The organism is Pseudidiomarina sp. (assembly GCF_048267825.1).
Taxonomy (GTDB): Bacteria; Pseudomonadota; Gammaproteobacteria; order Enterobacterales; family Alteromonadaceae; genus Pseudidiomarina.
The window spans coordinates 395251-507113 of sequence record NZ_JBLWWR010000001.1 but is presented as its reverse complement, the minus strand read 5'-3'; the positions used below and the strand labels follow the sequence as shown (position 1 = coordinate 507113).

The 111863-nt window shown below is 48.9% G+C and carries 122 protein-coding genes, 7 tRNA genes and 1 other RNA gene (1 of these 130 running past the window's edge); 77 read left to right on the top strand and 53 right to left on the bottom strand.

Features of this window, described 5'->3' with window-relative positions:
• Positions 1-1850, top strand: partial view of an acyl-CoA dehydrogenase gene (locus ACN0UN_RS02600; RefSeq protein WP_417658590.1) — the 3' portion only. The gene continues 457 nt to the left of window position 1, outside the view; only the last 1850 of its 2307 coding nucleotides appear in the window; its start codon lies beyond the left edge, outside the window; its stop codon occupies positions 1848-1850.
• 61 nt (positions 1851-1911) lie between these two features.
• Here ACN0UN_RS02600 and ettA read toward each other — a convergent pair whose 3' ends face one another.
• Positions 1912-3579: an energy-dependent translational throttle protein EttA gene (gene ettA, locus ACN0UN_RS02595; protein WP_417658589.1), complete on the bottom strand. Its 1668-nt coding sequence runs from the start codon at positions 3577-3579 to the stop codon at positions 1912-1914.
• 163 nt (positions 3580-3742) lie between these two features.
• On the opposite strand from ettA, the gene glyA reads away from it, so the two are divergent.
• Genes glyA through ribBA form a run of 4 tightly spaced genes read left to right on the top strand, consistent with a single transcriptional unit; the run spans position 3743 to position 7701 of the window.
• Positions 3743-4999 carry a serine hydroxymethyltransferase gene (gene glyA, locus ACN0UN_RS02590; RefSeq protein WP_417658588.1) on the top strand — a complete coding sequence of 419 codons (1257 nt, stop codon included), beginning with the start codon at positions 3743-3745 and terminating at the stop codon, positions 4997-4999.
• A 20-nt stretch (positions 5000-5019) separates the two neighbouring features.
• Entirely contained in the window at positions 5020-5469 is a 450-nt protein-coding gene (gene nrdR / locus ACN0UN_RS02585; RefSeq protein ID WP_128351030.1) for a transcriptional regulator NrdR, read from the top strand.
• Positions 5462-6577: a bifunctional diaminohydroxyphosphoribosylaminopyrimidine deaminase/5-amino-6-(5-phosphoribosylamino)uracil reductase RibD gene (ribD, locus tag ACN0UN_RS02580; protein WP_417658587.1), complete on the top strand. Its 1116-nt coding sequence runs from the start codon at positions 5462-5464 to the stop codon at positions 6575-6577. The genes nrdR and ribD overlap by 8 nt, the downstream gene beginning before the upstream one ends.
• A complete protein-coding gene (gene ribBA, locus ACN0UN_RS02575; RefSeq protein WP_417658586.1) occupies positions 6574-7701 on the top strand; it encodes a bifunctional 3,4-dihydroxy-2-butanone-4-phosphate synthase/GTP cyclohydrolase II in 1128 nt (375 codons plus the stop codon). The genes ribD and ribBA overlap by 4 nt, the downstream gene beginning before the upstream one ends.
• Here the strand turns inward: ribBA and ACN0UN_RS02570 are convergent.
• From ACN0UN_RS02570 to ACN0UN_RS02555, 4 genes are read right to left on the bottom strand one after another with little or no spacing between them, the layout of a single operon-like run.
• Positions 7698-8573: a ketopantoate reductase family protein gene (locus ACN0UN_RS02570; RefSeq protein WP_417658585.1), complete on the bottom strand. Its 876-nt coding sequence runs from the start codon at positions 8571-8573 to the stop codon at positions 7698-7700. The genes ribBA and ACN0UN_RS02570 overlap by 4 nt on opposite strands.
• A 1-nt stretch (position 8574) precedes the next feature.
• Entirely contained in the window at positions 8575-9912 is a 1338-nt protein-coding gene (locus ACN0UN_RS02565) for an AmpG family muropeptide MFS transporter (protein ID WP_417658584.1), read from the bottom strand.
• A complete protein-coding gene (locus ACN0UN_RS02560) occupies positions 9909-10493 on the bottom strand; it encodes a peptidylprolyl isomerase (RefSeq protein ID WP_417658583.1) in 585 nt (194 codons plus the stop codon). The genes ACN0UN_RS02565 and ACN0UN_RS02560 overlap by 4 nt, the downstream gene beginning before the upstream one ends.
• A 2-nt stretch (positions 10494-10495) precedes the next feature.
• Positions 10496-11611, bottom strand: coding sequence for a methyltransferase (locus ACN0UN_RS02555; protein ID WP_417658582.1), 1116 nt, complete (start codon positions 11609-11611; stop codon positions 10496-10498).
• 324 nt (positions 11612-11935) lie between these two features.
• Here ACN0UN_RS02555 and ACN0UN_RS02550 point away from each other — a divergent pair, with 324 nt between their 5' ends.
• The 4 genes from ACN0UN_RS02550 to ACN0UN_RS02535 all read left to right on the top strand — a co-directional run bounded on the left by ACN0UN_RS02550 (position 11936) and on the right by ACN0UN_RS02535 (position 15230).
• Positions 11936-13027 (top strand): ketoacyl-ACP synthase III, encoded by a 1092-nt coding sequence (locus tag ACN0UN_RS02550; protein WP_417658581.1) that lies wholly within the window; start codon positions 11936-11938, stop codon positions 13025-13027.
• The gene (locus ACN0UN_RS02545) at positions 13020-13766 is read left to right on the top strand and encodes an enoyl-CoA hydratase/isomerase family protein (protein ID WP_417658580.1); all 747 of its coding nucleotides are present in this window, start codon (positions 13020-13022) and stop codon (positions 13764-13766) included. Before ACN0UN_RS02550 ends, ACN0UN_RS02545 begins: the two co-directional genes overlap by 8 nt.
• Positions 13767-13854: 88 nt before the next feature.
• Positions 13855-13952: signal recognition particle sRNA small type (gene ffs, locus ACN0UN_RS02540), an RNA gene on the top strand.
• Positions 13953-14135: 183 nt separating this feature from the next.
• On the top strand, positions 14136-15230 hold the full coding sequence (locus ACN0UN_RS02535; RefSeq protein WP_128351021.1) for a tryptophan 2,3-dioxygenase family protein: 1095 nt from the start codon (positions 14136-14138) through the stop codon (positions 15228-15230).
• On the opposite strand, the gene priC is transcribed toward ACN0UN_RS02535, so the two are convergent.
• On the bottom strand, positions 15231-15521 hold the full coding sequence (gene priC / locus ACN0UN_RS02530; RefSeq protein ID WP_128351020.1) for a primosomal replication protein PriC: 291 nt from the start codon (positions 15519-15521) through the stop codon (positions 15231-15233). It abuts the gene before it with no gap.
• A 362-nt stretch (positions 15522-15883) separates the two neighbouring features.
• On the opposite strand from priC, the gene ACN0UN_RS02525 reads away from it, so the two are divergent.
• The 21 genes from ACN0UN_RS02525 (at position 15884) to ACN0UN_RS02425 (ending at position 33782) form a co-directional block, all read left to right on the top strand.
• Positions 15884-16666, top strand: a complete 783-nt coding sequence (locus ACN0UN_RS02525; protein ID WP_128351019.1) for a DUF3450 domain-containing protein — start codon at positions 15884-15886, stop codon at positions 16664-16666.
• Positions 16663-18024 (top strand): MotA/TolQ/ExbB proton channel family protein, encoded by a 1362-nt coding sequence (locus ACN0UN_RS02520; protein WP_417658579.1) that lies wholly within the window; start codon positions 16663-16665, stop codon positions 18022-18024. The genes ACN0UN_RS02525 and ACN0UN_RS02520 overlap by 4 nt, the downstream gene beginning before the upstream one ends.
• A 4-nt stretch (positions 18025-18028) precedes the next feature.
• Complete coding sequence (locus ACN0UN_RS02515; RefSeq protein ID WP_128351017.1) at positions 18029-18553, top strand: MotA/TolQ/ExbB proton channel family protein; 525 nt, start codon at positions 18029-18031, stop codon at positions 18551-18553.
• A 12-nt stretch (positions 18554-18565) separates the two neighbouring features.
• The gene (locus ACN0UN_RS02510) at positions 18566-18967 is read left to right on the top strand and encodes an ExbD/TolR family protein (protein WP_092855554.1); all 402 of its coding nucleotides are present in this window, start codon (positions 18566-18568) and stop codon (positions 18965-18967) included.
• A 1-nt stretch (position 18968) separates the two neighbouring features.
• Positions 18969-19580, top strand: coding sequence for an energy transducer TonB (locus tag ACN0UN_RS02505; protein ID WP_417658578.1), 612 nt, complete (start codon positions 18969-18971; stop codon positions 19578-19580).
• A gap of 3 nt (positions 19581-19583) precedes the next feature.
• Complete coding sequence (locus ACN0UN_RS02500) at positions 19584-20891, top strand: tetratricopeptide repeat protein (RefSeq protein ID WP_417658577.1); 1308 nt, start codon at positions 19584-19586, stop codon at positions 20889-20891.
• Between the two features lie 148 nt (positions 20892-21039).
• The gene (locus tag ACN0UN_RS02495) at positions 21040-21426 is read left to right on the top strand and encodes a hypothetical protein (RefSeq protein ID WP_417658576.1); all 387 of its coding nucleotides are present in this window, start codon (positions 21040-21042) and stop codon (positions 21424-21426) included.
• Entirely contained in the window at positions 21414-22217 is an 804-nt protein-coding gene (locus ACN0UN_RS02490) for a DUF692 domain-containing protein (protein WP_417658575.1), read from the top strand. The genes ACN0UN_RS02495 and ACN0UN_RS02490 overlap by 13 nt, the downstream gene beginning before the upstream one ends.
• An 8-nt stretch (positions 22218-22225) precedes the next feature.
• Positions 22226-22987, top strand: a complete 762-nt coding sequence (locus ACN0UN_RS02485; RefSeq protein WP_417658574.1) for a DNA-binding domain-containing protein — start codon at positions 22226-22228, stop codon at positions 22985-22987.
• Positions 22988-23032: 45 nt separating this feature from the next.
• Positions 23033-23158, top strand: coding sequence for a hypothetical protein (locus ACN0UN_RS02480; protein ID WP_281277708.1), 126 nt, complete (start codon positions 23033-23035; stop codon positions 23156-23158).
• A 24-nt stretch (positions 23159-23182) separates the two neighbouring features.
• Entirely contained in the window at positions 23183-23578 is a 396-nt protein-coding gene (locus ACN0UN_RS02475) for a response regulator (protein ID WP_417658573.1), read from the top strand.
• 8 nt (positions 23579-23586) lie between these two features.
• Positions 23587-24105, top strand: a complete 519-nt coding sequence (locus tag ACN0UN_RS02470; protein WP_417658572.1) for an adenine phosphoribosyltransferase — start codon at positions 23587-23589, stop codon at positions 24103-24105.
• 48 nt (positions 24106-24153) lie between these two features.
• Positions 24154-26076 carry a DNA polymerase III subunit gamma/tau gene (gene dnaX, locus ACN0UN_RS02465; protein ID WP_417658571.1) on the top strand — a complete coding sequence of 641 codons (1923 nt, stop codon included), beginning with the start codon at positions 24154-24156 and terminating at the stop codon, positions 26074-26076.
• Positions 26077-26097: 21 nt separating this feature from the next.
• Positions 26098-26427, top strand: a complete 330-nt coding sequence (locus ACN0UN_RS02460) for a YbaB/EbfC family nucleoid-associated protein (protein ID WP_128351009.1) — start codon at positions 26098-26100, stop codon at positions 26425-26427.
• Between the two features lie 14 nt (positions 26428-26441).
• On the top strand, positions 26442-27050 hold the full coding sequence (gene recR / locus ACN0UN_RS02455; protein WP_128351008.1) for a recombination mediator RecR: 609 nt from the start codon (positions 26442-26444) through the stop codon (positions 27048-27050).
• Between the two features lie 123 nt (positions 27051-27173).
• The gene (gene htpG, locus ACN0UN_RS02450) at positions 27174-29060 is read left to right on the top strand and encodes a molecular chaperone HtpG (protein ID WP_417658570.1); all 1887 of its coding nucleotides are present in this window, start codon (positions 27174-27176) and stop codon (positions 29058-29060) included.
• 166 nt (positions 29061-29226) lie between these two features.
• A complete protein-coding gene (gene adk / locus ACN0UN_RS02445) occupies positions 29227-29871 on the top strand; it encodes an adenylate kinase (RefSeq protein WP_417658569.1) in 645 nt (214 codons plus the stop codon).
• A gap of 92 nt (positions 29872-29963) precedes the next feature.
• Positions 29964-30368 (top strand): MAPEG family protein, encoded by a 405-nt coding sequence (locus ACN0UN_RS02440; protein WP_417658568.1) that lies wholly within the window; start codon positions 29964-29966, stop codon positions 30366-30368.
• Positions 30365-31174 carry an alpha/beta fold hydrolase gene (locus ACN0UN_RS02435; protein ID WP_417658567.1) on the top strand — a complete coding sequence of 270 codons (810 nt, stop codon included), beginning with the start codon at positions 30365-30367 and terminating at the stop codon, positions 31172-31174. The genes ACN0UN_RS02440 and ACN0UN_RS02435 overlap by 4 nt, the downstream gene beginning before the upstream one ends.
• Positions 31175-31200: 26 nt before the next feature.
• Positions 31201-32376, top strand: a complete 1176-nt coding sequence (locus tag ACN0UN_RS02430) for an aminotransferase class V-fold PLP-dependent enzyme (RefSeq protein WP_417658566.1) — start codon at positions 31201-31203, stop codon at positions 32374-32376.
• Between the two features lie 11 nt (positions 32377-32387).
• Positions 32388-33782 carry an MATE family efflux transporter gene (locus ACN0UN_RS02425; protein ID WP_417658565.1) on the top strand — a complete coding sequence of 465 codons (1395 nt, stop codon included), beginning with the start codon at positions 32388-32390 and terminating at the stop codon, positions 33780-33782.
• Here the strand turns inward: ACN0UN_RS02425 and hisIE are convergent.
• The 8 genes from hisIE to hisG are packed head-to-tail and all read right to left on the bottom strand — an operon-like array spanning position 33773 to position 40876.
• Entirely contained in the window at positions 33773-34387 is a 615-nt protein-coding gene (gene hisIE, locus ACN0UN_RS02420) for a bifunctional phosphoribosyl-AMP cyclohydrolase/phosphoribosyl-ATP diphosphatase HisIE (RefSeq protein WP_417658564.1), read from the bottom strand. The genes ACN0UN_RS02425 and hisIE overlap by 10 nt on opposite strands.
• A gap of 15 nt (positions 34388-34402) precedes the next feature.
• Entirely contained in the window at positions 34403-35179 is a 777-nt protein-coding gene (gene hisF / locus ACN0UN_RS02415; RefSeq protein ID WP_417658563.1) for an imidazole glycerol phosphate synthase subunit HisF, read from the bottom strand.
• The gene (gene hisA, locus ACN0UN_RS02410; protein ID WP_417658562.1) at positions 35161-35898 is read right to left on the bottom strand and encodes a 1-(5-phosphoribosyl)-5-[(5-phosphoribosylamino)methylideneamino]imidazole-4-carboxamide isomerase; all 738 of its coding nucleotides are present in this window, start codon (positions 35896-35898) and stop codon (positions 35161-35163) included. Before hisA ends, hisF begins: the two co-directional genes overlap by 19 nt.
• Positions 35879-36496: an imidazole glycerol phosphate synthase subunit HisH gene (hisH, locus tag ACN0UN_RS02405; protein WP_417658561.1), complete on the bottom strand. Its 618-nt coding sequence runs from the start codon at positions 36494-36496 to the stop codon at positions 35879-35881. Before hisH ends, hisA begins: the two co-directional genes overlap by 20 nt.
• Complete coding sequence (gene hisB, locus ACN0UN_RS02400; protein WP_417658560.1) at positions 36493-37578, bottom strand: bifunctional histidinol-phosphatase/imidazoleglycerol-phosphate dehydratase HisB; 1086 nt, start codon at positions 37576-37578, stop codon at positions 36493-36495. Before hisB ends, hisH begins: the two co-directional genes overlap by 4 nt.
• The gene (gene hisC, locus ACN0UN_RS02395; RefSeq protein WP_417658559.1) at positions 37575-38669 is read right to left on the bottom strand and encodes a histidinol-phosphate transaminase; all 1095 of its coding nucleotides are present in this window, start codon (positions 38667-38669) and stop codon (positions 37575-37577) included. Before hisC ends, hisB begins: the two co-directional genes overlap by 4 nt.
• Positions 38666-39964 carry a histidinol dehydrogenase gene (hisD, locus tag ACN0UN_RS02390; RefSeq protein ID WP_417658558.1) on the bottom strand — a complete coding sequence of 433 codons (1299 nt, stop codon included), beginning with the start codon at positions 39962-39964 and terminating at the stop codon, positions 38666-38668. Before hisD ends, hisC begins: the two co-directional genes overlap by 4 nt.
• Before the next feature lie 3 nt (positions 39965-39967).
• Positions 39968-40876, bottom strand: coding sequence for an ATP phosphoribosyltransferase (gene hisG / locus ACN0UN_RS02385; protein WP_417658557.1), 909 nt, complete (start codon positions 40874-40876; stop codon positions 39968-39970).
• Between the two features lie 404 nt (positions 40877-41280).
• On the opposite strand from hisG, the gene ACN0UN_RS02380 reads away from it, so the two are divergent.
• The 10 genes from ACN0UN_RS02380 (at position 41281) to ACN0UN_RS02335 (ending at position 50796) form a co-directional block, all read left to right on the top strand.
• Positions 41281-43206: an ATP-dependent DNA helicase gene (locus ACN0UN_RS02380; protein WP_417658556.1), complete on the top strand. Its 1926-nt coding sequence runs from the start codon at positions 41281-41283 to the stop codon at positions 43204-43206.
• Positions 43203-43904 carry a tRNA (adenosine(37)-N6)-threonylcarbamoyltransferase complex dimerization subunit type 1 TsaB gene (gene tsaB / locus ACN0UN_RS02375; RefSeq protein ID WP_417658555.1) on the top strand — a complete coding sequence of 234 codons (702 nt, stop codon included), beginning with the start codon at positions 43203-43205 and terminating at the stop codon, positions 43902-43904. Before ACN0UN_RS02380 ends, tsaB begins: the two co-directional genes overlap by 4 nt.
• 106 nt (positions 43905-44010) lie before the next feature.
• Positions 44011-44583 carry a Slp family lipoprotein gene (locus tag ACN0UN_RS02370; protein WP_417658554.1) on the top strand — a complete coding sequence of 191 codons (573 nt, stop codon included), beginning with the start codon at positions 44011-44013 and terminating at the stop codon, positions 44581-44583.
• A 19-nt stretch (positions 44584-44602) separates the two neighbouring features.
• The gene (locus ACN0UN_RS02365) at positions 44603-45514 is read left to right on the top strand and encodes an alpha/beta hydrolase (RefSeq protein WP_417658553.1); all 912 of its coding nucleotides are present in this window, start codon (positions 44603-44605) and stop codon (positions 45512-45514) included.
• An 80-nt stretch (positions 45515-45594) separates the two neighbouring features.
• A complete protein-coding gene (gene fadD, locus ACN0UN_RS02360) occupies positions 45595-47271 on the top strand; it encodes a long-chain-fatty-acid--CoA ligase FadD (protein WP_417658552.1) in 1677 nt (558 codons plus the stop codon).
• 3 nt (positions 47272-47274) lie between these two features.
• Positions 47275-48408, top strand: a complete 1134-nt coding sequence (gene rnd / locus ACN0UN_RS02355; RefSeq protein WP_417658551.1) for a ribonuclease D — start codon at positions 47275-47277, stop codon at positions 48406-48408.
• Between the two features lie 2 nt (positions 48409-48410).
• Positions 48411-48692, top strand: coding sequence for a YcgL domain-containing protein (locus ACN0UN_RS02350; protein WP_417658549.1), 282 nt, complete (start codon positions 48411-48413; stop codon positions 48690-48692).
• Complete coding sequence (locus ACN0UN_RS02345; RefSeq protein WP_417658548.1) at positions 48689-49690, top strand: lytic murein transglycosylase; 1002 nt, start codon at positions 48689-48691, stop codon at positions 49688-49690. Before ACN0UN_RS02350 ends, ACN0UN_RS02345 begins: the two co-directional genes overlap by 4 nt.
• A gap of 3 nt (positions 49691-49693) precedes the next feature.
• Positions 49694-50341, top strand: a complete 648-nt coding sequence (locus ACN0UN_RS02340) for a fumarylacetoacetate hydrolase family protein (protein WP_417658547.1) — start codon at positions 49694-49696, stop codon at positions 50339-50341.
• Positions 50338-50796 carry a YcgN family cysteine cluster protein gene (locus tag ACN0UN_RS02335; RefSeq protein ID WP_128350986.1) on the top strand — a complete coding sequence of 153 codons (459 nt, stop codon included), beginning with the start codon at positions 50338-50340 and terminating at the stop codon, positions 50794-50796. The genes ACN0UN_RS02340 and ACN0UN_RS02335 overlap by 4 nt, the downstream gene beginning before the upstream one ends.
• Here the strand turns inward: ACN0UN_RS02335 and dsbB are convergent, their stop codons facing one another.
• On the bottom strand, positions 50797-51318 hold the full coding sequence (gene dsbB / locus ACN0UN_RS02330) for a disulfide bond formation protein DsbB (protein ID WP_417658546.1): 522 nt from the start codon (positions 51316-51318) through the stop codon (positions 50797-50799).
• Between the two features lie 208 nt (positions 51319-51526).
• On the opposite strand from dsbB, the gene fadR reads away from it, so the two are divergent.
• Positions 51527-52237 carry a fatty acid metabolism transcriptional regulator FadR gene (fadR, locus tag ACN0UN_RS02325; protein ID WP_417658545.1) on the top strand — a complete coding sequence of 237 codons (711 nt, stop codon included), beginning with the start codon at positions 51527-51529 and terminating at the stop codon, positions 52235-52237.
• Between the two features lie 37 nt (positions 52238-52274).
• Here the strand turns inward: fadR and ACN0UN_RS02320 are convergent, their stop codons facing one another.
• Together ACN0UN_RS02320 and sodB are read right to left on the bottom strand one after the other, a co-directional pair.
• Positions 52275-53351, bottom strand: coding sequence for an NADH:flavin oxidoreductase (locus ACN0UN_RS02320; RefSeq protein WP_417658544.1), 1077 nt, complete (start codon positions 53349-53351; stop codon positions 52275-52277).
• Between the two features lie 133 nt (positions 53352-53484).
• Positions 53485-54066 carry a superoxide dismutase [Fe] gene (gene sodB, locus ACN0UN_RS02315; protein WP_417658543.1) on the bottom strand — a complete coding sequence of 194 codons (582 nt, stop codon included), beginning with the start codon at positions 54064-54066 and terminating at the stop codon, positions 53485-53487.
• 235 nt (positions 54067-54301) lie between these two features.
• On the opposite strand from sodB, the gene ACN0UN_RS02310 reads away from it, so the two are divergent.
• Both ACN0UN_RS02310 and ACN0UN_RS02305 read left to right on the top strand, forming a co-directional pair.
• Complete coding sequence (locus ACN0UN_RS02310) at positions 54302-54640, top strand: Grx4 family monothiol glutaredoxin (RefSeq protein ID WP_128350981.1); 339 nt, start codon at positions 54302-54304, stop codon at positions 54638-54640.
• A gap of 27 nt (positions 54641-54667) precedes the next feature.
• A complete protein-coding gene (locus ACN0UN_RS02305) occupies positions 54668-55273 on the top strand; it encodes a peroxiredoxin (protein WP_417658542.1) in 606 nt (201 codons plus the stop codon).
• Between the two features lie 90 nt (positions 55274-55363).
• Here the strand turns inward: ACN0UN_RS02305 and ACN0UN_RS02300 are convergent, their stop codons facing one another.
• Complete coding sequence (locus tag ACN0UN_RS02300) at positions 55364-55852, bottom strand: GNAT family N-acetyltransferase (protein ID WP_417658541.1); 489 nt, start codon at positions 55850-55852, stop codon at positions 55364-55366.
• A gap of 81 nt (positions 55853-55933) precedes the next feature.
• Between ACN0UN_RS02300 and ACN0UN_RS02295 the strand changes: the two genes are divergently transcribed.
• Together ACN0UN_RS02295 and ACN0UN_RS02290 are read left to right on the top strand one after the other, a co-directional pair.
• On the top strand, positions 55934-56482 hold the full coding sequence (locus tag ACN0UN_RS02295) for a DUF924 family protein (RefSeq protein ID WP_417658540.1): 549 nt from the start codon (positions 55934-55936) through the stop codon (positions 56480-56482).
• A complete protein-coding gene (locus ACN0UN_RS02290) occupies positions 56482-57273 on the top strand; it encodes a DUF429 domain-containing protein (protein WP_417658539.1) in 792 nt (263 codons plus the stop codon). Before ACN0UN_RS02295 ends, ACN0UN_RS02290 begins: the two co-directional genes overlap by 1 nt.
• Position 57274: 1 nt before the next feature.
• Here the strand turns inward: ACN0UN_RS02290 and ACN0UN_RS02285 are convergent, their stop codons facing one another.
• Complete coding sequence (locus tag ACN0UN_RS02285; RefSeq protein ID WP_417658538.1) at positions 57275-57973, bottom strand: aspartate/glutamate racemase family protein; 699 nt, start codon at positions 57971-57973, stop codon at positions 57275-57277.
• Positions 57974-57987: 14 nt separating this feature from the next.
• Positions 57988-59379 (bottom strand): ATP-dependent RNA helicase DbpA, encoded by a 1392-nt coding sequence (gene dbpA, locus ACN0UN_RS02280; protein ID WP_417658537.1) that lies wholly within the window; start codon positions 59377-59379, stop codon positions 57988-57990.
• 244 nt (positions 59380-59623) lie between these two features.
• Here dbpA and ACN0UN_RS02275 point away from each other — a divergent pair, with 244 nt between their 5' ends.
• From ACN0UN_RS02275 to ACN0UN_RS02260, 4 genes are all read left to right on the top strand, one after another.
• Positions 59624-61468, top strand: a complete 1845-nt coding sequence (locus ACN0UN_RS02275; protein ID WP_417658536.1) for a hypothetical protein — start codon at positions 59624-59626, stop codon at positions 61466-61468.
• 32 nt (positions 61469-61500) lie between these two features.
• Positions 61501-61965, top strand: coding sequence for a GNAT family N-acetyltransferase (locus ACN0UN_RS02270; RefSeq protein ID WP_417658535.1), 465 nt, complete (start codon positions 61501-61503; stop codon positions 61963-61965).
• A gap of 128 nt (positions 61966-62093) precedes the next feature.
• Positions 62094-62696 (top strand): DUF1294 domain-containing protein, encoded by a 603-nt coding sequence (locus tag ACN0UN_RS02265; protein WP_417658534.1) that lies wholly within the window; start codon positions 62094-62096, stop codon positions 62694-62696.
• Positions 62697-62782: 86 nt separating this feature from the next.
• Positions 62783-64054, top strand: coding sequence for a DEAD/DEAH box helicase (locus ACN0UN_RS02260; protein WP_417658533.1), 1272 nt, complete (start codon positions 62783-62785; stop codon positions 64052-64054).
• 60 nt (positions 64055-64114) lie between these two features.
• Here ACN0UN_RS02260 and ACN0UN_RS02255 read toward each other — a convergent pair whose 3' ends face one another.
• Both ACN0UN_RS02255 and ACN0UN_RS02250 read right to left on the bottom strand, forming a co-directional pair.
• A complete protein-coding gene (locus tag ACN0UN_RS02255; protein ID WP_417658532.1) occupies positions 64115-64366 on the bottom strand; it encodes a hypothetical protein in 252 nt (83 codons plus the stop codon).
• A 481-nt stretch (positions 64367-64847) separates the two neighbouring features.
• The gene (locus tag ACN0UN_RS02250) at positions 64848-65054 is read right to left on the bottom strand and encodes a hypothetical protein (RefSeq protein WP_339880379.1); all 207 of its coding nucleotides are present in this window, start codon (positions 65052-65054) and stop codon (positions 64848-64850) included.
• Positions 65055-65416: 362 nt separating this feature from the next.
• On the opposite strand from ACN0UN_RS02250, the gene ACN0UN_RS02245 reads away from it, so the two are divergent.
• From ACN0UN_RS02245 to ACN0UN_RS02235, 3 genes are all read left to right on the top strand, one after another.
• Positions 65417-66010, top strand: a complete 594-nt coding sequence (locus ACN0UN_RS02245) for an HAD family hydrolase (RefSeq protein ID WP_417658531.1) — start codon at positions 65417-65419, stop codon at positions 66008-66010.
• Between the two features lie 402 nt (positions 66011-66412).
• Positions 66413-66685: a hypothetical protein gene (locus tag ACN0UN_RS02240; RefSeq protein ID WP_417658530.1), complete on the top strand. Its 273-nt coding sequence runs from the start codon at positions 66413-66415 to the stop codon at positions 66683-66685.
• A 202-nt stretch (positions 66686-66887) separates the two neighbouring features.
• The gene (locus ACN0UN_RS02235; protein WP_417658529.1) at positions 66888-67370 is read left to right on the top strand and encodes a hypothetical protein; all 483 of its coding nucleotides are present in this window, start codon (positions 66888-66890) and stop codon (positions 67368-67370) included.
• A 459-nt stretch (positions 67371-67829) separates the two neighbouring features.
• Here the strand turns inward: ACN0UN_RS02235 and ACN0UN_RS02230 are convergent, their stop codons facing one another.
• From ACN0UN_RS02230 to rsxA, 14 genes are all read right to left on the bottom strand, one after another.
• On the bottom strand, positions 67830-68183 hold the full coding sequence (locus tag ACN0UN_RS02230) for a VOC family protein (RefSeq protein ID WP_417658528.1): 354 nt from the start codon (positions 68181-68183) through the stop codon (positions 67830-67832).
• A complete protein-coding gene (locus ACN0UN_RS02225; protein WP_417658527.1) occupies positions 68183-69442 on the bottom strand; it encodes a hypothetical protein in 1260 nt (419 codons plus the stop codon). Before ACN0UN_RS02225 ends, ACN0UN_RS02230 begins: the two co-directional genes overlap by 1 nt.
• 60 nt (positions 69443-69502) lie before the next feature.
• Entirely contained in the window at positions 69503-69898 is a 396-nt protein-coding gene (locus ACN0UN_RS02220; RefSeq protein ID WP_417658526.1) for an HNH endonuclease, read from the bottom strand.
• Positions 69899-70076: 178 nt separating this feature from the next.
• The gene (locus tag ACN0UN_RS02215) at positions 70077-70673 is read right to left on the bottom strand and encodes a DUF2238 domain-containing protein (protein ID WP_417658525.1); all 597 of its coding nucleotides are present in this window, start codon (positions 70671-70673) and stop codon (positions 70077-70079) included.
• 24 nt (positions 70674-70697) lie between these two features.
• On the bottom strand, positions 70698-71393 hold the full coding sequence (locus ACN0UN_RS02210) for a hypothetical protein (RefSeq protein ID WP_417658524.1): 696 nt from the start codon (positions 71391-71393) through the stop codon (positions 70698-70700).
• A 20-nt stretch (positions 71394-71413) separates the two neighbouring features.
• Positions 71414-72052 carry a ribonuclease T gene (rnt, locus tag ACN0UN_RS02205; RefSeq protein ID WP_417658523.1) on the bottom strand — a complete coding sequence of 213 codons (639 nt, stop codon included), beginning with the start codon at positions 72050-72052 and terminating at the stop codon, positions 71414-71416.
• A complete protein-coding gene (gene gloA / locus ACN0UN_RS02200; protein ID WP_417658522.1) occupies positions 72049-72453 on the bottom strand; it encodes a lactoylglutathione lyase in 405 nt (134 codons plus the stop codon). The genes rnt and gloA overlap by 4 nt, the downstream gene beginning before the upstream one ends.
• 9 nt (positions 72454-72462) lie before the next feature.
• Positions 72463-73101, bottom strand: coding sequence for an endonuclease III (gene nth, locus ACN0UN_RS02195; protein ID WP_417658521.1), 639 nt, complete (start codon positions 73099-73101; stop codon positions 72463-72465).
• Positions 73102-73115: 14 nt separating this feature from the next.
• A complete protein-coding gene (locus ACN0UN_RS02190; protein WP_339880245.1) occupies positions 73116-73805 on the bottom strand; it encodes an electron transport complex subunit E in 690 nt (229 codons plus the stop codon).
• 4 nt (positions 73806-73809) lie between these two features.
• The gene (gene rsxG, locus ACN0UN_RS02185) at positions 73810-74463 is read right to left on the bottom strand and encodes an electron transport complex subunit RsxG (protein ID WP_417658520.1); all 654 of its coding nucleotides are present in this window, start codon (positions 74461-74463) and stop codon (positions 73810-73812) included.
• Positions 74460-75518, bottom strand: coding sequence for an electron transport complex subunit RsxD (rsxD, locus tag ACN0UN_RS02180; protein WP_417658519.1), 1059 nt, complete (start codon positions 75516-75518; stop codon positions 74460-74462). The genes rsxG and rsxD overlap by 4 nt, the downstream gene beginning before the upstream one ends.
• Entirely contained in the window at positions 75515-77113 is a 1599-nt protein-coding gene (rsxC, locus tag ACN0UN_RS02175; protein ID WP_417658518.1) for an electron transport complex subunit RsxC, read from the bottom strand. The genes rsxD and rsxC overlap by 4 nt, the downstream gene beginning before the upstream one ends.
• Positions 77113-77676, bottom strand: a complete 564-nt coding sequence (gene rsxB, locus ACN0UN_RS02170; protein ID WP_128351745.1) for an electron transport complex subunit RsxB — start codon at positions 77674-77676, stop codon at positions 77113-77115. Before rsxB ends, rsxC begins: the two co-directional genes overlap by 1 nt.
• Complete coding sequence (gene rsxA / locus ACN0UN_RS02165) at positions 77673-78257, bottom strand: electron transport complex subunit RsxA (protein WP_128351744.1); 585 nt, start codon at positions 78255-78257, stop codon at positions 77673-77675. Before rsxA ends, rsxB begins: the two co-directional genes overlap by 4 nt.
• Positions 78258-78444: 187 nt before the next feature.
• Between rsxA and ACN0UN_RS02160 the strand changes: the two genes are divergently transcribed.
• Both ACN0UN_RS02160 and ACN0UN_RS02155 read left to right on the top strand, forming a co-directional pair.
• On the top strand, positions 78445-78984 hold the full coding sequence (locus ACN0UN_RS02160) for a phosphatase PAP2 family protein (protein ID WP_417658517.1): 540 nt from the start codon (positions 78445-78447) through the stop codon (positions 78982-78984).
• Between the two features lie 38 nt (positions 78985-79022).
• Complete coding sequence (locus ACN0UN_RS02155; RefSeq protein ID WP_417658516.1) at positions 79023-80081, top strand: glycosyltransferase family protein; 1059 nt, start codon at positions 79023-79025, stop codon at positions 80079-80081.
• A gap of 16 nt (positions 80082-80097) precedes the next feature.
• On the opposite strand, the gene ACN0UN_RS02150 is transcribed toward ACN0UN_RS02155, so the two are convergent.
• Both ACN0UN_RS02150 and ACN0UN_RS02145 read right to left on the bottom strand, forming a co-directional pair.
• Positions 80098-80174, bottom strand: a tRNA-Asn gene (locus ACN0UN_RS02150).
• Between the two features lie 575 nt (positions 80175-80749).
• Positions 80750-81934 carry a pyridoxal phosphate-dependent aminotransferase gene (locus ACN0UN_RS02145; protein ID WP_417658515.1) on the bottom strand — a complete coding sequence of 395 codons (1185 nt, stop codon included), beginning with the start codon at positions 81932-81934 and terminating at the stop codon, positions 80750-80752.
• A 153-nt stretch (positions 81935-82087) separates the two neighbouring features.
• Here ACN0UN_RS02145 and ACN0UN_RS02140 point away from each other — a divergent pair, with 153 nt between their 5' ends.
• The 4 genes from ACN0UN_RS02140 to ACN0UN_RS02125 all read left to right on the top strand — a co-directional run bounded on the left by ACN0UN_RS02140 (position 82088) and on the right by ACN0UN_RS02125 (position 86397).
• Positions 82088-83470, top strand: coding sequence for an MATE family efflux transporter (locus tag ACN0UN_RS02140; protein ID WP_417658514.1), 1383 nt, complete (start codon positions 82088-82090; stop codon positions 83468-83470).
• Positions 83454-85472, top strand: coding sequence for an excinuclease ABC subunit UvrB (uvrB, locus tag ACN0UN_RS02135; RefSeq protein ID WP_417658513.1), 2019 nt, complete (start codon positions 83454-83456; stop codon positions 85470-85472). The genes ACN0UN_RS02140 and uvrB overlap by 17 nt, the downstream gene beginning before the upstream one ends.
• Positions 85473-85662: 190 nt before the next feature.
• Positions 85663-85872 carry a DUF2061 domain-containing protein gene (locus ACN0UN_RS02130; RefSeq protein WP_128351738.1) on the top strand — a complete coding sequence of 70 codons (210 nt, stop codon included), beginning with the start codon at positions 85663-85665 and terminating at the stop codon, positions 85870-85872.
• A 54-nt stretch (positions 85873-85926) separates the two neighbouring features.
• Complete coding sequence (locus ACN0UN_RS02125; protein ID WP_417658512.1) at positions 85927-86397, top strand: DUF2919 family protein; 471 nt, start codon at positions 85927-85929, stop codon at positions 86395-86397.
• A 100-nt stretch (positions 86398-86497) separates the two neighbouring features.
• On the opposite strand, the gene ACN0UN_RS02120 is transcribed toward ACN0UN_RS02125, so the two are convergent.
• Positions 86498-86573 (bottom strand) — tRNA-Val (locus ACN0UN_RS02120).
• Positions 86574-86603: 30 nt separating this feature from the next.
• A tRNA-Val gene (locus tag ACN0UN_RS02115) sits at positions 86604-86679 on the bottom strand.
• A 237-nt stretch (positions 86680-86916) separates the two neighbouring features.
• Here ACN0UN_RS02115 and gltX point away from each other — a divergent pair.
• The 6 genes from gltX to ACN0UN_RS02085 all read left to right on the top strand — a co-directional run bounded on the left by gltX (position 86917) and on the right by ACN0UN_RS02085 (position 89773).
• Positions 86917-88326, top strand: a complete 1410-nt coding sequence (gene gltX, locus ACN0UN_RS02110; protein WP_417658511.1) for a glutamate--tRNA ligase — start codon at positions 86917-86919, stop codon at positions 88324-88326.
• An 88-nt stretch (positions 88327-88414) separates the two neighbouring features.
• Positions 88415-89047, top strand: coding sequence for a carbonate dehydratase (can, locus tag ACN0UN_RS02105; protein WP_417658510.1), 633 nt, complete (start codon positions 88415-88417; stop codon positions 89045-89047).
• Between the two features lie 176 nt (positions 89048-89223).
• Positions 89224-89299 (top strand) — tRNA-Ala (locus ACN0UN_RS02100).
• Between the two features lie 48 nt (positions 89300-89347).
• Positions 89348-89423: transfer RNA gene (locus ACN0UN_RS02095), tRNA-Glu, on the top strand.
• A gap of 99 nt (positions 89424-89522) precedes the next feature.
• Positions 89523-89598: transfer RNA gene (locus ACN0UN_RS02090), tRNA-Glu, on the top strand.
• Between the two features lie 99 nt (positions 89599-89697).
• Positions 89698-89773 (top strand) — tRNA-Glu (locus tag ACN0UN_RS02085).
• 95 nt (positions 89774-89868) lie between these two features.
• Here the strand turns inward: ACN0UN_RS02085 and ACN0UN_RS02080 are convergent.
• On the bottom strand, positions 89869-90492 hold the full coding sequence (locus ACN0UN_RS02080) for an arylesterase (RefSeq protein ID WP_417658509.1): 624 nt from the start codon (positions 90490-90492) through the stop codon (positions 89869-89871).
• A 2-nt stretch (positions 90493-90494) separates the two neighbouring features.
• Here ACN0UN_RS02080 and ACN0UN_RS02075 point away from each other — a divergent pair, with 2 nt between their 5' ends.
• Together ACN0UN_RS02075 and ACN0UN_RS02070 are read left to right on the top strand one after the other, a co-directional pair.
• On the top strand, positions 90495-91175 hold the full coding sequence (locus ACN0UN_RS02075; RefSeq protein WP_417658508.1) for an ABC transporter ATP-binding protein: 681 nt from the start codon (positions 90495-90497) through the stop codon (positions 91173-91175).
• Positions 91165-93687, top strand: a complete 2523-nt coding sequence (locus tag ACN0UN_RS02070) for an ABC transporter permease (RefSeq protein WP_417658507.1) — start codon at positions 91165-91167, stop codon at positions 93685-93687. The genes ACN0UN_RS02075 and ACN0UN_RS02070 overlap by 11 nt, the downstream gene beginning before the upstream one ends.
• A 7-nt stretch (positions 93688-93694) precedes the next feature.
• On the opposite strand, the gene ACN0UN_RS02065 is transcribed toward ACN0UN_RS02070, so the two are convergent.
• The 3 genes from ACN0UN_RS02065 to ACN0UN_RS02055 are packed head-to-tail and all read right to left on the bottom strand — an operon-like array spanning position 93695 to position 95407.
• Positions 93695-94552 carry an alpha/beta fold hydrolase gene (locus tag ACN0UN_RS02065; protein WP_417658506.1) on the bottom strand — a complete coding sequence of 286 codons (858 nt, stop codon included), beginning with the start codon at positions 94550-94552 and terminating at the stop codon, positions 93695-93697.
• A 1-nt stretch (position 94553) separates the two neighbouring features.
• Positions 94554-94853, bottom strand: a complete 300-nt coding sequence (locus tag ACN0UN_RS02060) for a YciI family protein (protein WP_417658505.1) — start codon at positions 94851-94853, stop codon at positions 94554-94556.
• The gene (locus ACN0UN_RS02055) at positions 94853-95407 is read right to left on the bottom strand and encodes an inner membrane-spanning protein YciB (protein ID WP_417658504.1); all 555 of its coding nucleotides are present in this window, start codon (positions 95405-95407) and stop codon (positions 94853-94855) included. The genes ACN0UN_RS02060 and ACN0UN_RS02055 overlap by 1 nt, the downstream gene beginning before the upstream one ends.
• 117 nt (positions 95408-95524) lie before the next feature.
• Between ACN0UN_RS02055 and ACN0UN_RS02050 the strand changes: the two genes are divergently transcribed.
• Positions 95525-96430 carry a TIGR01777 family oxidoreductase gene (locus ACN0UN_RS02050; RefSeq protein WP_417658503.1) on the top strand — a complete coding sequence of 302 codons (906 nt, stop codon included), beginning with the start codon at positions 95525-95527 and terminating at the stop codon, positions 96428-96430.
• Here the strand turns inward: ACN0UN_RS02050 and trpA are convergent.
• The 7 genes from trpA to smpB form a co-directional block, all read right to left on the bottom strand.
• On the bottom strand, positions 96402-97211 hold the full coding sequence (gene trpA / locus ACN0UN_RS02045; RefSeq protein ID WP_417658502.1) for a tryptophan synthase subunit alpha: 810 nt from the start codon (positions 97209-97211) through the stop codon (positions 96402-96404). The two genes, ACN0UN_RS02050 and trpA, sit on opposite strands and share 29 nt — an antisense overlap.
• The gene (trpB, locus tag ACN0UN_RS02040) at positions 97208-98413 is read right to left on the bottom strand and encodes a tryptophan synthase subunit beta (RefSeq protein WP_417658501.1); all 1206 of its coding nucleotides are present in this window, start codon (positions 98411-98413) and stop codon (positions 97208-97210) included. Before trpB ends, trpA begins: the two co-directional genes overlap by 4 nt.
• Positions 98410-99831 carry a bifunctional indole-3-glycerol-phosphate synthase TrpC/phosphoribosylanthranilate isomerase TrpF gene (gene trpCF / locus ACN0UN_RS02035; protein WP_417658500.1) on the bottom strand — a complete coding sequence of 474 codons (1422 nt, stop codon included), beginning with the start codon at positions 99829-99831 and terminating at the stop codon, positions 98410-98412. Before trpCF ends, trpB begins: the two co-directional genes overlap by 4 nt.
• Complete coding sequence (trpD, locus tag ACN0UN_RS02030) at positions 99824-100828, bottom strand: anthranilate phosphoribosyltransferase (protein ID WP_417658646.1); 1005 nt, start codon at positions 100826-100828, stop codon at positions 99824-99826. Before trpD ends, trpCF begins: the two co-directional genes overlap by 8 nt.
• A 2-nt stretch (positions 100829-100830) precedes the next feature.
• On the bottom strand, positions 100831-101460 hold the full coding sequence (locus tag ACN0UN_RS02025; RefSeq protein ID WP_417658499.1) for an aminodeoxychorismate/anthranilate synthase component II: 630 nt from the start codon (positions 101458-101460) through the stop codon (positions 100831-100833).
• Position 101461: 1 nt separating this feature from the next.
• Positions 101462-103054, bottom strand: coding sequence for an anthranilate synthase component 1 (locus ACN0UN_RS02020; protein ID WP_417658498.1), 1593 nt, complete (start codon positions 103052-103054; stop codon positions 101462-101464).
• A gap of 294 nt (positions 103055-103348) precedes the next feature.
• Positions 103349-103828, bottom strand: a complete 480-nt coding sequence (smpB, locus tag ACN0UN_RS02015; RefSeq protein WP_417658497.1) for an SsrA-binding protein SmpB — start codon at positions 103826-103828, stop codon at positions 103349-103351.
• Positions 103829-103991: 163 nt separating this feature from the next.
• Between smpB and ACN0UN_RS02010 the strand changes: the two genes are divergently transcribed.
• Genes ACN0UN_RS02010 through sixA form a run of 3 tightly spaced genes read left to right on the top strand, consistent with a single transcriptional unit; the run spans position 103992 to position 105305 of the window.
• Complete coding sequence (locus ACN0UN_RS02010) at positions 103992-104429, top strand: type II toxin-antitoxin system RatA family toxin (RefSeq protein WP_417658496.1); 438 nt, start codon at positions 103992-103994, stop codon at positions 104427-104429.
• A gap of 3 nt (positions 104430-104432) precedes the next feature.
• The gene (locus tag ACN0UN_RS02005; protein WP_417658495.1) at positions 104433-104804 is read left to right on the top strand and encodes an RnfH family protein; all 372 of its coding nucleotides are present in this window, start codon (positions 104433-104435) and stop codon (positions 104802-104804) included.
• A 3-nt stretch (positions 104805-104807) separates the two neighbouring features.
• On the top strand, positions 104808-105305 hold the full coding sequence (gene sixA / locus ACN0UN_RS02000; RefSeq protein WP_417658493.1) for a phosphohistidine phosphatase SixA: 498 nt from the start codon (positions 104808-104810) through the stop codon (positions 105303-105305).
• 23 nt (positions 105306-105328) lie between these two features.
• On the opposite strand, the gene smrB is transcribed toward sixA, so the two are convergent.
• Positions 105329-105838 carry an endonuclease SmrB gene (smrB, locus tag ACN0UN_RS01995; RefSeq protein WP_417658492.1) on the bottom strand — a complete coding sequence of 170 codons (510 nt, stop codon included), beginning with the start codon at positions 105836-105838 and terminating at the stop codon, positions 105329-105331.
• A gap of 66 nt (positions 105839-105904) precedes the next feature.
• Here smrB and prmB point away from each other — a divergent pair, with 66 nt between their 5' ends.
• Genes prmB through ACN0UN_RS01970 form a run of 5 tightly spaced genes read left to right on the top strand, consistent with a single transcriptional unit; the run spans position 105905 to position 109739 of the window.
• The gene (prmB, locus tag ACN0UN_RS01990; protein WP_417658491.1) at positions 105905-106834 is read left to right on the top strand and encodes a 50S ribosomal protein L3 N(5)-glutamine methyltransferase; all 930 of its coding nucleotides are present in this window, start codon (positions 105905-105907) and stop codon (positions 106832-106834) included.
• 11 nt (positions 106835-106845) lie between these two features.
• Entirely contained in the window at positions 106846-107943 is a 1098-nt protein-coding gene (gene aroC / locus ACN0UN_RS01985; RefSeq protein WP_417658490.1) for a chorismate synthase, read from the top strand.
• A complete protein-coding gene (locus ACN0UN_RS01980) occupies positions 107940-108473 on the top strand; it encodes an elongation factor P hydroxylase (protein ID WP_417658489.1) in 534 nt (177 codons plus the stop codon). The genes aroC and ACN0UN_RS01980 overlap by 4 nt, the downstream gene beginning before the upstream one ends.
• Positions 108470-108604 (top strand): entericidin A/B family lipoprotein, encoded by a 135-nt coding sequence (locus ACN0UN_RS01975; RefSeq protein WP_246013891.1) that lies wholly within the window; start codon positions 108470-108472, stop codon positions 108602-108604. Before ACN0UN_RS01980 ends, ACN0UN_RS01975 begins: the two co-directional genes overlap by 4 nt.
• Positions 108597-109739, top strand: coding sequence for an ATP-NAD kinase family protein (locus ACN0UN_RS01970; protein ID WP_417658488.1), 1143 nt, complete (start codon positions 108597-108599; stop codon positions 109737-109739). Before ACN0UN_RS01975 ends, ACN0UN_RS01970 begins: the two co-directional genes overlap by 8 nt.
• Here the strand turns inward: ACN0UN_RS01970 and ACN0UN_RS01965 are convergent.
• Positions 109736-110056 carry a 2Fe-2S iron-sulfur cluster-binding protein gene (locus ACN0UN_RS01965; RefSeq protein WP_128351713.1) on the bottom strand — a complete coding sequence of 107 codons (321 nt, stop codon included), beginning with the start codon at positions 110054-110056 and terminating at the stop codon, positions 109736-109738. The genes ACN0UN_RS01970 and ACN0UN_RS01965 overlap by 4 nt on opposite strands.
• A gap of 137 nt (positions 110057-110193) precedes the next feature.
• On the opposite strand from ACN0UN_RS01965, the gene ACN0UN_RS01960 reads away from it, so the two are divergent.
• Complete coding sequence (locus ACN0UN_RS01960) at positions 110194-111495, top strand: NCS2 family permease (RefSeq protein WP_417658487.1); 1302 nt, start codon at positions 110194-110196, stop codon at positions 111493-111495.
• Positions 111496-111501: 6 nt separating this feature from the next.
• Positions 111502-111863: xanthine phosphoribosyltransferase (gene gpt, locus ACN0UN_RS01955; RefSeq protein WP_417658486.1), on the top strand; the 362-nt coding region annotated here is incomplete at its 3' end.

The window sequence follows — 111863 nt, the reverse complement described above, 5'->3', positions numbered from 1 at the left end:
GCGTTGCGGTGTCAGTCATGGTTCCCAATTCTTTGGGGCCGGGCGAGTTACTCACGCACTACGGCACCAAAGAACAAAAAGATTATTGGTTGCCACGGTTGGCCGATGGTACAGACATTCCATGTTTTGCTTTAACGGGGCCTGAAGCGGGTTCTGATGCTGGCGCAATTCCTGATACTGGCGTGGTGTGTAAAGGTGAGTTTGAAGGCAAAGAAGTATTAGGCCTGCGATTAAACTGGAGCAAGCGTTATATTACATTAGCTCCGGTAGCGACCGTATTAGGTTTGGCGTTTAAAATGTACGATCCAGACGGGTTGTTGGGTGATCAAAAAGACATCGGCATTACCTGTGCATTGATTCCCACCAGCCACGAAGGTGTTGAAACCGGCGAACGCCATTTGCCGTTAGGGCAAGCGTTCATGAACGGTACCACGTACGGTAAAGACGTATTTATTCCACTTGACTGGATTATTGGTGGGCAAGACTATGCCGGTAAAGGCTGGCGGATGTTAATGGAATGCCTATCAGCAGGTCGTGGTATTAGCTTACCTGCGTTAGCAACCGCAACCGGCCACGTTACCGAGCGCATGACAGGTGCTTATGCGTATGTACGCCAGCAGTTTGGTTTGCCAATTGGTAAGTTTGAAGGCGTTCAAGCAGCAATGGGTAAGATTGGTGGTACGAACTATATTCTTGAGTCCATGCGTCGCCTTACCGTTACCGCATTGTGCGAAGGCAAAAGCCCATCGGTAATCACGGCCATGACCAAGTACCACATGACAGAAATGGGGCGCCAGGTAATGGAAGCTGCCATGGACGTTCATGCGGGTAAGGGCATTCAGCTGGGGCCGCGCAATTACCTGGGGCATGGTTACATGGCTACCCCAGTATCAATTACGGTGGAAGGCGCCAATATTCTAACCCGTAACCTGATGATTTTCGGGCAAGGCGCAACACGCTGTCACCCCTATGTGTTGGCGGAAATGGAAGCAGCGGCGAATCCGGACGAAGAGCGTGGCTTGCATGACTTTGACGGGCTGCTGTTGAAACACATAGGCTTTGCAGCCAGTAACTTCTTTGGCAGCTTATTCATGGGCCTTACGGGTGCGCGCTTTAATTCGAGCCCAATGAGCGGACCGACTGCGCGTTATTATCAACAATTAACCCGCATGAGCCGTGCCTTAGCCATGACCGCCGATATGGCGATGCTGGTGATGGGCGGTGACTTGAAGCGCCGCGAAATGCTGTCAGCGCGTTTGGGTGATGTGCTGAGTCATTTATATATGGCGTCTGCGGTACTGAAACGTTATGAAGATGACGGCCGTCAAACCGGTGACTTACCATTTATTCAGTATGCTCTGGAACATCATTTGTACGAAATTGGCGAAGCGTTCAAAGGTTTTTTTGCGAACTTCTCCAATCGCTTTGTGGCTTGGACATTGCGCCTTGCGATTTTCCCGTTGGGCATTCATTTCCACAAACCAAGTGACGACAACCTGCAAGCGATTGCGGAAAGTATGATGGAGCCGGGTTTAACGCGTGATCGCCATACTTTCTTGTGCTTCTGGAAAGATGATCCAAAAGACATGACTGGTCACATGGAACTGGCGTTTTTGGCAATGAAAGAACACGCCGATATCTATAAGCGTATTCGAAAAGCTGTGAAACGCGGTGATATTGCCGAAGACTTAAGCGGCGATGCGTTAGTCAAAGCAGCCCAAAAAGCTGAGGTGATCAACGCAGAAGAAGCCAAAGCCTTTAAGAAGACCGAGCAGCTGCGTATTGCTGCTATCGGGGTTGACCAATTTGCCCCTGGCGTTATTGAAAAGCGTAAGTTTTTCAAAGCGTAGGCAACACTGGGACAAATAAAAAGGGGCTGATTCAGCCCCTTTTTAGTGTTCACTTAAAGAATTAAACACCAATCGGCTTGTAACGTGTGCGATGCGGCTCCATCGCCTGTTCGCCATGAGTTTTCTTCATGTACTCTTCGTAGTCGGTGTAGTTACCTTCGTAGAAGTTAATCTGGCCTTCATCGCGGTAATCAAGAATATGTGTTGCCACCCTATCGAGGAACCAACGGTCGTGCGAGATAACCATGGCTGAGCCTGGAAACTCCAGTAGGGCTTCTTCAAGCGCGCGCAGCGTTTCAACGTCGAGGTCATTGGTCGGTTCATCGAGCAGTAACAAGTTACCACCGGCTTTCACCAGTTTAGCGAGATGCACACGGTTACGCTCACCACCAGATAGTTCACCAATGTGCTTCTGTTGATCGTTACCGCGGAAATTAAAACGGCCGACATAAGCGCGGCTGTTGATTTCGAAGTTGCCAATACGCAAGATATCTTGTCCATCAGAAACTTCTTGCCACACAGTCTTCTTGTCGTCCATGTCATCACGGAACTGATCAACACTGGCTAGCTGCACAGTATCACCGAGCTCAACGGTACCTGAGTCCGGTTGTTCTTTAGCGGTAATCATTCGGAACAATGTTGATTTACCGGCACCGTTCGGGCCGATAATACCGACGATAGCGCCCTTAGGCACACTAAAGGTTAAATCATCAATTAATACACGGCCGTCATAGGCCTTTTTCAAATGATTGACTTCCAGCACCTTGTCGCCGAGACGTGGGCCTGGTGGAATAAACAGCTCATTGGTTTCATTACGCTTCTGGTAATCGCCACTTTGTAGCTCTTCAAACCGAGCCATACGTGCTTTGCTTTTCGCTTGGCGGCCTTTGGGATTTTGACGAACCCATTCAAGCTCTTGCTTGATGCTGCGTTGCCGCGCATTTTCTTGCTTTTCTTCTTGCTCGAGACGCTTCTCTTTTTGTTCCAACCAAGACGAGTAATTGCCTTCCCATGGAATACCATAGCCGCGGTCAAGCTCAAGTATCCAGCCAGCAACATTATCAAGGAAGTAACGGTCGTGGGTAATGGCCACAACAGTACCTTCGTAGTCGTGTAAGAAGCGCTCTAACCAAGCAACAGATTCAGCATCCAAATGGTTGGTTGGCTCATCGAGTAACAACATGTCGGGCTTGCTCAATAGCAACCGACAGATAGCCACACGGCGACGCTCGCCACCTGAAAGAACCTTTATTTTGGCGTCCCAAGGCGGCAAACGTAGCGAATCGGCAGCACGCTCGAGCATATTCTCGATGTTATGACCGTCTTTGGCTTGAATAATCGCTTCGAGTTGACCTTGTTTTTTGGCTAAAGCATCAAAGTCAGCATCTTCTTCCGCATAGGCGGCATAAACCTGGTCAAGTTGGGCCAACGCATCCTTTACGTCAGCAACCGCTTCTTCAACGGTTTCCCGCACAGTTTTATCTTCATCTAACTGAGGTTCTTGTGGCAGATAACCAATCTCAATACCCGCTAGCGGGCGAGCTTCACCTTCGTATTCTTTATCCACGCCAGCCATAATGCGTAATAGCGTTGATTTACCGGCACCGTTTAAACCCAACACACCAATTTTTGCGCCTGGGAAAAACGACAACGAGATGTCTTTTAAAATAGTTTTCTTTGGCGGGACAACTTTGCTGACCCGCGACATAGAATAAATATATTGTGCCATAGCAGCATGCGTTCCTTTTTGAGGCGATATTTCTTAGCGATAATCTTCAGCGGCTATTTTAACCCTTAAGTTGGCGCTAACCCAAGTATATTGGTAAACTAGGCGCCATAAATTTCTCGTTCTTATACTGTCGCTCAGACAGCCCGTGAAGTTAGGAGCCCCGATGTTGAAACATGAGATGAATATTGCCGAATACGATGCAGAGTTATGGCAGGCAATGACTGGCGAAGTTCAGCGCCAAGAAGAGCACATTGAATTGATCGCTTCAGAGAACTACACCAGCCCACGCGTGCTAGAAGCACAAGGGTCTCAGCTGACCAATAAATATGCCGAAGGGTATCCGCATAAGCGCTATTACGGCGGTTGTGAGTACGTTGATGTGGTTGAAGATTTAGCCATTGAGCGCGCCAAGCAACTATTTGGTGCAAAATATGCCAACGTTCAGCCGCATGCTGGTTCACAGGCTAATTCAGCAGTATTTTTGGCGTTATTAAACGCCGGCGATACGGTACTGGGTATGAGTCTGGCGCATGGTGGCCACTTAACGCACGGTTCGCACGTGAATTTCTCAGGCAAATTGTACAACGCTGTGCAATATGGTCTGGACGAATCAACCGGTGAGATTGATTATGCTGAAGTTCGCAAATTGGCGTTGGAGCATAAACCGAAACTGATCGTTGCTGGTTTTTCTGCGTATTCAGGTGTGATTGACTGGTCGAAGTTTCGTGAAATTGCCGATGAAGTGGGTGCCTATTTATTAGTGGATATGGCCCACGTTGCTGGTTTGGTCGCTGCAGGCTTGTACCCGAACCCAGTTCCATTCGCGGATGTAGTAACCACCACAACGCACAAAACTTTGGCTGGCCCGCGCAGTGGTCTGATTTTGTCAGGCAAAGATGATCCAGATTTACATAAAAAATTAAATGGCGGTGTATTCCCTGGTAGCCAGGGCGGTCCGTTATGTCATGTGATTGCGGCGAAGGCTGTTGCCTTCAAAGAAGCCATGGAACCAGAGTTTAAAGCGTACCAGCAACAAGTGTTGGACAACGCCAATACCATGGTAAAAGTGATGCAGAAACGCGGTTACAAGATCGTGTCTGGTGGCACTAAAAATCATTTGTTCCTGGTTGATTTAATCGACAAAGATATCACCGGCAAAGATGCCGATGCAGCATTGGGGCAGGCGTTCATTACGGTGAACAAAAACTCAGTACCCAATGATCCACGTTCACCATTTGTAACTTCAGGTTTGCGCTTAGGCACACCGGCGATTACCCGCCGTGGTTTTAAGCAAGCCGAAGCAGAGCAAGTTGCGAATTGGATTTGTGATGTATTGGATAACATTACTGACGAAAGCGTCATTGCACGTGTTCGCGAGCAAGTGAAAGCGCTTTGTAAGCAGTTCCCTGTTTACAAGTAATTCAATCAAGGAAGCAGCGTATGCATTGTCCATTTTGTGGCACACAAGATACCAAAGTCATCGATTCGAGGCTTGTTGCTGACGGGGCCTCAGTGCGCCGTCGACGCGAGTGCGCTGAATGCAAAGAGCGTTTTACCACGTTCGAAACAGCCGAGTTGGTGATGCCGCGGGTGATCAAGTCTGACGGTACCCGTGAGCCATTTAATGAAGACAAGCTGCGCAACGGTTTGCTACGCGCTTTAGAAAAACGCCCAGTAAGTTTAGAGGCGATGGAGCAGGCGATTCAAAACGTAAAATCGGCGCTTCGAGCAACCGGTGAGCGTGAAATAACCAGCCAAGTTATCGGTGGTCTGGTTATGGAAAACTTGAAAGCAATTGATAAAGTTGCCTATATCCGGTTTGCTTCTGTGTACCGTGCGTTTGACGATATCCGTGAGTTCGGCGAGGAGATTGCGCGGCTCAATGACTAATACGATGGCATGTCACCAACGCTATATGTCACGCGCCCTTGAGCTTGCTGCTCAGGGGCGTTTTTCAACCGCACCAAACCCAATGGTTGGGTGTGTGCTGGTGCGTAACGACACAATTATCGGTGAAGGTTGGCATCAGCGTGCTGGTGAAGCACATGCCGAGGTTCACGCACTGCGCCAAGCTGGCTCAAAAGCGAAAGGCGCCACGGCCTACGTAACGTTAGAACCCTGCAGTCATTTTGGACGCACGCCGCCTTGTGCAGATGCGTTGATTGAAGCAGGTATCGCACGTGTGGTGATTGCCCTGAAAGATCCAAACCCACAGGTAAGTGGTGATGGTATTGAGCGCTTGAAGGCGCATGGCATTGAGGTGGTTGTTGGGGTTTTGGAGCAACAAGCTCGTGCGCTAAATTGTGGATTCGTTGCACGTATGCAGCGTAAACGTCCGTGGTTACGGGTGAAAATGGCAGCGTCGTTGGACGGTCGCACAGCACTTGCCAATGGTGAAAGCCAGTGGATAACCTGCCAAGAGGCGCGCCATGATGTCCACCGCTGGCGCGCGCAAAGTGGTGCAGTGTTGAGCAGTGCGCAAACTGTACTGGCTGATCAAGCCACACTCACAGCGCGGCACCCCGACGCACAGCTACAACCTGTACGTGTGATTATCGACTCGCAGGGGTTGTTAACTGGCAATGAGCCTTTATTTAAAGAACTATCGCCAATTATCTTGGTGCATGGGCCTGATACGGTATCACCACAAACATGGGCTGATCATGTGAGTGTGCTGGAAGTACCGCGTGCCGCCAACGGATTGTTAGACCTTGTTCAGCTGCTGCATGAGCTTGCAGCACGCGAAATCAATTCGGTGTGGACAGAATGCGGTTCGGGGCTTGCCGGTGGGTTACTCGAAGCAGAGCTCGTTGATGAACTCGTGGTGTATTTAGCACCTAAACTTTTGGGACATACTGGTCATGGGTTGCTGCAGTTACCCGCGTTTACGCACATGAGCCAAGTGCCCGAATTAAATTTTTCAGATGTACGTCAGGTAGCGGATGATCTACGCATTATTGCGGTTCCGCACCGGGTGAGAGGAGACTTAACGTCGTGACCCCATTAAACAGTGCTGCAGAAATTATTGAAGACATTCGTCAAGGGAAAATGGTTATTTTGATGGATGATGAAGACCGCGAAAATGAAGGCGATCTCATTTTGGCTGCAGAGTGTGTTACGCCCGCCGCGATTAATTTTATGGCACGTTATGGGCGCGGTTTGATTTGTTTGACGCTAACCGAAGACCGGTGTAAACAACTGCGACTGCCATTGATGGTTGATCAGAATAACGCCCCGTACGCGACGAATTTTACCGTTTCAATTGAGGCCGCAGAAGGCGTCACAACGGGTATTTCAGCCGCTGATCGTGCCCGTACTGTGCAAGCGGCGGTAGCCCGTGATGCTAAGCCTGCGGACTTAGTGATGCCAGGCCATATTTTCCCGCTAAAAGCGAAGCCGGGTGGGGTGCTCAACCGTGCTGGGCATACTGAAGCTGGTTGCGACCTTGCGCGCTTAGCAGGTTTTGAGCCGGCCGCCGTTATCGTCGAAATTCTTAATGAAGACGGCACCATGGCACGTCGCCCTGATTTAGAGGTGTTTGCGGCCGAGCATAATCTTAAAATTGGTACCATTGCCGATTTAATTGAATACCGCTCGATGAAAGAAAAAACTGTTGAGCGTAAGGCGCATTGCAAATTGCCGACAGCTTATGGCGAATTTGAACTGATTACCTATCAAGATACTATTGATGCCCAAGTGCATTACGCGTTGGTGCGTGGTGAAATTGACCCAGCGAAACCGGTTAATGTGCGCGTACATCTGCAAGACACCTTTAATGATTTATTTGCCACCGAGCGCGCCGCGAAACGCAGTTGGCCGCTAGGGCATGCGATGCAATATATTGGTGAAAACGATGGCGTGCTGGTGGTTATTGGCCGGCAACAAAATTCTGATGACATACTTGAACAGGTGATGAGTTTTGCGGCTGAAGATAGAGGTGAACGTAAGCCGACTGCAGCAGCATCTAATGCTTCGCGTAACGTGGGTATTGGTTCGCAGATTTTAGCTGACTTGGGTGTGCATCATATGCATTTGATGAGCTCGCCGAAGCGCTATTCAGCATTGTCGGGCTTCGGCCTTGAAGTGGTCGATTTTATTGAAGATGAGCAAGCCCGCGATTAAAACACGCTGATAGATTGCACTTGGCGCCAGAGCTTTTCGTTAGCTGGCGCCGCATGACCCGCCTCAGCGCTTTGGCGTGCAACAAAACCATTGAGGTAATCAATCTCAGTTTGGCGCTGTTGGCGCACATCCATCAGCATCGAAGAAAAGTTATTTGCGGTGTTTTTGATGACCTGATGTGCTTGCTCAACCAGTTTCTCAGGCACAAGTTGAATTCCCCGGTGCTGTGCTAACCAACAAATTTCTTCTGCAACAATCATTTGCTCGTGATGCAGGTGATGCTGTAACAGCTCGCCGTTACGGCAGTTATGAATGACAGTAAATGCATTGATCAGGCAATTAACCGCAAGTTTTTGCCAACGTCGCTGGTTAATCGCTGGGCTCCAGTTGAGTAGCGGTAACGCATTATTCAGCGCACTAAAGACTTCGGCGGGGCGACCACTTGATGCGTGTTCTACCTGCGCCCAGCCCAACCAGCTCTCACCGAAACCCGCATGCACCACCTCGTTGTTATGGCGATAAGCACCGTGGGTAGTCACCCAGTGCAACGCACGCTCCGGCATGATGGTGGATTCATTGTCGAGCATGCCATTGTAGCTAACAATCAAGGATGAGCCGTCAGGTAAAGGTGCTTGGCTGAGTTCCTGTAGCAGGGCTGCAACCTGGTAAGCCTTTACCGCGGCAAAAACTTGTGTGGGCTGCGTTAAGGGCAAGGTTGTGGTGCTAAATTCATAGTTGTGCGCGTTATAAATAATGGAGATGGGTGAATGGGTAGCCTGGCGCGGTTTAATTGCAACGTGTTCGCCGATACGGCGTAAATTAACCGCCATTAAACTGCCAATAGCACCTGTACCGATGACAACCCAATGCATGCTAATTCATCTCCCGATGGTAATTTTGTTCAAGCCGCAGCAGGGGCTTACGCATAATGATGAGGATAATGAGACTTGGCAAAACCATCAGCGCTGTCAAAATAAAGAACAATTGCCAATCACCGTCCAACCAATTCACCACGTAACCGCTGTAAGACGATAATAGCGTACGGCCAAGGTTACCGAGCGATGCAAATAGCGCATATTGTGTCGCGGTAAAAGCGCGATTACAAAGTAAGCTAATAAATGCGACAAAAGCGACCGTTGACCAGGCAGCCGTGAAGCCATCGATAATCACTGCCGCAAGTAATAAGTCCGTGTCAGGGCCAACACCTGCTATCCAAGCGAACATAAGATTGGATGAAGCCATGGCAATACCGCCAACCAACAAGCCACGAACAATGCCTAGCCGCAGGTTTACAAAGCTACCGATAATGGCAAATATAATCGTAACCCACCACGTTACCATTTTCGAATACACGGCAATGTCATCATTGGTGAAGCCCACTTCTTTATAGAACACAATCGACATGCGGCCCAGAAAGGCTTCGCCTAGCTTAAATAGAAATATAAAAGCAAGCATACCAAGTGCTAGTCGCCAGCCGCTGCGACGGAAAAATTCCGCGATTGGCTCTACCAATGTACTTCGCAACCAATCTAACCAATGGTTGAACTTAGGAATTTCTGGTCGGTACCGCGTAGACTTACTGGCGGCAAGAACAAACAGCATTTGTGCGGCAATAACAAAGCACAGTACGACATACGCGTCTTGCCACATCAAGGTGGTGCCGTCCACTAAAAAGAACGGAATAGCGCCGAAACCACTATAACCGGTCCACCAACCCGCGGTGGCCATAGCTGCACCCGCTGATTGTAAACGGGCCTCGTGTGGGCCGAAGGTTTCAATCCGGTACGCATCAATGGCGATATCTTGGGTTGCTGAAAAGATTGCAATGACCAATGCTGCGCAGGCAACCCACCATAAGTTTTCGATGATATCGAGTTGGGCTAAAGCCGCGGTGGCAACCAGGATACCGGCCAGACACAGCATCATCCAGGCGCGCCGCTGGCCGAGCCAGCGGTTTAGAACAGGAATTTGCACGCGATCAATTAATGGTGACCACAGGGCATTGATGGAGTAGGCCACAAAAACCACACCGAACAACCCAATAGCAGAGCGGTCAACGCCCATTTCTTGCAGCCAAGCTGAAAGCATGGAGCCAATCAGCACCCATGGAAATCCACTAATTATTCCAAAACCAAATATCACCCAGATACGCGGTTCGCGGTAAATCGCAAAGTCTTTATACCAAGGCTCGCCAGTTGCAGAATGACTCACTGTTGTGGCACAACTTCAATTTTTTTAAGTACAGGGGGCTGCTTAGGTACATTCTGCCAACCGGTTTGTTCGTGATAAATCTCAGTTTCCACGCTTGCCAGTTTTTCCATCACATCCTCGCCAGCAACAACCCAACCAAACACAGCGTAGCCCCAACCCTTGCTGGAAGGGTTCAGCGACTCATTGTCATTAAGATTAAAATAAAATTGCCGCGTTGCAGAATGTGGATCGGATTCGCGCGCCATGGCAATGGTGCCGTAATTGTTCAACATGCCGTTACCCGACTCGTTAAAAATAGGGTCGAACATGGTTTTAGCTTCAAACTCTTCGGTGTAGCCGCCACCTTGCACGACAAAGCCCGGAATAACACGATGAAATATCGTGTTGTTGTAGCTACCCGCCTGCACGTAGGTGAGAAAGTTATCGACGGTTATCGGTGCCTTGGCACGGTTCAGTTCAACTACAATATCGCCCTCGGTCGTGATAAACTTTACTTTAGGGAATAAATTGTCCGGTTGAATTTGTTGTGCAGCGCTCACGCCGCTTAGCAGTAAAGTAAGAGCAAAAACTAAATAACGCATAATTAACCCCGAGCCTTAAAAATCACGAATTTACTGTTCTGTGCCACTTGGTGCACAGACTTAAACAAGCGCTTTAGTGGTTGATAATACGGTAGATGACGGTTTGCCACTACCCAAAGTTCCCCACCTTTACGCAAAACTCGCTTACTGTCCCGAAACATTTGTCGTGCGATATGTTCCGTCACCGCATGCTCTTGGTGGAATGGCGGATTACATACTATCAGGTCAGCACTTTGGTCGGCGCTGTGCGCCAGGCAATCATCAACCTCCGCCTGATACTGATTGGCAGCGGCGTTGGGCAGATTTGTTTTAATATTACGCAACGTGGAAGCTATGGCCAAAAAGGACTCATCAACCCATGTGACCTGACTGCTTGGTGAAAGGCGTGCGTAATGCAAGCCAAGCACACCATTGCCACAGCCAAGATCAATTGCGTGCTCGACACCCGCTGCGGGCATGTGTTCAAGTAAAAAGCGTGCGCCAATATCCAATTGATTACGGGCGAATACACCGGCATGATGGTGTAGGGTTAACTGAAACTCAGGTAACTCCCAACTACTCATAAAGCGCTCGGGATCAAGCCCTACGGCGCGCGTTTTAGCACTGACCGTGCGGCATTTTTTTTGAATTAACGAGACATCAACATCACTACAATATTGCTCAAACAAGCTGCGTACAGCTGGTGTCAGTAACTTACTTTTGGCTGCCGCGAATAGCTGGGTGTTTTCAGGTAGCTCTGCGGCCAGTTTTGCCAATTGAAATTCAAGCAAGCTTAAGCTTTTTGGAATTTTAAGATAAATCACATCCGTGGTATCGGGCAGAGTATCCAGTGGTGAGATTGCTGATAGCGTTTCAGGTAAGTTGTTATGTCGCAGGTTATGATGCCATGCACAATGGCTGACGTATGAGTCGCTCAGGCTGGTCACATCCAGCCCCGCAAAGGGGACCAACAGGGCGCCCCATTGATCGTTAATGAGCAGTGGGCGCTGATCATCGCGCTGAGCAATGATTTGATGCAACAATTCATCAGCTGCATCCCAGGCTTGCAGGGTATCTGCAGTGCGCGGGGGAAAACGATTGAGTTGCCAAGTGCCGGCAGGGCTATGTAGTGTTGTCATTTGCTCGTTAATCGTTATTGGTTATTAGTTATTGGTTATTGGTTATTGGTTATTAGTTATTAGTGTCTATGTTTTTACGAACAACGACAAGCGCAGCGATCGAATAACGAACAACGGTTTTTTTCGAATAACGACAAGCGTAGCGATCGAATAACGAACAACGGTTTTTTTCGAATAACGACAAGCGTAGCGATCGAATAACGAACAACGGTTTTTATCGAATAACGAATAACGGTTTTAGGCTTTTCAATTGGTCGGACATTTCAGACGGAAACATTCGTGCTATGATAGCGAAAAACGACCCGTGACTATAGGTTTTAACACGTGAAAAAATATGCAGAAATTACCGGCTGGGGTAAGTGTTTGCCACCTGCTGTGATGACCAATGATGATTTAGCAACCTTTTTAGAAACTTCTGACGAGTGGATTCGTAGCCGTACGGGCATCGAAGAACGCCGTGTCAGTGAGGTCGGCACCTCCAAATTAGCAACGGTTGCGGCACGCAACGCGTTAGCAGCCGCTGGCCTTGATGCAAATGACATCGACCTTATTATTGTTGGCACCTGCACACCGGATGAAATTATTCCAAATGTAGCGTCAGCGGTACAACGCGATTTAGGCAACAAACATGCTGCCGCGTTTGACTTGAATGCTGCGTGTAGCAGCTTTTTATACGGAATGCATTTTGCTACACAAGCTATTCGCACCGGGGCGCACAAAAAAGTACTGATTATTGGTGCTGAACGCTTGACTCGAATTTTAGACTGGACCAAACGTGAAAGTGCAGTGCTGTTTGGTGATGGCGCTGGTGCAATGGTGCTTGAGGCCAGTGACCAAGAATCGGGCTTGCTGGCATCACACGTTACGTGTGACGCTGATGCGCGCGACGTTTTAGCACTCGAGTTTGGCATGAGTTTCGACCGCTTTGGATTTGACGGTATTATGCCGTTTAACTTTATTGGTCAGGAAATCTTCAAGCGCGCAGTCAAAGGCATGAACACAGCCGTTGAAAAAGTTTTTGAAGAAACGGGCTTAACGACAGACGATATTGATTCACTGATTCCGCATCAGGCAAATAAGCGTCTGATCGATTACCTTGCTAAAATGTGCAACGTACCTGAAGAAAAAACTGTTATAAATATTCAAAAATACGGGAATACCTCGTCTGCAACGTTGCCAATAGCGTTTTGCGAAGCCGTTGAACAGGGCATTGTTAAGCCCGGTGACACCATTGTATCTGCGGTATTTGGCGGTGGTTTAACCTGTGGTGCTGGTATTATCAAATGGGGTCAACGGGTAACACCACTGCGCGACAATACAGAAACCTTGCCGAGTAATGGTAAGTCAGCACTGGATTTGATTGTGCCTTTATACGAAGGCACCAAAGTAGCGTGGGAAAAACGCGGCGATGAGTAACTTGGTTAAAGAAGAAGTTCGTAATAATGTGCTTTGGTTGACATTAGCGCGCCCAGAAAAGAAGAATGCGTTAACCGCAGAAATGTACACGGTGTTGAGTGCGGCATTACAGGCCGCTGATCGTGACGGTAAAATTGCTGCAGTGGTATTAACTGGCGAAGGTGACAGTTTCACCGCGGGTAACGACCTTCATGACTTTCTGGCTATTGAAGATCTCGATGATAGCGCACCACCGTTTGAATTTCTTTATACCTTAAGCCGCTTAAGTGTGCCTTTAGTGGCTGGTGTGAATGGGTTAGCCATAGGCATTGGCACCACCATTTTACTGCACTGTGATTTGGTTTATGCAAGCACAGACGCGGTATTCGCATTGCCTTTCATAAATCTCGGCTTAGTACCGGAAGCCGCTTCAAGTATGCTGTTACCGCAACAATGTGGTCACCTGCGGGCGTCGGAGCTATTGCTGCTTGGTGAGAATTTTGATGCCAGTGCCGCACTCGCTTATGGTTTGGTCAATAAAGTTGTTGCGCCAGATGAGCTAAACAATACGCTTGAGCAAGTAGCCCAAGCTTTGGCGAGTAAACCGCATGGCGGATTACGTGCAGCCAAAAAATTAATTAAGCAGCCGGCAGAGCCGGTTGCCGACAGAATAGAGCGCGAAGCGAAGATATTTGCTCGTGCACTGAGTTCTGATGCCGCTCGCAAAGCCATTGCTGAGCGTCTAAATCGCAAAAAATAGCCATATCCGCTTAATTTCTCAGCAGTCGGTTGCACTTGCCTTGCGAGTGCGCTGCCTTTAAGGGATAATGCCGCCGTTATGGTGACCTCATTGGTCCCCCCGCAACACTAACTGGTGAAATCGGTCAGGCCCGGAAGGGAGCAGCCGTAGTCAGGGATGTGGGTGCCGGGGTGCTGGCTGGTGAGGTCGCCACCCATCTTTTTGAAAGCGTTATTCGTTATTCGTTATTCGTTATTCGTTAATCGTTAATCGTTATTCGATCGCTACGCTTGTCGTTGTTCGCAAAAAACTACACACTAAAGCAAAGGCGTTATTCGAATAACCAATAACGAATAACCAATAACGATTAACGAACAACGAGATTTCCCCATGCCTAAGAATGTGAAGCCGGTATATTACGGCGACTACCTAAAGCTCGATAAATTATTAGACGCGCAACAGCCACACAGCAAAATGTATGGGCCAGAAGCCCATGACGAAATGCTCTTCATCATCGTACATCAAGTGTATGAACTCTGGTTTAAGCAGGTATTGCACGAATTACGCGCAATTCATAAAGAATTTAGCCAGGAACAACTCGATGACCGTGCATTACAACTTGTTGCACATCGACTTCGTCGCATTTTAACCATTCAAGATTTAATGAATGATCAGGTCGGCGTGATTGAAACCATGACCCCGCAGGAGTTCCTTGAGTTCCGCGACTATTTGGTGCCAGCTTCAGGCTTTCAAAGCATTCAATTTAAGGAGCTTGAGATTATTCTCGGGCTCACCCGCAATACGCGCATCGCTTTTGATCAACAGTCTTTCTATAACCGCCTAAATGACGAGCATCGCGCCTATTTAGAGGAGTTGGAGCAGCATCCGAATCTGTTTGATCGGGTTGATGAATGGCTTTCTCGCATGCCGTTTTTACAGTTTGAAGACTTTAGTTTTTGGGAAGTTTATCAGGCAGCCGTGAAGCGTTCACTCGACCATGATGAAGAAATCATTCGACAAAATGCAGCGGATGAAAAACAGTTGGAGACCGAATTAGCTGGTCTACAAGCGAATCGGGAGAATTTTTCAGCACTGTTTGATAACGAAAGTTATAAAGCGTTACAAGAAGATAACCGGGTACGTCTTTCGCAAAAAGCCATGTTAAGTGCACTATTTATTACGCAATATCGCGAAGAACCGGCGTTTCATCTTGCGCATCAAGTTATCACGTCGCTGGCCGAGATGGATGAGAAGCTCACAATTTGGCGTTATAAACATGCAATGATGGTGCAGCGCATGCTCGGTACAAAAATAGGTACGGGTGGGTCGTCAGGGCATGATTATCTGCGCCGTACAACCGAGCAGAATAGGGTGTTTAAAGACTTCTTCGCCATGGCTACTTACTTGTTACCGAAAAGCGCGTTACCGCAACTGCCTGAATCTGTGCGCAAAGCATTAGGTTTTTATTTTCGACATGAATCATGATTATAAGCGTTGTTCATGCCAGCGTACTGCCTGATGTAAGGCGCTGAGCTGGTGCGCTACCCGTTCCGACAACCACTGGCTACGCGCCGTGGTTGTTGGGTTGGTTAAACTACGAAGGTGTTGACGCAATTCGCTAATATAGTCAGCTGGCGTGGTTGCATCTTGGCTGAATAACTGTGAGTCAAACCAATCCGAAAACTGTTCCTCATTGATATTCAAACGTTTTATGCGCTGCTCAAGCGCATTTATTTCGGCTTCGATGCGCTCTTTTAATGTAGGGTTTAATGTCATTGGTGCGCGGCTTCGGTTTTGGCGTATAATTGCGTTGAGTCTACCGCATTCTTCTGGGCACGCCCAACTGAACTTTTCGGGAATAAGTTAGCTCTAATAGTTATGCATAAATTAAGTGCTTTTATGCACTACTGTTAATATACTGTAAACGAGACTTTAACGGCATTTAGTGTAATTTTATACCGCTTTCGGTAGTTGACATTGTCGCGCCGATCGTGGGAGTATTAATTTCATTATTACCGCAGAATTACACGCGGTAATAGCTGCAAGTGTTGATTAAACTCTTTTCGTCACTCAAATAACTGGGAGGCTGGCGACTTAGTGTCGTTGAGCTTAAAGTTAAGTCAAATTGGTTGGGAACTATGGCCAAAGTAATCAATAAAAGCAAAATTGCTGCAGCCCTAGTCGGGATGTACGTAATTGCAGGTAGCACGACAGTAGCTGCCCAAGACGTTTCTTCGCTACAAAACGAAGAAGCTAAAATTCACACCGCTGATAAGCGGTCTCAGCAAAAAATCGATTCTTTGTTCGAACAGAGCCAAGAGTTGTTATATGAGTACCGTGCAGTTGTAGACGAATACGAAAACTTAAAAGTTTACAATGATCACGTTCAGCGTTTAGTTGATGATCAAAATGCATCACTGGCTTCTCTACAGCGCCAGATCGACGGCATCGAAGCAACCAAGCAAGGCGTGGTTCCTTTAATGTACAACATGATCGACGCTTTGGAGCAGTTTGTGGAGCTGGATCTTCCAATTCACAAAGAGCGCCGTTTGGCTCGTGTTGAGCGTTTACGCGACATCATGAGTGACTCAAACGTAACGACTTCTGAGCAGTTCCGTCAGATCACTGAAGCTTATCAAGCTGAAATGGACTACGGCGCAGGTCTTATCGCATATGAAGGCAAGCTGCAATTCGAAGGTGAAGAAATCTCTGTAGACTTCTTCCACTTAGGTCGTGCAGCGCTTATGGCTCAATCTTTGGACCTGAAAAACGGTTGGATTTACAACAAAGAAAACAACACTTGGGAAGCTTTAGATGATGCTTACCTTGGTGCTTTGACCAAAGCGATTCGTATGGCGCGGAAACAAACCGCACCAGATCTGATTAAACTGCCTATCTATGCAGCGGAGCGTGCAGAATGAACAAACTAGTGAAATCTTTGCTGGTCGCAGCAGCATTCTCATTATCAGCTGGCGCGAGCTCTGCTTACGCGCAGGATAACGCGAAATCACTAGACCAATTACTTGACCTAGTGAAGCAAAATCGTGCGGCGTCTCAGCGCATTAATGCTGAGCGTGAAGCCGAGTTCACTTCAGAGCGTGCTGACAAGCAAGCTTTGTTGAACCAAGCTCAACGTCAATTAGCAAACGAGCAAGCGCGCGGTGAACGCCTGCAAGCTGAGTTTGCTGAAAATGAAATCTCACTCGCGAACAAAGAACAAGAGCTGCAAAATGCACTTGGTACTTTGGGTGAAATCGTGGGTGTTGCACGTGGTGCAGCCAGTGACACAATCGGCCGTATCGCGACTTCAATCGTAAGCTCTCAGTATCCAGGTCGTGAAGACGTGTTGGAAACGATTGCTGAAGCGAAAGAAGTACCAACTATCGCAGAACTTGAAGAACTGTGGTTAGCTTGGTTAACAGAAATGAAAGAGTCAGGCCGAGTTGTTACTTTCAACAGTGACGTAACTCTGCTAGACGGTTCAAGCGAAAACCGTGACGTAACGCGTATTGGTGTATTTAACCTGATTTCACAGGGCGAATACTTCAACTACAACGACCAAGCTGAAGAAATTCAGCCGTTAGGTCGTCAGCCTGAAGGCTACGTGTTATCAACTGTTGAAGCGTTTGAAAGCACTGAATCTGGTTACGAAGGTTTATATATTGACCCAGCACGTGGTCAAATCCTGAACCTGGCAACTCAGAAAGCAACTCTCGAAGAGCGTTATCACCAAGGTGGTACAGTTGGTTACGTAATCACTGTTGCGCTTATCGTTGGTTTCTTGATTGCAATCTACAAGTTCATCACCTTAGGTTTGGAAGGTGCGAAGATGCGTTCACAGTTGCGTAATACTGAGAATCCATCTGACAAAAACGCACTTGGCCGTATCCTGAAGGTGTATCAAGAGAACAAAGGTGCAGACACTGAAAACCTTGAACTGAAACTTGACGAAGCTATCTTGCGTGAAACACCACGTATCGATGCCGGCGTTAACATCATCAAGATTTTGGCAGCTATCGCTCCGCTATTAGGTCTCTTGGGTACAGTTGTTGGTATGATCGGTACCTTCCAGTCCATCACATTGTTTGGTACTGGTGATCCGAAAATCATGGCGGGTGACATCTCAATGGCGTTGGTTACAACTGCATTGGGTCTGATTGCTGCACTGCCATTGATTCTTGTCCACGCGATTGTGGCAGGACGTGCTAAGTCTATCGTACACGTACTAGACGAGCAGGCTGCAGGTATCGTCGCCGCGCATGCGGAGAAGAAGGAGTAATCCTATGGTATACCTGATGGAGCTTTGGGAATCTATCAGGGATTTTCTGGGTACCGGTGGCGACGTATTATTCGTCGTCATGGGGGCGCTCTTCCTCATGTGGGTTCTCATGATCGAGCGCTTTTGGTTCCTTACCGGGGTGTTCCCGAAGATGAAGCAAGATATCATCGATCGTTGGAACGCCCGGGAAGATACCACCTCTTGGTACGCTCATAAAATCCGTGATGCATGGATTTCTGAAGCCAACGAAAAGCTAAATGCGCGTATATTGTTGATCAAAACCTGCGTTGCGATTTGTCCGTTAATCGGACTACTCGGTACTGTAACCGGTATGATTGCTGTATTTGAAATCATGGCGGTACAAGGTACTGGTAACCCACGCTTAATGGCGTCGGGTATTTCGATGGCGACTATCCCGACAATGGCGGGTATGGTTGCAGCATTGTCAGGAATGTTCTTTGCTTCTCGCCTTGAAACACGGGTGCGTCGAGCTAAAGAAAAATTGGTCGACAGTTTGCCACATCATTAAGAGAGAAGAATTATGGCACGTAAACGTTTTCGTGAAGAGGAAGATGCAGCGATCGATATGACGCCGATGCTCGACATCGTATTCATCATGTTGATCTTCTTCATCGTAACCACCTCTTTCGTAAAAGAAGCTGGTATTGACGTGAACAAGCCAGAAGCAAGTCAGGCAGAAAAGAAACCTTCTGCAAACATCTTCATCGCGATTCGTGCGAATGGCGAAGTGTGGATGGACAAGCGTATGGTTGATGTTGAACGCGTAGGCGCCAACATTGAACGTCTATTGGCAGAACAGCCAACTGATATCGTAGTGATTCAGGCGGACAAAGAAGCCAAGCATGGTGTTGTCGTTAAAGTCATGGATCAAATTAAGGAAGCGGGTATTGACAAGATATCCATAGCCGCAGAGGACGATTAATATGGTGCGCTTTATAGTATCAATACTATTAGGTGCTGCAGCTACGTTCCTTCTGTTCGCTTTCATGGCTTTTTTGATTAGCGGCGGTGAGGGACGTAACGAAGGTCCACCACCGACTGCACCGATTGAACTCGTAACAACGCCACCGGATTCGGATGTGGATCAGCGTCGTCGTACGCCACCACCACCTCCGCCTCCGCCTCAGCAACCGCCTGAGACTCCGCCAAACGAGCCTGATACGTCAGACTCTGATGGTATGAATCTTGACCTCGGTTTTGATGTCGATGTCGGTGGTACTGATACCGGCCTTAACGCTGGTGGTTTAGCGGTTCGAGATGGCGAAGCAACACCAATAGTTCGTATCAACCCGCGCTATCCACCTGCAGCTGCACGTGATGGTATTCAGGGTTGGGTGCAATTGCGCTTCACGATTGACGAATCCGGCGGTGTAACTGATGTTGAAGTTATTGACTCAGAACCACGTCGTGTATTCGACCAGGAAGCTCGTCGCGCGCTGTTGCGTTGGAAATATAAGCCGAAAGTAGTTGATGGCAAGCCTGTACGTCAGACTGGCCAGACTGTTCAGCTTGATTTCACGTTGGATCAGGAGTAATCGATGATGCACAAAAAACTCACAACATTACTTAGTGCGAGTGTATTGTGTACTGTGATGGCAGTCGCATCTGCGCCTGCTGCTTCACAAGAAATCAATTACAACTTGCCTTCTGCGGAAGCTGTGGAAGCAGCCAAGCAGAGCCGACGTAATCAAACGGTAAGCGAACGAGTTGGTCGTCGATTGATGACTGCACTTGACTTGTACACCGAAGAAGAAGATACAAAAGGCGCTATCGCTATCTTGGAAGAAATTGATCCGAGTAGTGAGTTTGACACCGCTTATTTGAATCGTTTTCTTGGTAACTTGTACGCCGCAGACAACCAAGTTGAGAAAGCTTTTGACCTCGTCAAAAAAGCTGCTGATGCAGACGTTCTCGGCTTTGGTGACCAAGCTCTGGTATTAAAGTTAACCGCCGACCTTGCACTTCAGTCTGAAGAGTATCGTACAGCGTTAACCTATTACGGACGTTGGTTGCAGTTTACGGGTGAAGCTGATCCGGATGTGTTTTTGCGTATTGCCAATGCTTATTATGAGCTGAAGCAATTTGAAAAAATTGTTCGCCCTGCTGATTTAGCTATTGCAGCTTATGAAGCCGAAGGTGAATTCAACAAAAACCCATACGTATTGAAAGTTGCCGCGTATTACGAAACTGAAAACTACCGCGAAGCTATCAAGGTACTTGAAGTCGGTTTGAACAAACTGCCAACTGAGAAAGTTTGGTGGAGTCAGCTTGGTATGTTGTACATGCTGACCGAGCAAATCGATAAGGCCTTGCAGACGTTGGAAATCTCGTACTTGGCAGGTTACATGGATAAGGAAAGCCAGATAAAGGCGCTTATTCAATTGTATGCCAACTCGCAGATTCCTCACAAAGCAGCAACGCTTATGGTGAAACACTTAAATGCGGGCGATATTGAAAAAACCGCACGTAATTATCAAAGTGCCGCCAGTAGTTTTGAGCAAGCTCGTGAATATTCGCAAGCAGCTGCAATGTACGGTCTCTCTGCTGAATTGCAGGAAACTCAAGCAGAAAAAGCTGAATTCTATCGTCGCCAAGGTACTGCGTACCTGCGTGCCGAGGAATACTCAAAAGCAGCCGATTCATTCTTGAGAGCGCTAGACTTAGGCATCGAAGAAAAAGGTCGTGTCTACATGTCGCTTACTGAAGCTTACTTCTATGACAACAACTTCCGCGAAGCGCTGAAGTCGGTTCAAGAAGCTAAGAAATCGAGCGATCAGCGTCGCAACGCAGTTAGCTGGGAACAGTATATTCGCCAAAAAGCGTCTAATCGTGGCGTCTCGCTTTAATTAGCGTCGAACGCAGCACAAATAAAGAAATTGTAAAACCCCGCTTTTTTGCGGGGTTTTTTGTTTTTGGTGAACTATTCTTATTGAAGACACGTTTCTATAGAAAGTGTTAGTCTAGTTAGACAGAACAAACCAAGAGGAAAAAATCATGAAAGCCATGAAAAAATCAGTATCCGTTGCAGTAGGCGCATTGTTGGTAAGTGCAGCGGGCGCAACAGCGTCTGCGTCAGCGAATCCATTTGGCTATGCAGAACTTGCTGGTGGCTATCAACAAGAACAGCAGCAACAACAGGAAATGCGTTGTGGCGCTGATAAAGATAAAGCCAAAATGCAAGAAGAAGGCAAGTGTGGCGAAAAAGCCAAAGAAAAAGCCAAGATGAAAGAAGAAGGCAAGTGCGGCGAGGGCAAATGCGGTGAAGGCAAATGCGGCGGCGACAAAGCTAAAGAAAAAGAAAAGGCAGCTGAAAAAGCTAAAATGAAAGAAGAAGGTAAGTGTGGCGAAGGCAAATGCGGTGAAGGGAAGTGCGGCGCATAGTAGGTCTTGGCTTACGGCGGGAGTTTTTGCAGGACGTATTGCAACAAACGCCCGCCGTTGATTTTTGGGAGCTTGCACCAGAGAACTGGCTTGATCGTGGTTATGAAGCCACGTATCAGCTTGATCGCATTCGTGAACAGTACCCAATCAGTTGTCACGGGTTGTCACTCTCAATTGGCAGCCCTGATCCGCTTGACGAGAAATTTGTTCTTCGGGTTAAGGAGTTTCTTGATCGCTTCAAAATTGAGCGTTATAGCGAACACCTGAGTTATTGCTCGGCAGAGGGGCATCTGTATGACTTGCTACCGATTCCGTTTAGTGAAGAAGCGGCTGATTATGTGGCTGGTCGCGTTCGTCGGGTACAAGAGCTTATTGAACGGCCTTTGGTGCTCGAAAATGTTTCTTACTACACACCCGCAGCGACAGATATCTCCGAATTGGAATTTATTAACCGCGTGTTGGAGAAGTCAGGCTGCGAGTTGCTATTGGATGTGAATAACGTATTCGTTAATAGCGTAAACCATAATTATGACCCGCAGGAATTTATCCGTGGGCTACCAACCGAACGTATCACCTATGGGCATATTGCCGGCCACTTTGAAGAAGCACCGGACTTATTAATCGATACCCATGGCGCCGATATCCGACAGGAAGTTTTCGACTTAATGACGTATGCATATCAACAACACGGTGAATTTCCGATGTTGCTTGAGCGTGATTTTAATGTGCCACCACTCGCGACCTTGTTGCAGGAAGTGGATGCCGTAAAAGCGATAGCTGCCAAGGCTTAAACCCAGTTATGTCTGACTTTAAACGTATTCAACTTCAGTGGGCCGCGTGGCTTCGAGAGCCAGGTTCAGCTGCACCGCCTGAGGCCGAGCAAAGGCGCTTAGCTGTCTATCAGCGTTTGGTTCGCAATAACATCGACGGATTTATTGCCCGGGGCTTTCCGGTGTTGAAGTCGGTGTTAAGCGAGCAATATTGGCAGCTTTTGGTCGACGATTTTATTGCGAAACACCGCGCAAAATCGCCACTGTTTGCGGAGATAGGCACCGAGTTTGTAACGTTTATTGCCAACTATGACGCCTCGTGGCTACCCCCCTTTAGCTATCAGTTGGCGGTGTACGAGAGGATGGAGCTTGATGCGTACCATTATTCCGAGACGTGTCGTGCAGCGCCTGCATCGCGTGCTATCGAGGAACTTACCTGGCGCGTGAATCCATCGTTAACGTGGCATGCATTTGATTATCCGGTGCATACCATCGCGGCCGACAACGTTCCACACGAACCCCTTGAAACGCCAGTTTTTTTAGCGGTATATCGGGTCGATGAAGACGAGGAACGCCACTTCAGTTCACGTGTCAAATTTATGCAACTTAATCCTGTTACAATGTTGCTGGTAGACTATTTACAGCAGCACCCCAGCCAGAGTTTGGCGGAGATAGCAGAAGCATTAGCACAGCAACTGCCACAATTTAATCAGTCGCAGCTCTATCAAGGTCTGGTGAATACGGTTCCGGATTTATACCAAAGAGCTATGTTGTTCCCATCGGCCAATTAAAGTATGATCCGCACCGCAAAATATTAGTCAGTGAGGATGTATTTTATGGCACATGATCAAAACTTCCGTGATGAATCGGGCGTAAAAATGGGCTGGCTTGCGGTAGTTGTATTCGTTGCAGTTCCAGTGTTACCTGCGGTACTCGCATGGTACAAATTCTTTTCAGCGTAAGCTGTTACGTTAAAAAGGCACGTTATGTCACTTCAATTATTGCTGGTTGAGGATAAGCCAGCGACGCGGGATCAACTTGTTCAAGTTATCGAACAAAGCCCGTTTACGATAAGTTGCGCCAATGATGGCCTTGACGGCTTAAATCGTAGTAAAAGCCATCATTTTGATGTGGTGTTGGTTGATCATAAAATGCCCCTAATGGACGGCTTGTCTTTAATAAAAAGCCTGCGCCAAATAGAGCAGTATCAACAAACCCCTATTATTTTGATGACCACACAAGATGCGTCGCAGGTGCAGCCGTTAGCTGACAAAGCGGGCGCGAACTTGTGCCTTCCTAAACCTGTTGATGCAAAACGCTTGCTTGGTTTGTTAACTGATTTAGCGGCAGCTACAGGTGAACCACAACAGACAACTGCCTGAGACATTTAATGCAGATAGCTGACTATATTCGAGCCATACCGGACTACCCGAAGCCGGGTATTATCTTTCGCGATATTACGCCATTATTGGCCGATGGCGCGGCGTTTCGCGAAACCATTGACGTACTTGCTAGGCGGTATCGTGATCAAGATGTTACCAAAATTGTCGGAATTGAAGCGCGCGGTTTTATCTTCGCAACTGCACTGGCGTACGCAATGGGCGTAGGTTTTGTTCCGTTACGCAAACCGGGTAAGTTGCCACGCAAGATAGTGTCGCAAGCTTACGCGTTAGAGTACGGCGAAGACACCCTTGAGCTACACGCAGAAGACATCACTGCAGCTGATCGGATTGTTGTTATCGATGATTTATTAGCAACTGGGGGCACAATTTTGGCTGCTGTCGAGATGCTAAAAAAGCAACAAGCAACCATTATTGAATGCGCTTTCGTGATTACCTTAAACGACTTACCAGGTGCCCGGCGATTAGAACAAGCAGCGATTCCATACTATACCCTGTGCTCTTTTTAAGGTAAGTTAATTGCTTATCTGAAGCGACCGATTAAGAAGATATTGGCAATGAGCTATCAAGTTCTCGCACGCAAGTGGCGACCACGAAATTTTAGTGAGGTAGTGGGGCAGCAGCATGTGCTGAAACCTCTCTTCAACGCGCTGCAAACAGGCCGTTTGCATCATGCGTGGCTACTCACTGGTACCCGTGGTGTTGGTAAAACGACAATCGCGCGTATTCTTGCTAAAAGCCTGAACTGCGAGAAGGGCGTAACGGCGGAACCTTGTGGTCAATGCTCGGCCTGTACAGCCATTGATCAGGGCCGGTTTGTCGACTTGCTGGAAATTGATGCCGCATCGCGCACCAAGGTTGAAGACACGCGCGAGTTGCTTGATAACGTCCAATATGCGCCAACGCAAGGCCGTTATAAAGTCTATCTTATCGATGAAGTTCACATGTTATCCCGGCACAGCTTTAATGCGCTGTTAAAAACGCTGGAAGAGCCACCAGAACATGTGAAGTTTTTGCTTGCCACAACCGATCCTCAGAAATTACCCATCACCGTTTTGTCTCGATGCTTGCAGTTTAATCTGAAGGCTTTGTCACGGGATGAAATTGCAGGGCATTTGCAAAAAGTCTTAGCGGCGGAATCGATTGCGTTTGATGAGGCGGCCGTTCAAGCGATTGCGCGTGCGGCACAGGGCAGTTTGCGCGACGCATTGAGTTTAACTGATCAAGCGATTGCGCAGGGCGATCATGCCGTAACCATGGCTGGCGTTCAGCAAATGCTTGGCAGTGTGCCAAGTTATCAACTGGTTCAGCTGATGCAGCAACTGTTGGCTGGCGATGCTGAAGTGATGCTGCAAACTTTGGATGCTGTTGCGGGTCAGGTACCTGACTTAAGCTTTCTATTACCTGAAATGCAAAATTTAGTGCATGAGTTGGCGTTATTTAAAGCAGTACCTGCGACAGCACAAGCAACGGGCCTTGAGCCTGCTGCGCAGCACTTAGCGCAGCAATTGCCGGCCGAGCTGTTACAGGTTTTCTACGATATTTTGGTGCAGGGCCGCCGTGATCTCAATTACGCCAGTGATGTACGCAGCGGTGTGGAAATGACACTGTTACGCCTCATGGCATTTCGACCTGAGTATCTCGAGGTGGTTGAAGCCCCAGCCGAAATGGTCACTAAAACGAAGACGGTTACAGCCACCGCGCCACCGCCTTCGAATCTAACAGCGCCACAACCAGAGCCTGAACCAGAACCAGAACCTGAACCTGAGCCTGAGCCTGAACAACAGCAACAGCAACAGCCTGAATCTGACGCGGAACCTGAGAGTACGCGACCGAACGACTTGCAAGCATTGCTTGCAACGCGCGACGCGCTGTCGCAAAAAAAAAATCCTGAAGTAGCGGAACAGTCAGCTCCAACTCAAGCGGCGTCAGAACCACCTTCTGAGCCGGAAATGACAGCCCATGAACACGTTGAAGATACCGGGCATCAAGGAGCCCCAGATCAGATTGAAGAACCTGCAGTTCAGCAACCGGAGCATGTGCAGCCACATACGCAACAACTTCCTGAGCTTGAAAACGAAATCACCGCAACCACGAAACGTGCCGCAGAAATAGACCGTTGGGCTGCGATGATCGATGAGCTCGACTTGCATGGGCTGACACGCCAACTTGCCCGCAACAGCGTACTGCAGAAAAATAACGACGCGTATGTTTTGATGGTGCGAAAAAATTGGGCTTACCTGTTGAATGATGGCGCGGTAGGCACCATTAAAGAAGTGATGGCCGCCCAGTTTGATATGACGTTGCAGGATATTTTGGTGGGCGACGCCGCTGCGGCCACTCCGGTTGAGATTCAACAGCGTATCAATGCACATCGGTTGGACATTGCCAAGCAATCCTTAGCAGATGATGAAATTGCGCAGCAGCTTGAACGTACATTTGGAGCGCAGCTTAACGCTGACTCCGTAAAACCTGAATAACTTAAGCGAATAGAGGTAGTTATGTTTAAAGGCGGAATGGGTAACATGATGAAGCAAGCGCAGCAGATGCAAGATCGCATGCAAAAAGCGCAGGCTGAAATCGCAAATTTAGAAGTGACTGGCGAAGCCGGTGCCGGCATGGTGAAAGTAACCATGCTAGGTAATCATAACGTACGACGTGTCAGCATTGATCCGAGCCTGTTCGAAGACGACGATAACGAAATGATTGAAGACTTGGTTGCTGCGGCAATCAATGACGCAGTGCGCCGCGTTGAACAAACCAGCAAAGAGAAAATGGCTGAAGTAACTGGCGGCATGAACTTACCACCAGGTTTCAAGATGCCGTTTTAAGAAAAGGCTCCTGTATGCGTCTTAGTCCTGCGATACAAGAATTGGTCAATGCACTGCGCTTATTGCCTGGTGTGGGACCAAAAAGTGCCCAACGTATGACGTTTCAACTGTTGGAACGTCAGCGTGAAGGTGCTTTGCGCTTGGCACAGGCGCTCACCGAAGCGGTGGAGCGGGTGGGGCATTGCAGTCAATGCCGCACCCTAACTGAAGAAGATGTATGCGCTATTTGTAGCGATGAGAAGCGCCGCACCAGCGGATTGCTGTGCATTGTTGAAACCCCAGCAGATGTGCTGGCGATTGAACAAACAGGCCAGTATCAAGGCAGCTACTTTGTACTCATGGGGCACTTGTCGCCACTTGACGGTATTGGCCCTGAAGATATTGGCTTAGACATACTGGCCAAGCGCTTACAGCAAGAACCGATTGAAGAGATCATTTTAGCAACCAACCCGACGGTTGAAGGCGAAGCGACCGCGCACTTTATTGCTGACCTAGCGCGTGCTCGTCAAATACGCACCTCGCGTATTGCCCATGGGGTGCCTGTTGGCGGCGAACTGGAATATGTCGACCAAGCAACGTTGGGGCATGCATTCAGTGGCCGTAAAACCATGGAGAACAATTAATTAGGTATTAATTGGCTAAATTACGTCAATGGCGCTTGAAAACATCGGTGCCACCCCCATCTTTCTTCTATACCTCATTTAATCACATTCGATTAACCCAGAAATAGTGTAGGAGAGATCACTATGGCGGAAACCCGTCAAGCAGAAACCCATGGTTTTCAAACCGAAGTGAAGCAATTGCTTCATCTGATGATTCATTCACTTTATTCAAATAAAGAAATCTTTCTGCGCGAGCTTGTATCAAACGCATCGGATGCCGCTGACAAGTTACGTTTTAAAGCGTTAAGCGATAGCAGCTTGTTAGCTGATGATGCCGAACTGGCAGTTCGCGTGAGTGTTGATAAAGCCGCTAATACCATTACCATCAGTGACAACGGTATTGGTATGACCCGCGATGAAGTAATGACCAACCTTGGTACCATCGCAAAATCAGGTACCGCCGACTTCTTTAGCCAGCTTTCTGGCGACCAAGCAAAAGACAGCCGTTTAATCGGTCAGTTTGGTGTTGGTTTTTATTCGTCATTTATTGTTGCGGACAGCGTCACCGTACGTACTCGGGCAGCAGGCTCTGATAAAGGCGTAGAATGGTCTTCACGCGGTGAAGGCGAGTACGATTTGCGCGAAATCGATAAGGCCAAGCGCGGTACTGATATTATTTTGCATGTGCGCGAAGACGCCAACGAGTACCTCGACGAATTTCGTTTGAAGAGCATCATTACCAAATACTCTGACCATTTGAGCATTCCAGTACAAATGCCGAAGCGTGATGAAGACGGCAAGCAAGATGGCTGGGAAGCGGTTAACTCCGGCCAGGCTTTGTGGACGCGCGAGAAGGCGGATATTTCCGACGAAGACTACAAAGAATTCTATAAAACCATCGCCCATGACTTTGACGACCCACTGCTGTGGAGCCATAACAAAGTGGAAGGCACTTCGGAATACACCAGCTTGTTGTATATTCCTAAGCGCGCACCGTGGGATCTTTGGAACCGTGACACACAGCACGGCATTAAGCTATACGTGAAGCGCGTGTTCATTATGGATGACGCCAAGCAGCTGATGCCAACCTACCTGCGTTTTGTGCGTGGTTTGATGGACTCGGCAGACTTGCCACTGAACGTGTCGCGCGAAATTTTGCAAGACAACAAGATAACCCGTTCAATGCGCAACGGTAGCACGAAGAAAATCCTGAGCATGTTGAGCAAGCTGGCGAAAGACGATGCCGAGAAATATCAAGAGTTTTGGAATACCTTTGGTGCGGTATTAAAAGAAGGCCCGGCCGAAGACCATGCGAACCAAGAAACTATCGCTGGCTTATTGCGGTTTGCATCAACGCATGAAGACACCAGCGAGGCGAAAGTTAGCCTTGATGCGTACCTTGAACGGATGTCGGATAAACAGGACAAAATTTACTACATTGTTGCTGACAGCTATGAAGCTGCCCGTGACAACCCAGCGTTAGAGATATTCCGTAAGAAGGGTATTGAGGTTCTGCTGTTGTCAGAGCGCATTGACGAATGGCTCATGAGTCATTTAACCGAGTATAAAGAGAAGCCATTCCAGTCTGTAACACGTGGCGATCTTGATCTTGGCGACTTAGAAGACGAGGCCACCAAGAAACAGCATGAAGAAGCTGAAAAAGCCTTTGAGAAGCAATTGGAACGCTTTGAAAAAGCACTTGGCGATAAAGTTAAATCGGTGCGCGTCACCCATCGATTAACTGATTCACCAGCGTGTATTGTCACAGATGACAACGACATGAGTACTCAAATGGCCAAGCTAATGGAAGCGGCAGGCCAAAAAGTGCCGGAAACCAAGTATATTTTTGAGATTAATCCAGAGCATACTTTGGTACAACGCATTGCAGGGCTTGATGACGATGCGCGTTTCGGCGAATGGGTGCATGTGCTGTTTGATCAAGCAACCCTGGCGGAGCGTGGCAGTTTGAAAGACCCAGCGCAGTTTGTGGCACGGTTGAACAAACTGATGTTAGAGCTTACCCAAGGCTAAATGCTGCGGAAACTTCCAAATTGCGGAAAATAGCAGCAAATAAGCTAATATCGAGCATTGTCCGACCAAAGTCGGCAATGCTCGGACTTGTAAAGCCTGTTGCTGCAAGGTAAAGTTCGACCTTAACTTTTCCGCATTAAACACATTAAGTAAGAAGAGGTTGTTCATGCGCATTATCCTGTTGGGCGCTCCGGGCGCAGGGAAAGGTACGCAAGCGCAGTTTTTGATGAAAACCTTTGGGATTCCGCAAATCTCAACGGGTGACATGCTGCGCGCTGCAATTAAACAAGGTACCGACTTAGGTAAACAAGCCAAAGCCGTGATGGATGCAGGTAAACTGGTGTCGGATGACATCATGATTGGCTTGGTGAAAGAGCGTGTGGCACAGCCGGACTGTCAAAACGGCTTTTTGCTTGATGGTTTTCCACGTACTATCCCGCAGGCTGACGGCATGCATGCTGCAGGCATTGATGTAGACGTGGTATTGGAATTTGATGTGCCAGACGAAGTTATCGTTGAGCGCATGGCGGGCCGTCGGGTACACCCTGGTTCAGGCCGCGTGTATCACGTTTCCTACAACCCCCCTAAGGTTGCAGGGAAAGACGATGAAACTGGCGATGATTTGGTCATTCGTGATGATGACAAAGAAACAACCGTGCGTAAGCGCCTGTCAATTTATCATGAACAAACCGAGCCTTTGGTGGCATATTATCGTAAACTAGCTGAACAAGGTCAGGTTAAGTTCCACAAAGTTGATGGAACCGGTGACGTTGAAGATATCAGTAACGAACTTGGTCGTTTACTGAAGTAACCTTCAGCGCACGAAAGCAGAATTCGAAAGCCCACCTTGTGTGGGCTTTTTTGTAGCCAATTTCATGTCATATAAGAACAAGGAAATCAGTCATGGACATCAATCTGCCAATTAGCATGTTGTATGCAGGATTACTTACCCTGTTATATTTTGTCTTATCAGTGAATATTATTCGCTTACGCTGGCGGGATCGCGTGGGCCTTGGCACTGGCGATTCACATGATTTAAAAGTTGCAGTGCGCATTCACGGTAATTTTGCAGAATATGTGCCGTTATCGTTATTGTTATTGGTCGTAATGGAACTGCAGGGTGCTTCAGTGGGCTTATTGTACGGTTTAGGCGCCACGTTATTTGTAGCGCGTATTTGTCATGCTTTGGGTTTAACCATGTCAGTTGGGCCATCGTGGGCGCGCACCGTTGGCGTACTGGGTACCTTTAGTGTGTTGTTATTGCAGGCCGGGTACCTGATTGGCGCCTTTATTGGTGGTGCTTTATGAGTTTACTAGCCGGCGTACATCGCTTTGGTGCTATAGGTAAACCGCCATTGCTGTTATTGCACAGTTCGCAAAGTAACAGCGGTCAATGGCGCGGCCTCATTCAACAGCTGGGTGCGCAGTTCGACATCTTGGCGATTGACTTGTTGGGCTATGGCAAAGCGCCGGCTACGGATGATATTGAAGCAGAAGCGTTTCGCTTCGCCGATGAATTACCCCGCGTACTGGAAGCGATTGCGGCAGCGCAGTGGCAACAGCCTATTACGCTGGTTGGGCATTCATACGGCGGTGCTTTGGCATTAAAACTTGCGCTGGAGCAACCGGTACCGGTACGTGAACTGGTGGTGTTTGAGCCGGTGGCATTTCATGTGCTGGAAGCCAACGAACCCGCACGCGCCGAGATAGAGCGAATCGCCGCACAGATGTACCAAGAAGATGCGGAAGCTGCGACACGCGGGTTTGTTGATTATTGGAATCAGCCGGGCTTTTTTGATGCGCTTCCGGAGCGAATTCGTGCCGGTATGACCGCTCAGGCAGCTAAAGTAACGCGAGATTTCGCCGCCCTTATGGGCGAGCCGCACAAATTATCGGATTATCGCAATGTGACTGTGCCGGTATTATTGCTGCAAGGCAAACACACGCAAGAGAGTGCCCGTTGTGTTGCACATCATCTATTGCAAGTTCTGCCTGATGCACAGTCGGAAACGCTCGACTGCGGGCATATGGGGCCAGTCACACATCCGCAGTTGGTGAACCCAGCGATTGTTGATTTTGTCACCCGTCATCGCGACGCTGAGTGTCTGGTTTAATCCCAAACGTTTAGGTTATAACGAGCATGAATGAGTTCGCGTTGCTTCGCCAGAATCCTAATCTTATCTATTTCGATAGCGCGGCGACCTGTCAGGTTCCGGATGCGGTGTTGCAAGCCCACACAGCTTATTACCAAAAGCATCATGCCAATGTGCATCGTGCCAGCCATCAGCTTGGGCGAGCGGCGACTACAGCGCTTGAGCAAGCACGCAACGAACTTGCTGCATTTATTGGTGCTGATGCTGAAAATGTCACCTTGCAGGCATCAACGACTGCCGCTTTAAATGGTCTTGCGCAGCAACTTCCCATTGCCTGGCAAGCGGGCGATGAAATTGTATTAAGCGCCGCGGAGCACCATGCAAACATTTTGCCGTGGCAACGCCTCGCGCAGCTTCATGATTTAAAACTGAGATACATTCCAATTGATCGGCAAACCGGTGAACTTGGTGCATGGCAACATCTGTTAAATGCACGCACCCGGCTTGTTAGTGTTACTGCCGCCAGCAACGTAACAGGCGCGATATTCGATATTCAGCCGCTGTTACAAGCTGCCCGCGAGCAGGGTGCCATAACCATTGTTGATGCGGCTCAAATTGCGGCGCACATAGACATCAATATGGCCAACTGGTGCTGCGATGCGCTCATTTTCAGCGCGCACAAAGTGTATGGGCTGAACGGCTGTGCGGTAACCTATTTAGCGCCTCAGTTATGGTCAGCCATGGCACCCTTTCAGGTAGGCGGCGGTATTGTGCAGCAGGTTACCGAAACCACTGCAAAATGGATTGATACCATCCATAAATTTGAAGCTGGCAGCCCTAATACTGGCGCTGCAGTGGCCGCTGCTGCAGCGGTTAATTGGCTGCAACAACAGCAACCGCATGCACACCTCAAACAATTGCGAGCCCAGTTGGTGCAGCAGTTGCACGCACGCGATTGGTTGAACGTGTTGCCAGGCGGTGCTGCTCACACGCCAACTGTGGCGTTTTACAGCGATGACTTTCAAGCCTACGACATTGCCGCATGGCTTGATCAACATAATATAGCGGTGCGGGCTGGCCATCATTGTGCGCAAGTTTTATTGCAACATTGGCAGGTACCAGCGGTCGTCAGAGTGTCATTAGGGGCGTATAATACCGCCGACCAAATTAACCGTTTCATAGAAACCCTGGATGCTGGTTGGGCCTTATTCGGCTCAGACTAGGAGTAGCAAACGTGCAACAACCAAATCATTGGTGGGTTGAGTCGATTAAGTTAGGCCGCCTCACTGGGCCTATTTTGATTGCGCAATTAACGCAAATGCTGATGAGCGTGGTCGATACGCTCATGGCTGGCCGTGTCAGTGCCACAGATCTGGCAGCGGTGTCGGTCGGGGGCAGCATTTGGGTACCGTCAACATTATTAATTTTAGGCTTAGCGCTCGCGTTGGCACCGATTATTTCGCATTTTGATGGTGCTGGTAAGCAACACAAAGTGGGCAATATGGTGCAGCAGGGCATCTACGCGGCGTTGGCTGGCGGGGTGTTGTGCTTAGCGGTTATTATGTGCGCACCACTCATACTCAACGCCATGACCGTTGAAGAAGAATTCCGTCGGGTTACATTAGACTACTTGTACTTTGTCAGTTTTGGCATTCCCGCATTGGTACTGTACATGGTGCTACGTAATTTCTGCGAGGGCTTATCGCATACCATCCCTTCGTTGGTTATTGGCGTGCTCGGTTTAATCGTGAATATCCCAGTTAACTACATCTTTATTTATGGTGAGTTTGGTATGCCGGCGCTCGGCGGTGCTGGGTGTGGATTGGCGACAGCCATTGTGCTGTGGGTAATGGCTCTGGGCATGTTGGTGTACGTGTCGGTGGTGGAACGGTTTAAAAAACTGCAGGTGTTCAAGCAGTTTCATGCACCGAACTGGGACGACATTTGGTACATTTTGCGGTTGGGCTTCCCAATTGCCACGTCGATGTTCTTCGAGGTGAGCCTGTTTGCGGCTGCTGCCCTGGTGATTGCACCGCTTGGCGCTACGGTTGTGGCCAGCCATCAAATTGCCCTCAATATCTCCTCATTGGTCTACATGGTGCCACTGAGTTTATCCATGGCGGTTACCTTACGCGTTGGCTTTGCGTTAGGGGCAGGGAACCCTGCTAACGCCATGTTGAGTCATAAATTAGCAACGCTTTACGGTATGAGCTTTGCGGCTGTGAACGGACTGATCATGTACCTTGCCGGCGCATGGCTGGCGGGGCTTTATACGGAAGATCAGGCGGTCATTCAGCTATCTGCCACGTTAATGGGGCTGGCAGCTATATTTACGTTGTCGGATACTTTCCAGGCCATTGCTATCGGTACGTTGCGTGGCTACAAAGACACCAAAGTGGTGATGTTTATTACCTTTGTGTCGTATTGGCCGTTTGGCTTAACATTGGGTATTATTTTGTCATTAACCGACTGGATAGTGCCGGCAATGGGCGCCGCGGGTATGTGGATTGGCTTTATTATTGGCCTAAGTAGTGCGGCTGTATTGTTAAGCTGGCGACTGCTGATAGTCAGCCGCCGTTACAAGCGCGATCATAGTGCACGCTTTGAGCAGGCAGCGGCTCAGGACTGATGCCGCTGTTGCAGTACTGCAAGCACATCGTTAACGGACAAGTCACGCGCGGCCAGCACTACCAGCAAATGGTAGAGCAAGTCGGCACTTTCATTGAGTAACTCGTCGTTGTCGCCCGCGGTTGCGGCGAGTGCCACTTCAACACCTTCTTCCCCAACTTTTTGCGCGGCGCGTTTAATGCCTTGGGCAAATAACGATGCGGTATAGCTGCTGTCAGCCGTCGCACCTTTGCGCGACTCAATGGTATCCATAAGCTTTTGCAACATTGGCAATGCGGCCGCGTCGCTAAAACAGCTGCGTGTGCCCAAATGGCAGGTAGGGCCTTGCGGTAACGCGAGTAGCAACAGGCTGTCTTGGTCGCAGTCTGTGTGCACACTGAGCAGCTGCAGGGTGTGGCCTGAGCTTTCCCCTTTGGTCCACAAGCGTTGTTTACTGCGGCTGAAAAACGTCACGTGCTGCGTTTCGAGTGTTTTCGTTAATGCGGCAGCATCCATATAGCCTTGCATGAGTACTTCGCCACTTAAACCGTGCTGCACAATTGCCGGCAGCAACCCTTCGCCTTTGGCAAAGTCGACTTGATTGGTATTGGCTTGAGTAATAAGCATAACTCTTTCCCTTGCTTACGCCGGTCGCACTGCGATGCCCGCGTCGATTAATGACTGTTTGAGGGTACTGATTTGAATCAACCCTTTATGAAACACGGAAGCGGCTAACGCACCGTCTACGTTGGCTTGATTAAACACGTCGTGAAAGTGCTCGATGCTACCCGCACCGCCGGAAGCGATCAACGGCACCGGACAATCAGCGCGCAAGCTGAGCAGTTGCGGAATATCATAACCTTTGCGCACGCCGTCTTGGTTCATGCAGTTCAGTACAATCTCGCCAGCGCCCCGCGCTACAACTTCACGCAACCATGCACGGGTTTGCCAGTTGGTTTTTTGTGTGCGGGTTTCGTCGCCTGTAAATTGGTACACGTCATAGGTATCGGTTTGCTCGTTGTAGAAGCTATCAATACCAATCACAATACATTGCTGACCGAATTCGTCGACCAAGGTGTTGATCAATTCAGGATCACGCAGCGCCGGTGAATTGATGGAAATTTTATCGGCACCCATGGCCAGTATTTCCTGGGCATGTGCAATGGAGCTAATACCACCAGCAACCGTGAATGGAATATCAATCACGCGAGCAATACGCTCAACCCAAGACTTATCAACCACCCGTGCATCCGACGAGGCGGTGATATCGTAGAACACTAATTCGTCGGCACCCGCTTGGGCATATTGCTCGGCTAAGGGCTCAATGGCACCAATCACTTCATGGTTGCGAAATTGAACGCCTTTTACCACCTCACCGTTACGAACATCCAAGCAGGGGATTATGCGTTTGGCCAGCATGCAAGCGCCTCCTCAAGAGTAAATTGTCCGGTCAGCAAGGCTTTGCCTAAAATAGCGGCGTCGCAATGAATGGCCTGTAATGCGGTTAAGTCAGCCAGGCCAGCAACACCGCCCGATGCCTGGATAACCAACTGCGGGTACTGCTGCTTAAGGTGGCGGTATAAATCCACATTGGTGCCGCTGAGCATACCGTCGCGGCTAATATCGGTGCACAACACATGCCGTAGCCCATAGGGCAGAAAATCTTCAATCATTTGATTGAGGGTTAAATCAGAAGTTTGTTGCCACCCGTGGGTTGCCACATAGGCCGTGCCGCCGGCGTCAATATTTACATCAAGTGCCAACACGATGGCATCAGACCCGAACTCTTGTAGCCACTGTTGCACCAAATGTGGGCTGCGTACTGCGATGGAACCAATCACTGCGCGTTGTACGCCAGCCGCAAATAGCCGGTCAAGATCGTCGCGGGTACGAATTCCGCCACCAATCTGCACGTTCATGGTGGTTGCGGCGGTAATTTCTTCTATAAGGGCAAGCTGCCGTTTTGCAGGGTCACGTGCGCCATCAAGATCAACCAAGTGCAGCCATTGCGCACCAGCCTGCTGATAGGCGGCGACCAATGCCAATGGATTGCGGGCAAAGGTCGTTTGGCGCGCAAAGTCACCCTGTTGTAAGCGAACTACCTCACCATTAATTAAATCAAGCGCGGGTATTAGCATCAGTTAACTCCAAGAAATTCTTTAATAATTTGCTGCCAGCGCTCCCTGAGCGCTCCGGATGAAATTGGGCACCAAAATAATTACGGTGGCGGATCATCGCAGCAAAAGGTTGGCCATAATCACAGGTTGCGATAGTTGCCGCATCCGGTGCTACTGCATAACTATGGACAAAATAAAACCACTCAGGTTGCGCAAGGCCATGCAATAACGGGTTATCGCCAACCGCCGTTACGGTATTCCAGCCCATGTGTGGCAGCGGTTGCTGCTGTGCTTGCATGCGCAGAGTTTGAGCGGGAATTACGCCTAAACAATCCACGTTACCTTCAGCGGACCAGGTGGTGAGCAGTTGCATACCTAAACAGATACCCAGCACCGGTTGTTGTAACTGCTGCAGGGTGTCTACAAGCTCTAAGCGCTGCAAATTACGCATGGCGGCCTGAGCCGTACCCACACCGGGTAAAATAACCCGGTCGGCGGCTTGAATGCGTGCGACATCAGCCGTTACTTCAGGCTTTATACCCAAGCGCTCGCAGGCAAAGCGCACCGAACTTAAATTGGCGCAGGCTGTGTCAACAATCACCAACTGCTTACTACTCATGCCAACATACCTTTGCTTGACGGTAATTCGTTGCTACCACTGCGTGCAATGGCTTGACGTAATGCGCGGCCGAACACTTTAAACAAGCTTTCTACTTGGTGATGGGCATTGCCTTCAGTGGTGCTTACGTGCAGCGAAATAGCCATGGCGTCACTGATAGAACGGAAAAAGTGCCCAACCATTTCGGTTGAAAGTTCACCGACGGTGTCGCGGCTAAAGTCCGCTGCAAATTGCAGGTACGGGCGACCCGATAAATCAATCAGGCACTCGGCACGGCATTCATCCATTGGCAGGGCAAAACCAAAACGGCCAATGCCACGTTTGTCACCTAATGCTTGGCGCAGCGCTTGTCCAAAGGCTAAGGCGGTGTCTTCTACCGTGTGGTGTTCATCTATGTGCAAATCGCCTTTCACTTTAAGCTGCAGTGAAAAACCACCGTGGGTGGCTATCTGTTCCAGCATGTGGTCAAAAAAGCCAATACCGGTGCTAATGTCGATTGGTTGCGCTGCATCTAAATCAACCGCAACGCGAATGTCGGTTTCACGGGTCGTGCGCTGCACAGTCGCTTGCCGTGGCTGTTTTAGCAGTGCGTGACCAATCGCTTGCCAACCATTGCTGGTGCGGTCATAGCGGATGCTACGAATGCCCATGTTTTCGGCCAGTTGTAGATCAGTCTCGCGGTCGCCAATAACGTATGAATCCGTAAAGTCGACTTTGCCTTGCACCAGGTAGTCGCGCACCAGGCCCAGTTTCGGCTTACGGCAACTGCAGTTGTCCTGGTCGAAGTGTGGGCAAATAAGTACGTCGTCAAAGCGGATGCCTTGCGAGCTGAATATGTCCATCATCAAGCTATGGGGTGCATCAAAATCCGCTTGCGGAAAGCTATCCGTGCCCAAGCCATCTTGGTTCGACACCATCACCAGACGGTAGCCTTTGCTTTGCAACGCCAACAGTGTGGGAATCACGTCTGGCTCAAATACCAGCTTATCGACACTGTCGAGTTGCTTATCAATCGCCGGTTCTTCTACTAAGGTACCGTCACGGTCGATAAATAAAATTTTCTGAGCATTTGCAGAGCTCATGGTAATACCTCCAATAACTGGTTCATCTCGTCGGCGCTGCCGATACTCATGCGTACTGTGTTGTCCAGGCCGCGTTGGGCGGATTGATTTCGGATCAGTACACCGGCGGCACTGCATTGGCTAACCAGCTCGCTTGCATCAGGCACGCTCACCAGCACGAAATTGGTGCAACTTGGCCAAACCTTTAATGCCCACGGCTTGGCGGTCACCTGTTTGATAAACGCATCGCGCAGGCTCACGGTATCAGCTAGCAGCTGTTGCATGGCCGAAATACCAGCGCCAGTTAGCGCACGCTCGGCAATGTCCAAACAAGGCTGCGGCATGGGATAGGGCGCAATAACTTTGCGTAACACGTCTATCACATCGGTATTGGCTAACGCGAAGCCACAGCGAATAGCGGCCAGGCCAAATGCCTTAGACAACGTTCGCAACACCACCAGTTGTGGGTAGGTGTTTAACCAACTGGCAATGGTGTTCAGTTGCTGCACGCCACTGGCCGCGGCAAACTCAATGTAAGCCTCATCCAGCACTACCAGCGCTTGCTCACCGACCAGCTCGAGCAGTTGTTCAACGTCGGCTAAATTAAGGTGATTACCAACTGGATTTGAAGGGTTACACACGAACACCAGTTTGACACTATTACCGGCGGCCGTCAGTTCTTTACCCATGCCTTCAAGGTCAAGTTGCAGTGACGTGTCTTGCGCGTTACGCAGGGGCACATCAATCACGCCTGCCCCGTGGGTTTGTGCGCTAATCGCGTACATGCCGTAAGTTGGCGTGGTGATCATAATGCTGTCTTGCCCCGGCTCACAAAAGCTGCGAATCAACAGGTCAATGGCTTCGTCACTGCCCCGGCAACTCAGCACTTGCTGGGTTTGCACGCCAGCGTAATCCGCATAGGCACCATTGAGCCGATCGCTTTGAAAGCTTGGGTATCGGTTTAGCTGCTGCTGGTCGGCAGCCAAGCTAGGCGTTGCCGGAGCTTCGTTGGCATTCAGCCATACCGCGCCGCCACTCATGCTGCGTCGCGCTGAGGCATAAGGGGTTAACTGCGCCAAGTGTGTGCGCTGCAATTGGGTAGCTAAGCTCATGGCTTGTCCTCCAGGCGGATGCTAACGGCGCGCGCATGGGCTCGCAAACCCTCGGTTTCGGCAAGGGTCATAATTGCCGAGCTCAAGCCGCTTAGGCCAGCTTTTGAAACTTTTTGGGTGGTATAGCGCCGATAAAAATCGAGTAAGCCCAAACTGCTGTAATTGCGCGCGAAACCATAGGTTGGCAACACGTGATTGGTGCCAGTTGCATAGTCACCGCCAGATTCTGGGGTGTAGTGCCCAATAAAGATAGACCCCGCTTGCGTTACTTGCGCCAAATAGTCGTCGGCATTATCAAGTTGCAACGACAAATGCTCAGGAGCATAGCGCTCGCTAATGGTGCAGGCTTGTTCCAACGATTCGGTTTGAATCAATGCGCTTTCAGTGAGTGCCTTGCGCGCTGTAGCAGCGCGTGGCAGCACCTCTAACTGGCGGGCAATAGCCGCCTGAGTGGCTTCAATCAGGGTTGCACTTGGGCTGAGCAATAGCACTTGTGAATCGGCACCGTGTTCCGCTTGTGACAGCAAGTCTGCAGCAACAAATTCAGGGTTGGCCGAATCATCAGCTATCACCAAGAGTTCAGAAGGGCCGGCTGGCATATCAATTGCTGGCCCACCGTTACGTTGCGCCATTTGTTGTTTTGCCGCAGTAACGTAGCTGTTGCCCGGGCCAAAAATTTTGGCGACGGGTGCGATGGACTCTGTACCTACCGCTAGCGCCGCAATAGCTTGCGCGCCACCACAGCGATACACCTCAGTGATGCCACATTTTTGTGCGACATACATCAGGGCAGGGCTAAGTTCACCGTCTTTATCTGGCGGGCTAACCAACACCCGGCGCGGGTTGTTCGCGATTTGCGCGGGTACGCCAAGCATCAGTGCGGTGGATGGTAATACCGCGCTGCCACCTGGAATGTACAAGCCAACTGACTGCAAGGCCTGAAAGCGCTGGCTACAGACCACACCCGGATAAGTTTCTACGCTGATATCACTGGGCTGTTGTTGTTGGTGAAAAGTGTTGATGGTTTGGTATGCGGTATCAATGGCTTGTTTAACTGCAGGCTCAAGCAATTCAGCACGACGCGCAATGTCGGCTTCACTGTAACGAAGCTGCATGAGCGTGTCGCAGTCAAATTGACGGGTGTAGCGCAACACCGCCGCATCGCCATCGGCTGCAACAGCATCAATGATGGCTGCCACTTGTTGCTGCAATTCACGTGACTGTGACTGCGTTGGTCGCGCTAAAACCTGCGCTTGCTCGGCGGCCGATAATTGTGACCATTGTAAGATCTGCATGACTTACCCCATCATTTTTTCAATTGGTAGCACCAGAATTGAGCTGCAACCAATTTCTTTTAATTGTTCCATAGTTTCCCAAAATAGCTTCTCGGTACTTACCACGTGCACAGCCACCAGCTCGTCGGTGTGGCTAAGCGGAAGTATGGTCGGGCGTTCGGCGCCTGGTAGCAACTCAACCACTTGCTCAAGAGCAGCAACCGGGGCGTGCAGCATGATGTATTTGCTCTCACGCGCCATTTGCACACCATCAATACGTGGCAATAGCTGATCAACGATCGCTTGCTTTGCTGCCGACAATGGCTCAGGGCGTTGAATTAACTGTGCTTGCGAGCGGAATATCACTTCTTTTTCCACCAAACCATTGGCTTCTAGCGTGGCACCCGTCGAGACCAAGTCGCAGACTGCATCGGCCAAGCCGGCACGCGGCGCAACTTCGACACTGCCGGTTAAAATAGCGTTGCTAGCCGATACGCCTTGCTGTTGCAGGTAGTTTTGCAATAGGTACGGGTAGGTGGTGGCAATGCGTTTGCCTTCTAAATCTTTTACGCCGTTGTAGTTTTCTTCTTTCGGTATGGCAAGCGATAAGCGGCACTGGCCAAAATCGAGCGCGCGTAAACGCTGCACAGTACTGGCCAACTTAGTCGCCTGACGTTCAAGGCGAACTTCTTCTAAAACGTTTTCGCCAACCAAACCCAGATCAACCACGCCGTCCATAACTAGGCCGGGGATGTCATCGTCACGTACCCGCAGCAAGTCAACCGGTTGGTTGCTGCTGTGCGCTAACAAACGCGCTTCGTGCAGACTGAATTTAAAGCCACAGGCTTGCAGCAGTGCAATCGACTCTTTACTCAAACGTCCAGATTTTTGAATGGCGATGGTTAATCGCTGTGAACTTTTATCTACAACCATAATTTGCTCCTAATAAAAAACCCCGCGAAGGAGTGCCTTGCGGGGTTTTTTAATTGATTCGGTGAAGGCAGCCCCAAAATAATGAGTTAGCCTTCAGCTCTAAGGCTGGGCTAACGAGAGTTCATATGATGATGGTGGTGCCAGTTGTTTAGCATGAATCTGTACTCGTTGTTCGTGCGCCGTTCAAATGATGGAGTGATTGTATAGAAAATGGAGTCGCGAATAAAGCCTGTTTGCAAGGTTTGCGGTGATTTGTTGTATCAAGTTGTATATTGGGTGGGTTAATCGTTATTCGTTAATGGTTATTCGTGAGATACAAAACCAACAACGCGTAACGATTAACGAATAACGAGTAACGGGTTTCTATGATAAAGTTACTGCATCACTTATTCTAAAAACAATTCATGTCCAAAGTTACCTCACAATTTCAAGCGGATGGCGTGCTGGCGCGTACTTTGCACGGGTTTCGACCGCGCGCATCGCAAAGCGAAATGGCGGCCGCGGTAGAGCGTACGCTAATCAAGAAATCGCAACTTGTGGTTGAGGCGGAAACTGGAACCGGCAAAACCTTTGCCTACTTGGTTCCGGTGCTGCTAAGTGATGGCAAGGCCATTATTTCAACAGGCACAAAAGCGCTGCAAGAACAGTTGTATCACCGTGACTTACCAGCGCTGCGCGATGCTCTGGCACCGCGTAAAATGGTGGCTTTACTGAAAGGCCGCGCCAATTATTTGTGCCTGCACCGAATGAATCAAGCGGTAGCGCACAGTGGTGAACTGAATAAAGAACAGCAAAGTCAGTTGGTCGAAGTAAGAAAATGGGCGCAGCGAACAGAAGACGGTGATGTCGGTGCTATCAATATTTTACAAGAAGACGCCGCCATTCTGCCCTCGGTAACCAGTACTGTGGACAATTGCCTGGGGCGCGACTGTCCGGATTACGATGATTGTTACCTTGTCAAAGCGCGCAAGCGCGCGATGGATGCTGACTTGGTGGTGGTAAACCATCACTTGTTTTTCGCCGATATGGCGCTTAAAGACGTCGGTTTTGGTGAGCTGGTGCCACAGTCTGATGCGGTGGTGTTTGATGAAGCGCATCAGCTGCCGGACATTGCCAGTCAATATTTTGGCGAAGCCGTATCAAGCCGTCAGTTGCAAGAGCTGGCGCACGAACTTAAAGTTTTGTATTTAACTGAATTAAAAGACCTGAAACAGTTGGACAAGGCCGCCGACAAGTTATTGGGTAGCTTGAAAGACTGGCGCTTGGTGTTTCCGCATGACGCCATGCGCGGCAATTGGCGGCAGTTTTCGCAGCAAGAGTCAGTGCGTATGGCCGCACACATGGTGGCCGAGCATTTAGGCTTTTTGCGTGACGTGTGTAAAAACGCACTAGGGCGCAGCCAGGATTTAGACAATGCCTACGAGCGCTGCGTGCAATTTCTGCACAAATGGGACCAATTGCAAGCGGTTGATCGCACCGGCTTCAGTTTCTGGTTTGAAACCACAGTGCGGCAAGTAACGCTGCACCAAACGCCGTTGAGTGTAGCGGACAAGTTTGGCGGTTATCTTGAGCGCAGTGACATGGCATGGATATTCACTTCTGCAACCTTGGCAGTGGGCGAAGATTTTAGTCATTTTACCAATCAGCTGGGTATTAATCAGGCTGAAACACTGTGTTTATCAAGCCCATTCAATTTCGCTGAGCAAGCGCTATTGTGCTTGCCGCGCTATTTGCCACAGCCGCATGAGCGTGAAATGCCCAAAGCGCTGCTGCAGGTGGTTGAGCAGGTGCTGGACCATAATCATACCGGCGGCACCTTTGTATTGTTTACCAGTCATCGCATGCTGCAAATCATCGCCAAACAGCTCGAAGAGCGCACCGACCGGCCATTGTTGGTGCAAGGCAGCACCAGCAAACGCGAACTGCTGCAGCAGTTTATCGCTGCCGGTAACGGTATTTTGCTTGGCACATCATCGTTTTGGGAAGGCGTTGATGTACGCGGTGACGCGCTACGTTGCGTGATTATCGACAAGTTACCGTTCGCGAGCCCAGACGATCCGCTGTTGCAAGCGCGCGTGGAAGATTGCCGATTACGTGGAGTTGACCCTTTTGCTCAGGTACAATTGCCGCAAGCCATTATTGCTCTCAAGCAAGGCGCTGGGCGATTAATACGTGATGCCGATGACCGTGGGGTGTTGATTGTTTGCGATCAACGTTTAGTGACCAAGCCTTACGGTGGTGTGTTTCTGCAAAGCTTACCCGCCATGCGCCGTACACGCGATTTAGCCGTTGCGCTTGAGTTTTTAGATACCTTGGAGAAATCAGAGTGAGTTTGAATGCGGTATTAGCGTTAGATACGTCAACCGAACAATGTTCTGTCGCGTTAAAAGTAGGGGAGCGCGTGGTGACGCGTGCCGCCATTACGCCACGGGAACATTCGCAACGCATTTTAGCTTTTGTGCAAGAGGTTCTTGCCGAGCAACAGATTGAATTAAGCGCGGTGGACGCGCTAGTAGTCGGCCATGGGCCGGGCAGCTTTACTGGGGTGCGCATTGGCGTGTCCGTGGCGCAAGGGTTGGCATTTAGCCAAAACCTGCCGGTTATTCCAGTCAGTACGCTAACAGCATTGGCACAGCAAGCGATTCGTTTGCATGGCTCTGAACACATTATCAGCGCAATTGATGCACGCATGCAGGAAATTTATGTTGCGCCGTTTATCAATAAAAACGGCTATGCACAGCAAGTAGCCACAGAACAAATGGCACCGCTTGAAGACATCACATTACAACCATGGTGGGCAGAAATTGCCGATCAGATCACCATTCATGGTGCTGGAACGGGATGGACAAGCTATGCCGAGCAGCTCAACCCAACTGGGGCCGTGGCAGTATTAGACGATATAACCTTGCCACTAGCCGAAGACATGCTGCAGTGGGCATTACAGCACGGTAAAACGGTGCAAGCAGCAGATCTTCAGCCCCTGTATGTACGTAATGAAGTGGCATGGAAAAAATTACCGGGCCGTTAAATTCTTGGTTAATTTTCTTGAACTTAATACGCAAATTTCGGCTCCAAGTACTACTATATAAAACGAATATAATGGTTCGTTGGGGTTTAGCAGTGAGGTACTCAGTATGAAATTGTGGATAGCACTAATAGCGTCACTTGTATTGACAGCATGTTCTGCGGTTCCGGATGCATTGCAAGTGGCTAACGAAGATGAACTTGTCAGTTACAATGCGGCGCTAGAACAACCTCAAAGCGTGGTGGGTAAAACCGCACGGTGGGGCGGCGTCATTGCAGATGTGCAGAACTCTGATAATGGCACCGTTATTGAGGTGGTTAATTTTGAGCTGCAGCGTTGGGGACGTCCGCTGGTAAGCGATCAAAGTAACGGCCGCTTCCGTGCAAAAATAGACGGCTTTGTCGACCCTATGGTTTACAAGCAAGGCAGTCATGTTACGTTCACGGGAACCCTTGCCGAGCCTGAAACGGGCACCATTGGTGAATACACCTATTTATTCCCAGTGTTAGAAGCAACAGGCAAGTACTTATGGCCAGCTCGTAAAGAAAGCACCCGCATTGAGGTGAGTTACGACTCGCTGTGGTATCGTCATTATTACTACACACGGCCTGCGTATCCGCGCCCGGTATACATACCAGGCCCAGTAATGGAAAAAGGTTCATCGAAAACCGATAACAACTAGTCAGTAAGTAGCATTATTCATGACTCAAAATAACTCGTTTTATTCACAGGCTCAGCACGCTGCTGAGCCTGTTTCGTTTAAGCTCCCCTGGGGCACCGTTCGTGGCCTTGCTTGGGGCGCCCAAGAAGGCAAGCCGTTACTGGCGTTGCATGGTTGGCTCGACAATGCTTATAGCTTTATTCCAATTGCCGATGCGTTCATGCGCAGTGACCTGGCCAGCACCTACCGACTGATCGCACTCGACTGGGCAGGCCACGGCCATAGTGACCATCGGCCGCCGGGCAATTACTACCCGTTTATGGATTATGTCTATGACTTGTGGTTCATCTGCGAACAACAGCAATGGCCACAGGTGACATTTCTAGCGCATTCTATGGGTGCCTATATCGCCAATATGTTTGCCGGAATCGAGCCTCAGCGCGTGGCGCAATTACTTGCAGTTGAGGCGTTCGGCCTACTGGCGTCTTCCGCCGATGAAACCACCGAAGACTTGCGCAAAGGCTTTCGAAGCCGTTGGCAGCAGCAGTTTAAACACCGGCCGCATTACCGAGACTTAGAAACAGCTATTTCAGCCCGGGTGCAAGCTGGCGACTTTAGCCGCGAGCTGGCGGCATTGTTGGTAGAACGTGGCATTGAGCAACTTGGCGAAAATGACTACCGATTTCGTGCCGACGGGCAATTGCGGTTGAAGTCGCCCGTGCGCCTAACCGCTGCACAAATTGCTGATGTGTTAAAGCACATTGAGTGTCCGTTTAGCGTGGTTCTTGGCAGTACTGGTCATACGCGCTTGAAGCAAGCGATTGAACATTGGGGGCAGTATGTACCCCAGTTAAAGGTGCATGAAGTTGTGGGTGGGCATCATGTACATATGGAACAACCAACTGCGATTATTGGGCTATTATCACAGATGATTGACGCGCACAATGGCTAGGAAACACTGGTCGGATATGCGATGATTGCGCGTTATAACAATTCCAATATTTAATTTATTTGTTCAGGAGCATGAAGCGCGTGGATAAAATTTGGCTGAAACGTTATCCAGCTGGCGTACCGGAAACCATTGATCCGGACCACTTTAATTCGCTGGTCGACATTTTCGAGCAGAGTATCCAGAGTTACGGCGACAAAGTTGCCTACGTCAACATGGATAAAGAGATGACTTTCAATGAACTTGACGCGTTATCGCGCGAGTTCGCTGCATATTTACAACAACAAGGCATGAAGAAAGGCGATGCGTTGGCAATTATGATGCCCAACTTGTTGCAGTATCCAATTGCCTTGTTTGGTGCTTTGCGCGCGGGTTTAGTGGTGGTAAATGTCAACCCACTGTATACGCCACGCGAATTAAAGCATCAGTTGTCTGACTCGAATGCAAAAGCCATTGTCATTTTAGATAATTTCGCGCATACCCTCGAAAAAGTACAAGCCGACGTACCTATCAAAAAAGTATTTCTGACCGCTATCGGTGACATGTTGCCGGCACCGAAGCGCTGGATAGTCAACGCAGTGGTCAAGTACGTGAAAAAAATGGTGCCAAGCTACAAGCTTAAAAATACCATCGATTTTCGCAGTGCGCTGAAGCAGGGCGCCAAAGCAAATTATGAACGCCCAGAAATGACAGGTAGCGATTTAGCATTCTTGCAATACACTGGCGGAACGACAGGTCTCGCGAAAGGCGCAATGTTATCGCATCGTAATATGGTCGCTAACCTTGAAATGGTGTCTGCGATTGTTGCACCGTTGGTGAATGACGGTGAAGAAACAATTGTGACCGCGTTACCGCTTTACCATATCTTCGCGCTAACCGCGAACTGCCTGACCTTCATGAAGCACGGTGGCCGCAATATCCTAATTACCAACCCGCGCGACATGAAAGCCTTCGTTAAAGAGTTGGAAAAATATCCGTTCTCGATGATCTCTGGCGTGAATACGTTATTTAATGGTTTGCTGCACGCTGAAGGCTTTAAAGATTTAGACTTTTCGCATCTTAAAATAGCGTTGGGCGGCGGTATGGCCGTACAGCGTTCAGTTGCAGAACATTGGGAACGCGTAACCAAGTCACGTTTATTAGAAGGCTACGGCCTGACAGAATGTTCGCCTGTAGTTACGGTAAACCCGACGGACATTGAGCACTACAATGGCACCATCGGTATTCCGTTGCCGTCTACCGACGTGCGTATCGTTGATGAAGATGGTAAAGAAGTTGCGCAGGGCGAGCCAGGCGAAATACAAGTTCGTGGGCCACAGGTGATGGTTGGTTATTTAAACCGCCCAGACGAAACTGCAGAAGTTATGAAAGACGGCGAGTGGTTCGCAACCGGTGATATTGGTGTGATGGACGAGCAGGGCTTCTTCAAAATTGTGGATCGCAAAAAGGACATGATTTTAGTTTCAGGATTCAATGTGTATCCAAATGAAATTGAAGATGTGATTGCGGATCATCCAAAAGTTCTGGAAGTTGCCGCTATAGGTGTCCCGCATGACTCGTCGGGCGAGCAAGTGAAAGTATTTGTGGTGCGCAAGGATAAATCGCTAACCGAAAAAGAACTTATTAGTTACGCCCGCGAAAACATGACCGGCTATAAAGTACCAAAATTGGTTGAGTTCCGTGACGAACTGCCCAAAACCAATGTTGGTAAAATACTGCGTCGTAAACTACGCGATGAAGAAGAGGCTAAGTCGAAATAACGCATGCTTCCATTTCAGGTAATTACCTCTAACGCCGACTTGCTCGCATTTTGTGAGCAAGCTCGGCAAGCGCCATACCTTGCTCTAGATACTGAATTTGTCCGCACCCGTACCTATTATGCCCGGCTGGGTCTGGTGCAGGTTCGTGCGGCTGACCAACTGGTGCTGATTGACCCCGTTGCGGGCATTGATCTCGAACCGTTTTGGCAGTTATTGAAAGATCCGAACGTGCACGTGGTGATTCACGCAGGCGGCGAGGATTATGAAATTCTGGCGCAAAACATGGGCCAAATTCCAACGCACATTTTTGACACGCAAATTGCAGCTGCATTTGCCGGTATCGGTGACGCGATGGGTTATGCGGCCATGGTTAAGCATTATTACGATGTTGAACTGGATAAATCCCAGTCGCGTACCGATTGGCTGCAACGGCCGCTGGCGGCAGAGCAGCTGGATTATGCGGCCGCGGATGTGTTTTATTTGCACGACATCTATCCGCGGCTACGGGCCGAATTAAGCGCTGAAAAGCTCGCACTGGTGGAAGCTGAAAGTGCATTGCAGGTCGCAAAACGTGCACAGAAAACGCCACCCCAGTGGCTGTACCTGTTTTTCGGAAACGCATGGCAATGTGACCCACAGCAACTCGCAGTATTGCGCGAATTGATGGCGTGGCGTTTAGACCGGGCGCAAAAATCAGACATTCCGTTGGGCTTTGTGGCGAAAGACCATACGTTATTAGAGCTAGCGCGCCGCATGCCACAGAATATGGGGCACTTGCGTGGTATTACAGACTTATCACCGGTAACCATTCGTTATGCGGGTGATTCGTTGCTGGCCGCGGTGCGTGCGGGTCAAGCGAGCACTGACTTACCCAAGCAAATGGAACGTTTAACCGATATGCGAGGCTATAAGCCAGTATTTAACGCGATTAAACAGCAGGTTGCTGCATTGGCAAAAACCTTGCAGGTGGAATCCGGCATGATTGCTTCACGCCGCCAAATTAATGATGTTATTCATTGGGAGTGGCAGATTCCTGAGCAGGCCAAGTCTGACCTGTCACCACCTGACTTGTACACTGACTGGCGTGGGGCTAAGCTGAAAGCATCTTTGGAAGCTATTTTTAAGCGAGATCGTTAAGCATGTTGTGTGCGATTTATCGCAGTCCGCGAAGGGCTGACACGTATTTGTATATGCCGCACCCCGCGGACTTTACAAAAATCCCTGAACCTTTACTGCAAAGTTTTGGTCAACCTATACATATTATGACGGTTGCGCTGAAACCTGAGCGCAAGTTTGCTCGTTTAAGCATGGAAGAACTTACCAAGCACCTGAACGAATCGGGATTTTATCTACAAATGCCTCCGAAAGAAGCTAATTTACTGGATGCACATAAGAAGCAACAACAGGAGTCTGCGTCATGAATCAAGTAGTCCGTACGTTATTATCTGCGGTTGTGTTGTTGGCGTCGCCAATCTTGCTCGCTCAGGAAACCGCTGAGGAGAAAGGCCCAGAAGGCTTCGCGGCCTACGTTGAGGCCATTAAGAAAGAAGCTTTAGCCGACGGTTACAGCGAAAGCACCTTGGAAACAGCTTTTGCCAACGCAGAATTCTATCAGCGCTCAGTGAAAGCTGATCGCAACCAGCCTGAATTCAAACTCACTTTAGACACTTATCTGCCGCGTGCGGTACCGGAATGGAAAGCCAAGAAAGCGGTTGAGATGTTTGAGAAGCATCAAGATTTGCTGGAAGAAATTGGCGCCGAATACGGTGTGCAGCCACGCTTCATTGTGGCGTTGTGGGGTATTGAAACCAATTTTGGTTCATTCACCGGTGGTATGGATGTGATTTCAGCGTTAACCACAATGGCCTACGAAGGCCGTCGTGAAGAGTTTTTCAAGAAAGAACTCTGGCATGCGCTGACCATTGTTGAAGAAGGTCACATTGCGATTGATCAAATGAAAGGGTCGTGGGCTGGTGCCATGGGGCAAGCGCAGTTTATGCCAAGCTCGTTCATGGCTTATGCCGTGGATTATGACGGCGATGGTCGCAAAGACATTTGGGGCTCAATGGGCGATGTATTTGCCTCCGCGGCAAACTATTTGAAGTCAGTGGGTTGGCGCGATGATGTAACCTGGGGCCGTCAGGTTCAGATTCCGGAAAATTTTGATGGCGACTTAGCTTCACTGAAGGTAAAGAAGTCGCTGGCTGAATGGCAAGAACTCGGTGTGCGCCGCTATGACGGTTCTGATTTGCCTGTGCGTGACGATATTGAAGCATCTGTAGTAATCCCCGACGATAAGCAAGGTCGGGTATTTTTGGCGTACAATAACTACGACGCATTAATGCGCTGGAACCGTTCACATTACTTTGTGGCGGCAGTGGGTTATTTATCTGATCGTATTCGCTTTCCGCGTTCTTAACTTATGACGCCGCAACGCCCTTCTAAAATCGTGTGCGTGGGCCGCAATTATGTTGCCCACGCCGCCGAACTTAATAATCCGTTGCCGACACGGCCACTGTTATTTATTAAACCGCCATCCGCAATAACCTGCCTTCCGGAAGTAACCATTCCCATGGGGCAGGGTGAATGCCAGCACGAAATTGAGTTGGCGCTTTATATTGGTAAAACCTTACGCAAAGCCGATGCAGCAGATGCGATGCAGGCGGTGGTTGGGTATGGCGTGGCGTTGGATTTAACCTTGCGCCAAGTGCAAAGTGAACTTAAGGCACAAGGCCAACCGTGGGAGCGAGCGAAAGCCTTTGATGGCTCTTGTGTGTTGGGCGAGATGATTCCTGCGTCAGAATTTGACGCAGAACATGCATCGCCGTTTGAGATTAGCTTGTCAGTGAATGGCGAACTGCGTCAGCAGGGCGATAGCAGCCAAATGATCTTCGCCATGGCGGATTTATTGGCCGACATCAGCCAGCAATTCACACTAGAACCCGGTGACATTGTGCTAACGGGTACGCCAGCAGGTGTCGCAGCTCTCGCTTTGGGCGATCAATTGCAGTTGCAATTGCGCCAAGGTGAACGGCACTGGCAATGGTCGGGCGTTGTTAGCAGCCAATGACCACCAAATTCTGGGAACAAAAATCACTGCAAGAAATGACTCACGCCGAGTGGGAATCACTCTGTGACGGTTGCGGAAAATGCTGCTTGCACAAGTTGATCGACGAAGACGACGCGCAGGAAGTTATTCAATATACCGATGTGAGTTGCCGCTTACTGGATACAAAAACCGGTTTATGTTCCGATTATGCCAACCGCAAAGAGCATGTGCCGGACTGCGTGGTGATAACCCCAGATAACGTAAACGAGCTGGATTACATGCCCACCAGTTGTGCGTATCGGCGTCTGGCCGAAGGGCGGGGGATACCCAGTTGGCACCCACTGAACCACAACGGCTCGCGCGGCCCCATGTTAGCAGCCGGCATGAGTGCTGCTGGCCTGGTGGAATCCGAAGACTACGTTGAAGAAGAACTCGAACTACGAATTGTCACCTGGCCGCTGAACGATATCGACTAATTACAGCTTATGCAGTTTAATCACGCGCGCTGCGATAACAACTACCGCGACTACCGCGTAACTTGCGAAGATGATTTGCATCCAACCTGGCATGCTCAGCCCGGCGAATTGCCAGTCAATTTCTCCGCATTGCCCTGGTGCTGCAAAAAAGCTCGGGAACCACTCGTGCAAAGGCATCCAGCTTGGAAAGTTCGGGAACGTATCACAAACAATAAACCATGAGTTTTCCGAGTTCTGCACTTCAAGGTGTTCAGTGGCTATCAGCCAGCCCCACACCGACGCCACCAACCAGCCTACATAGCCCACCAAGCGCGCAATGAGTGCCTGTGGTGCAAACGTAGGCACTAGCGCGATTAAGCCAATAACGAGCACCGCTGTGCGTTGATAAATACATTTTACGCAGGGCTCAAGGCCCAATTGGTACTGAAAAAATAACGCGCCACCTAACAATGCAAAGCAAGAGGCTGCAAGCAGTGCCCATGCACCGCGCTGAGAAGGAAGTTTGGCAAGAAAAGTGAGCATAGAATCACCAAGTTATAGTAAATTGTTCAGAACCTTACCTGAGCAGTATTTAATTGTCGATAAGATTAGGTTAAGAAGCTTTACAAAACTTGTCCGACCATTGAAAAGCCTGCTAGAATCGGTTTTCGGTATATGACAAATAGCAACCCTATCTGCTTCAATATAGGGCTTCTAAGTAGGTAACGTTATTCAAAACACAGGCCACTTCATGATAATCAAGGCACAAAGTCCAGCAGGTTTTGCCGAAGAATACATTGTAAAATCAATCTGGAATGGACACTTTGCTCCAGGCACTATCTTGCCTGCGGAACGCGAACTGTCTGAGCTTATTGGGGTAACACGCACAACACTGCGCGAAGTATTGCAGCGTTTGGCGCGTGATGGCTGGTTAACCATTCAACATGGTAAACCAACGCGAGTGAATAACTTCTGGGAAACTTCAGGGCTTAATATTCTTGAAACCCTTGCCCGCCTTGACGAAGACGGCATGCCAGAATTGGTCGATCAGCTCTTATCAGCACGTACCAACATCAGCGCCATCTACATTCGTCAGGCTGTGCGTAATGCACCAGAAAAGGTGGTTGAGCTGCTTAAAGAAGCCGAAACACTCGAAGACACTGCAGAAGCGTTTAGTCAGTATGATTACCATTTGAATCACGATTTAGCGTTTGCTTCCGGTAACCCGATATATGTGTTGGTTCTGAACGGTTTCAAAGGGCTTTATTCGCGGATCGGTAACTTCTACTTTTCGAACGCTGATGCGCGTAAATTGGCGCGTAAATACTACGCTGACTTACGTGAAATGGCGGCAGATTCGCGCCGTGATGACGCAGTTATGTTAGTGCGTGAGTACGGTTACCAGTCGGGCCGTATCTGGCACAGTATGCGTGGTGACATTCCGGACAACCTGGTCGAATAACCGAAGTTATTCGTGCCAGGTTATCCGGTACACAGTTTTATTCGACGCCTTGTTCAGCGCGCCATTTCCACTCGTTTTCTAATGTGGCTTTTGGCAGCAACATTTGAAAGTCTAAATCGGCCAAGGTGTCGCCTGCCTTAAAGCGCTCTGGAAAATCAGGGTTCGCTAATGCTTTTTTACCTAACGCCAGTAACGCATTCGGAAATTGCGCGGCATAGTCCGCGTAATTGGCCTCATCAATGCCACCATTAATGATGAGGCCGACGTTCGTTTCGGTGGCAACTACTTCAGCCAGCGTTTTCTCACTGCCGTTCGCAAATGGTTTGCGGTCAACTGTGGTGTCTGTGGTATGAATAAAGTCCACACCGGCTTCTGCGAGAACGCGCACCAGTTTCACTGCGGCAGTTTCGCCTTCAGGCCATTGATAGTCGTTGTCGGTTACGGTGATTTGACCAATACGTATGCCAACCACAAAGTCATCGCTCACGGCCGCACGAACCGCGCGAACCACTTGTTCAACGTAAGCAATGCGTTTATCTAACGAGCCACCAAATTCATCGGTGCGTTGGTTAAAGTGAGTGCTGAGGAATTCATTCAGCAAGTAGCCATTGGCTGCATGCAACTCAACGCCGTCAAAACCTATCTCTTCGGCTTTTTTAGCAGAGGCCACAAACCCGTTTAGCGCATGTTCAAGATCGCTTTGGGTGGCTTCTGTAGGCTCTAACCACCCGGGTACGTCGCCGTATAGGCTTAATGGCTCACCTTTGGGTTGCACGGCGCTGGGTGCAATGGGTTGGTCAACGTAGTTGTTGTGCTGCATTTGTGCACCAGCGTGCATTAACTGCATAATTGCCTTACTGCCTGCCGCATGAATGCGTTGAACAATGCCGTGCCAAGCATCGGCTTGAACGGCGTTCATGATACCAGGTTGATTCACATAGCCTTGTGAGGCACGGTCATCGGTGTAAACACCTTCAGTTATAACCAAACCGAAGCCACCTTTGGCGAAGCGCTCGTAGTAGTCGCCCATCAGTTCAGTTGGCACGCCATGCTCATCAGCGCTGGTGCGCGTCATCGGCGCCACGGTAAAACGATTGGGTACATCAATAAACATAAGCCCTCACTTGGTATTAGGTTGTATAACAGACGTGGGGATGTTTACGTAAATTACAAGGAGAGTGATCAGCGCGGGGCAATAAAAAACGGCCAAAACCGCGTAGGCTTTGGCCGTTTTAGACGATTAAGACTTAAGCGAAGTTTTTCGCAACAAAGTCCCAGTTCACCAAGTTCCAGAACGCGTTTAAGTAATTCGGACGCGCATTACGGTAATCGATGTAGTAGGCGTGTTCCCACACATCAACGGTTAAAATTGGTGTTACTGACGAATCAGTAAGAGGGGTTTCAGCGTTGCTGGTGTTTACGATAGCTACTGAACCGTCTGCTTTTTTCACTAACCATGTCCAGCCTGAACCGAAGTTGCCAGCAGCTTGCGCGCTGAACTCTTCTTTGAACTTATCAAACGAACCGAAAGCAGCGTTGATTGCATCAGCAACTGCACCTGTTGGCGCGCCGCCGCCATTTGGGCTTAAGCAGTTCCAGTAGAAGGTGTGGTTCCAAACTTGAGCTGCGTTGTTGAACACGCCGCCTTTGGTTGTTTTGATGATATCTTCGAGCGACTTGCCTTCCATGTCGGTGCCTTTCACCGCATCGTTCAGCTTGGTCACGTAGGTTTGATGATGCTTACCATAGTGATATTCAATGGTTTCAGCTGAGATATGTGGTTCAAGTGCGTTTTTCTCATAAGGCAATGCTGGTAATTCAAATGCCATGTCGACTCTCCGTTGTTGTTGAGAATGGTATTTTTAGAAACTGTTTTAAATAGACGAAACGTTTCGAAATCAATGGCATTTTACCATTGAATTAGAAACATGCCGTCACTATATAGTTAAATTGAGGCACAAAAGTTTATTTCAAGGGTGAATTTCACCCTTTTTGCCGACTGTTAAGTATAGACGATTATGGTAAAATACGTGCCGTTTCGAACGCTCAATACCTGAGGTAGTCATGGAAACTGTTGAAAAGATTAAGCAACAAATCGAAGAAAACCCAATTTTGTTGTACATGAAAGGTTCGCCGAAGTTGCCAAGTTGCGGCTTCTCTTCGCAAGCGTCACAAGCCTTAATGAGCTGTGGCCAAGCATTTGCGTTCGTGGATATTCTGCAAAATCCAGAAATTCGCGCCGAATTACCGAAATATGCCGATTGGCCAACGTTCCCGCAGTTGTGGGTTGAAGGCGAGTTGGTAGGCGGTTGTGATATCATTTTGGAAATGTTCCAAAAAGGCGAGTTACAAGAATTAATTAACGAAGTGGCAGCGCGTCATCCGGCGCCAGAAGCTGACTAAATTTTAACAACTAGATGGAGATAAACCATGGGTGTATTAGTAGGCCGTAAGGCTCCTAACTTCACTGCAGCAGCAGTTTTGGGAACAGGCGAAATCGTTGAAAACTTTAACTTGCATGAGCAAATTAAAGGCAAAAAAGCGGTAGTATTCTTCTACCCATTAGATTTTACCTTTGTTTGCCCATCTGAGCTGATCGCATTTGATCACCGTTTAGAAGAATTCAAAAAGCGTGGCGTTGAAGTTATCGGCGTAAGCATTGATTCTCAGTTCACGCACAACGCATGGCGTAACACTGCGGAAGCAGACGGCGGCATCGGTGAAGTTAAATATCCATTGGTTGCTGACGTTAAGCACTCAATCTGCCGTGCATACGACGTTGAGCACCCAGAAGCTGGCGTTGCATTCCGTGCGTCATTCTTGATTGACGAAGACGGCGTAGTTCGTCATCAAATCGTAAACGACCTACCATTAGGCCGTAACATCGACGAAATGATTCGTTTAGTTGACGCGTTGAACTTCCACCAGAAACACGGCGAAGTATGCCCAGCTGGTTGGAAAGAAGGCGACGAAGGCATGAAAGCTGACACGAAAGGTGTAGCTGAGTACTTGTCTAAGAACGCTAGCAAGCTGTAAAGGCAGAAAGCGTTAGTCGTTGTTCGTTATTCGTTATTCGAAAAAGCGAAAAAGCGAAAAAAATAAAAGGTCGCCTTTGGGCGACCTTTTTTATTTTGAGAGGTTGGTGACCATGATTGTTGTCTGTATACCTACGTGATCGGCTGTATGAAGCTTTTTGAAGCCATGTTTTTCGTAGAGTGCAATATTCATAGGTTCAGCTTGAAGATATAGGTTTTGTACATCAAGCGCTTTAGCCACTGTTTTGGCACTTTGAATGAGTTTAGAGGAAAGCCCTAAGCCACGAAATGTTGAAGCGATAAAAATACCTCCAAGCCAATGCGTATATTCCGGGAAATTTTTATTCTCGCGGTATTTTAGCTCGGCCACGCCAGCAAGTTTGTCATCAACAAATAGCACTAAACTTAAGGGAATCTGGTCTTTATTTCCTATCTTTTGCAGCACTATTTCATGCATATATTCAAGTGTAATATTTTCATCGTGCGCACCCCATTCGTTGTAATACCACCCTGCAATTGCATGTGATACTTCGGGTACGTCGGCAAGATATTTTATGGTGATGTTCTGGTCTTTAAGCATGATGAAGTTAATTGGTTTAGGTGAACTTGTGCGCTTGCTTATGAAGGGGTACATTCAGGCAAGCACTTAGGAATTTATATCATGAAATTACACGACTTTGCTGACGTTTTAAATTTTTGGTTTAACGATCTTACGCCGCAGCAGTGGTTCGCTAAAAGTGACGCGCTAGATACAACCATTACTCAGAAGTTTGGTGACATGCTGGGCGCTGCAGCACAGGGTGAGCTATGGCAATGGCGCAGCACCGCACGCGGGCGCTTAGCCGAAATTATTGTGCTCGACCAGTTCTCGCGCAATGTATATCGCGATACGGCTGCTGCATTCGCACAAGATGCGATGGCTTTAGTGCTCTCGCAAGAAGCTATTAGGCTGGGTTGTGATAGCGATTTCAATGCCGCTGAAAAGGCTTTCTTGTATATGCCTTATATGCATAGTGAGTCGGCGGTTATTCACCGGCAAGCTGTTGAATTATTTAATCAACCAGGCTTAGAAAATAATTACGACTTTGAGTTAAAGCATAAGGAAATTATTGATAAGTTTGGTCGATACCCCCATCGAAACGCGCTATTGGGGCGCGAATCAACTGCAGCCGAGTTGGCATTCTTGCAAGAGCCAGGGTCGTCGTTTTAATGAAACGTTCCGTTTTCATCGGTGTTGATGTTTCTTGTGCGGTGAAAAAGCGTATTCCGATTGTTTTCGCTGAGAAGCGAGAAGGACGGTTGATTCCGTTGCCAGTGAAAGCGTCGCCGTTTCAGGCTCCATATGGGCATGGAAATAAGCTGGTTATTGAGCATGACTTTAATGTGGATTATGCGAAGCGAGTTCGACAGTACGTTATTGACGTGTGTAACTATTATGAGGCAACCCCGCAGCGTATTGGCATAGACTCGCCGCTGCGCCCACGCGCTGAAAAACTCGACTATCGCATCGCTGAGCGCGCGTTAAACCAAGCCGGTATTCGCTGTTATAAAACACCTTCCAAAACTGAATTTGATGAAATAATAAGCAAGGTTCGTCGTCATTTGTCGCAGGGTGGCACGGTTTCACGTATTCCTCATGCCATGCAACTGTGGATGCTAGCAGGGTTTGAGATTTCCCGAGAATTGGCGAATGTTGCTCCGATTATTGAAACCTTTCCACAGGCTAATATTCGCAGGCTGATACCCAACGTGCCACACAAAAGCGGAAAGGGCATACCTCAACTACAATTAGAAGCCATAGCCCGCCACACCAACTGGCCCGCTACCCAATCCGAATGGGCACAGTTAAAACAAATTAGTGCGGGAGGCACCCACGATCAGGTCGATGCGTATAGCGCCGCGTGGGTTGCAAGTTTAAATGATGACGAAATTGATATTTTGGGCGATATTAAACAAGAAGACGCCATTTGGATACCTTCTAAAACGTTGGTTACGAAGTAACTTACGAACTGAGCCCTAAGGCAAACTTAACGGCTTGTTCCGCATGAATTTCGGTGGTGTCGTATAGCCGCACTTTGGTGTCGCTGCTTTTAATCAAGAGGCCAATTTCGGTGCAGCCGAGAATAACGGCTTCGGCACCGCTTTGCGCTAACGAATCGATAATCTCCAGGTAGTCGGCTTTTGACTTTTTATTGGTTTTGCCTAAGCACAATTCATTAAAAATAACCGAATGCACGCGGTCACGCTGCTTAGCATCGGGCACCACAACACAAATGCCGTAGTCTTCAATCCGCTCGCGATAAAATGCTTGTTCCATCGTAAACTTGGTACCCAGCAAACCAACGGCCTGAATGTTGTCGTTTTGCAGCGCTTTCGCGGTGGCATCGGCAATGTGCAGCAGGGGGATATTCACTGCCAGTTCAATTTCAGGGGCAACTTTGTGCATGGTGTTGGTGCACAACACAATAAAATCAGCACCGGCAGACTCCAGTGCTTGTGCAGCTTCAGTGAGAATATCGGCAGTACCAGCCCAATCGCCGGCATGCTGTAACGGTTCTATGTCAGCAAAATCAACGCTATAAAGAATAAGCTTCGCGGAATGCAAACCGCCGAGCTGTTCGCGCACTTTCTGATTGATAAGCCGATAATAGGTTTGCGTAGACTCCCAGCTCATTCCGCCGATTAAACCGATTGTTTTCATCTGCCCCTCGCTTGTTACAAAGCACGAGCGCGAAAGCGCTTGCCTTTGATTTTATCGTTGTTGATGAGTGATAAAGCGTGCTTTGCTGCGGCGGTTTTAACGGCCACAAATGCCCAATTTGCTTGAACCTTGATCTTCCCAATGTCGGCCATGGTTAATTTGTTGTCGCGGGTAAGGGCGCCAACGATATCGCCTGGGCGTAACTTATCTTTTTTGCCGCCGCTTAATTGCAGCGTAACCAATTCAGATTGCAGTGGCTTGCGGTCTGCAGCGGGGTGCGGAAGCGGCTGCAAACGAATCAGATCGTCGAAGCTGTCTTCTAACAAGCGCATTTTATAATCGTCGTGCGCGCCGATTAAAGTCACCGCAAGGCCTTCAGCACCGGCGCGACCGGTACGCCCAATGCGGTGCGTGTGAGTGTCTAAGTCATGCGCCATGTTCACGCTGATCACCAAATCCAATTCGGCAATATCGAGGCCGCGCGCAGCAACGTCGGTTGCGACCAGAACGCGGGCGCTGCCATTACTAAATTGCACCATGGTTTGGTCGCGGTCTTTTTGCTCTAAATCGCCATGCAAGGCAAGCGCACTAAACCCTTTCGCTTGTAACTTATCGGCAATGCTCTGGGCTTCAGCTTTGGTATTACAAAACACCATGCAGTTGCTGGGCTGTTGGTCCAGCAAAATCTGTTGCACTGCCTGCGCTGCAGATGTATCGCCAAGATCATAAAAGCGTTGCGTGATTTTAGGCTCAGCCTGTGCCGACGCCACCTTGATATTGCTGGCGTCTTTGGTGATGCGCTGCGTGAGCTGGGCAATACTTTTCGGGTACGTTGCACTGAATAATAAGCTTTGGCGGGTTGCCGGTGTTTTCGTCACAATGGCGTTTAGATCGTCTTGAAAGCCCATTTCTAACATCCGATCGGCTTCATCTAAAACCAGTGTATGCAACTTTGAAAAATCGATGCGTGACTGACTCAAATGATCAAGAATCCGACCCGGCGTGCCCACCAGTACATGTGCGCCATGCTCTAACGATGCCACTTGCGCCCGCGCAGGAACCCCGCCGCAAAGCGTGAGCACCTTGACGTTAGCCATGGCCTTGGCCAGCCCACGAATTGCCTCGGCGACCTGCTCAGCAAGCTCACGGGTAGGGCATAGCACGAGCGCTTGCGGCGCAAAATGGCTTAAATCCAGCTTCGAGAGAATACCAAGTGCAAAGGCAGCCGTTTTACCTGAACCGGTTTCCGCTTGAACCACCACATCTTCGCCGCGCAATATAACCGGCAAGCTGAGCGCTTGTACCGGTGTCATTTGCTGAAATCCAGCCTCTTGCAAGCTGCTTAACAAAGCGTCAGAAAGCTTGAGTTCAGTAAAATGGCGTAAAGCGGGTGTTGGTTCAGACATGTTTATAGGTCACTTTTAGGAGTAATTATCAGGAATATTAAGGACTTCAAAAATTAGTCCTGATTATAGCAGAGTTTTGGTGATTACTTTTACAAGCCTGTGGTGGTTTTATAGATTCGCAAATTGAAGTTGATGGAAGCCATGTAAGCCGCTATCTCATTGATTTGTAGGCATGCTTGCATTTCAGATTCCATGGAGTATTGTGTTTGTATAAAAAATAATCAATCCATGGAGTGGTAATAAATTGAAACTATCCAACGTTCTCTCATCTGTTAATCAAATCGAAAAATCCAAGTTCGTTAATTTCCTAGATCGTGTTTGTTCTGAAGCCAGTCACACGGATAAAGAACTAGCTCGACGTATTCGAAATATTGATGGGCAAATTAAAGATGCTTCGAGTGGTGAAGTTACATTGCTATTTAAATTAGCTTTGCCGTTGCTGACCAAGGAGGTTAAGCGTCTATTAGCATTGAGCGGAGCACAAGCTTCGTTATTGGTAAATATTTTAAGTCGCGATGGAAATTGTGTCGCTCAAGTTTCATGGATAGAACGTCTGTATACCAAGGAATGGAAAGCTATTAATGAACATTCGAAGTCGGTAAAGGAATTGATTGAGCAAGGTTCAGAGCCCGGAGTGTTCGATGAAAATAGAAGGCTTGGTATTTATTATTCGTGCGTAAAAGAGGCTTTTCAAAATGATGAGCTGAACAATCGAGAAGCTAAAATAACCGATGAAGAACGCGGTATTTTGAATGTTCTAGCCAATCAGCTTGATGTGACCGCCGAGGATAAAGTCGCGATTGAACACTTGGTTGATCCAATCGATAAAGTTGGTGTTCAAGAGTGTTTAAATCAACTCAGAGAAATCGGCTTACTGTTTATTAGCAAGAAAGAGCAAACGGTATATGTACCGGACGAAATCGTTTCAATGCTGTACCGCATTCAAGGAAAGCAAATTGCGGATAAACACCTTTTAAGAATACTTCGAACGCTTGCTGATGCGGAGCTATCGAACATTCTAAAAGCGCACGACAAGAAAATTCGTGGTGTGGAGAGAACACAAAAAATTGAATCGATAGCGAAGATGGGGTTGTCAGCCACACAAATATTAGCGCACGATCTTCACGGCGAAAAAGTCTTAGTTAACGTTAAGAAAGAGCGCTTGAAGCAATTAATTGATGACTTGCAATTGAAGCTCGACAAGCTTGGAACCACCCTAGAAGAACGATGTGAGCTTATCCTTGAGGCGCTTAACACATCTGCAGATAGAGAGTTTAACGTTCTTTCAGCGGCTGGATATAAAGCGTTATTTGAAACCATTACAGAATGCATGCCAAAGATTGTTAAAACCCTTCGTGATGAATTTGAGCTTGAAGATAATATTGAGCTTGATGTAGAGCGCTTGCGAGCACTCTCAATCACCCCTTACGACATTCTTTATACGCTCACAAATGACGAAGTTAAGTCATTGAAAGTTGCAATGGAGATTACGCGAAGAGGGGATGCGCGCCAGGTAATTGTCGAAGCCTTTGCAAACGCAACCGACAAGCTTATTGAGAATTATGAAGCGCTAGCTCGTCGTGATTTAGCTGCGTTAAAACAGAAAAATATAGAAATCGCTGAGGCAGATATCGGAGTTAAGTTCGAAGAAGTAACCAAAGCCATATTTGAAGAATTAGGTTTTGAGGTCGACGAAGACTTAAGACGGCAGATTAATACTGCAAAGGATAAAGCGGATATTTTAATTTCTTTGAGTGATGATGATGTCATTATTGGTGAAGCAAAAACTTGTAAAAACGGTGATTTTGCCAAATATTCAACGACTTCCCGACAAATTAAGGCCTATGTTAATCGTTGCGAATCTGCGGGCAAAAGAGTGTCGCAGGTTTTGATAATCGCACCGACATTTTCGTCAGACTTTGTAGAATCAGCAGAGCTAGATACCGAAGTAAATATCTCGTTACTGGAAGCGGCCGGTCTGAAGAAAATACTGGAAGCCTATAAATCTCGCCGTAATCCAAATTTTTCAGCCAAACTATTAACTAAAGGTGGGTTGCTTAAAGCTGACTTAATTGCGAAACGCATTTAGTATCTCAATGTTAGTCCGATGGGGAGATCTTGGTGCTCACTATACGAAAATTTCAGAACGGCGATGAACTCGCGTTGCGAGAAATCTTCTTTAATACAATCAGGAACATCAATATTAAAGATTACTCAGAAGCTCAAGTTCAAGCTTGGGCTCCTGAGAGCTATGACGCATCCGCGTGGCATGAACGTATTAGCGCTATGAATCCTTTTGTGGCGCTTTTAGACGACGTTATTGTTGGTTACGCGGACATTCAAGATGATGGCTATATCGACCATTTTTATTGCCATTGGAATTATCAAGGTATGGGCGTTGGTACAAGCCTGATGAGGGAAATACTGGCGACCGGGAAATCAAAAGGAATCGAACGACTGTATTCACATGTAAGCATTACCGCTAAACCATTTTTTGAACGTATGGGCTTTACCGTTGTTAAGACCCAGCAAGTTAACGTTCGTGGCCAGCTGCTAACAAATCATGTGATGGAAAGGCGAGTTTAGAGAATTTATTAAACATCGGTAACGCAAGAACACTGTAAAGCTGAGCATCATCGTCGATTTTTATGAAACTGAATTGTATTATTCAATTTGCTTCATAACAAAATGTCGAACTATAGGGACATAAAGGCATGCGACTAAATGGCGTTTTGATTAAATGGAATGTTGATAAAGGCTATGGGTTTGTTCAACTAGCAAGCTCGAACCAACAAATGTTTGCGCATATATCTGAATTCGAGAATAGGCGCCGCACGCCCAAAGTTGGCGATGAGGTGAGTTTTAACCTGCAAAAACAATCCGATGGTAAGTTTCGCGCAATCGATGTTGCATACGTTCGTGAGACGATGGATTGGTTTTTATTGCCGATTATCGTGATTGCAATGGGCTATATTGCTGCTGTTGGCTATGCGAGTCTCGAAACCCAATTGCCAGTACAGATATCCTGGACTTTCGCTCTGTTAAGCGCCATCACGTATTTATTTTATGCTGTTGATAAACGTGCCGCACAGAAAAGCAAGCAACGCACACCCGAAAACGTTTTGCATTGGCTTTCAGTTCTTGGTGGCTGGCCAGGTGCACTTATTGCACAGCAGCAATTCCGTCACAAAACACGTAAAACTTCGTTTCGAGTGGTGTTTTATCTAACGGTTACAGTTAACGTTGCTGCAGTCAGCTATCTTGCGCTAGACGGTCATGAGTTCTGGCAGTGGACCGAGCGCTTTGACAGCTTCTAGCGTGCCAAAAGTGAAATAAAATGCGGTATGCGTCGCTCTAGGGTAGAATGCACGTTCTTATCACTATTTGAGTTGCACATTTATACATGACTTTTTCTGAACTCGGACTTTGCCCTGAAATTTTAGCCGCCCTGACACGCCAAGGTTATACCGAACCAACACCTATTCAAGAACAAGCAATTCCAGCGGTACTTGCTGGTAACGACGTGATGGCCGCCGCGCAAACGGGCACCGGTAAAACTGCAGGCTTTGCTTTACCGATTCTAGAAATGCTCAAAGGCAACGAACGTGCCAAGCCCAACACAGCACGCGTACTTATTCTGACACCTACGCGTGAATTAGCCGCGCAGGTTGCTGAAAGCGTTGCGACATACGGTACCGATTTACCGTTAAACTACGCGGTCGTTTTTGGTGGCGTGAAAATCAATCCGCAGATGATGAAGCTGCGCAAGGGCGTTGATATTCTAATCGCCACGCCAGGGCGCTTGCTGGACCTTTACCAGCAGAACGCCATTCGTTTCCCGAAACTGGAAATACTGGTGCTGGATGAAGCTGATCGTATGCTTGATATGGGCTTCATTCACGATATTAAGAAAATTATCAAAGTATTACCGGCGAAGCGCCAAACGTTGATGTTCTCAGCGACGTTCTCTAGTGAAATTCGTACGCTTGCGAAAGGCTTGGTGAACAACCCGGTAGAAATCTCCGTGGCGCCACCAAATTCAACGGCAGAGCGCATTGAGCAAACCATGTATGCGGCGCAGAAAAGCCAAAAGCCGCGCATGCTCATGCAAATACTTCGTAACCTAAATTTACCGCAAGTGATTGTGTTCTCGCGCACCAAGCACGGCGCGAACAAGCTTGTTAAGCAGCTTGATGCGGATGGTTTCTTGGCCATGGCCATTCACGGTAATAAAAGCCAAGGTGCTCGCACCAAAGCGTTGGCCGAGTTCAAAGCGGGTAAGGTGCAGGTGCTTGTAGCGACTGATATTGCCGCGCGAGGCCTCGACATTGAAAAGCTGCCGTACGTTATCAACTACGATTTACCGCAAGTTGCTGAAGACTACGTGCACCGCATTGGCCGTACAGGCCGTGCAGGCCAAGTTGGCCATGCAATTTCTTTGGTCATGGACGAAGAGTTCAGAACGCTTAAAGCCATTGAAAAGCTGATAGGCCAGCCTATTGAACGCCATAAATTGGAAGGTTTTGCAGACGTTGTACTTAACGGCAGAACACCTGCACCTGCGCAAGGGCAGCGCCAACCGCGCCAGCCACGTCGTCAAGGAAGCTCTCAGGGCCGTGGTGCTGCAAAACCTGCTGGTGGCAATAAGCGCCGCAGCGGTCGGGGTGATTCGTAACCTCAGCTTGAAATAACGCGGCAGTGCCCGAATGCAGTTATGTGTCGAGCATTTGTCGCGTTAATTGTCTGATAGCCCCATATCTATATGAGCCACAATATAACCATATTCTTTCTTTGAAAGATTCCCACTTTCGTATTCATTTTTAGCAAGTTCATGATCCCAAGACATACCAGAGGGCGCTTGAGGAATAGTCGTATCAAGTTCGAGTAGATACTCTTGCTCTGGTTCAAGGCTGTGGCCTTTTTCGACTGCACTTTTGGCGCAATGGCTTAAAGCATACTCAACGGCGAATTTATCTACGCTTGGCATGCCCACAAATTCCACATTGCAGCCCAAAACACGATTGCCTGAACTGTTCTTGTAATAGAGCTTTCCAGTTGTGCACGCCGACAGCATTAGAATTGAAATGATAAAAACAAAATATTTGTGGTTCAAATTCATTCCTTATTCATCCAACAATTCTTTAGGGCAAGTTGCCTTGTTACAAGGAAACGCCAACCAGCTATAGCAACGTTAGCGCTTCATTCAGAGCGGACTGACTGGCCCCGTACCAGGAACGGACGTTAACGCCTCCCGTGACCAGCTTGCAATTACTGCAATACGAAGCGGGCAGCTGTGAAAGGGACGATAAAGCCGATTGTTATGAATTTATTTCAGCGCCCTCGACGGCAGTCAACTGATCGCTGGAGATCTAATTTTTCCTCGTACCGATACCTTTATTGGCGCTATTTCCGTTAAGAGCTTTAAATAGTAATTAAGGTTCTTGATGTTACACAAGAGCTGTAATTATTTAGTTTGCTGAAGGTAGATCTTTTTTCAATGCGAGAACCATCAAGAAAATCAAACCAATTGGAGGCATTAAAGCGGAGAATAAAGCAAGAATAGACACTAAAAGTGGCGTTTCAGTTTTTCGTTTACCTAAGTAGAATCCTGCAATTGCAAAAATAACCGCTAGAATAATTATTGTTTGCCCAACTAATGTTGCATTTATGTCCATGGGTATTCCTTATCACTCATTAGCGCATTGATGCACTAGAATATTTATTGTTATGAAATTTTTAAATTACCACACCAATTAGAATGAAGTAACCGATTATATGGTAGAGCCTGATACTAGTGAGCACGTTTCCCAGCCGAAAAAATAAAGGCCAGAGTTGTAACTTAGTATTCGGCTGGGTAGAGCAAACCCAACGTCCGTTGTTCGCTCATAGCAGTCCTTGTGATGTAGAACGGTAGTACCAGACTTCCTGAGCGAATCTAGTGAAATTATTGGTACTATATCCATGCAATATAAGTTGTTTTTGGTTGAACTACTTTCGAGAGTTAAAAACTATAATGAACAGGATTACTGGATAAAATATGGACATTGCTTTATTCGATTTTGATGGCACGATCACGCAGTGCGATACTTTTACGCCGTTTGTAAAATCGGTGATACCGCGCAATAGGATGCGTTTAGGGCAAGTTTTTTTAGCGCCGTTAATCATTGGTCATCGATACGGTTTAGTGTCGTCATCTTATGTCCGTCAAAAAGTAATTCGAGTTGGCTTTAAAGGTTTATCAGCCTCGACTCTCGCAGAGTTGGGCCGCCAACACGCTGATTCATTTATACCAAAGGTGATACGCCCTCAAGCGATAGAGCGCCTAAAATGGCATAAAAACCGTGGCGACCGAATACTCATTGTCTCTGCTTCACTTGCGGTTTATCTCGACCCGTGGTGTAAAACAATGGGTTTTGAAGTTTGTGGAGTTAACCTAGAGGAAAAATACGGTCGGCTGACGGGACGCTACGTGGATGGCGATTGTACGGCGAGGAAAAAAGCTGACAGAATCCGAGCTGTAGCCAACCTAGATGAGTATGAGCATGTTTATGCTTATGGGGATACCGTAGAGGATACCGAAATGCTTGATCTAGCTGATACTCGATACTTTAATTGGGAAGAAGTCAGTTAACTTTTATTCGTCATACTTTGCGAATTCAGTCTGCTATGAGCGAGAAGCGGACCTTCTGACTTTCAGCCTGCTCCAGCTAATGACTAGCCGTCTCGTTATTGCTAATTTGGGGTCTCATTAGCGATGCACGGCACATTCACTTTGGTAATATTGCGCGTTTTGTTGTTATGCTGTGCATTTAAGTTGTTTACAGTCAATGACATAACAAAAGTTAAGGATTGGATATTGTACGCTCGATAGAGTATTACTGAGTACGCTAAAATGCCTTTGCTAACTCGGAGTCTTTCAAGGCAGGAATACTAAATTGAAAAGTGAATTAAAAACCCAAAAATCACCGTTCGAAAGAGTTCCGAAGTGCGCACGCACAATATATAAATGTTATGTTTTTAAAAAGGTTTAACGATGGAATTTAGTGACAAAGAACTGGCGGTTATAGCCGGAGCAAAGAAAAAGATTAAGACTGCAACATTCTTCAGAGTTTTGCTAATTGTTGCCATGCTATGCGGTATTACCCTGATGGCAACAGGTGTGGTTGTCGCTGATTTTATCGTTTATTTAGCATTCGGCGCAGTTGTTCTGGCTATCGGACTGCCTCAGTTTGGTACTGGGCCAAAATACGAAGAATTATTAAAAATTCTAGAAAGCAAAGCTAATGCGCAGCATTCAAAAACATAACAAGGTGCGGCATTCGGGACCTGCGGCGCCAATCAATGCATTTTAAAACTCTGTCTTCATCTGGCATTATTTCCATGTGAGCTGCAAAAGGCGCAGCCCCCACCGGGCTCGCTAGCGCTCGCCGTTTAGCAGGGCGTTAATGTCTGCTCCTGGCACAAATCGACCACTGTACAACGCGTTCTAATCCCGAGGAGTTTATTCCATGTTAAGGATTATTTTATTCACTCTTATGCTTTCCCCACTAACTGCATTCGGATGTTCCTGTTTAAGCGAGGCAAAGACCTTTGAAGAAGAAATCAAGGAATATGACGCAATTTTCACAGGTATCGCTCTTGAAACCGATCTGATACCAGGGGATTGGGATACCGCGTTCTACAAAACTAAAATGAAAGTCATTGAAGTTTGGAAAGACAAGGCCGTAACTGACTCCGTTTATATTAAAACAAGAACTGAAAGAGATTCTTGTGGTGAAAAAAAAACAACCATAGGCAATAGATTCATTGTGTTTTCGCACGTAACTAAAGATGGTCTGCACGCAACAGGTGGCTGTTCGACATTTATAGATCTAGACCAATTTGAAACAGATATGGCCTCACTCAGTTCAGAAGAAAAAGCAGTTTGGCAGTCAGTTCTTACTGAAATGTGGGCTGGATTAGGTAAGCCGAAAAAGGTTCATAGCAACTAATTCAATTTAGGAAGAATTGTGTTAATTCGAGCGATAAATAGCCAAAAAAATTTAAAACCTTACTTTTATTCACAGTCAACGAAGGTTGGTGTTGTTGGTTGCGTAGCCGGGTTTGCGGTAGCATATCCATTATTCTTTATCATAATCTCAATGTTTGGAATTGAGCCAGACATACCCCTTCGTAACTATGATGGCGGCACCGTTTTGCTAGTGTTTGCTCTGTGTTTTTTACTTCTTTGCGTATCGCTATACGCATTTTGTGCTTTGTCTGCTTTCATTTTTTTTGGCATTAAGTTTAAACAAGGGCACCTCAGTAAACAGGAGCTGATTAACATCGTATTTAAGGGGATTTACCCGACACGATGGCAGCGTGGTCTTTAAATCGGATGCATAAACAAGCGCATTAGCGGAAGCAAGCCAAAAGCTTGGCCGCCGCTAGTTCCAAGCTAACCCCAGCCATCACGCTATATCCGACCAAACAGCATACTCATTGCCGCTGGGGCAGGTGAAATGGAAGCGTCGGCCGCCGGGGAAGTCAAAAATGGGCTTGATGATTTTGCCGCCAGTTTCTTCAACGCGTGTTTGGCTCGCCTCTAGCGCTTTGCTATAGAGCACCACTAAAGCACTACCGGTAGTTGTTGAGGCAACTAAGTCTGATCTGTAAAACCCACCGTCTAATCCAGCGTTTTCTATAGCCGCGTAATCCGGTCCGTAATCTACAAAGGTCCACCCGAAGGCTTCAGTAAAAAACGCCTTTGTAGCTTCAATATCGCGAGCAGGTAATTCAATATAATTGATTTTTTCGTGTGTCATCAATCAGACTCCTTTAGTGGAAGCGGCACCGTATGTATTACCTTGCCCTGAATATCGGTTACTTTAACCAACCGGCTTGCTTCCGAAATAAAAATCCCGGTTTGCTTATTTGGCTCGGTAACAACTATTCGGTCGGAGGGTACTTCGTCTTCATTACCCACTCGGTAAACTTCAATTGTGCAAGGAAAGTGCTGTTCACACCATTTAATATCGACGGGCGTTAATTCTTGCCCTAAGCTCGCCCATTCGGGGCGATTTAAGCGATATTCCGTGCGCGGCCAGATTACAGTTACATCGTATTTTTTTGGAGCAGGTGACCAATAGGTACCGTCCGGCTCAGCCAGTACAACCGGGTTTTTGAAGTCATGGTTTTCAATTATCCACGTGTAACTTTCGGGCTCGTGCTTCACGTGGCTTCGCTCGGTAAACTCGGTTTGATTGACGGTTAGTGGATCAATCTTTAATGCTTCTTTTAAATAATGAGCGAGCCAGCTGTCTTCGTTTATATGTCTATACCCAACATGAATAAGCATTCTGGCACTGGGGTCGTTATTAAATACTTTTTCACGAAGGTTTTTCACAGCAGTGCGTTCACGAACTTCCGTTCCGGTACCAATATCAGACCCGTAATCATATGAAACGAGCTGGAATCCAAGTTGACGTGCGTAGAGCACTAAATTGGCAAAAAGAGGTTCGTTAGTATAGTAACCGGACTTTTCATAGACATAGTTTTTGGAAAGCTTGTCTTCAGCGTCTTCCGCGAGCGCTTCTAAAGCTAAATATCTAAAACCTTTATCCCATAAACGCTTTAACAATCGATAGGTTAGAACGCGGTGCTGAGTTACATGGTGTGCCTCGTTGATCATCACCACTTGATAACTATCTGCCGCTTGAGAAATCGCTTTAATAGCATCGTGCGTTTCCAAATCTTTTACTGCGGTGTTTAGTTCTTCCGAGTTGCGCTGACGCTGATCAAAGGCGTACAAAGCTTGCTGGTGATTACCCATAAATGAAAAGGCAAAGCCACGTTCTTGTAGCAGTACATCCAACACTGCTTGATTATCTTTGTACTCAACAGACAGCTCTTCTAACGCTTCTATGCGAGCACTCAAAGTTTTTCCATTCGTGGCTTCATAAAACCGACTAAACGCCTTGTTTATCTCCTTCAAATATTCTTCTTTAGATAACTCTTCGGCCGCAAGCGGTGCGGCACCCAACAATGTGAAGATTAATACCACAGCGAAATGCAAACTTTTCATAGATTATCTTCCTTGAATTTTTTATGGTCAGCGTGAACTGAGCATAGCAGCTGTTGATAACTAATTGCTAACATTCTTGTTGTGAGGGCTATTGTGAGAAAAGGTAAGTCGCTCGGCGAATGAATTTGGAAACCACTTATTTTTTGATACGCGCTTGGTGACTAAAGAGCGATAGGCGTCAGGTGCTGGTGGAGCCGTATATTGGTGGCGTTTTTGGTTGCAATATCTGCAAGCTGCAACGATATTCTCTTGACGATTATCTCCGCCATCACATCGTGCGGTGAGATGTTCGGCGGTACACTGCAACCACTTAGCTTGCTTGGGTGTTAGGTTATAGCGTTGAATAAACTGTTGCTTATTTGTCTGATGCCATATTGGAAAATTGCAATAAAAGCATCTGTTTGATTGAATTTCTGCGGATTGTTTACGGTTTTTCTGAATCGTTTTCGAGCACATATGCGGCCCTCCATTGTAAGTTTGGAAAGTCCGCATTAGTCATGAACTAGAGGCGGTGGACGCAGCACTCAGCTAACATCATCACGAGATGCCGCACGGCGTACATCCCAGCTCTTAAAATAGTTCTTTAAATTTAATTTTCAAGGCAATACATAAAAAAGAGAGCAATAAATATAAATCAGGGCTGGCGTCTGTATTTGGAGAACCAGAACAGCACCAGTGCGGCCAAGGCGCCTAATGTGTCAGCTAGCATGTCTTTTTGAGCGTCCCATTCATCGCCTTGCGAGCCAAGAAATTCAATGCCGGCATCGCCGCCTTCAATCACAGCAAACTGCCATTCGATAATTTCGTAGGCTGCGGCAATCGCCATGATAAAAAACAGCCCAAACAGCATGGCAGTAAAAGGGCGCGCCCAGTTTTTTCGCACGAGCAATTCCGCGGCGGCGTAGGCATAAAACCCTACGCTAAAGTGCGCAATTCGGTCGTAATGATTCCGTTCGAAATCAAATAGCTCGGTGATCCATTCAAAAGGAACACGTGCAAAGGTGTAATGTGCGCCAATGGTGTGCATGATGAGTAAAACGCTCATCAGCACATAGCTGGTATTACTGAATTGGAAGTTACGATAGGTGGCAACAACGCCAATAAAAATTGCCAAAATGGGGGTCATTTCAGCCCACCACACGCGCATATCTTTCGGGTCTATAAATGACCACACCATGGTGGCAACAATGATTACAGCAAGTATGTGTGGAATGCGTTGTTGCCAAGCCATGGTTAAGTTCCTTTTTTGTTATTATTAAAGGTGAATCTTCACCAATAAATTTAGGTTACGTTCGTCAATTCCGCTAATGCCGAATTTGTTGTTCCAGTGGGCGTATTCAACACCTACGTATAAGCGGTTGTCGTAGCCGACCATTGGGCCAATGTTGTACTTTAGCTGCGAGGTGAAGTTCATTTCTGCAGCGTGGCCTTCGCTGGCCGATGACCAGTCTAAGAAACCATCGTAATAAAAGTTTTCAGCAAAAGGAATGCCCCAAACTGCGGTCAGCTGGTAGTTACTTTCGTAAAATTCGTTGCTACGGCGGTAGGCATTCAGTTGAATGTAATCGAATCCGGTTACATTTAGGTCAGTTCCGACGCCAACAAGGTAATTATCGAAGCCTTGACCAACTTCCCAGGTGGTGGCCACATAGGCGGCTTTAATCAAGCTGTCTTCGGCAAAGTCGTACACTTTAAAGCGTGGCGAAATCTCTGCATAGGTTTCGGTGAAGCCATTGTCTGAATCAAGACGGTCAACAAACAAGAACGAATCGCCCCAGCTGTAACCCCCGGCATGTTCAAAGGTGAACACTTGACGGTCGGTGTCACCAACTTCGTAGTTGCTGCCGTTTAAGTAGGTTGCGCTAATGTCTTGCCAGAAGATTTCCGCCTGCGCAGTTGCAGAAAATAAAAAGCTGCCAGCAATAGCGGCGTTTAATAAAGTCTTAGTCATTGTCATCTCGTTGTAGTTCGTTATTCGTTATTCAAAGGCCAGCCGCCGAGGGTTTTGTATCTATTCACCATGTAACAAAACAGCTCGGCCGTGCGTTCGGTGTCGTAAATTGCCGAGTGCGCTTGGTTGTTGTCAAACTCAATGCCTGCTGCTTGGCAGGCTTTTATCAACACCGTTTGACCTAAAAACACAGCAGCGAGTGCGGCGGTGTCGAAGGTAACAAACGGGTGAAAGGGGTTGCGCTTCAGGTTAGCCCGTTCGGCGGCAGCCATGACAAAGCCGTGATCAAAGGTGGCGTTGTGGCCCACTAAGATACAGCGTTGGCAGCCGGCGTCTTTTTGCGCCTTACGAATGGGTTTGAACATTTCCTTCAGGGCAGCACCTTCATCAATGGCACCGCGTAACGGCGAATGCGGGTCGATGCCATTAAAGTCAATTGCGGCTTGCTCTATATTGGCGCCCTCAAAGGGCTCAATATGGTAGTGCAGAGTTTCATTTGGCACTAAATCGCCGTCTTCATTAAAACGTAGCGTTACCGCAGCAATTTCAAGCAGGGCGTCAGTTTTTGAGTTAAAACCTGCGGTTTCAACATCAATCACCACTGGCATGTAGCCGCGGAAGCGGTTTTTCATGAGCTCTTGTGCTGTTTCGCTGCTCATAAATCTCCAGGGTTTTTGGCGCTGCGTTCAATCAGCTCAATGGCGTAGCCGTCTGGGTCACGCACAAAGGCGATAATGGTTTTACCGCCTTTTACCGGGCCGGGCTCGCGGTATACGTCAGCACCCGCTTTTTTCAGCACATCACAGGTGGCGTAAATGTCTTCAACGCCAATGGCGATATGCCCAAAGGCGCCGCCGTGTTCGTATTCGCTCACGTCCCAGTTGTAGGTGAGTTCAAGCACCGTATGGTCCGCTTCGTCGCCATAGCCGACAAACGCCAGTGAGTATTTGTATTCTTCGTTATCCGCGGTGCGTAGCAGTTTCATACCCAAGTTTTTGGTATAAAAATCAATTGAACGCTGCATGTCGCCGACGCGCAGCATGGTGTGTAATAAACGCATTAGACGCTCCTAATCATCGGATGTTTTGTCTTTAAATTCGCACAGATCTTCAATAATACAGCTGCCGCACCGTGGTTTGCGTGCAATGCAGGTGTAGCGGCCGTGTAAAATGAACCAGTGGTGCGCATCAACTTTAAATTCTGCTGGAATAACTTTTTCTAAGCGGTCTTCCACGGCACGTACTGTTTTACCGGGGGCAAACTTGGTGCGATTGCTGACCCGGAAAATATGGGTATCAACTGCAATAGTTGGCCAACCGAATGCGGTGTTCAGCACCACGTTCGCTGTTTTACGACCTACGCCGGGTAGGGCTTCTAATGCGGGCCTGTCTTCAGGCACTTCACCATTGTAGTCGCGTACCAGTATTTCGCAGGTTTTGATCACGTTTTCGGCTTTCGCATTGAACAAGCCGATGGTTTTTATGTGGTCTTTTACCCCATCAACACCTAAATCAAGCATGGCTTGTGGGGTAGGTGCTGCCGGGAACAGCTTGCGCGTTGCTTTGTTAACACCGACATCGGTGGCCTGTGCCGATAGCAACACAGCAATTAACAACTCAAAGGTTGAGTTGTATTCCAACTCGGTGGTTGGGTTCGGGTTGTTGGCCCGTAGGCGTTCTAAAATTTCAATGCGTTTTTGTTTGTTCATGGTCTCGTTTTAATTTATTGCGACGTGACGCGCGCACGGGTCACGTGTTTCTCAGGCTTCTCGGCGTGGGCAGCGCGGTAATTGTCTACCCAGTTTTTGCCGGCAATGATAAAGCCCATGACAATAAAGGCACCCGGCGGCAATATGGCCAGCAACAGCGGGTAGTCCACGCTAAACAGTTCAATACGTAAGCTGGCAGCCCAGTCGCCCAGCAGTAGGTTGGCGCCGTCAAATAAAGTACCGTTACCGAGCACTTCGCGAATGCCGCCCAGCAGCACCAGTACCAAGGTAAAACCAATACCCATCATCAAACCATCAAATGCCGAGTGATGCCACGGATTTTTCGAGGCATAAGCCTCGGCGCGGCCAATAATGGCGCAGTTGGTGACAATAAGCGGAATAAAGATACCCAGCGATTGATACAAGCCGTACACGTAGGCGTTCATCAGCAATTGAATCACGGTAACGAAGGTGGCGATAACCATAACGAACACTGGAATACGGATTTCTTTCGGGACAAAATCACGCACTAAACTTACCGTAATGTTCGAACCAACCAACACCAATAAGGTGGCAAGGCCAAGGCCTAAGGCGTTGGTGACGGTGGCGGTAACTGCCAGCAGTGGGCATAGGCCCAACAGTTGCACTAACGCGGGGTTGTTATTCCACAGCCCTTGCCATGTGAGTTCTTTGTAGGTGTTCACAGGGTTACTCATTGTTGCTGCCTCCCGACTGGTCTGCGTGGCAGTTTTCAGGCGCGTTAAACCATTGCTGCTGATTCTTTTCAAATACCAGCGCGGCACGTTTTACCGCTTGCACCACGGCGCGTGGGGTAATGGTGGCGCCGGTAAACTGATCAAACATGCCGCCATCGCGTTTTACCGCCCATCGTTGATCGTCTTCGCCGTTCACACGTTGGCCGTTAAAGCGGGTTATCCAGTCGTTTTTGCGAATTTCAATTTTGTCGCCAAGCCCCGGGGTTTCTTGGTGCTTCAGCGTGCGCACCCCAGCAATGGACGCATCAGCGTTCAGGGCAACCAATAAATGAATGGCACCGCTGTAGCCATTTGGCGCGGTTACTTCAACGGCCGCAGCGGTTGGTTGATTGTTCACATAGGCGCGGTATACGCGGCGCGGTTGTGAGCCTAACTCGCTATTGCTTATTAAGGTACAGCTTTGATACAGGTCATTGTCGTGCAATTCAGGTGGAATAACCTGATTCAGCACACGCAGCAGCTCTTGTTCCTGTTGGCGGGCAATGGGCTCTTTAGTGAGCATAGAAGTCATGACCACCAGCAAGGTCGCGACGATAGCAAAGGCCGCCAGAATCAGGCCATTGCGCTGCATACTTTTGAACATCATGAGCGACCTCCGTGGCCATAGGCAACCGGTTGGGTGTATTTATCAATGACCGGCACGGTCATATTGGCCAGCAATACGGCGAAGGCGACCGCATCGGGGTACCCACCCCAGGTGCGTATCACAAACACGAGGAAACCAATGAATAAACCAAACACCCAGCGGCCTTTATTTGAGGTTGCTGCAGTAACCGGGTCGGTGGCGATGAAAAATGCCCCGAGCATGGTTGCGCCGCTTAGTGCGTGCAGCATTGGGGTAATGGCCTGATCGGGGTTAAACATCCAGTACACGGCGGCTGGCACCAGCAAGCCAACTAACATGCCGCCAGGAATGTGCCAGCTGATAATTTTCTGTTTGATCAAGACTAAGCCACCCAGTAAGAAGGCGATGTTGATCCAGGCCCAACCGACACCGGCTAACCCACCGAAAATAGGCTTGTTGAGTGCCTCGGTTAGGGTGAGTTGGTGATTTAAGTCATTGCGTAAGCTATCCAGCGGGGTTGCCATGGTCACGCCATCAACGCCCATGCGCAGTTGTTCAAGATTGTAGCCGCTGCTGGTAAAGCCGCTAAAAATAAGCTGTGCGGTATCGCTGATGGTTACCTGCAATTGCGCCAATTCATTCGGTACTGGCCAACTGGTCATTTGCACCGGAAACGACACCAGCAGCAATACGTAGCCTGCCATGGCTGGGTTAAACAGGTTTTGTCCAACGCCGCCGTACACGTGTTTCACCACGATAATGGCAAACGCGGTACCAATAACAATAATCCACCACGGGGCCAGCGCCGGAATACTAATTGCCAGCAATACTGCGGTAACAATGGCGGTATGGTCTTGCCATGCATGGCCAATAGGGCGGCCACGCAGGCGCATGGCCAGGCCTTCGGCTACCCATGCGGTAAGTAGCGCAAGCGCCAGTTGTATGTATACGCCTACGCCGAAAAAGTAGGTTTGTAGCAACACGCCCGGTATCAGGGCTACGTACACCCAGCGCATGACTTGCTGCGTGGTACGGCGTTGATGGGCGTGGGGCGAGGCCGCTATTTTAAAGGTCATGCGTCGTCACCTTCGGTTTTTTTGTCGGCCGCTGCTGCGGCTTGTGCTGCTTTACGCGCTTTGGCACGGGCAATGGCTGCTTGCACGGCGTCTTGCGGGTTATCGCCACCTTTTTCAGCAGCTTCGGCTTGCGCTTTTTTGCGGGCTTCAGCGGCTTTACGGTGGCGTTCTAAGCGTTCTTCTTTCTCGCGTTCTAAGCGCTCTTGGCGCGCTTCAAAACGTTCACGTGCCACTTCTGCTTTGGCTTGTTCACGGGCAATATTACGAATCTCTGCTTTGGCTTTGCGGTAGTAGTGCACCAACGGGATTTCGCTTGGGCACACATAGGCACAGGCTCCGCATTCAATGCAGTCAAACAGGTTTTGCTTTTCTAAGCCATCGTAGTCTTTGGCTTTGGCGAGCCATACCATTTGTTGGGGCAGTAGTAGTGCAGGGCATACATCCGCACACGCGCCGCAACGAATGCAGGCCATTTCGTCTTGCGCCGGGGCCAGTTCTTGGCTGCTGGGTACTAAAATACAGTTGGTGATTTTCACCACAGGCACACTGAGGTCTGCCAGCGTGAAGCCCATCATTGGGCCCCCCATGATGACCCGTTGCTCGGGTTCAGGTTTGAAGCCGCACTGTTCCAGCACGTAGTCGACCGGCGTGCCAAGGCGAACCCAATAGTTACCGGGGCGCTCAACATTTTCGCCGGTAACGGTTACTACACGTTCAATGAGTGGTTTACCTTGCACCACGGCTTGCGCGACGGCGTATGCAGTTCCCACGTTTTGCATGACCAAGCCCACATCAATGGGAAGGCCACGGCTTGGCACTTGGCGATCGGTGAGCAACTGAATCAGCTGCTTTTCGCCCCCAGAAGGGTATTTAACCGGCACCACGCGTAGCGCAAGTTTGGGGTGATCGTCCAGCAAGGCTTCAAACGCGCTAATGGCTTCAGGTTTATTGGCTTCAATGGCTATCAGCGCTTTTTGACAACCGGCCAAATGCAGCAGTATTTCGGTGCCGTCTATGATGGTTTGTGCATGTTCACGCATGAGGCGGTCGTCGGCACTAATGTAAGGTTCGCATTCCACGCCATTGATGATCAGGTAATCCAGTGGCCGCTGCAGCGCAAGTTTCTGTGCGGTAGGGAAGCCAGCGCCACCCAAACCAGCGATACCGGCTTGTTTAATGCGCTCCAATAGGTCAGCGCGGCTTACCGCGGTGTAATCAGCAATGGGCGCTAAGGTTATGGCGCTATCGTCACCGTCAGCCGTAATGGTAATGATGGTGTCGGCCAGCCCTGATGGGTGAGCAATAATGCCTTCGCCAATCGCCGTTACGGTGCCTGATGTGGGGGCATGTACGGGCAGGCCGTTGTTCACGCCAACTTGGGTGAGCGCTTGGCCTGCTTTTACCTTATCGCCCACTTGCACGAGCAAGTCGCCGGGGGCGCCAGAGTGCTGTTTAACCGGTACATTATAATGTGGTGCCAAAGGCAACTGACGAATTGCCGATTGGTTGGACAGTTCTTTGCGCTCCGGCGGATGGATACCGCCAGGAAACGTCCAAATGTGGCCTGCTTCTATCGCTTTAGTTGCTGCGGACATTAGTTTGACGACTCCACCACACGTACTGGAATTTGTTGTAAATCCCACTGCCAATTTTCAGGGCGCACAGGCACTGGCACCATGTCGATACAATCAACAGGGCATGGCTCGACGCAGAGGTCACAGCCGGTACATTCATGCGCAATAACGGTGTGCATCTGTTTTGCGGCACCGAGAATGGCATCCACCGGGCAGGCTTGAATGCATTTGGTGCAGCCTATGCATTCGTCTTCACGAATCACCGCTACTTTTTTAACGTCTTCTTGGCCATGTGCTGCGTCAAGTGGTTTGGCTTCAACGCCCATCAGCTCAGACAAGTTCTTTATGGTGGTTTCACCGCCCGGCGGGCATTTGTTGATGTCATCGCCGTTCGCAATGGCTTCAGCGTATGGCCGACAGCCAGGGTAGCCGCATTGACCACATTGCGTTTGCGGCAGCAGGGCGTCTATCTGATCAACGATGGGGTCGCTTTCCACGCGAAACCGTACCGCGGCAAAGCCGAGTATTAAGCCAAATATCAGCGCGAGTACGCCCAATACGCTCAGTGCAGTAATTAACGTCATGCTGTTGTCACCAACCCACTAAAGCCCATAAAGGCTAATGACATGAGGCCGGCAGTGATCATTGCCACTGCGGCGCCTTTAAATGGAATAGGCACATCGGCGGCGGCGAGGCGTTCGCGTAAGGCTGAGAATAAAATCAATACCAGCGAGAAGCCGATGGCTGCGCCGAATCCGTACACAATGGACTCAACGAAATTATGTTGTTCATTAATGTTCAGCAGGGCAACACCGAGAACCGCGCAATTGGTGGTAATTAAGGGCAAGAAAATACCGAGCAAGCGATACAGCGTTGGGCTGGTTTTATGCACCACCATTTCAGTGAATTGCACCACCACGGCGATAACCAGAATAAAGCTCAGCGTTTGCAGCGCCATCAGATCCAGCGGCGCCAAGATATATTGATTAACCAGGTAGCTGGATACGGATGCCAGCGTGAGCACAAAAGTTGTCGCCGCAGACATGCCAATAGCCGTCTCGAGCTTATTCGAAACGCCCATAAACGGGCACAGCCCGAGAAACTTAACCAATACAAAATTGTTGACTAATACCGTTGCCACCAACAGCAGCAAGTAGTCACCCATGGGAATATCCGTCCAATTGCGTTTGATGGGTACTATTATCGAATGTTTAGCGCTTTGAAACAACCGATGAACTGTAGTGTTATTCAAGTTTGTCACTGAATATTCATAAATCTGTCATGTCGCTGTTACGCCTGTTGGCTAAATTTCAACCAAGCCAGCACCGGCAAGCCACGTGAGGCACCGAGTTATGACAGCTTTTATGGCCAAATGGTTGTTTAAAGTCAGTCAATTTGATCAGCTTACATTTAGCTGGCTGAATAGGCGTCTGCAACGGTTATGTAGGCACCAAGTGGTGCGGTGGGTGTCGCGTTCGGGCGATGGCTACAGTTATGCGGTTATTGCATTATTGATTGCAAGCCTGCACGGCGCTGAGAGCATACCGCTCATAACCACCTTAGTGGTTGGTTTCGCGCTGGAAATACCTTTATTTACACTGCTGAAGCGGTTGCTTAAACGGCAACGACCGTATCAAAAAAATCCGCATTTTAATTCGATTATTCTCGCTCATGATCAATTTAGCTTTCCGTCGGGGCACACCACGGCTGCGTTCTTGTTTGCCGGAATTATGAGCGCGTTTTTCCCTGGCTGGTCGTTGCTACTGTTCGGTTGGGCAAGCGCTGTTGGTGTTTCGCGGGTGTTACTGGGCGTGCATTATCCTGGCGATATTTTCGCGGGGGCCACACTGGGTTTGGGTATTAGTTGGTATGCGTTAGCGGTAACTGGCTAACGGCTGCTGTTTATAAAGAAGGTAGTAATGGAGGAAGTATGCGTATTCTAATTGGCGTACAAGGCACCGGGAATGGTCATTTAAGCCGCTGTTCAGCGTTAGCTGAGGCACTTTCAATGTACCCAGATGTTCACACACAATTTTTGATTTCTGGCCGCGATCGCAATCAATTATTTGATATGGATGCGTTCGGTGACTGGCAATGGCGCCAAGGCCTCTCGTTTGTGGTGGAACAAGGCCGCGTGAATGTGCCTGAAACCTTGCGTAGAAATCAGTGGGGGCAGTTTTGGCATGATGTTAAGGCGCTCGACCTGAGTGAATATGACTTAGTGGTAAGTGACTACGAGCCCATTACTGCATGGGCGGGGCGTTTTCAGCGCAAGCAGGTGATTGGGTTAGGGCGTCAGTATGCGTTTTACAAACCCACCCCAAGCCTGCCTATTTCGCTGGCGCAACGGCAAATGCTGCGTTGGTTTGCGCCAACGGACAGACCGGTAGGCATGCATTGGTTTGATGATGCGTCGCATATTTTGCCGCCGATTATTCATCAACGAGGTCGCACGCAAACCATGCAGCCAGGGCATTATGTGGTGTACTTACCGTTCGAACCGCTGGCAGCGATTCACGAGCTGTTACAACCATTTGATGGCGTAACCTTTCATGTGTTTCATCCGCAAGCTGAACGGCAGCAGGTTGGACACATTCATTATCATGCGCCATCGCGAATTGGTTTTGCCGAAGCTGTTGCACGCGCAGAAGGTATTATCAGTAATGCTGGGTTTGAAACCTCCAGCGAAGCGCTGGCGGCGGGTAAGAAAATTTTGGTTAAACCGCTAACTGGGCAGTTTGAACAAACTGCCAATGCACAATGCCTGCAACGTTCGCGTTTGGCTCAAGTCATGTGGACGTTAGACCAAGCGGCCGTTGCGGAATTTCTTGAACACGGCATGGCAAACACCTGTCATTGGCCAAACGTGGCGCAAGCAGTGGCTGAATGGTTGCGTAATGGCGCGCAGGAACCTGTGCACGAGCTTAGTGCAAGATTGTGGCAGCGTTCTGAGTTTGAAGACTATATGGAATGCTTAAGAAGTTACTAGGAGCGTTTCTATAGAATGGCTCCCCAGGTTGGATTCGAACCAACGACACATGGATTAACAGTCCACCGCTCTAACCAACTGAGCTACTGGGGAACACATCCGACAACGGGTGCGAATGTTAAAGGCGGTTGGGGCCTCTGTCAATACTAAAAAATGCTGTTTGCTTGTTTTGTGCTCAAACCGTTGAAAAAAATTAAAGTCAAGTATTTGAAATGAATGCAAGTATCACATTTGATATATCGTTAGTTCGTCCTTGGTTATCCACATGCACCCCAATCGCACGTGTTTCAATGGCTAGACAATCTTATCCACTAAATCTGTGGATAACCTTGTGGGAAACTGTGTGAGTTATCATTAATGGTGGGCTATTCGGGCTGATTTAGAGATTGCTTAAAAATTGGCTTCAAATTTAAATTATCAATAAAAACAGATGGTTATATAGTTGGTTTACAGGGCGTGTAAAGTTTTTCAGGTGCGCATGTCGTTCGTCGCATTTTGCATCGGTAATTGTGCATTTCTTACCTTATTTGTTCACAAAAGCGACGTTCAGAAAGGTCAAGTAACTTCGTGTAAATACGAACATTAATTTTTTGTGACGAACAAATTTTAAACGGCTGTTTTAATGCTTTTGTCACAGCCGTGTCACAAAAGGAATTGCGCCCAATAAATTATGCTTGGGCGAATTCTTTAATACGACGTACCGCTTCTTTTAGGGTGTCTAAACTGCATGCAAAAGAGAAGCGGCAATGGCCTGGTGCACCGAACGCTGAACCTGGAACTAAAGCTACCTTGGCCTCATTTAGAATCATTTCGCACAATTCAACGTCTGAGCTGGCGCCTTTCATAGCCATTAAGGCGTCAATATTGGCAAAGGTGTAGAAGGTACCGTCACCGGCTATGCACTGCATACCTGGAATTGCGTTCAAGGCATCCACTAAGTAATCGTGACGCTGTTTGAATGCTTTGACCATCTCGGTGATGCAGCTCTGATCGCCTTCAAGTGCTGCGAGGGCAGCCCATTGGCTGATGCTGGCTGGGTTCGATGTGCTTTGCGATTGAATCTTCTTCATGGCAGCAATCAGCGGTTTAGGACCCGCCGCATAGCCGATGCGCCAACCTGTCATTGCGTAAGCTTTGGAAACCCCCGAAAGAATCACGATGCGGTCTTTCAAGTCAGGCGCGACCATGGCGATGTTGTGGAAGCTTTCTTCGCTCCACAAAATATGCTCGTACATGTCGTCAGTCGCGATCAGAACTTGCGGGTGTTGACGCAATACATCAGCCAAAGCTTCTAACTCAGCTTTGGTGTAAGCGGTGCCAGTTGGGTTTGACGGACTGTTTAAAAACATCAACCGGGTGTTCGGGGTGATAGCTGCTTGTAATTGCGCAGCAGTAATTTTGTAGCGTTGATCAATACCGGCTTCAATAAAAATAGGTTCGGCACCAACCAGTTTTGCCATATCTGGGTACGACACCCAGTAAGGCGCAGGAATGACTACTTGATCACCTGGGTTGAGCCAGGCGCTTAACAAGTTAAAGATACTGTGCTTGCCACCCGCTGAAATGAGAATTTCGCTGGGTTCATAGCTTAAGCCGTTATCACGTTTAAATTTATCAACCACAGCTTGTTTCAGTTGCGGTATACCGTCAACCGCAGTGTAGCGAGTGTGGCCAGCATCAATAGCGGCCTTCGCTGCAGTTTTGACAAATTCAGGTGTATCAAAATCAGGTTCACCCACACCTAAACCAATCACGTTGTGGCCAGCGGCTTTCATTTCAGCGGCTTTTTGAGAAACAGCCAAGGTTGGTGACGGTTGTATAGCATTAACGCGGTCGGATAATTGGTATTTCACGGTGCGATCCTAAACATAGAAGGGGTGAAAAAGTTGCAGCCACTATAACGTTTTCGCGGAATTTTGTCTATTCGATAGCGGCTTATAACATAGCGAAAAAACTTAAAATTCGTTACACTACGGCTTCTTTTTTCAACACCGGTTACGTAACACATGAGCCAAGCTGTAGCGGCAAAATCTCTACTTCACGATCCAATCCAACCCACACTCTGGCGGATGACCTGGCCAGTGATCATTGGCGTGTTGACGTTAATTAGCTTTAACGTGGTTGATACGTTTTTTGTTGGCATGCTCGGCACCGACCCACTGGCGGCGGTAAGCTTTACCTTTCCGGTAACCTTTACTGTTGTCAGTTTGGCCATTGGTCTTGGCATTGGCACGTCGGCGGTGATAGCCCGTAAGCGTGGTTCCGGGCGCGAGGAACATGCCCGTTTTGATGGCACCACGGCATTAACGGTGTCGGCATTATTGGTCATGGTGCTGGCGTTAATTGGCTACCTGCTCATGGACCCAATTTTCAGCATGCTACGTGCCCAAGAGCGCCTGTTGCCCTACATTCATGACTACATGACCATTTGGTTTATTGGCTCAGTGCTGCTGGTGACGCCGATGGTGGGCAACGCCGTGCTGCGGGCGTCAGGCGATACCCGCACCCCGTCACTCATTATGGCTTCGGGCGGTTTGCTGAATGCTATTTTTGACCCTATTTTTATTTTTGGCTTGGGTCCAATTCCGGCCATGGGCGTGCAGGGTGCTGCACTGGCAAGCTTAGTGTCATGGATTATCGGAACGTTTCTGGTGCTCTGGTACCTCAAATATAAGAAGCTACTGGCTTTTCGTGCACCGGCTGATGCCAGTTGGCTGCGCTCGGCGCGTCAGATTCTAAGTATTGGCGTACCCGCCGCGGGTGCGAACATGCTGACACCGCTGGCAATGGCCGTAATTACCGCAATTATAGCCGCCTACGGTGCGCCTGCAGTGGCAGCTTTTGGTGTGGGCTCCCGATTGGAGTCGCTGGCAAGCGTGATTATTCTAGCGTTATCGATGTCGTTACCGCCGTTGATTAGTCAAAACTTTGGTGCGCAGTCATTTGACCGTGTCGGGGCTGCGTATCGCGTTGCCATTCGCAGCGTGCTCATCGTACAACTCATTATTTATGGGATATTGATTGCAACGGCACCTTGGGTTGCGGCGGCCTTTACTGATGACCCTGAAGTTGCGCGTTTAATTCGATTGTTTATTTATATTATGCCGCTGGGTTACGGCTTGCAGGGCGTTATTATTTTAACCAACTCAAGTTTGAACGCATTGCACCGGCCGATGAACGCTTTGGCGCTTAGCGTCGTACGTTTATTTGTAATGTTTGTGCCGTTTAGTTGGTTAGGTGCGGTGCTGTACGATATTCCTGGATTATTTATTGGCGGTGTTACCGCCAACGTATTTACGGCAATTATTGCCTGGTTCTGGTTCCAACGGGGACTAAAAAGCGAAATATCTCGCGAACGCGATGGAGGTCATCATGAGTCGCGCATTTGAGCTCAAGTCTGACTATCAACCGGCTGGTGATCAACCCCAAGCGATTGAGAAGTTGGTAGACAATTTAGAAGCGGGATTAGCGCACCAAACGCTGCTTGGCGTAACGGGTTCAGGTAAAACCTTTACCATGGCCAATGTGATTGAAAAAGTGCAACGGCCAACCTTAATACTGGCGCACAATAAAACCTTGGCGGCGCAATTGTATGGTGAAATGAAAGAATTCTTCCCCAATAACGCGGTGGAATATTTCGTTTCCTATTACGACTATTATCAGCCGGAAGCTTATGTTCCCACCACCGATACGTTTATTGAAAAAGACGCGTCCATAAACGAACACATTGAACAGATGCGTTTGTCGGCAACCAAAGCATTAATGGAACGCCGTGATGTTGTGTTGGTTGCTTCGGTGTCCTGTATTTATGGTTTGGGTGACCCTGAATCCTATATGAAAATGATGCTGCATTTGCGCCGTGGTGACATCATTGATCAACGCGATGTTTTGCGCCGTCTGGCGCAGTTGCAGTACAAACGCAATGATGCTGCGTTTGAGCGCGGTACCTACCGTGTTCGCGGTGAAGTGATTGATATTTTCCCGGCAGAATCTGAGCAATTGGCCATTCGGGTGGAGCTGTTCGATGATGAAATTGATCGCATTAGTTTCTTCGAGCCGCTGACAGGGCAGGTGACTGAAGCCGACGTGGCGCGTGCCACCGTGTATCCAAAAACGCACTATGTAACGCCGCGCGAGACCATTTTAGGCGCCATTGAAGAAATTAAAGAAGAACTGAAAGATCGTAAACACCAGTTGTTAGATCTGAACAAATTAGTTGAAGAGCAGCGCCTGAGTCAGCGGGTTCAATACGACATCGAAATGATGCTGGAGCTTGGCTATTGTTCAGGCATTGAGAACTACTCACGGTATCTGTCTGGACGTTCACCGGGCGAGCCACCGCCAACGTTGCTGGACTACTTACCAGACGATGCCTTGCTGATTATTGATGAGTCGCACGTTACGGTGTCGCAAATTGGTGCGATGTATAAAGGCGACCGTTCGCGTAAAGAAAACTTGGTGAATTACGGTTTCCGATTGCCGTCAGCGCTGGATAACCGGCCGTTAAAATTCGATGAGTTTGAAGCTATCGCACCACAAACCATTTATGTGTCCGCAACGCCGGGCAAATACGAGATTGAAAAATGCGGCGGCGAAGTGGTGGAGCAGGTGGTAAGGCCGACCGGGCTGATTGACCCGACCATTGAAATTCGTCCGGTGGCAACGCAGGTTGATGACTTGATGTCTGAGGTGCGTATGCGCGTGGAGTTAAACGAGCGCGTATTGGCCACCACACTAACTAAGAAAATGGCCGAAGATTTGTCGGATTATTTAGACGAGCATGGTATTCGTGTGCGTTACCTGCACTCTGATATCGACACCGTTGAGCGGATGGAAATTATCCGCGACCTGCGTCTGGGTAAGTTTGATGTTTTGGTGGGTATCAACTTGCTGCGCGAAGGCTTGGACATGCCAGAGGTTTCCTTGGTGGCGATTCTTGATGCTGACAAAGAAGGCTTCTTGCGTTCTGACCGCTCGCTGATACAAACCATTGGCCGCGCGGCACGTAACCTTAACGGTCGGGCGATATTGTATGCTGATCGTATCACCGGTTCGATGCAGCGCGCGATTGATGAAACCGATCGTCGTCGTGCGAAGCAAGTGAGCTACAACGAAGAGCATGGCATCACGCCAAAAGGCCTGAATAAACGTGTGACCGATGTGATGGATCTTGGTGGCGGTGGTATTCGTGCGCCACGTAAAGAAAAGCAGCGCACCGCTGAGCCAGAGCCAGTTTACGATGCGGCGATGTTTGATCCGAAAGTGGTGATGCAGAAAATTGTGCAGACCGAAAAAGAAATGTATCAGGCGGCAAAAGATTTGGAGTTCGAGAAGGCTGCGGCGCTGCGCGATGATTTAACCAAGCTGCGCGAGCAACTTAAAAGACTTTAAGAGCGTTATTCGTTACTCGTTATTGGTTACTCGTTATTCGTTAAAAACGAAAAACCGGTTTGTGTTGTCTTTTACCAATAACGACTAACGATTAACGATTAACGCTGTCACAGCTATCGATATTTACTATTAGATATATAATTTGTAATTGCTATTATCTATCCATAGGAAATTAATGGGGGATATCGCAATGGCGAAGACAGTTTCTTTTGGTGTCATGCACGTAAGCGTTGCGTTTACACTGGTGTGGTTAATGACAGGTGACATTGTGCTCGGTGGCGCGGTTGCATTGATTGAGCCAGTCGTGAATACATTTGCATACTATTTTCATGAGAAATACTGGGCTGCGAGGAAACAGCGGCAGCAAGGTCGACAAACCGAGACTGTCCACGTAGCATAACCGCACGAAATTATCCCCGCTGGGCATTGTTCCAGCTTGATGCAGAGATACACAGTGCGGTTAGAACCAGGTGATGAACGCTATGTAACGCTCGACGGTGTGTTGAAAACGCCGTTGAGTTTGCTGTTTATGTTGCTGTTTTTTATGCGTGGCTATGCTGCCTGGATAATTTCGCTCACCTTTATTGAAGATCCCAATCGTTTATTGAAATTCTTCTACACCAGCACCGAGCAATTTGGTTTGGCGTTATTGGTTGGCGCACCGGCGATGCTCATTTTTGTGCTGCTGACGCAAATCAAAGCCGAAATGGCTGAATGGGTGCGACAAGCATTTCGCATCATGCCGTTATTATTGTGGTTCAGTTGGATAGTCGACGGCGCCTTGCTGTTAAGTTTGGTCAGCAATTTGTGGCCAGCGTTTTCAATGGTTAAAGCGTTGTTGTTGTTTGGTTGGCTAATGGCCGGATGGATGCTGTTGTTCTCAAGGCATCTAAAGCGATTCAACGCGTTAGTTGTTGTTCGTTAGTCGTTATTCGTGAAATACGTTTGGGGATGTTTTTCCGTTTTTTGCTTTCCGAATAACGAGTAACCAATAACGATTAACGCTCTTCTTTTGCAAAAGGAATTGGTGGATGGTACTGGGCTCGAACCAGTGACCCCCGCCTTGTAAGGGCGGTGCTCTCCCAGCTGAGCTAACCATCCATCAGGGAGACACAGAGAAAAATGAAGTAGTGGTGGATGGTACTGGGCTCGAACCAGTGACCCCCGCCTTGTAAGGGCGGTGCTCTCCCAGCTGAGCTAACCATCCTTTTCTCTGCGTTGCGGGGCGTATTATAGGGAGCTTGACGATACTGTCAACAGGAAATATCACTCGATTTGTTCGACTGCTTGGTTTTTCACCATTTCGCCGTAAAAATCAACATCCTGCTTAGTAAAAAGACAATATTCTGTCATTTCGCCTAATGCGCCTACCGCTGCTTCTTGGTAGAATGCTAGGGTAATCTTAGTGCAAAATAACCCGAATAATGCGGAGAATGCAAGAATTATGACAGTAGTCACTCGATTTGCCCCTAGCCCAACCGGCTATCTTCATGTTGGCGGTGCGCGCACGGCCTTATATTCTTGGTTGGTTGCTAAGGCAGCTGGCGGGAAATTTGTGTTACGTATTGAAGATACTGACCGCGAACGCTCAACCCAACCAGCAATTGATGCCATTTTAGAAGGCATGGAATGGTTAGGGTTAACGTGGGACGAGGGCCCGTATTATCAAACCAAACGCTTTGACCGTTACGGGCACTTCATTAACAAGCTGCTGGACGAAGATAAAGCGTATAAGTGTTATTGCTCGACCGAGCGTCTTGAGCAAATGCGCGAAGCGCAAATGGAAAAAGGCGAGAAGCCACGTTATGACGGGCATTGCCGCGATAACCCGAATGTTTCAGGCGATACGTACGTGGTGCGTTTCCGTAACCCGCAAGAGGGCAGCGTGAAGTTTGATGACCATATTCGTGGTCATATCGAATTTTCCAACGCAGAGCTGGATGATCTGATTATTGCTCGCAGTGACGGTACGCCAACCTATAACTTCTGTGTTGTCATCGACGACTGGGAAATGAAAATCACGCATGTGGTGCGTGGTGAAGACCATATCAACAATACCCCACGCCAAATTAATATTTTAAAAGCGCTTGGCGCGCCGGTGCCTGAGTACGCGCATGTATCCATGATTTTGGGCGACGACGGCAAGAAGCTTTCGAAGCGCCACGGAGCTGTGAGCGTTATGCAATATCGCGATGACGGCTACTTGCCAGAAGCGGTGCTGAATTATTTGGTGCGTTTAGGTTGGTCGCATGGCGATCAAGAAATCTTCAGTGTTGACGAAATGATCAAGTTATTTAGCTTGGATGACGTAAACAAAGCAGCGTCAGCATTTAACACCGAAAAGTTAAACTGGCTGAACCAGCATTATATGAAGAGTCTGCCAGTTGAGCATGTAATTCCTTATTTGCAGTGGCATTTCACCGACCAAGCCATTGACGTGAGCAAAGGCCCAGCGCTGGAAAAATTGATTCCGCTGATGGCTGACCGCGTTAAAACCTTGAAAGACATGGCCACGCAAAGCCGATTTTTCTATGAAGAGTATGAAGACTTTGATGAAGCGGCTGCGAAAAAGCATTTACGCCCAGTTGCACGTGAAGCGCTTGAAGCGGTGCAAGACAGGCTAGCGTCGCTAACTGAATGGAATGCACAGACCATTCAGGCTGCTATCCAACAAACAGCGGATGACTTGGGCGTTGGCATGGGCAAGGTGGGTATGCCATTGCGCGTTGCAGTGTCTGGCTCAGGTAATTCGCCGTCGCTAGACGTAACGCTGGAGTTAATTCCGCAAGAACAAGTGGTAGGACGTATTGCTCGCGCAATTTCGTTTATACTTGAGCGCGAACAAGCGCAGTAATTATTCGTTAAGCAAAGGCGCCCAGGGGCGCCTTTTTTATGAATATGATGAGTTGCGCAACAAGTCATACAAAACGAGAGAGGGTTGAATGCCAAAAATTCGTCAGTTAATTGCTAATAATTCAGCTTGGGCAAAACGTATGCTTGAGCAGGACCCTGATTTTTTTAACAACCTGGTGGCGCAACAAACGCCTGAGTACTTGTGGATTGGTTGTTCAGACAGCCGTGTACCGGCAAACCAAGTGGTGGGTATGGCACCCGGTGAACTTTTTGTGCACCGTAATGTTGCTAACCAAGTAATTCAAACCGATTTTAATTGTCTGTCTGTGGTGCAATACGCTGTTGAAACACTCAAGGTGAAACACATTCTAGTGGTGGGTCATTATGGGTGTGGTGGTGTGCGTGCTGCGACCGAAAGCTGTAGTCATGGCTTAGTTGATCACTGGTTGTTTCCAATTAAAGATATTTATCGCGAGCACCACAAAGAGCTTGAAGCGATAACTGACGAGAAAAAACGCATTGATCGTCTGTGTGAACTGAACGTGATAGAGCAGGTGGGTAACCTTGCCAAAACAACCATTGTTCAGCAGGCTTGGGACCGTGGCCAAGACTTAGCAATTCACGGTTGGGTGTACAGCATTGAAGACGGTTTAGTGCGCGATATGGAAGTAACTGTGCGTGACAGGGAGTCGTTAGAGCGCATTTATCACTTCGACGATTAAAACCCAGAAGTGGTGAGAGTTTAGGCAGAATTGATCGTGATTTGTTCGAACTGTCTTATTTTTCGGCAAACGATTCATTTTACCAAAAAAAAGGTTGACGGTGGTGCGCGAATTACCCTAGAATTCGCCCCGCTGTCAGGGTACTGATGCAGCACACGAATATTTAGTGTTGGTGTGGGGCTATAGCTCAGCTGGGAGAGCGCTTGCATGGCATGCAAGAGGTCAGCGGTTCGATCCCGCTTAGCTCCACCAAAGCTGCAGCTCAGTAGTGAAAATCTGATAGTGTTTTAATTCTGGTGCGTCCCCTTCGTCTAGAGGCCTAGGACACCGCCCTTTCACGGCGGTAACAGGGGTTCGAATCCCCTAGGGGACGCCACTTCTTTAAAACCGTTATTCGTTGGTCGTTATTCGTTACTCGCAAGAGCTAAACCAATAACGAATAACCAGTAACGTGTAACTAGCACTGCAAGTCCTTGTCCCCTTCGTCTAGAGGCCTAGGACACCGCCCTTTCACGGCGGTAACAGGGGTTCGAATCCCCTAGGGGACGCCACTTCTTTAAAACCGTTATTCGTTGGTCGTTATTCGTTACTCGCAAGAGCTAAACCAATAACGAATAACCAGTAACGTGTAACTAGCACTGCAAGTCCTTGTCCCCTTCGTCTAGAGGCCTAGGACACCGCCCTTTCACGGCGGTAACAGGGGTTCGAATCCCCTAGGGGACGCCACTTCTTTAAAGCAAAAGCGTTATTCGTTGGTCGTTATTCGTTACTCGAAAGCGCAAACCAATAACCAATAACCAATAACCAATAACCAATAACTGTTATCGTTTTTGCACTAACTCCAGTAAATGTTCTTCCATGATATCTGCGATAAGCGGTTGTGCTTCGCGATTCGGATGAATACCGTCACCTTGCATTAAACTTTCATTTTCAATAATGCTTTCCATGAAGAACGGAATAAGCGGCACGTTTTGCTGTTCGGCAACCTGTGGAAAGATGTTTGCGAACATTTCACTGTAGCGCTGGCCGTAATTCGGCGGAATTCTCACCTGACTTAACGCAACTTTCGCGTCCTGCTGTTGCAAATGCATGATAATCTGTACCAAATTGTCTGAGATAGCTGCTGGGGTAAAACCGCGCAGACCATCATTGCCGCCAAGTTCAACAAATACTGCGTCAGGTTGATGGCGTTCGATAACCCCAGCTAAACGATTTAATGCACCTTGGGTAGTGTCGCCACTAATGCTGGCGTTAATGAGCGTAATGTCAGGATATTTTTCGGCCCAACGATCTTGCAGCACGCCTACCCATGACTCGCTTTGCGCCATGCCGTAACCGGCACTGAGGCTGTCTCCTAAAACAACAAGTGAGACATTTGCCGAAACTGGACGTATAACAACCAACAGTGCGACGATAACCAACAATTTAGCTAGGAAGTTTTTCATAAATGCTTATTCAAACCACTCAATTAGAGAAAAAAGTTACAACTCAAGACGGTATTCTACACATTTTACAGCCGATTGACCTCTCCATAAAAGAGGGCGAGACGGTGGCTATTGTCGGTGCATCCGGCTCTGGTAAGTCGACTCTACTCGCGTTGCTTGCGGGATTAGACCTTGCAAGTGGCGGAGATGTTTCTATAGATAACGTAAAGTTGAGCGATTTGGATGAGGAGCAACGCGCAAAAGTGCGCGCCGACAAAATTGGCTTTATTTTTCAGTCGTTTTTATTGATCCCCAGTTTGACTGCGTTAGAAAACGTGATGTTACCAGCCGAGCTGGCAGGGCATAAAAATGCTGAGCAGCAGGCACGCGACTTACTGACCAAAGTAGGTCTTGGCGAGCGTTTGACCCATTATCCAAACCAATTGTCTGGCGGTGAGCAACAACGCGTTGCCATTGCACGGGCGTTTATTGGTACACCTAAAATTCTATTCGCGGATGAACCAACCGGTAACCTGGACGCCACCACGGGGCATAAAGTTGAAGACTTATTGTTTCAAATGAACGAAGAGTCGGGCACCACATTGGTGATGGTTACCCATGATGCGGAGTTGGCAAATCGTTGTCAGCGCGTGTTACGCATGGATGCTGGTCGACTGGCTGAGGTGACGCGCGATGTGGCATAAGATTTCATGGCGCTTATTGCGCCACGAACTTAAGCGTGGCGAATTAACCATTATGGCGGCGGCAATTGTGCTGTCGGTTACTGCCGTGCTGTCGTTGTCGTTGTTTACCGAACGGCTGCAAACTGGCTTATTGGCGCGTAGCGCAGAATTCTTAGCGGCCGACCGTGTGTTGAGTTCACGACGAGCCATTGCTAACGAATGGGTCGAGCAGGCGCAGGAATACGGCTTGCGTACCGCGAATCGTGTGGTATTCAACAGCATGGCGTTCGCAAAAGATGAACTGGCCTTGGTGGATATCAAAGCGGTTAGCGATGGCTATCCGTTGCGCGGTGAGCTGCGCACAGCGCGTGAGCCTTTTGGCGAAGAAAGCACTGCGGAGGGTTTGCCTGGTGCTGGCGAAGCTTGGGTTGCTGCAGCTTTGTTTCAAGAGCTTAACTTACAAGTTGGCGACCAGATTGAAATTGGTGAAACGAGCTTTAATGTAACCCGCGTACTGACTTACGAGCCCGATGTTGGTTTCTCGGTATTTACCGACAGCCCCAATGTTTTGATTAATTATAGCGAGCTTGAGCAAACGGGCTTGATTCAGCCGGGTTCGCGCGTGCGCTACAACATTTTGTATGCGGGTGAAGTGGCACAGTTGGAAAGCTACTACGAGTGGCTTTTACCACAGCTAAATGATGACACCCACAACTGGCGCAGTATTGAAGATGGAGACAGCCCGTTGGCGCGCAGTTTAAAGCGTGCTGAGCGGTTTATGTTGCTTGCGAGCCTACTGGGTGTGGTTCTTGCCGCAACCGCGGTGGCGGTGGCCGCACAACGCTACTGCCAGCGCAATTATGACGTGGTGGCTATTTTCAAAACCTTGGGTGCCGACAAAGCACAGATTCAGCGTATTTTTATTCTGCATTTGTTGCTACTGACAGTGATTAGCATCGCGGTTGGTTTAGCGCTCGGTTGGGTGTTGCAGGCTCAAGTTATTGAGTTTGTAGCGGCGCGGCTTGGTGCAGAACTACCTGCGGCCGGGATAAAACCTTACCTATTAGCCTCGGCAACGGGACTAGTGAGTGCGGTGATGTTTACGTTGTATCCATTGTTGCGCTTGATTTCGATTCCACCGCTACGGGTACTGAATCGGCAATTGACCGGTACCGATAAACTGCGCTGGCTGCATTGGGTGGCCTCAGCGGGAACAATTTATGCGTTGCTGCTGATTTATAGCCAACAATGGTTGCTGTCGACTGCGTTGTTCGCGGGTGGCTCGGTGGCCGCGGTGTTGTTGCTGTTGGTCGGGCGGGTATTTATTCGTGCAAGCCGACAAGCAGGTATGCAGGCGGGTAGTGCATGGCGCTTGGCCATGGCTGGTTTGCAGCGCCGCGCCCAAGAAAACAGCGTGCAAATGCTGAGCTTTTCAACGGCCATTATGTTGCTGCTGTTGGTGTTAGCACTGCGTAATGAGCTTCTTGATGATTGGCAGCGCCAATTACCCGATGATGCACCGAACTACTTTATTGTGAATGTGGCACCAGATGATGTCGGTGAACTGCGTGAGCGCTTTGCTGAGCGCGATATTGTGTCAAATGACATGTATCCAGTGGTACCGGGCCGGATGACGGCCGTTAATGGTGTGCCGGTACGTGATGAAGTGACGAAAGAAGCTGGCGGCGACGAAGCGAATACCCAAACCAACAATGCGGAACAGCGCGAAGGTTTTGGTCGCGAGCTGTCGTTAACGTGGCGCGATGACCTGCCACCGAACAATACGATTGTGGCTGGTGATTGGTGGGGCGAAACGCCACAACCGCAGGTGTCAGTTGAAGCTGAAGTTGCTGAACGAATGAACTTGAGCGTGGGTGACCAGCTTGAATTTAACATTGGCGGTAACACCTTTGAGGTGCCGATAACTAGTATTCGTGAAGTGGACTGGGGAACCTTGCAGCCGAACTTCTTTATGATTTTTAATACGGCAACCTTGGAAGATTTTCCAGCAACATTCATCTCGAGTTTTAATTTGCCGCGCGAGCGTCAAAGCGAGCTGTATGAGTTGTTCAAACCATTCCCACAAGTGTCACTGATTGATCTTGATGCCATTATGGACCAACTGCGCGAAGTGATTGAGCAAGTCAGCATTGCGATTGCGTTTGTGCTGGTGTTGGTGCTGATTGCTGGAATATTGGTGTTGCTTGCCCAAGTTCAGGCTTCCATGGAGGAGCGTCAAAAAGAACTGGTGATTTTGCGAACCTTAGGTGCACCGGCGAAGTTATTGAGTCGTAGTGTTACCTACGAGTTTGTTATTTTGGGCGCAATTAGCGGGCTTATCGCTACCCTTGCAATGGAGTTGTCGCTGTGGATACTGCAAACCCAAGTGTTTGAAATGGGCGCAACCTTGCATTGGCGGTTCTGGTTAGTTGGCCCGGTAGCGGGTGCGCTTGTAGTGGGCACACTTGGCCGCTTGGCGTGTAACCGATTGGTACGCAGAAACACGGCGCAGTTGATTCGTAAGCTCGCGTAATGCGAGCTTACGCTTTGAAAGCCGCTTGAATGTGCTCAGCAAATAGTGCTGGCCAATGTTGATCATAGCTTTTGCGAAACACCGCAAAATGACCAATACGGCTGGCATTAATATCCGCTGGTGCTATCACATGACGTTGCTGCGGCGCGTTGGCGTAGAAATCATGCATGGCGTTGATGTTATGCGCGGTCAGCATTTCATCGTCGGTAAAGCTCAGTGAGGTGATGGGCGTGGTGATGTTAGCGTAGCGTTGATAGTGCTGCTCCGCGCCAACCAAATAATCTGGGTGCAAACACCAACTGCGCCATTGTTGCATGGCTGCTGCCGGTACATCGCCAACAATCCCCAGTTTACGGCCAGGAAAATATCCGGCTAATGGAATCAGCCATGGCGTAATAGCACGCCACAAAACCCACGACTTATACTTCAATTGCGGCTTGGTGTCTTTCCAATAGCCCGTGCCTGTGGCGACGGTGATCATGTGTTTTACGTGCTGATTATTTGGCACTAAGCCGAACAATTGCCCGCCAATACTATGCGCGAACCACACTAAAGGTAGCTCGGGGTGCTGGCTTACCGCGTAATCAATGACTGCGGCAGCATCATAGGTTGCCCAGTCCGTTACTGTGGTGGACACCTGCGCGAGTGGCTTGTCAATTGACGCACCAATGCCGTAATAGTCGAAGCTGATGACATGGTAGCCTTGCTGACATAACCATTCGCAAAAGGACTGGTAAAAAGCTTGTGGCACCGCCATGGCAGGTGCCAGAATTATGACCCCTTGCGCCTTCTCGGCAAGCCATTCATAGGCGACCACTTGGCGCGTTGGTGCCGCCTGTAGCGTAATCCGATGTGGGTTGGTCATATTATGGCAAGGCTTTGATATAAGGTTTTACCGTTACTTGATGGTAGACGCCTGCGGCGATATAAGGGTCGGCATCGGCCCACGCTTGCGCGGCCGCTAAGCTATCAAACTCCGCCACGACCATAGAGCCAGTAAAACCCGCTTCGCCCGGGTCAGCACTGGCGATAGCTGGGCATGGGCCAGCAACCAGCAGGCGGCCATCGGCTTGCAGTTGCTTGAGGCGCTCCAAATGGGCAGGGCGGGTTGCGCGGCGCGCAGCTAAACTGTTTGGTGCATCTTCGGCCCAAATAACAAACCACATTATTCAATTTCCTCTGCGTCTTTTTCACGATCAGTGTGATGTTTAAACATGTAAGCGCCAGAAAATACGCTAAATACCAGGGTGGCACCCAAAATGCCGAACACTTTAAAATTAACCCATGCGTCAAGGCTCATGGCTTCGGCAATGTAAACATTAATTACGGCAAGGCTGAGGGCGAAAATTACCCACGCATAGGTAAGGCGGTGCCACGCAAAAACGGGTAAGTTAATTTCGCTACCAAGCATACTCTGTAATGGACTTTTCTTTTTCCACCACAAGCCAATTAGCAGAAATAGTGCGATAGCGAGATAAATGACGGTTACTTTGATCTTAACGAACCACTCATCGTGTAAAAAGAGTGTGATGCTGCCGAATATCAGTACGGCCCACATGACAATCCAGTGGCGTGGGGTAATGGGTTCGCGCATAAACTTCATGCCAATAATTTGCATCACGGTGGCGATCATCAATACCCCGGTGGCAATAAAGATGTCACCGAGTAGATAAAAAACGAAGAATAAAATTAACGGCAAATATTCGAGCACTAACAGCATGATGAATTCCGGTTTACGATAGTTTAAGCAGTGTGCCAGAAAAGTTTGTGACGTACTAGATTCAATGACTACACTGTAACATGATCAATTATAGAAATTACTCAGCAAGAGGCCAGCATGAAATTATTAATAACGGGTGGAACAGGACTCATCGGTTCGGCGCTGATACCTCATCTTGTGGGTGATTATCAGGTAACGGTAATTAGCCGCAATCCGCAACGGGCAATCGAGCGTCTTGGCAATAGCGTTCATGTGGTCAAAAGCTTAGATGAAATATCCGAATTAAGTGACTTTTATGGCGTGATTAATCTGCAAGGTGAGGGAATTGCGGATAAGCGCTGGAGTTCGCGTCAAAAGTTACGCATTGAACAAAGTCGTTGGAACATTACCCGTAAGCTTACTGAGCGTATGCAAAATGCGGCGCAGCCACCGCAGGTGTTTATCAGTGGCTCGGCAATTGGTTATTACGGTGCGCAGGGTGATACGCCAGTCACCGAAGCGACTAAGGTAGAAGCGGACGATTTTGCGCATCATTTATGTGCTGAGTGGGAGCGCCTAGCGCTTGCGGCACAATCAGAAAAAACGCGTGTGTGCGTGTTACGCACCGGCGTGGTATTAGCGCCTGAAGGGGGTGCATTGAAAAAGATGCTGCCGCCTTACCTGTTAGGGTTAGGTGGCCCGCTAGGGCACGGTAAACAAGGCTTTAGCTGGGTTCATTTAGACGACATGGTCGGCATTATTCTGTTTTTACTGCAGCACGAACAAGCGCAGGGCATATTTAATGCCACCGCACCGCAACCGGTAGCACAGCAAGAATTCAGTAAAACGTTAGCGCGAGTTCTGCGCAAGTCGCATTTTATGCGGGTACCTGCGTGGGCATTGAAGTTAATGCTGGGTGAGATGTCACAGATGCTACTAACCGGCCAATTGGTGCTACCTGAGCGTTTGCAACAGGCCGGTTACCAATTTAAGTACCCACAGCTTGAGGCGGCACTTAAGGATTGTTTGTTGCCTTCTTCATAGTGCGGACAAAACGCTCTAGATGCTCGGTAAGTTCGGCTTCATTGTGTTGATATTGCTCAATAATACGCACAATAGCCGAGCCACAAATTGCCCCTGCGGCACCTGATTCAATTGCCGCGCGCACGTGTTCCGGTGTGGCAATGCCAAAGCCGAGCAGCGGCGGGGCACTATGGTGTGCCTTCAGCAGCTTGATGACTTCGGTGGCAGGTGCTTGCATTTGTGTGTCAGCACCGGTTACTCCTGCACGACTCAACAAATACACATAGCCTTGGCTATTTGCGGCAACCCGCTCAAGGGTTTGTTCAGAAGCGTCTGGCGGAGCAATGTAAATGGGGGCAATGCCATGCTGTTTTGCAGCTTCGCCGAAAGGAATGCCTTCGCGAACCGGAACATCGGCAATCAGCACTGAGTCGACGCCAGCCTTTGCGCAGCGCTGATAAAAATTATCAGAACCCTTACTCACCACCAGATTTGCATAAACCAGTAAACCTATCGGCAGGTCAGGATGTCGGGCACGGATGGTTTCGATAATGTCGAACGCATCACTGATACGGGTGCCTGCCGCCAATGCGCGAATGTTTGCTTGTTGAATGGTGGGGCCATCTGCCACCGGATCAGAAAATGGTAAACCCAGTTCAAGCGCATCAGCACCGCCAGCAATTAATGCTTCAATAACTTTTAGGCTCAACTCGGGGGTTGGGTCGCCCAGCGTCACGAAGGGCACAAATGCGCCTTGGTTGGCTTGCTGTAAGTTGTTGAAAAGGTTTTCGTAACGGCTCATGCTTGCTCTCCCTGTGCAAAGATACGGCGCACGTGATCAATGTCTTTATCGCCACGTCCAGATAGATTTAACAACAACACTTCTGGCGCATCCGGCTCAGCTGCACGGCGCAGCGCATAAGCCAATGCGTGGGCAGACTCAAGCGCTGGAATAATGCCTTCATGTTGAGCCAGCAGTTTAAACGCTTCAAGGGCCTCGGTGTCAGTGACCGACTCGTAACGTGCGCGGCCAATTTCACGTAAATGGGCATGTTGCGGGCCTACGCCGGGGTAATCCAGCCCCGCGGAAACGGAATAGCTTTCTTCAATTTGACCTTCGTCAGTTTGCATTAAGAACGAACGGCAGCCGTGTAATATACCTGGTTTACCGGCGGCCAAGGTGGCGCCGTGTTCATGGGTGTGAACCCCTTTGCCAGCAGGCTCAACACCGACCAATTCAACACCGGTTTCGTCAATAAACTCGGCAAACATACCAATGGCATTGGAGCCACCACCTACGCAAGCAATCACTTCGTCGGGCAAGCGGCCAATGCGTTCAAGAATTTGCGCCTTTGCTTCGGCTCCAATCATGCGGTGAAACTCACGAACAATGGTTGGGAATGGGTGTGGACCTGCCGCAGTACCCAACAAGTAATGGGTGGTGCTGTAGCTTGCGGTCCAGTCGCGCATGGCCTCGTTAACGGCGTCTTTCAATGTGCCGCTACCTGAATCAACGGGTACCACTTTGGCGCCCATTAATTCCATACGAAATACATTCGGCTGTTGGCGGGCCACGTCTTTGGCACCCATGTAGATAATGCACTCAAGGCCAAGCAATGCACAGGCTAATGCGGTTGCGGTGCCGTGTTGTCCTGCACCCGTTTCGGCGATGATACGTTTTTTGCCCATGCGCTTAGCGAGCAACGCTTGACCCAGTACTTGGTTGGTTTTGTGTGCACCGCCATGCAGAAGATCTTCGCGTTTAAGGTAAATTTTAGTTCTATTTGGCGACGTTAGCGGCAAATTGCGACAAAGTGACAACGGCGTTGGACGGCCGAGATAGTTCTTTAATAAGTCAGCAAACTCAGCCTGAAAGGCAGGATCATTTTGTGCATCAATAAACGCTTGCTCCAATTGATCAAGCGCGGGGAGCAATATTTCTGGCACAAATTGGCCGCCAAAATCACCAAAGTAAGCTGAAAGTTTTTGTGGTTGGGTACTCATGATACTGCCTCCTGACCTTGGTGCGTGCGGTCATTGGTTTTTCCGTAAGTGCGAATGGATTCAAAAAGTGCAATGATTTTACCGGCGTCTTTACGGCCCTTGGCATACTCCACACCAGAGTTTACATCAAGGCGCGTTACCCCAGTTGCCAGCGCGGCTGGCAAATTGTCTAAGCTTAAGCCGCCAGCCAAAATGCACTGGCTACGCTGCGCGGCACTTAGCCCTTCGAGCAAAGCCCAATCAAATGGCTGACCACTGCCACCGAAGCGGTTATCCAGCAGGAAGGCGTCGACTTCCAATTGTGGCAGCACCAGCGGTTCATCAACGCCAACCGCCTTCCACACCTTGGTATGTGCAGGCAGGGCTTTGCGTAACTCGCTGATATAGTCAATGTCTTCTTGCCCGTGTAATTGCACCACGGCCAAGTTAAGTTGCTGTGCGGTTTGTGCCACCTGGGTTAGCGGCTGGTCCGCAAATACCCCAACAAAGGCAAGATTAGGCTCAGCGGCGACGATTTGCTGGGCTTGTTCACTGGTGACAAAGCGTGGTGAATGGCCAACAAATATTAGCCCACCGTATGCAGCCCCAGCTGCGCGAACGGCCATGGCATCCGCCGGTTCAGTTAAACCACAAACTTTGTGTTCACCATAGATGAGTTCACGGCAGGCCTGGTCCACGTTTGCTTGTTTCGATAACGCGCTGCCAATTAAAAATCCGTCAACAAAGGGGGCTGTGGCAGTTACTTGGCTATGCGTTTCATAACCGGACTCTGCCACCACCAACACGTCGTTTGGAATGCGCTGACTCATTTCAATACTACGTTGTGGGTCGATTGTTAGATCGTGCAAGTTGCGGTTATTAATGCCAATTATTTTTGCTTTTAGGCGCAGCGCTCTATCCAGTTCTTGCTCCGTGGCAACTTCCGTGAGTACGTCCAGTTTTAATTCTTCGGCTAGGGTAGCAAGTTGCTTATAGGTGTCGTCGGTTAAAATCGACAGCATCAGCAAAATGGCGTCGGCGCCAAAATGACGGGCGAGTACCACTTGCTCGGGCATGACAATGAAGTCTTTGCATAAAACCGGCTGGCTAACCGCAGCACTTACCGCGGCAAGATAGCGAAAGTCACCCTGAAAGTAGTCGGGCTCGGTCAGCACTGAAATTGCATCGGCATAACGGCTATAGGTTTGCGCCAGGCTGACTGGATTAAAGTCTGGACGAATCAATCCTTTCGAAGGCGATGCTTTTTTGCATTCTAAAATAAAGCTCGCACGTGGCTGTGCTAAGGCTTTGTGTAGGCTGCGACGGCTGGGTGTGAGGTTGGCTTGAATCTGCTCAAGATTCAATTCAGCCAATTGCTCAGCGATACGTTCACGGCGCGCGGCAACAATGGTTTCAAGTACAGATGCGGAATCAGCCACGGTTAAACTCCTGCAATTTATGTAAATGCTCAAGCGCAGTGCCAGCTGCTAAGTGCTCAAGCACAGCGCTGGTTGCTTGGCGTAGGTCACTGAATTGATCGGTAACATACAACATAGCAGCCACGGTCACGGCTATGGCATTGTGCTGCGCAGCGGTGGCTTTTCCTGCTAGCACCTGTTGCAACAATTGTGCGTTAAAGTCAGCGTCACCACCGGCAAGTTCGGCGACACTGGCTTCAGCGACACCAAAATCTGCTGGGGTTAGGGTGTACTCGTGCAGCTCACCATCGCGCAATTCAACCACATGGGTTGGGCCATGCAAGGCAATTTCGTCAAGCCCGGAACCGTGCACTACCATGGCCCGTTGGCAACCTAACAGGCGCAGGGTTTCGGCCATGGGGCGGCACCAGCTTGGGTCATATACGCCTAAAACTTGCGCATCAGGGCGGGCTGGGTTCACCAACGGGCCAAGTAAATTAAATAGGGTGCGCGTTTTTAAGGTTTGGCGGCTTGGCATCGCATACCGAATGCCGGGGTGGTAGTGCGGTGCGAATAAGAAGCAAAAGTTATAATCGTCCAGTTGCTGTTCAGCAACTGCGGGGTCTTGTGTGACCGACAGCCCGAGACTTTCGAGTACGTCGGCTGAACCTGAACGCGATGACACACTGCGGTTGCCATGTTTGGCAACGGTGAGGCCCATGCTTGCCGCAACCAGTGCTGCGGTGGTGGATATGTTCATGGTGTTGCTGCCATCGCCACCGGTGCCACAGCTGTCAATTACAGGCCGTTGCGGGCGTTGAAACGGCTTTGCCGCGCGGCGCAAGGCTTGTGCTGCACCTGCCATTTCAGGGGGCTGTTCACCACGTAGCTTCATGGCAATCAGTGCGGCCGTTATCTGAATATCATTGAGTTCGCCTTTTACTAAGTGATCAAAAAGCTTCTCGGCTTGCTCTAGCGTGAGTGCTTCGCCATTCAGTAAGGCATTAAGTGTTTGCATCATTAACTCCCGTACTGCTTAAACAGGTAGGCCACGGTTTGCGCTAACAGCTGGCTGCCATGGCTGGTTAAAATGGATTCAGGATGAAACTGAAAGCCTATCGCCTGGTACGCACTGAACTCTGCAGCCATGGGTATAGCACCTGTTGACGCGAGAACTTTGATGGTATCGGGCAAGCGGTAGCCGCACAGCGAATGATAACGCGCGACCGTTAGTGGGTTGCTGAGCGCCTCAAACATAGGGTGCGGGCGTGTTTCAATCAGTGCTTTTTTGCCATGTACCGTTTCGTGACACCGGTCGATATCGCCACCGGCTGCATGAATCAACGCTTGGAAACCAAGACAAATACCTAGCATAGGATACTCGCCTTGCGCTAATTGGATCAGTTCTAATAGGTTACCGGACTGCGCTGGGTGGCCAGGGCCGGGCGATAAACACAGCAATTGGCGGCCTGGGTACGTGCGCATGCTGTCGATTAATGTTTGCGCAGCAATGTCATTGCGATAAATAACCAGCGGGTAACCCAACTGGCGTAACTCATCCACCAAGTTGTAGCTGAACGAGTCAAAATTATCGAGCAGTACGATGCGATCAGGCGTGTTTTTTGCAACGCTAAGTGAGGCAGATGTCATATTAGTTTACCTCCGCAGGCTGATTGGCTGCGCGTATTGCTTCAATGACTGCCCGCGCTTTGTTTTCTGTTTCGGCCACTTCTGCGGCTGGGTCTGAGTCATGCACAACACCCGCGCCAGCTTGAATAGTGGCAACACCGTCACGTACAAAGGCAGAGCGAATGACAATGCAGGTGTCCATATCGCCGGCACTATTCAAGTAACCAACGGCACCGCCATAACTGCCACGGCGTTGTTGTTCAACGTTACGAATAAGCGTTGCAGCACTAATTTTCGGGGCGCCAACCAAGGTGCCCATGTTCATGCAGGCGCGATAGGCGTGCAATGCATCAAGGTCGTCAGCCAGTTGGGCAACCACACGTGAAACCAGGTGCATCACGTGCGAATAACGGTCAACTTGCAGCAAGTCGGCGACGTAACGGGTGCCGGGTTGGGCAATACGGGCTAAATCATTACGTGCTAAATCAACCAGCATCATGTGCTCGGCCAGTTCCTTTTGATCAAGCCGTAATTCCAACTCAAGTCGGCTATCCAGGTCTGAATGAATACGCCCTTGGCTATCTTTGCCACGCGGGCGAGTACCAGCAATTGGGTACAGCTCAACTTGATTGGTTGCCGCGGTATACTTTAAGGCGGATTCCGGTGAGGCACCGAACAATTCAAATTTATCGGTACGCAGGAAAAACATGTAGGGTGACGGATTGGCCTTTTTGAGTTCGGCGTAGGCCTGCAAGCTATCGCGGCAGCTTAACTGAAAGCGGCGCGATGGAACCACTTGGAATATATCGCCCGCACTGATGTGTTCTTTCAAATCCAATACCTGACGGGCAAAATCCGCGGCGCTCGGGCTTACTTTGAGTTCGTTGGAACAGGTTTGGCTGGCTACCGGTTTTTGCACCGGTGGCAACTGACACAGTGCTGCAATGTGCCCAACCTGCAGGGCTATTTGCGCATAATAATCTTCGCTATGTGGACCGCTGATCAAGCTCGCGAGCAATTCCGTGGTGCGCTGTTGATGGTCGATAACCAGTAAGGTTTCAGCCAGATAAAATTGATAGTCAGGGCAGTTATTCTCGCCTTCTGCAACATCTGGCAGCTGTTCAAAGCTGGCCACATAATCATAGGCAAACACACCACCGAGGAAAATCGCCATGGGGTGCGGCTGGCCATGTTGCGTTTTTTGTTGCAGTTGCGTTTGTACTATACGCAACGGCTCGATATTACTGGCTGCGCGCAGGCGTGTGTCTTCATCACAGCCTGAAGGTGGTGGCGCAAATTCACAAACTAACTGCCGGGCTTGCTGGGTCAATTCGCACAGCGGACTCAGTTGCTCTGCTAACCATGGCAATAGCGCCTCACCATTTGGTGTTAGTGCTTGAATGGTTACTGTTTGCTGCTGACAGGTAAACTGCACAGCGGCATTAACCATCACCAAGCTCTTTAAGTTTTGGCGCGACTGAATTTCAGCCGAATCAAGCAATAAACTATGCTGATTGGGGCCGCACAGGCGTTGATATAACGCCAACGTGTCTGCCTGATAGGGCAGTTTCATGCGCAAGCTGGTTAGATAACCGGGTTTTTCAATAATATCCACGCGTTGCTACTCTCACTGTTGAGTGTTATTTCGATATCATTTGTCTATACAAGTTGTATAACTTTTAAAGACCGCTTGGTATCGATAAGCGCGCATAAAAAAACCCGCTTATCGAAGCGGGTTTTATCAAACGTGTCACACACGCACAGATGCATCGCCCGCTAGCTTGGGAAATGCCACCACCAGTTTTTTACTAGTTGAGTCTGTTGCGTAACTGTTTGCACGTGTGTTTCCTTAATAGGATGTAAACTTGTATAAACGATGCGAAGAACTTATCGCGATTTAAGCATAATGTCAACGCACATTGTGCTTCATAATACGGGCTTTTTGGCGCTGCCAGTCACGATCTTTAATGGTGTCGCGTTTGTCATGCGCTTTTTTACCTTTTGCCAGGTAAATTTCAAGCTTAACTAAATGCTTTTTCCAATACATGGCGGTGGCGACGATGGAGTAGCCTTCGCGCTCACTGGCGCCGATAAGCTTGTCGAGCTCACGCTTTTTCAACAGCAGTTTGCGGGTACGCTCAGGGTCGCACACAACGTGACTTGAGGCGGACAACAGCGGTTGAATTTGAGCGCCCAATAAATAGGCCTCACCGTCCTTAATGATCACGTAGGTGTCGCTAATATTGACCTTACCGGCCCGAATGCTTTTTACTTCCCAGCCTTGCAGGGCTACACCCGCCTCAAATTTGTCTTCGAGGAAATATTCGTGGCGCGCTTTTTTGTTTAGCGCGATGGTATTTGAATGCTGATTTTTTTTAGTTTTGCTCATGCGGCGTATTATACCGATGACGCGGCAAAATAAAATTTGTTTATGCGCAATTTGTTGCGCTATTCAAACACAGCATATGGCGTGTTTGAGAGGGTGAATCGGGTTAGGAAATGCGCTATCATGCCGATCATTTTTACGAAACCCGTACAAAACGAGGAAGTCGATGCCAACGATAGAACGCAGTGCTTTGGTGCCATATAGTGACGCGCAGATGTATGCATTGGTGAACGATATCGATTCTTATCCTGAATTTGTACCTGGCTGCAGCACTGCGAGTGTGTTGGAAAGCGATGAAACCAGCAAAGTGGCGCGCCTGGATATTAGTAAAGCAGGCATCAGCAAGTCGTTCACCACCCGCAATACTCTAGAGCCCTTTCAGCGCATTGGTATGGAACTGGTTGACGGGCCATTTCAATATTTACGGGGCGGTTGGAGTTTTCATGCGTTGGATGAGAATGCATGCAAAATTGTGCTTAAGCTTGAGTTCGAATTTGCGAACCGCTTATTAGGTATGGCGTTTGGAAAAATATTCAACGAACTACAAAGCCGTATGGTTGATGCTTTTGTGCAACGCGCGCAACACGTGTATGGGGCGAAGTAAGGTATGGCACCGCAACAAATTCAAATTGAAGTAGCATACGCAACGCCGGACAAGCAACAAATTATTCCACTACGGGTACCGGTTGGTACGGTGGTTGAAGAGGCGATTGAACGGTCGCAAATTAAGCATTACTTTCCAGAAATTGATCTCACCGAACAAAAAGTTGGTATTTGGAGTAAAGCTGTTAAATTGGATCATGAATTGCGTGAGGGTGACCGGATAGAAATTTACCGGCCGCTCATTGCGGATCCTAAAGCTGTACGTCGTCGTCGTGCAGACCAAGCTAAGGACGAAGGCCGCGCAGACCCTGTAACGGGTGGCCGTCGTCGAACTCGCGGTAATGATTCGGCTGAAAAAGCCGAGGAGAACAACTAAGTCGTGGCTGTTACGCTCTATATTATGCGCCATGGTGATGCCGAACCGGCGCAAGCACTCAAAGCTGATGCAATTCGACCCTTAAGCTCAATGGGCGAGAGCGAGGTGCTGGCCAGTGCTAAATGGCTCAATGGCTATTTACGTAAGCAGGGCGCAACGGGGTTGGATTGGTTGACCGTCAGCCCATTTATTCGTGCCCAGCAAACGGCCACTATTGTTGAGTCGGCCGTGCACGTTGCCGCACGTGATATTACCGACGATGCAATTCCTGAAGGCGACCCGCAACAGTTTTGTGATTGGATGTTCGCCATGTTGCAAACGCACTATAACAATGCGCAAAACATTATGTTGGTCTCACACATGCCGTTTGTTAGTTATCTGGTGGCAACTTTAGATCAAGATACACCACCGTTGTTATTTCCTACTGCAGGTATGGCGGAGATGCGTTTGGATGTGGAAATGCGTCGCGCGCAGTTTGTTCGCATGATTACGCTTGAGTAACCATCACCAACAACGAACGATTTTCACTTCAGTAAAACTAACAGCGTGGCATTCCCCCCGTAGGCCGCCGGGGCCTGATGAAAGGCCCTGACTGCTGGATGCTGAACCAGCCAATGTGGCAAATTTTCTTTTAATATTCCCTTACCATGCCCACTCATGACAGCACAGCATTCAATCTGCTGCTTCACACAGGCGCGCAGCAGTGCGCCCAATTCACGTTTGGCGACAGCTTGCGTCATGCCGTGCAAATCAAGCAGCAATTCGGGTGGGAAATCGCCACGACGCAGCTGCTTTAAGATGTGTGACGATTCACCATCCGCACAAAACCGCACCGGACCCTCCGGGAAATGCGCCCGAAAGTTGTCAGAAAAAAAGAATTCGGCCTGTTGCTGCCGCGTTCTTTGTTCGGTCTTTTGCTGCGATCGTATTCGGCGTTGTTGCCGCGGCGCTTGGTAGGTTTCGCTGCGAATACGGCGATCGACCTTCACTTGCTCGCGAAATAGCGCGAAATCATCGTCTAAATCATTGCTCATGAGGTGTATTTTTGTGCCTATGGTTGTGCATCAATTGATGCGAAAACACTGCTATTAGGGTATCTTATGGGGCAGTACAGAACAACTTCGGAGAATACCTTGACGCAATTTTTAGCCACAACAGTTCATGACGCACTGCGTTGGGCGGTGAGTGCCATGCAGCGCGCTGATATCTATTTTGGTCACGGTACCGATAATGCGTATAGCGAAGCGCAGTTATTATTGGGGCATGTGACTGAGCTTGATTTTGATCAGTTGGAGCAATTTCAACAAGCGCATTTGCAAGCGCAGGAATGGGACGATTTTGTTGCCTTAGTTACCGCGCGCATTGATGAACGCAAGCCTGCAGCTTATCTGATTGGCCAGGCTTGGTTTGCGGGTTTACCGTTTATGGTGGATGAGCGCGTGTTGGTTCCGCGTTCACCCATAGCCGAGCTTATTGATAATGGTTTTGCGCCTTGGGTTGCACAAGAGCCCGCACGGATTCTTGATTTATGTACTGGCAGCGGTTGTATCGCGATTGCTTGTGCTTATGCGTTTCCAGACGCTGAAGTGGATGCGCTCGACTTGTCAGTGGATGCTCTGGCCGTGGCTGAAGAAAACATTGCCATGCACGGGCTTGAAGAGCGGGTGGTGCCGATTCAGTCGAATTTATACGACAGTGTGCCGAAGCAACGTTACGACCTGATTGTCACGAACCCGCCGTATGTTGATGCCGAAGATATGGCCGACTTACCTGATGAGTTTCGTCATGAGCCGGAACTTGGCTTAGCAGCGGGCGATGATGGCTTGGATTTGGTGCGCACCATTTTACGTGAAGCACCTGATCATTTGACTGAAACCGGCGTATTAGTGTGTGAAGTTGGCAACTCTTGGGTGGCCTTGGCTGAACAATATCCAGACGTACCTTTTGAGTGGGTCGAATTTGAACATGGTGGTGACGGCGTATTTGTGTTGTCATACGCTGACTTAGTTAATTATCACGAACAATTCTGAGAACATAATTTATGGCGGCGAATACTTGGGGTGAACTATTCCGTGTAACAACCTTTGGCGAGAGTCATGGCGCTGCGCTGGGCGCAGTTATTGATGGTTGCCCGCCAGGGGTTGAGCTGTCAGAAGCTGATATTCAACCGTTTTTAGATCGCCGTAAACCGGGGCAGAACCGCTTTACCACTGCGCGCCGCGAAGCCGACGCCGTGCGCATACTCTCCGGTGTGTTTGAAGGCAAAACCACCGGCGCGCCTATTGGCTTGTTGATCGAAAATACCGACCAACGCAGCAAAGATTACAGCGAGATTAAAGACAAGTTCCGTCCGGGCCATGCAGATTATACCTATGCGCATAAATACGGGCATCGTGACTACCGTGGCGGGGGGCGTTCATCGGCTCGCGAAACCGCGATGCGTGTAGCAGCTGGTGCCATTGCTCAAAAATATTTGGCTGAACAATTTAACATGGTGTTCCATGCTGGTGTGGTACAAATTGGGCCTCACGCAACCAGCCCTGAACACAACGATTTTGATTGGCAGCGGGTGGCGGATGATCCGTTATTCTGCCCTGATGCGCAGATGTCGTTAGCTGCACAAGATTACTTGAAACAATTGCTTAAAGACGGCGATTCAGTGGGCGCCAGAGTGCGCCTGGAAGTTACCGGCGTACCGGTTGGCTTGGGCGAACCGGTGTTTGATCGGTTAGACGCTGATTTAGCCAAAGCCCTGATGAGCATTAATGCCGTGAAAGCGGTGAGCATTGGTGATGGCTTCGCGGTTGCGGCGCAGCGTGGTAGCGAGCATCGCGATGCTTTAACGCCGAATGGTTTTACCAGTAATCATGCGGGTGGTGTATTGGGCGGCATAAGTAGCGGTCAACCCTTGATTGCTGAAGTTGCTTTTAAGCCGACCTCAAGTATTACCATTGCCGGGGACACGATAGATAAGTACGGACAACCCTGCTCGATTGTAACCCGCGGGCGGCATGATCCCTGCGTTGGCATTCGTGGCGTGCCGGTGGTTGAGGCAATGGCCGCGTTGGTGGTGATGGATCATCTATTACGTCATCGCGCGCAAAATGGTCAGGTTAAGCACAACTTTCCAGTTATATGACGCACCAGTACCAACAGCTTATTGCGCTTTTTCATCAGTGTTTTTATCACGACTATAAAACCCGCTTAGTGGCGGGTACGGATGAGCCTTACTATCAGCCGGCACAGACGCCTGAGGATGATCATCAAATTGTGTTTGCGCATGGTTTTTTCGCCTCGGCCCTGCATGAAATAGCACACTGGTGCATTGCTGGCGAACAACGGCGGCAACAATTTGACTATGGCTACTGGTATGAACCGGACGGGCGTAGCGCCGCACAACAAGCAGAGTTTGAGCATGTCGAGCGCAAGCCGCAGGCACTTGAGTGGCTGTTTTCACTGTGTGCAGGGGTGCCATTTCAGGTCAGTGTGGATAATCTGGGCGGCATTGAAGTCAGTAGAAATGAATTTACAAAAGCTGTTCAAGAGCAATTGCATCACTATATAATTAATGGCCTGCCACCCCGAGCCGAGGCTTTTGCTCGGGCGCTTGCTGACTATTATCAGCAGCCATGGCCTGCATCAACAATAACTACATGGGACAACATATGAAAAGTCGCTATTACATCATGCTGTTAGTTGCATTAGGTTTAAGTAGCTGTGCCACCATTGACGGTATTGGCAAAGACCTCGAATCCGCAGGCGAAGCCATCCAAAAAGGTGCGCAAGACAACAGTGAGTAGTACACAGCAGTTTCGTTTAGGTCTGGTCATTAATGCATTCGCAGGTTTAGGCGGTTCCGTTGCGCTCAAAGGCAGTGACGGGGCTGAAACGGCGCAACGTGCGTTAGCGCTGGGGGCTGTTCCCAAAGCTCCACAGCGTGTTGAACATGCATTAGCGGTGATTCAAGAGTTCGCTGGGAAGGTGCATTTTGTTACCGGCGCCGGCGCGCTGGGCGAAGATGTATTGGCCAAGCTGGGCTTTTCTTATGAAGTTATCTACACGCCTCAGCAAACACCCACCACGGCCGAAGACACCCGTCAGCTCGTCAAGCAAATTGCCGCAGCTGGCGATATTGATCTGTTGCTGTTCGCCGGTGGAGACGGTACTGCCCGAGATGTTTGTGCTGTATACCCTGAACACCATCCGGTGCTGGGTATACCCGCTGGTGTGAAAATTCATTCTGGGGTTTATGCCATTTCGCCTACAGCCGCCGGAAAGGTGGCGCGTCAGCTCATTGAAGGGCAACTGACGAGCGTCACCCAAGCCGATGTTATGGACATTGATGAAGACGCTTTTCGTCAAGGTACTGTGCGGGCGCGGCGCTATGGCGAAATGCTGGTTCCGGCCGAGCTGCGCTATGTTCAAGCTGTGAAAATGGGCGGCAAAGAAAGCGACGACATGGTACTCGCTGATATTGCTGCTGATGTGGTTGAAGCAATGGACGACGAGACCCTGTACATTATGGGGTCCGGCTCAACAGTTGCTGCGGTGATGGATGAATTAGGGCTCGCAAACACGCTATTAGGTGTTGATTTGGTTATGGCTGGTGAATTAATCGCCAGCGACGTTACCGCGCGGGAACTTGAGCAGCAGGTAACTGCGCATCAGGGCCCGGTAAAAATGATTATTACGGTGATTGGCGGACAAGGCCATATTTTTGGGCGTGGTAATCAGCAGTTGAGTCCAGCCGTGATTCGGGCGGTTGGAAAAGACAATATTCAGATTGTTGCAACGAAGGCGAAATTACAGGCACTGGGGCAGCGCCCGTTGCTGGTTGATACCGGCGAACCTGAGTTGGATGCCGAATTGTCAGGCTTAATGCGCGTGACAACCGGCTATCATGACGAAGTATTTATTCGGGTTGAAAGCGCTTAAAACTGAGATTTAGGCAGGCGCACAACAATGCCGTCAAGTTCTTCGGTCATATCAATCTGACAACTTAGGCGGCTATTGCTTTCTGGATCAATAACCATATCCAGCATATCTTCTTCCATTTCACTGGCTGGTGGAATCTTGCTAACCCATGCTGGGTCAACGTAGCAATGGCAGGTTGCACAGGACATAACGCCACCGCACTCGCCGAGAATACCGTCAATCATATGATCCACAGCACCTTCCATTAGATTCTGACCGACTGCAACGTCGGCTTCAAACTCGCCACCCTGGGCATCAATATAAATTACGCGAGGCATGCACTTGGGCTCCTTCAGTTGTACTTAGTTACTAGCATGTCAGGCTGCAAGGTTACCATAGATTAGTGGGGCAAAGCGGCTCAATTTATTGTAGAATACGGCAATTTTTTTTTACACAGAAGCAAGAGTGGGGGCTTATGCGGGCGTTAATGGAACGGTTGTTTCAAATCAATGCGCAGGGAAGTACAGTGAAGCGTGAAATCGTTGCTGGTTTCACAACGTTTCTTACTATGGCGTACATTATTTTTGTTAACCCGTCGATGCTTAGTGAAGCAGGCATGGATTATGGTGCGGTGTTTGTCGCCACGTGTTTAGCGGCTGCAATTGGCTGTTTAGTTATGGGATTGTGGGCGAACTACCCAGTGGCTCTAGCGCCTGGGATGGGGCTAAACGCGTTTTTCACCTACAGCGTTGTTTTGGGCATGGGGTATACCTGGCAAACTGCGCTCGGAGCTGTATTTTTCTCTGGCATCCTATTTTTCCTGCTTTCAGCATTTCGCATTCGTTCGTGGATCATTAACTCAATTCCCGTCACCTTGCGCTTGGCAATAGCGGCCGGTATTGGTGCGTTTTTGGCCCTCATTGGCCTGAAGAATGCGAATATCATTGTCGGTAATAATGCCACCTTAGTGTCGCTGGGTGATATGTCGGAGCTGTCAGTACTGTTAGCTGGCGCAGGTTTTTTCTTGATTATTGGTTTGGTTGCGCGGGGTATTCAAGGTGCGGCACTAATCAGTATTCTTTTAGTGACCGTAGCCGGATTTTTACTTGGCGATGTGCAGTACACTGGCATTGTTGCGATGCCACCAAGTTTGGTGCCAACCTTTATGCAGATGGATATTGCGGCCGCATTTGATATTGGCATGTTGAGCGTTATTTTTGCGTTCTTGTTTGTTGATTTATTTGATACCTCAGGCACCTTAATGGCGGTTGCGCAACGCGCAGGGTTGACTAAGCCTGACGGCTCGTTACCGCGTTTAGAGCGTGCGTTGATAGCTGACAGCACGGCGACCATCGCTGGTGCTGCATTAGGTACGTCAACGACAACCAGCTATGTTGAGTCAGCCTCAGGCGTTGCCTCAGGTGGTAAAACAGGCTTAACCGCAGTGGTTGTTGGGTTGTTGTTTGTTGCCGCGATATTTTTTGCACCGCTGGCGGGAATGGTGCCCGCCTATGCAACGGCTGGCGCAATAATTTATGTGTCGGTATTGATGTTGTTTACGTTGCGCTCAGTAAACTGGGATGACATTACTGAAGCCGCTCCGGTGGCTGTTGTACTGCTGATGACGCCACTGACATTTTCAATTGCTGACGGCATTGCACTTGGCTTTATTAGCTACGTGATTGTGAAGGCTATTGGCGGGCGTATGCACGAATTAAATTGGAGTGTTGCTTTGTTAGCGGCGCTATTTATCGCTAAATTTATTTGGTTGGGGTAAGACATTATGGGTTGGCATGAAAATCGCGAATTTTTCGTATCGTGGGAAGAGCTGCACAGAGCAACCAAGGAACTGGCACGCCGCCAATTACCGGCTGAACAATGGCGCGGTATTATCGCGGTCAGCCGCGGCGGTTTAGTTCCTGCGGCAATTGTGGCACGGGAACTGAATGTGCGCGTGGTTGATTCGGTGTGCGTAAGTTCTTACGACCACGACAGTCAACGTGATAGCGTGACCATGCTTAAAGACGTTAATGCTACCGAGGACGGTGAAGGCTTTTTGGTTATCGATGATCTGGTCGATACCGGAAATACCCTAAAATTCTTGCGCGAGCGTTTTCCAAAAGCGAAGTTCATCTCGGTTTATGC

Excerpts from the sequence above, each read along its gene's own strand:
- ettA (WP_417658589.1), bottom strand. The coding sequence starts at position 3,579 with ATGGCACAATATATTTATTCTATGTCGCGGGTCAGCAAAGTTGTCCCG.
- glyA (WP_417658588.1), top strand. The coding sequence starts at position 3,743 with ATGTTGAAACATGAGATGAATATTGCCGAATACGATGCAGAGTTATGG.
- nrdR (WP_128351030.1), top strand. The coding sequence starts at position 5,020 with ATGCATTGTCCATTTTGTGGCACACAAGATACCAAAGTCATCGATTCG.
- ribD (WP_417658587.1), top strand. The coding sequence starts at position 5,462 with ATGACTAATACGATGGCATGTCACCAACGCTATATGTCACGCGCCCTT.
- ACN0UN_RS02570 (WP_417658585.1), bottom strand. The coding sequence starts at position 8,573 with ATGCATTGGGTTGTCATCGGTACAGGTGCTATTGGCAGTTTAATGGCG.
- ACN0UN_RS02560 (WP_417658583.1), bottom strand. The coding sequence starts at position 10,493 with ATGCGTTATTTAGTTTTTGCTCTTACTTTACTGCTAAGCGGCGTGAGC.
- ACN0UN_RS02555 (WP_417658582.1), bottom strand. The coding sequence starts at position 11,611 with ATGACAACACTACATAGCCCTGCCGGCACTTGGCAACTCAATCGTTTT.
- ACN0UN_RS02545 (WP_417658580.1), top strand. The coding sequence starts at position 13,020 with ATGAGTAACTTGGTTAAAGAAGAAGTTCGTAATAATGTGCTTTGGTTG.
- ACN0UN_RS02535 (WP_128351021.1), top strand. The coding sequence starts at position 14,136 with ATGCCTAAGAATGTGAAGCCGGTATATTACGGCGACTACCTAAAGCTC.
- priC (WP_128351020.1), bottom strand. The coding sequence starts at position 15,521 with ATGACATTAAACCCTACATTAAAAGAGCGCATCGAAGCCGAAATAAAT.
- ACN0UN_RS02525 (WP_128351019.1), top strand. The coding sequence starts at position 15,884 with ATGGCCAAAGTAATCAATAAAAGCAAAATTGCTGCAGCCCTAGTCGGG.
- ACN0UN_RS02520 (WP_417658579.1), top strand. The coding sequence starts at position 16,663 with ATGAACAAACTAGTGAAATCTTTGCTGGTCGCAGCAGCATTCTCATTA.
- ACN0UN_RS02515 (WP_128351017.1), top strand. The coding sequence starts at position 18,029 with ATGGTATACCTGATGGAGCTTTGGGAATCTATCAGGGATTTTCTGGGT.
- ACN0UN_RS02510 (WP_092855554.1), top strand. The coding sequence starts at position 18,566 with ATGGCACGTAAACGTTTTCGTGAAGAGGAAGATGCAGCGATCGATATG.
- ACN0UN_RS02505 (WP_417658578.1), top strand. The coding sequence starts at position 18,969 with ATGGTGCGCTTTATAGTATCAATACTATTAGGTGCTGCAGCTACGTTC.
- ACN0UN_RS02500 (WP_417658577.1), top strand. The coding sequence starts at position 19,584 with ATGATGCACAAAAAACTCACAACATTACTTAGTGCGAGTGTATTGTGT.
- ACN0UN_RS02495 (WP_417658576.1), top strand. The coding sequence starts at position 21,040 with ATGAAAGCCATGAAAAAATCAGTATCCGTTGCAGTAGGCGCATTGTTG.
- ACN0UN_RS02485 (WP_417658574.1), top strand. The coding sequence starts at position 22,226 with ATGTCTGACTTTAAACGTATTCAACTTCAGTGGGCCGCGTGGCTTCGA.
- ACN0UN_RS02480 (WP_281277708.1), top strand. The coding sequence starts at position 23,033 with ATGGCACATGATCAAAACTTCCGTGATGAATCGGGCGTAAAAATGGGC.
- ACN0UN_RS02475 (WP_417658573.1), top strand. The coding sequence starts at position 23,183 with ATGTCACTTCAATTATTGCTGGTTGAGGATAAGCCAGCGACGCGGGAT.
- ACN0UN_RS02470 (WP_417658572.1), top strand. The coding sequence starts at position 23,587 with ATGCAGATAGCTGACTATATTCGAGCCATACCGGACTACCCGAAGCCG.
- dnaX (WP_417658571.1), top strand. The coding sequence starts at position 24,154 with ATGAGCTATCAAGTTCTCGCACGCAAGTGGCGACCACGAAATTTTAGT.
- ACN0UN_RS02460 (WP_128351009.1), top strand. The coding sequence starts at position 26,098 with ATGTTTAAAGGCGGAATGGGTAACATGATGAAGCAAGCGCAGCAGATG.
- recR (WP_128351008.1), top strand. The coding sequence starts at position 26,442 with ATGCGTCTTAGTCCTGCGATACAAGAATTGGTCAATGCACTGCGCTTA.
- htpG (WP_417658570.1), top strand. The coding sequence starts at position 27,174 with ATGGCGGAAACCCGTCAAGCAGAAACCCATGGTTTTCAAACCGAAGTG.
- adk (WP_417658569.1), top strand. The coding sequence starts at position 29,227 with ATGCGCATTATCCTGTTGGGCGCTCCGGGCGCAGGGAAAGGTACGCAA.
- ACN0UN_RS02440 (WP_417658568.1), top strand. The coding sequence starts at position 29,964 with ATGGACATCAATCTGCCAATTAGCATGTTGTATGCAGGATTACTTACC.
- ACN0UN_RS02435 (WP_417658567.1), top strand. The coding sequence starts at position 30,365 with ATGAGTTTACTAGCCGGCGTACATCGCTTTGGTGCTATAGGTAAACCG.
- ACN0UN_RS02430 (WP_417658566.1), top strand. The coding sequence starts at position 31,201 with ATGAATGAGTTCGCGTTGCTTCGCCAGAATCCTAATCTTATCTATTTC.
- hisIE (WP_417658564.1), bottom strand. The coding sequence starts at position 34,387 with ATGCTTATTACTCAAGCCAATACCAATCAAGTCGACTTTGCCAAAGGC.
- hisF (WP_417658563.1), bottom strand. The coding sequence starts at position 35,179 with ATGCTGGCCAAACGCATAATCCCCTGCTTGGATGTTCGTAACGGTGAG.
- hisA (WP_417658562.1), bottom strand. The coding sequence starts at position 35,898 with ATGCTAATACCCGCGCTTGATTTAATTAATGGTGAGGTAGTTCGCTTA.
- hisH (WP_417658561.1), bottom strand. The coding sequence starts at position 36,496 with ATGAGTAGTAAGCAGTTGGTGATTGTTGACACAGCCTGCGCCAATTTA.
- hisB (WP_417658560.1), bottom strand. The coding sequence starts at position 37,578 with ATGAGCTCTGCAAATGCTCAGAAAATTTTATTTATCGACCGTGACGGT.
- hisC (WP_417658559.1), bottom strand. The coding sequence starts at position 38,669 with ATGAGCTTAGCTACCCAATTGCAGCGCACACACTTGGCGCAGTTAACC.
- hisD (WP_417658558.1), bottom strand. The coding sequence starts at position 39,964 with ATGCAGATCTTACAATGGTCACAATTATCGGCCGCCGAGCAAGCGCAG.
- hisG (WP_417658557.1), bottom strand. The coding sequence starts at position 40,876 with ATGGTTGTAGATAAAAGTTCACAGCGATTAACCATCGCCATTCAAAAA.
- ACN0UN_RS02380 (WP_417658556.1), top strand. The coding sequence starts at position 41,281 with ATGTCCAAAGTTACCTCACAATTTCAAGCGGATGGCGTGCTGGCGCGT.
- ACN0UN_RS02370 (WP_417658554.1), top strand. The coding sequence starts at position 44,011 with ATGAAATTGTGGATAGCACTAATAGCGTCACTTGTATTGACAGCATGT.
- ACN0UN_RS02365 (WP_417658553.1), top strand. The coding sequence starts at position 44,603 with ATGACTCAAAATAACTCGTTTTATTCACAGGCTCAGCACGCTGCTGAG.
- rnd (WP_417658551.1), top strand. The coding sequence starts at position 47,275 with ATGCTTCCATTTCAGGTAATTACCTCTAACGCCGACTTGCTCGCATTT.
- ACN0UN_RS02350 (WP_417658549.1), top strand. The coding sequence starts at position 48,411 with ATGTTGTGTGCGATTTATCGCAGTCCGCGAAGGGCTGACACGTATTTG.
- ACN0UN_RS02345 (WP_417658548.1), top strand. The coding sequence starts at position 48,689 with ATGAATCAAGTAGTCCGTACGTTATTATCTGCGGTTGTGTTGTTGGCG.
- ACN0UN_RS02340 (WP_417658547.1), top strand. The coding sequence starts at position 49,694 with ATGACGCCGCAACGCCCTTCTAAAATCGTGTGCGTGGGCCGCAATTAT.
- ACN0UN_RS02335 (WP_128350986.1), top strand. The coding sequence starts at position 50,338 with ATGACCACCAAATTCTGGGAACAAAAATCACTGCAAGAAATGACTCAC.
- dsbB (WP_417658546.1), bottom strand. The coding sequence starts at position 51,318 with ATGCTCACTTTTCTTGCCAAACTTCCTTCTCAGCGCGGTGCATGGGCA.
- fadR (WP_417658545.1), top strand. The coding sequence starts at position 51,527 with ATGATAATCAAGGCACAAAGTCCAGCAGGTTTTGCCGAAGAATACATT.
- ACN0UN_RS02320 (WP_417658544.1), bottom strand. The coding sequence starts at position 53,351 with ATGTTTATTGATGTACCCAATCGTTTTACCGTGGCGCCGATGACGCGC.
- sodB (WP_417658543.1), bottom strand. The coding sequence starts at position 54,066 with ATGGCATTTGAATTACCAGCATTGCCTTATGAGAAAAACGCACTTGAA.
- ACN0UN_RS02310 (WP_128350981.1), top strand. The coding sequence starts at position 54,302 with ATGGAAACTGTTGAAAAGATTAAGCAACAAATCGAAGAAAACCCAATT.
- ACN0UN_RS02305 (WP_417658542.1), top strand. The coding sequence starts at position 54,668 with ATGGGTGTATTAGTAGGCCGTAAGGCTCCTAACTTCACTGCAGCAGCA.
- ACN0UN_RS02300 (WP_417658541.1), bottom strand. The coding sequence starts at position 55,852 with ATGCTTAAAGACCAGAACATCACCATAAAATATCTTGCCGACGTACCC.
- ACN0UN_RS02295 (WP_417658540.1), top strand. The coding sequence starts at position 55,934 with ATGAAATTACACGACTTTGCTGACGTTTTAAATTTTTGGTTTAACGAT.
- ACN0UN_RS02290 (WP_417658539.1), top strand. The coding sequence starts at position 56,482 with ATGAAACGTTCCGTTTTCATCGGTGTTGATGTTTCTTGTGCGGTGAAA.
- ACN0UN_RS02285 (WP_417658538.1), bottom strand. The coding sequence starts at position 57,973 with ATGAAAACAATCGGTTTAATCGGCGGAATGAGCTGGGAGTCTACGCAA.
- dbpA (WP_417658537.1), bottom strand. The coding sequence starts at position 59,379 with ATGTCTGAACCAACACCCGCTTTACGCCATTTTACTGAACTCAAGCTT.
- ACN0UN_RS02265 (WP_417658534.1), top strand. The coding sequence starts at position 62,094 with ATGCGACTAAATGGCGTTTTGATTAAATGGAATGTTGATAAAGGCTAT.
- ACN0UN_RS02260 (WP_417658533.1), top strand. The coding sequence starts at position 62,783 with ATGACTTTTTCTGAACTCGGACTTTGCCCTGAAATTTTAGCCGCCCTG.
- ACN0UN_RS02255 (WP_417658532.1), bottom strand. The coding sequence starts at position 64,366 with ATGCCAAGCGTAGATAAATTCGCCGTTGAGTATGCTTTAAGCCATTGC.
- ACN0UN_RS02250 (WP_339880379.1), bottom strand. The coding sequence starts at position 65,054 with ATGGACATAAATGCAACATTAGTTGGGCAAACAATAATTATTCTAGCG.
- ACN0UN_RS02245 (WP_417658531.1), top strand. The coding sequence starts at position 65,417 with ATGGACATTGCTTTATTCGATTTTGATGGCACGATCACGCAGTGCGAT.
- ACN0UN_RS02240 (WP_417658530.1), top strand. The coding sequence starts at position 66,413 with ATGGAATTTAGTGACAAAGAACTGGCGGTTATAGCCGGAGCAAAGAAA.
- ACN0UN_RS02235 (WP_417658529.1), top strand. The coding sequence starts at position 66,888 with ATGTTAAGGATTATTTTATTCACTCTTATGCTTTCCCCACTAACTGCA.
- ACN0UN_RS02230 (WP_417658528.1), bottom strand. The coding sequence starts at position 68,183 with ATGACACACGAAAAAATCAATTATATTGAATTACCTGCTCGCGATATT.
- ACN0UN_RS02225 (WP_417658527.1), bottom strand. The coding sequence starts at position 69,442 with ATGAAAAGTTTGCATTTCGCTGTGGTATTAATCTTCACATTGTTGGGT.
- ACN0UN_RS02220 (WP_417658526.1), bottom strand. The coding sequence starts at position 69,898 with ATGTGCTCGAAAACGATTCAGAAAAACCGTAAACAATCCGCAGAAATT.
- ACN0UN_RS02215 (WP_417658525.1), bottom strand. The coding sequence starts at position 70,673 with ATGGCTTGGCAACAACGCATTCCACACATACTTGCTGTAATCATTGTT.
- ACN0UN_RS02210 (WP_417658524.1), bottom strand. The coding sequence starts at position 71,393 with ATGACTAAGACTTTATTAAACGCCGCTATTGCTGGCAGCTTTTTATTT.
- rnt (WP_417658523.1), bottom strand. The coding sequence starts at position 72,052 with ATGAGCAGCGAAACAGCACAAGAGCTCATGAAAAACCGCTTCCGCGGC.
- gloA (WP_417658522.1), bottom strand. The coding sequence starts at position 72,453 with ATGCGTTTATTACACACCATGCTGCGCGTCGGCGACATGCAGCGTTCA.
- nth (WP_417658521.1), bottom strand. The coding sequence starts at position 73,101 with ATGAACAAACAAAAACGCATTGAAATTTTAGAACGCCTACGGGCCAAC.
- rsxG (WP_417658520.1), bottom strand. The coding sequence starts at position 74,463 with ATGATGTTCAAAAGTATGCAGCGCAATGGCCTGATTCTGGCGGCCTTT.
- rsxD (WP_417658519.1), bottom strand. The coding sequence starts at position 75,518 with ATGACCTTTAAAATAGCGGCCTCGCCCCACGCCCATCAACGCCGTACC.
- rsxC (WP_417658518.1), bottom strand. The coding sequence starts at position 77,113 with ATGTCCGCAGCAACTAAAGCGATAGAAGCAGGCCACATTTGGACGTTT.
- rsxB (WP_128351745.1), bottom strand. The coding sequence starts at position 77,676 with ATGACGTTAATTACTGCACTGAGCGTATTGGGCGTACTCGCGCTGATA.
- rsxA (WP_128351744.1), bottom strand. The coding sequence starts at position 78,257 with ATGGGTGACTACTTGCTGCTGTTGGTGGCAACGGTATTAGTCAACAAT.
- ACN0UN_RS02160 (WP_417658517.1), top strand. The coding sequence starts at position 78,445 with ATGACAGCTTTTATGGCCAAATGGTTGTTTAAAGTCAGTCAATTTGAT.
- ACN0UN_RS02155 (WP_417658516.1), top strand. The coding sequence starts at position 79,023 with ATGCGTATTCTAATTGGCGTACAAGGCACCGGGAATGGTCATTTAAGC.
- ACN0UN_RS02140 (WP_417658514.1), top strand. The coding sequence starts at position 82,088 with ATGAGCCAAGCTGTAGCGGCAAAATCTCTACTTCACGATCCAATCCAA.
- uvrB (WP_417658513.1), top strand. The coding sequence starts at position 83,454 with ATGAGTCGCGCATTTGAGCTCAAGTCTGACTATCAACCGGCTGGTGAT.
- ACN0UN_RS02130 (WP_128351738.1), top strand. The coding sequence starts at position 85,663 with ATGGCGAAGACAGTTTCTTTTGGTGTCATGCACGTAAGCGTTGCGTTT.
- gltX (WP_417658511.1), top strand. The coding sequence starts at position 86,917 with ATGACAGTAGTCACTCGATTTGCCCCTAGCCCAACCGGCTATCTTCAT.
- can (WP_417658510.1), top strand. The coding sequence starts at position 88,415 with ATGCCAAAAATTCGTCAGTTAATTGCTAATAATTCAGCTTGGGCAAAA.
- ACN0UN_RS02080 (WP_417658509.1), bottom strand. The coding sequence starts at position 90,492 with ATGAAAAACTTCCTAGCTAAATTGTTGGTTATCGTCGCACTGTTGGTT.
- ACN0UN_RS02075 (WP_417658508.1), top strand. The coding sequence starts at position 90,495 with ATGCTTATTCAAACCACTCAATTAGAGAAAAAAGTTACAACTCAAGAC.
- ACN0UN_RS02070 (WP_417658507.1), top strand. The coding sequence starts at position 91,165 with ATGTGGCATAAGATTTCATGGCGCTTATTGCGCCACGAACTTAAGCGT.
- ACN0UN_RS02065 (WP_417658506.1), bottom strand. The coding sequence starts at position 94,552 with ATGACCAACCCACATCGGATTACGCTACAGGCGGCACCAACGCGCCAA.
- ACN0UN_RS02060 (WP_417658505.1), bottom strand. The coding sequence starts at position 94,853 with ATGTGGTTTGTTATTTGGGCCGAAGATGCACCAAACAGTTTAGCTGCG.
- ACN0UN_RS02055 (WP_417658504.1), bottom strand. The coding sequence starts at position 95,407 with ATGCTGTTAGTGCTCGAATATTTGCCGTTAATTTTATTCTTCGTTTTT.
- ACN0UN_RS02050 (WP_417658503.1), top strand. The coding sequence starts at position 95,525 with ATGAAATTATTAATAACGGGTGGAACAGGACTCATCGGTTCGGCGCTG.
- trpA (WP_417658502.1), bottom strand. The coding sequence starts at position 97,211 with ATGAGCCGTTACGAAAACCTTTTCAACAACTTACAGCAAGCCAACCAA.
- trpB (WP_417658501.1), bottom strand. The coding sequence starts at position 98,413 with ATGAGTACCCAACCACAAAAACTTTCAGCTTACTTTGGTGATTTTGGC.
- trpD (WP_417658646.1), bottom strand. The coding sequence starts at position 100,828 with ATGCAAACACTTAATGCCTTACTGAATGGCGAAGCACTCACGCTAGAG.
- ACN0UN_RS02025 (WP_417658499.1), bottom strand. The coding sequence starts at position 101,460 with ATGACATCTGCCTCACTTAGCGTTGCAAAAAACACGCCTGATCGCATC.
- smpB (WP_417658497.1), bottom strand. The coding sequence starts at position 103,828 with ATGAGCAAAACTAAAAAAAATCAGCATTCAAATACCATCGCGCTAAAC.
- ACN0UN_RS02010 (WP_417658496.1), top strand. The coding sequence starts at position 103,992 with ATGCCAACGATAGAACGCAGTGCTTTGGTGCCATATAGTGACGCGCAG.
- ACN0UN_RS02005 (WP_417658495.1), top strand. The coding sequence starts at position 104,433 with ATGGCACCGCAACAAATTCAAATTGAAGTAGCATACGCAACGCCGGAC.
- smrB (WP_417658492.1), bottom strand. The coding sequence starts at position 105,838 with ATGAGCAATGATTTAGACGATGATTTCGCGCTATTTCGCGAGCAAGTG.
- prmB (WP_417658491.1), top strand. The coding sequence starts at position 105,905 with ATGGGGCAGTACAGAACAACTTCGGAGAATACCTTGACGCAATTTTTA.
- aroC (WP_417658490.1), top strand. The coding sequence starts at position 106,846 with ATGGCGGCGAATACTTGGGGTGAACTATTCCGTGTAACAACCTTTGGC.
- ACN0UN_RS01980 (WP_417658489.1), top strand. The coding sequence starts at position 107,940 with ATGACGCACCAGTACCAACAGCTTATTGCGCTTTTTCATCAGTGTTTT.
- ACN0UN_RS01975 (WP_246013891.1), top strand. The coding sequence starts at position 108,470 with ATGAAAAGTCGCTATTACATCATGCTGTTAGTTGCATTAGGTTTAAGT.
- ACN0UN_RS01965 (WP_128351713.1), bottom strand. The coding sequence starts at position 110,056 with ATGCCTCGCGTAATTTATATTGATGCCCAGGGTGGCGAGTTTGAAGCC.
- ACN0UN_RS01960 (WP_417658487.1), top strand. The coding sequence starts at position 110,194 with ATGCGGGCGTTAATGGAACGGTTGTTTCAAATCAATGCGCAGGGAAGT.